This window comes from Thioalkalivibrio sp. ALE14, assembly GCF_000376845.1.
Taxonomy (GTDB): Bacteria; Pseudomonadota; Gammaproteobacteria; order Ectothiorhodospirales; family Ectothiorhodospiraceae; genus Thioalkalivibrio.
In genome coordinates this window covers 110,379-223,648 of sequence record NZ_AQXY01000028.1, presented here as the reverse complement: position 1 = coordinate 223,648, position 113,270 = coordinate 110,379, and the positions used below count along the sequence as shown (strand labels likewise).

Below are 113,270 nucleotides of genomic sequence, written 5' to 3'. Positions count from 1 at the left end.
TCCCGGGCCTCGTTCTCGCCGCTGTCCTCGGGCTCGATCGGGCGGTAGCGCAGCTCCACCGGATAGGTGCGCCCGGCCACGGTCAGGATCGGGGCATCGTCGAAGAACGCCGACAGGCGTTCCGGGTCCAGGGTGGCCGAGGTGATGATGATGCGCAGCTCGGGGCGCTTCTGTGACAGGCGCTTGAGCACGCCCATCAGGAAGTCGATGTTCAGGCTGCGCTCGTGGGCCTCGTCCACGATGATGGTGTCGTAGGCGCGCAGCTCCGGGTCGTGTGCCAGTTCCGCCAGCAGGATGCCGTCGGTCATCAGCTTGACCCAGTTGTTCGGGCCGGTCTGGTCGGAGAAGCGCACCTTGAAACCGACCGTGGAGTCGCGGTCACCGCCCAGCGTGGTGCCCAGTTCCTCGGCGATACGGCTGGCCACCGAACGCGCGGCGATCCGGCGCGGCTGGGTGTGGCCGATCAGTCCGGCCTCGCCGCGCCCGGCCTCCAGGCACAGCTTGGGCAGCTGGGTGGTCTTGCCGGAGCCGGTTTCACCGCACAGCACCAGTACCGGGTGCTCGCGGATCGCGGTGACGATCCGTTCGCGCTCGGCGTGGATCGGCAGGTCGCCGGCATAGACGGGTTGCGGTCGCAGGCGGGTGCGCTCGTCGCTGCCCCCTTCGGCGGTGTCGAGGCGCTCCGCGAGGGTGCGGGCCATGCGGTCGCAGGGTTGCCCGCGCTTCTGGCGCTGGCGGGCGCGGCGCAGCAGGTCCGCGAGGTCCTTGCGTTCGGGGCCGGCGGGCAGCGCCTCGATGCGGGCCGCGAGGGCGTCGAGATCCGGTGCGGAGGCCGGTTCCACGGTCAGCCCTGGTAGCGCAGACGCAGGGCCTCGATATTCTCGGTGCGCAGCCGTTCCAGCGCCTGGCGCACGCGGTCCTCGTCACTGAACGGGCCGAGGTAGACGCGGTACCAGGTCTCGCCCTGGATCTCGACCTCGTGCACCTGCGGGTCGAGGCCCAGCAGGGTCAGGCGGGCCTTCATCTCGTCGGCCTGGGCGAAGCGGCGGAACGACCCGGTTTGCAGGACCACCGGCTCCCCCTCGCTGGGGGATGCGGCGGGCGGCAGGGTCGGGGCAGGGGTGTCGCGCTCGGACTCCGGTACGCGGATCTCGTCCTCGGGCAGCAGCTCGTAGTAGCGAAAGCGCGGTTCGTCGTCCGAGGGCACGGTGTCGCGTTCCACCGGGGCCGGAGTCGGAGCGGCGGTGTCGCTCGGCGGGTCGCCGAACAGCGCGCCCAGGTCCGGCGAGCGGTCCGCGCCCTGGAGGTACAGCACAGCGGCAATCCCCAGCCCGATCAGCAGGCCGATCAGCATCCACACCCAGCCCGGGATTGGCCGCGAGGCCTTGGCGGGGGTGGACTTGCGACGGGTCTTGCGCGCCTGGGCCATGGTCTACATCCGTTCCGGGGCGGTTACGCCCAGCAGGCGCAGGCCATTGTGCAGGACCTGCTTGGCGCCGGTCAGCAACGCGAGACGGGCACCGATCACGTTGGCGTCCTCCGCGTTCAGGAAGGGTACGGCGTTGTAGTAGGCGTGGAAGCCGGCGGCCAGTTCGCGCAGGTACTGGGCGATCTGATGCGGCTCGCAGGCCTCGGCGGCGGCCGCGATCACCTCGGGGAAGCGGTCGAGGCGGTCCAGCAGGTCGTCCTCCTGCGGTTCGGTCAGGCGCGTGCTGAGGCCCTCGGTATCGGCCGCGGCCGGGGCATGGCCGCGCTCGGCGGCGGTGCGCAGTACGCTGGCGATGCGTGCGTGGGCGTACTGGATGTAGTACATCGGGTTGTCGTTGGACTGCGACTTGGCGAGATCCAGGTCGAAATCCAGGTGCTGATCGCAGCGGCGCTGTACGTAGAAGAAACGCGCGGCATCCGAGCCGACCTCGCCGCGCAGCTCGCGCAGGGTCACGAACTGCCCGGCGCGGGTGGACATCGGCAGGCGCTCGCCACCGCGATAGAGGATCGCGAACTGCACCAGCAGCACGTCGAGGCGGTCGGCCTCCAGGCCGAGGGCCTGGAGCGCGGCGCGCACGCGCGGGACGTAGCCGTGGTGGTCGGCGCCCCAGATGTTGATCACGCGTTCGAAGCCGCGCTGGAACTTCTCGCGGTGGTAGGCGATGTCGGAGGCGAAATAGGTGTAGTCGCCGTTCTCGCGGCGCACCACACGGTCCTTGTCGTCGCCGTAGTCGCTGGAACGGAACCACAGGGCGCCGTCCTGCTCGTACAGTGCCCCGCGCCCCTGAAGATCCTCCACCGCGGCGTCGATGGCCCCGGCGTCGGCCAGGCTGCGCTCGGAGAACCAGCACTGGTACTCGACGCCGAACTCGCGCAGGTCGTCGCGGATGTCGTCGAGGATGGCGTTCAGACCGCAGTCGAACACCGTGCGGTACAGCTCCGAACCCAGCAGCTCGCGGGCACGGGCGATCACCGCGTCGATGTAGACCTCCTTGTCGCCGCCGGCCGGCTCGTCCGGCGGGAGGTCGCGGGTGACGGCCTCGGTCGCGTGCACGGCCTGTTCGCCGATCTGTGCGGTCAGCGCCTCGGCGACCGGGTAGATGTAGTCACCCTGATAGCCGTTGGCCGGGAACGGGACCTGCACGCCGTGCTGCTCGAGATAGCGCAGCCAGACGCTGGCGGCGAGGATGTTCATCTGCCGCCCGGCATCGTTCACGTAGTACTCGCGGGTGACGTCGAAGCCGCAGAAATCCAGCAGGTCGGCGACGGTGGCGCCGAAGGCCGCGCCGCGGCCATGGCCCACATGCAGGGGTCCGGTGGGGTTGGCGGAGACAAACTCCACCTGCACCGGACGCCCGCCGCCCACGCTGGAGCGGCCGAAGTCAGCGCCCTGGGTCGCGATACGGCCCAGCACCAGCGTGCGGGCATCGGCGGCCAGGCGGAAGTTGATGAAACCGGGGCCGGCGATCTCGGTGGCGGCGAGGCCGGGCACCTCGGGCATCGCGGCGCAGAGGGCCTCGGCCAGCTCGCGCGGCTTCGACTTCGCCGGGCGCGCGAGCTGCATCGCGAGGTTGCTGGCGAAATCGCCGTGTTCGCGGTCGCGGGCGCGCGTGACCTGGACCTCGACCCCGTGGTCGGCAGGTACGCGGCCATCGGCCACCAGGGTCTCGAGGGCGGCCGCGAGGGCCTCGGTGAGGGTGTCTTTCAAGAGGGGCTCGATCCGTCGTGTAAAAAGGGCCGCATTCTAACCCGGAAGCGCCGGACGTGCCGCCCCGGCGCATCGTCTGCGCCCGGGCTCAGGCGAGCGAGACCGGATCAATGTCGATGGCGATGCGGGTACCGCGCGGCAGGTCGTCGGCCTGCCACGCCTGGCGGGCTCGGGCCAGGCTCTCGTGCAGGGGGTTGCGGCGCGTGGACTGCAGCAGGATCTGCTCGCGGAAGCGGCGATTGACGCGGTGGCGGGGTGCCGGGGCCGGGCCGAGCACACGCAGGCCCTCGGCGGCCGTGTTGCGCAGGTGAGTGGCGACGCGCTCGGCGTGACGGCGGGTGGTCTCGGCATCGCCGGCCTCGACGCGGACCAGCGCCAGGTGGCCGTAGGGTGGCATCTCGGCTGCGGCACGCTCCTCCAGCAGCGGCGCGACCATGGCCGGGTAGTCCGCGGCGTCGAGGCCGCGGATCAGGGGATGATCGGGGTGCCCGGTCTGCAGCAGTACGCGACCGCCTCCGGAGCCGCGCCCGGCACGGCCGGCCGCCTGCACGATCAGTTGCAGGGTGTTCTCGGTGGCGCGCAGGTCGACGCTGAACAGGCCCTGGTCGACATCGATCACGCCGACCAGGCCTACCTGCGGGAAGTCGTGGCCCTTCGCCAGCATCTGGGTCCCGACGACGATCGCCGCATCCAGTTGGCGGATGCGGTCCAGTGCCGCCTCCAGGGCTCCCTTGTGGCGGATGCTGTCGCGGTCCAGTCGGATCAGGGGGATATTGGGGAAGTGCCGCGCCAGGGCCTGTTCCAGGCGCTGGGTCCCCAGACCGCGCTGGGCCAGGGGCTCGCCGCATTCGGGGCAGCGTTCGGGCCGCGTTTCCTGGTGGCCGCACAGGTGGCAGACCGCGCGCGGGTTGTGCGCGTGGATCGTGAGCCGCGCGTCGCAGTCGGGGCATTCGGCCACCCAGCCGCAGGCGTCGCAGGCCAGGACGCGGGCGAAACCCCGCCGGTTCAGCAGCAGGAAGCACTGGTGGCCGGCCGCCAGGGTCTGCTGCATCGTGTCCAGAAGGGGCGCGGTCAGACCCTCGTCCGGGGTATGCACGCGGGTGTCGACGGTCTCGACGGTCGGTGGCTGCGTGCCGTCCGGGCGCATGGTCAGGCGCGCGTGGCCGTAGCGGCCGGTCGTGGCGGCATGCAGGCTCTCCAGGGTCGGCGTCGCCGAACCCAGGACCACCGGCGCCTGTTCCAGCTGGCCGCGCTTGATGGCCAGGTCGCGGGCGTTGTAGCGAAAGCCGTCCTGCTGCTTGAAGGCGCTGTCGTGCTCCTCGTCCACGATGATCAGTCCCAGGTCCGGCACGGGCGTGAACAGGGCGGAGCGCGTGCCGACCACGATCCGGCGCTGGCCCCGGCGCGCGGCCTCCCAGGCCCGCAGGCGTTCGCCCTCGGCGAGACCCGAGTGGAGCAGGGCGACCTGGCCCGGGAAGCGCTGCTGGATGCGCGCGCTCAGTTGGGGTGTCAGCGCGATCTCGGGGATCAGGAACAGGACCTGTTTCCCGCGTGCCAGCACGCGCTCGGCCATCTGCAGGTAGACCTCGGTCTTGCCGCTCCCGGTCACGCCCTCCAGCAGCAGCGGTGCCGTGGTCTCCGGGGTCAGGGCGTCGACGGCGGCGCGCTGGTCTGGGGTGAGGGCGTGGTTGCTGGCGTTCGGAGTGGGCGGGTCTTCGGGATCGGGCGTAATCGCCTCCAGCCATCCGCGTTCGGCGAGGGCGCGCAGTTCGCGCGGGGCGAGCTGCAGCCCGGTGGCGGCGGCAAGGGTGGCGCGGTCCAGGGCCGGTGCGCCGCGTTCCAGTGCACGGAGTACCGCCTGCTGACGTCTCCCGCGGACCTCGCCGGCGGCCAGCGCCCGGGCGCCCTCCGGGGTTTGTCGCCACAGCGTCTCCGGCGTCAGTGCGGGCAACGGGTCGCCGTGACGCAGGGCCGGGGGGAGGGCGCCCAGCAGCGCCTCGCCCAGAGGATGGTGGTAGTACCGGGCCCCGAATTGCAGGAGCTGCATCAGGCGGGGTGCCAGGAGCGGTTCGGCCTCCGGGGCTTCGAGGACCGGGCGCAGGCGGTTGGCCGGGACCTCGCTTTGATCGGTCAGGGTGACGACGACGCCGATGGTGGTCCCGCGGCCGAAGGGCACGCGAACCCGCTGCCCCGGCGCGAGCGACAGGGCGTCGGGGATCTGATAGTCGAACAGCCGGTCCAGGGGGCGATCCAGCGCGATACGGGCAATTCGGGGCGCGGCAGGCATGCGCACAGTCTACTGCGTCGTGCCCCGGCGGGGGCGGCGGGTGTCTCTTCCCGGCCGGCCATTGTTATCCACAAAAACTGTGGATAACTCTGTGGGTGAAACGCCGGGAATACCCCTAAACGCTTGTTACTGCTAGGGCCTGCTTGAATTGGCCAAAAATCGACCAGATGCATCATGGGCAATAAAAACAATAGGTTGTATGGCTTATGTGAAACGGAATGGCGGCTGTGTGCGCTAAGCGGGGTGCGGTTGCCGCGCTTGTGGGTAGTCTGTACAGGGCGTGTACAGAATTCGGGTTCCTGCACCCATTTTAGAGGGGGTTGGGTCAACCCCCTGCATATCCTGGCTTGCGGAGGCCCGAGGGGCAGGCAACAAAAAACCCGGCACCGTGAGGCGGTTGCCGGGTTTCGGTAACGGGGCCCATGCGCGGGCCCCGCACGGGGCAGGCCGACTAGCCGAGGGCCTTGACCGACGCCACGAGTTCGGCGGCCACCTTCTGGCCGTCGCCGTAGAGCATCTGGTTGTTGTCGGCGTAGAACAGGTGGTTCTCGATGCCCGAGAAACCGGAGCCCTTGCCGCGCTTCACGCAGATGACGTTCCTGGCCTGGTCGGCGTTCAGGATCGGCATGCCGTAGATCGGCGAGTCCGGGTTGGTCCGGGCCACCGGGTTCACGACGTCGTTCGCGCCGATTACCATCGCGACATCGGCGGTCTTGAACTCTTCGTTGATCTCGTCGAGGTCGAAGATGATGTCGTAGGGCACGCCGGCCTCGGCCAGCAGCACGTTCATGTGGCCGGGCATGCGGCCCGCGACCGGATGGATCGCGAACTTCACGTCCACGCCGCGCTTCTGCAGCAGCTGGGTGAATTCCCAGATCTTGTGCTGCGCCTGCGCCACCGCCATGCCGTAGCCCGGCACGATGATGACCTTCTCGGCGTAGGCCATCATGATCCCGGCGTCGTTGGCCTGGATCTCCTTCATGGTGCCTTCGATCTCTTCTTCGGCACCGCCGCTGGAACCCCCGAACTGGCTGAACAGGATGTTCTTGATCGGGCGGTTCATCGCCTTGGCCATCAGCTGCGTGAGCAGCGTACCGGCCGCGCCGACGACGATACCGGCGATCATCAGCGCCGGGTTGTCGAGCACGATGCCCTTGAGGCCGACCGCCAGGCCGGTCAGGGCGTTGTACAGCGAGATGACCACCGGCATGTCGGCGCCGCCGATCGGCAGGGTCATCAGGATGCCGAAGGCCAGCGACAGGATGAAGAACAGCAGCAGGGTCGCCGAGCCGATCTCGCCGCCGCCGGTCGCCAGCATGAAGCCGAGAATCACGGTGATGACGAAGATGGCGATATTCACGAACTGCTGGCCCGCGAAGGTGAAGGTCTTCTTCATCAGGCCCTGCAGCTTGGCGTAGGCCACCAGCGATCCGGAGAAGGCCACCGAACCGATCAGCGAGCCGGTCGTGGCGATCGCCAGGCCGGTGTTGCTGACCGTTTCCGGGGTCGCCTGCAGCAGGTAGATCGCGCCGATGCCGGCTGCGGCGCCGCCGCCCATGCCGTTGTACAGCGCGATCATCTGCGGCATGTCGGTCATCGCGACCTTCTTGCCGCTCCACCAGGCCAGGCCGCCACCGATGGCGATACCCAGGATGATCAGGGTGTAGTTCACGCCCCCGGAGACTTCCGGGTGCACGAAGGTCACGAGCGTGGCGATCACCATGCCCACGCCGGCCCAGATGATGCCCGGCCGCGCGGTGGTCGGCGAGGACATCTGCTTGAGGCCGACGATGAACAGTACCGCCGCCGCAAAGTAGGCGAGGTTGATGATCAGGCTCATGCGTTATCTCCCTTCTTGTCGTCCTTCTTGCTGGTCTTGAACATCTCCAGCATGCGTTCGGTGACGACGTAGCCACCCACGGCGTTGCCCGCGGCCAGGATCACGGCGACAAAGCCGATCGCCTGTTCCAGCGGGGTCGTGGCATGGCCGAGCGCGACCATGGTCCCGACCAGCACGATGCCGTGGACGAAGTTGGAACCGGACATCAGCGGGGTATGCAGGATGACCGGGACCTTGGAGATGATCTCGTAGCCGGTGAAGGCCGCGAGCATGAAGATGTACAGCGCGATAAAGCCTTCGATGATCATGAGTTCGCTCCCTTCAGGGCCTCGCGGGTGGCCTCGTGCACGATCTCGCCGTCGCGGGTCAGCACGCTCTTGGCGATGACCTCGTCATCCCAGTCGGGCTGGAACTCGCCGCCCTCGGCGATCATCGGCGTGAGGAAATTCAGCAGGTTCTTGGCATACATCTCGGAGGCATGCAGCGGGACTTGCGAGGGCACGTTCAGCGGGGCATGAATGGTCACGCCCTTGTGCTTGCTGGTCTTGCCCGGCTTGGACAGCTCGCAGTTGCCGCCACCCTCGGCCGCCAGATCGATGATGACCGCGCCGGGCTTCATGCCCTCGACCATGTCCTTCGGGATCAGCTTCGGCGCATCGCGACCCGGGATCGCGGCGGTAGTGATCAGCACGTCGGCCTTGGAGATGAACTCGCCCAGGGCGTCCTGCTGCTGCTGTTTCTCTTCCGCGGTCAGCTCGCGGGCGTAGCCGCCCTCGCCCTCGGCGGAGACACCGAGATCGAGGAACTTCGCGCCCAGCGACTCGACCTGCTCCTTGGTGGCGGAGCGCACGTCATAGGCCTCGACCATCGCCCCGAGGCGCTTGGCCGTGGCGATCGCCTGCAGCCCGGCCACGCCGGCGCCGATCACGATGACCTTGGCCGGGCGGATGGTGCCGGCCGCGGTGGTCAGCATCGGGAAGAACCGGCAGGACAGGTCGGAGCCCATGATCGCGCCCTTGTAGCCGACCACGGCCGCCTGCGAGGACAGCACGTCCATGCTCTGGGCGCGCGAGATCCGCGGGATCAGCTCCATCGCGAAGCTCAGGATCTTGCGCTCCTGCATCGCCTTGACCACGTCCGGATTGCGGTGGGCGTGGAACAGGCTGACCACGGTCGAGCCCTCCGGCAGCTGGTTGATCTCCTCGACCGTCGGCGGTGCCACGCGGACCATCAGGTCCGACTGGCCGTAGGCGGTCTCGGTGTCGACCACGGTGGCCTTCTCGTAGGCCGTGTCCGGAAACTGGGCGTTGGAACCGGCCCCCTTCTCCAGCTGCACGGTGACGCCCAGATCGCTGAACTTGGCCGCTACCGACGGATCCAGGGCCACGCGGCGCTCGCCGCTGGCGGACTCCTTGGGAACGGATAATTTGATTGCCATGCGCTCTCTCCCCGGGCCAAGCGTCCCCTATTCCCTATGGGGCGATCAGCCGCGCTCGCGGGTGGTGAAATCGGATGCGGCCCGCACGAAACAGGCGAGCCGCACAAAAAACGACCCGCGAGTGTAGCGGAATCGGCCCCGTGCTTAAACCGTGTCCTGCGTTTGCAGGGGCTTGTTCCGGGCCGCGGAGCGTACGATACCTCGGCTCATGGCGTTGTAATTGCTTTGTTCCCGAAGGCTGTTTATTGTTTTTCCGGTCAGTGTTGCCCTGTCAGTGTTGCCCTGAGGGAGACGCGGGCGTGCGATTCAATCAGCGTCTCCCAAAGGGGGCATGGATTTGTTCACTCGATCCGGCGTGAGCAAATCCGTGTTTCCTTGAGACGGGACGGGTCATGTTGCCGAACGAGCATCAGGTCCTGCGCACGGACGCCGCGGGCATGCCGCTGGAGTGGATCGGCCTGGAGCAGGCCGTGCGCCTCTACTACACCGAGCAGGTGGCCTACACCTGTGGCAGCCCGCTTTATCGCATGCGCGGCGGCATCAACGCCCGCACCGGGTTGCAGTCGCGGGTCGAGGTCAACTCGATCATCGCCACGCACGGCACCCGCCAGTCCCGCTTCAACGATTACATCCCCCCGCTCAACAACACCACCCTGTTCCGCCGCGATGCCCATCTGTGCCTGTACTGCGGTAACGCCTTCCCCGAACGCGACCTGTCCCGGGACCATGTGACCCCGATCAGCCAGAATGGCGAAGACACCTGGACCAACGTGGTCACCGCCTGCAAGCGCTGCAACAACCACAAGGCCGGGTTCACGCCGGAAGAGGCCGGGATGCAGCTGCTGGCCATCCCGTTCACGCCCACGCACGCGGAATACATCTTCCTCAAGGGCAAGCGCGTGCTCGCGGACCAGATGGAGTTCCTGCAGGCACACTTCCCGCGCACCAGCCCGTTGCGGGGCCGCCTCGGCTGACCTCGGCCCGGCGCGGGCAGTCCCCGCCGCGGTATCCTTGCCGCAAACCCGATCCCGTGCTGAACCAAAATGCCCCTCGGGCACTCCGACAGGGTGTCCCCGTACCCCATGCCTGCAAGGAGCCCCATGAAGTACTTCGGAGAAGCGGACTATCGCCACGGCCAGGCGCGCGACGTCGGCGTGTTGCTGACCAACCTGGGCACGCCGGACGAGCCCACTGCGCCCGCCCTGCGCCGCTACCTGAAGGAATTTCTCTGGGATCCGCGCGTGGTCGAGGTGCCGCGCCCGATCTGGTGGCTGATCCTGAACGGCGTCATCCTGAACATTCGGCCCAAGCGCTCGGCCGCCAAGTACGCCACCGTCTGGACCGACGAAGGTTCGCCGCTTCTGGCGATCTCGAAGCGCCAGGCCGAGGGCGTGCGCCGCCGCCTTGCCGAACAGGCAGGGGAGGCGATCCCGGTTGCGCTGGGCATGCGCTATGGCAACCCGTCGATCGCCGCGGGGCTGGACGAGCTGCGCCGCCAGGGCGTGCGCCGCGTGGTCGTGCTCCCGCTGTATCCGCAGTACTCGGCCAGCACCAACGGCTCCACCTTCGACGCCGTGGCCGAGGTGCTCAAGGGCTGGCGCTGGGTGCCGGACCTGCAGTTCATCGCCGCCTATGACGCCCAGCCCGGCTATATCGAGGCCCTGGCCAACAGCGTTCGCGAGCACTGGAAGGAGCACGGCCAGGCCGACCGCCTGGTGATGTCCTTCCACGGCATCCCCAAGCGCTACCTGCTGCAGGGCGACCCCTACCACTGCCTGTGCCAGGCCACCGGGCACAAGCTGGCCCAGGCGCTGGGGCTGAACGAGGACCAGTGGCAGGTGACCTTCCAGTCGCGCTTCGGCCGCGAGGAGTGGCTGCAGCCCTATACCGACAAGACGATGGAGGCCCTGCCGGGGCAGGGCGTGCGCTCGGTGGACGTGATCTGCCCCGGCTTCTCCGCCGACTGCCTGGAGACCATTGAGGAGATCGGCGACGAGAATCGCGAGATCTTCCAGGAGGCCGGCGGCGAGCGCTTCCACTATATCCCGGCCCTGAATGACCGCGCCGACCACCTCGACTTCCTGGCCGGGCTGCTGCACCAGCATCTGGCGCCGTGGCTCAACGATCCGGACAACGCCCCCGAGGCGCGCGCCGCCGCCCGCGAGCGCGCGCTCGCGTTGGGCGCGAAACAGTAACGCCGCGATGGAACGACCCGTGATGGCCGAACGGGAGCAAGCGCCCACCGAGACGGGCGAGATCGAGATCGGCGCCGTGATCATTGGCGACGAACTCCTCAGCGGCAAGCGCCGCGACCGGCATCAGGCACACCTGACCGAGGCGCTGGCGGAGAAGGGCCTCGAGCTCGCCTGGTTGCGTATCGTTGGCGATAACGCGCGCGTGCTGGCGCAGACCTTCCGCGAAACCCTGGCAAGCGGCGCCGAGGTGTTCAGCTTTGGCGGCATCGGCGCGACCCCGGATGACCGGACCCGCGCTTGCCTGGCCGAGGCCCTGGACCGGCCGCTGGTGCCGCACCCGGAGTTCATGGCCATCCTCGAGGAGCGCTTCGGCGCCGAGGCCTGGCCCCACCGCGTGCGCATGGCCGAGCTCCCCGAAGGCGCCAGCCTGATTCCCAACCCGGTCAACGGGATCCCCGGCTTCAGCTGCGAACGCCACCACTGCGTGCCCGGCTTCCCGGCCATGGCCGAGCCCATGGCCCGCTGGGTCCTGGAGCAGCGCTTCCCCGACCGCGATGCCGCGTCCGGGGCCGTCGAGGAGATCCTGCGACTGGAGAACGTCACCGAAAGTCGCCTCGTGCCGATCCTGGAAGCGATGGAGGCCGCCTTCCCCGACCTGCGCATCTCCTGCCTGCCGCGCATGGACCGCCAGGCCCCGCAGGTCGAACTGGGCCTGCGCGGCCCGCGCGCCCGCGTCACCGAGGGCCAGGCGGCCCTGCGCCAGCACCTGATCGCCGGCGGTTTTCTCGGCCACTGACCGATCGGTAGTGTCCCGCCCACGGGCGGGCACTTGTCCTCTCGACCCCCCGGTTTTTCGAATTCGTCGCCCCGTATTGGGGCTGGCGTGCCCGAACGTGATGCACATCCTTCCGTGTTGCGCCCTCCTGCGCTCGCCCTGGGGTGCCAGGCACTTCCCTATAAACAGCCCCTTACACGATCTCTCTGCTTGAGCAGGGGTATTGGCATGGATGCTGCAAGTTTCTCAGGGCGTAAGAACACGTCAGCACAAGTTGGGTGTTCGTTGTCCCGAGCGTCTCGCCGGGATCCACGGAAACGAGGGATGGTTGATGACTGACAAGACTGTGTCTGTTGCGGATGACCCGGCAAAGGTCGAGCCCGTCGCGCCGGAAGCCGGCGCCACCATGGCGGATGTGCCCGCCGAGGCCCCCGGCGAATCCCGAACGGACGTACGGACGGCCGTGAGCCGAGGCGGCGCGAGCGACGGGGGCGCGGCCACGGCTGTGAGCACCCGCGCCTGGCTCAAGAAGTCGAGCGGTACCTGGTGGGGCCGTTACACCGTCCGCATCCTTTCCGTGCTGGTCCTGATCGGCCTGTGGCATCTGGCTTCCACCTATGATTTCCGGCTGTTGCTCAATTTCGAGAACGTACCGGCGCCGGGTGTCGTGGGTGGTGTGCTGCTCGAGCTGCTGTCGTCGGACACGTTCTACCGACACATCGCGGCTAGCGTCGAACGCGTGGCGATTGCCTTCGGGCTTGCCACGGTCTCCGGGGTAGCGCTGGGCGTCTTTATGGGGCGGATCCGCCTGGTGGAGGACGTATTCTCGCCCTACGTGGAGATCTTCCGGCCCATTCCCGCGGTGGCCTGGATTCCGCTGGCGATCCTGATGCTCCCGACCGAGCAGAGCAGCATCATCTTCATCACGTTCCTGGGCGCATTTTTCCCGATCGTGCTGAATACCATGCATGGCGTCGACCAGACACCGAAGGACCTGGTCCGCGCGGCCCGCGCCCTGGGCGCATCCAGTACCTCCATCCTGATTCATGTGGTGCTGCCGGCGGCCCTGCCCAGCATCGTCGCGGGCATGGCGATTGGCATGGGCATCGCATGGTTCTCCCTGCTGGCCGGCGAAATCATCAGTGGCCAGTACGGCATTGGCTACTTCACCTGGAGTTCCTATTCGCTGATCCAGTACCCGCAGATCATCGTGGGCATGGTCACGATCGGACTGCTGGGGACCCTCTCCACCCTCTTGGTGCGATACGGCACGCGGCCCTTCCTGCGCTGGCAGCGCTGAACCGGCGGCCGGCCATTCGCGATGCGACTTGTACAAACGATTTTGCAACGGGGTACGAAATGAGACTTGGAAACCTGTGGGCGTTTGGCGAGGGACCCTCGCGCAAGGGGCCCGTTCATGTCGGGTCGCCGGGAGCGCGCCCGGAGACGGGCCGGATCCGGATCTCGGATGTCTCCATCGAATTCAATACCAATGGTCGCCGAAACGTCGCGGTTGATGGCGCGGACCTGGAGGTCGAACCGGGCGAGTTCATCTGCCTGCTGGGTCCCTCGGGCTGCGGCAAGTCGACACTGATGAACGCGGTGGCGGGTTTTGTCGAGCCGACAGCCGGGCATGTGGAGGTCGATGGCAAGCGGGTGAACGGCCCCGCGCCCGAACGCGGAATGGTATTCCAGCAGCACTCGCTGTTTCCCTGGAAGAGCGTGCGCAAGAACGTCGCCTTTGGCCCGCGCATGGCCGGTCACTCGGTCACCGAGTCCGACAGTATCGCGCGCACCTTTCTCGGCATGGTCGGGTTGTCGGCCTATGGCAACCACTACCCCTCGCAGCTCTCCGGCGGTATGCAGCAGCGTGTCGGGATTGCCCGCGCATTGGCGAACTACCCGGACGTGTTGCTGATGGACGAGCCGTTCGGCGCCCTCGATGCCCAGACCCGCTCGATGATGCAGCAGAACCTCGTGGACCTGCGCCAGGAGTTTCACACCACCATCATCTTTGTGACGCATGACATCGAGGAAGCGGTGTTTCTGGCCGACCGGATCATCGTCATGAGTGCCAGCCCGGGGCGCCTGATCGAGGACATCCGGGTCGACCTCCCGCACCCGCGTACCCACGAGATCGTGACCGAGCCGCGCTTCGTCGAGTTGAAGAAGCAGTGCCTCGACCTGATCCGCGCCGAGACTACGCGCGCATTCGAACAGCAGGGGCAGGCGGTCTAGCCCGAATCCGCCCTGTCGTGGATTGCTCAATATAACTTGTCATGATAGGTTAGTACATATGCTGGAATTCAACCCTCAACAACGCTCCATGGCTTCCGGGCCACCGCGAAGCCCGATACGGGCCCACCGGGGCGAGCCGCTGTACGGCTGGGTCCGGGACAGCCTGCGGCGCGAGATCCTCCAGGGTCTGCGGGCGCCGAACGAGCGGCTGGCTACGGAAAAGGAACTGATCGAGGCCTTCGGTGTGAGCCGGATCACCGTGCGCCGGGCCCTGCAGGAGTTGCGCGCGGAGGGCCTGGTCGTGACGGCGCAGGGGCGGGGCAACTTTGTCGCCCGGCCACGGGTCAGCCAGGAGCTTCGAAGCATGGAGGCTTTCGGCGAGACGGTGACCAGCCAGATCGGCCAGGCCGATGTGCGGCTGCTGTCTCTGAGCGAGGTCACCCCGTCGCCCCGGTTCGCGCGGGAGCTCCGGCTGAAACCGGAGGATCGGGTCACTGCAATCCGGCAGGTGCAGTACCTGCGCTCACAGCCGGTCATGGTCGGCGAGAGCTTCCTGCCCCTCGCCATCGGACGGCGGATCTTCAGCCGCGACCTCGCCATGGACACCCTGACGGTGATCAAGAACCGCCTGGGAATCGGTGTCCGCGGGGCGCGTATCGAGATCGAGGCGTGTCACCCGGAGCCGGCCGCAGCCGCTGCGCTCAAGCTGCCCGTATCGGCATCCATCCTGAAACTCACCCGGGTTTTCATGGATCGTTCCGGCCGTCCGTTTGACGTCGAATGTCTGTCCTTCCGCGAAGACACCTTCAACTGCAAGTTCCGCACGGATCCCAACGAGGAGTACCTATGAAAGTCAGCGAAATCAAAACAGTCGAGATGGACGTCCTGGTGATTGGTGGCGGGACTGGCGGGCCGCTGGCGGCCGTCACCGTCAAGGAGGAGAACCCGGATCTGGACGTCATGTTGCTGGAAAAGGCCAACGTGAAACGATCCGGGGCGATCTCCATGGGGATGGATGGGCTGAACAACGCCATCATCCCGGGGCGGGCGACCCCCGAGCAGTACGTGAAGGAGATCACCACCGCCAATGACGGCATCGTCCATCAGAAGGCCGTACTGGCCTACGCCGAGCGTTCCTACGACATGATCCAGAAGCTGGACTCCTGGGGCGTGCATTTCCAGAAGGACGAGACCGGCGACTACGACGTGAAGAAGGTCCATCACATGGGGAGCTACGTGCTGCCCATGCCCGAGGGACACAACGTCAAGAAGATCCTGTACCGGCGCCTGCGCCGCAATCGCGTGAAGGTGGAAAACCGCTACCAGGCCACGCGCCTTCTGAAGGATCGTGACGGCAAGATCGCCGGGGCCTTTGCAGTGAACACCCGCACCTCGGAACCGATGCTGATTCGCGCCAAGGCCGTGATCATGGCGACCGGTGCCGCCGGGCGTCTGGGCCTGCCCACCTCCGGGTATCTCTACGGTACCTACGAGAATCCCACCAATGTGGGTGACGGCCACGCGATGGCCTATCACGCCGGCGCGGATCTCGCGAATCTGGAGTGTTACCAGATTAACCCGTTGCTGAAGGACTACAACGGCCCGGCCTGCGCCTACGTTACAGGCCCGCTGGGTGGTTACACGGCGAACGCCCAGGGTGAGCGCTTCATCGAGTGCGACTACTGGTCGGGCCAGATGATGCTCGAATTCTACCGCGAGCTGGAGGGCGGCAAGGGCCCGGTCTACCTGAAGGTTGATCACCTCGCCGAGGAGACCATCCAGGAGATCGAGACGGTCCTGCATACCAATGAACGGCCGTCGCGTGAACGGTTCCACGCCGGGCGCGGCACCAACTATCGCGAGCACATGCTCGAGATGCATATCTCCGAGGTCGGCTTCTGCAGCGGTCACTCCGCCTCCGGGGTGTGGATCAACGAACACGGCGAGACCACCGTGCCGGGTCTGTACGCGGCCGGTGACATGGGTTCGGTCCCGCACAGCTACATGCTGGGCGCATTCGTCTACGGCCAGATATGCGGCGAGAGCGCAGCCCGGTACGTCGGCGACTGGAACGACGCCCCGCTGGACGATGCCCTTGTGGCCGCGGAACTCGAGCGCGTGATGGCGCCGCTGAATGCCGAGGACGGGATCCCGCCGGAACAGATGGAATACAAGGTGCGCCGCCTGGTGAACGACTACCTGCAACCGCCCAAGGTCACCAAGAAGATGGAGATCGGGCTCAGCCGCATCCTGCAGGTGCGCGAGGACCTTTCGAAGCTCCACGCCCGCGATCCGCACGAGCTGCTGCGTGCCCTGGAGGTGCATTCGATCGTCGACTGCGCCGAGATGGCCGCACGTGCCTCGATGGCCCGCAAGGAGTCCCGTTGGGGGCTGTACCACTACTCCATCGACTACCCCGAGCGCGACGACGAGAACTGGTTCTGTCACAGCCGCCTGTACAAGGGCGAAGACGGGGCCATGTGCACGGGCACGCGTCCGGTGGATCCCTACATCATCCCGCTGGATGACGACGAGCTGTCGGCCTACCAGTCCATGCGGATCGAAAACACCGACGAAGTCGCCGCCGAATAAGGGGAAACGAAATGCCTGTAGCCAACCACAAGACCACCGTCCCGGTGGTGGTCGATGAGGAGAAATGCATCGCCGACAAGGGCTGCCGAGTCTGCATCGACGTCTGCCCGCTGGATGTCCTGCTGATCGACGAGGTCACCGGCAAGGCCCACATGCATTACGACGAATGCTGGTACTGCATGCCTTGCGAAAAGGACTGTCCGACCGACGCGGTCACCGTGAACATCCCGTACCTGCTGAGCTGAAGGTGAGCCAAATGAGCCAATACGACGATCCCGAACTGCAGGACATTGCAGACAAGCTGGCCTCCGACGATGTGGAAATGCGCCGTGTGGGTGTGCTGGCCCTGGTGGACAGTGCCGAGCCCGAGGCCGCCGATCTGCTGACGACGGCCCTGAAGGACCCCGACCCGTCGGTCCGCCGCGAGGCGGCCAAGGTGGTCGACGAGTTCGAGTCCGCCGACATTGCGGATGCCTTGCTGGCAGCCCTGAGCGACAGCGACGAGGCGGTGCGCAATGCCGCCGCCCATGCCCTCGCGGATCTGAAGGATACCGACGCGGCGCAGCCACTACTGGGTGCGTTGAAAGGCAGCGACGACCCGTTCGTCATCATCGGCGTGCTGGGAGCCCTCAAGCCCATGCGGCTCGCCGAGAGCTGCGAACCGGCCCTGGGCATGCTTCAGCATGCGGATGCCGGCGTGCGTCGCGAGGCGGTCTCCGTTCTCGGGTGGTTGCGTTCCCCGGCGAACCTTCCGGTTCTGATCGAGCGGGCCCGCGAGGACGCCGATCCGGACGTGCGACGCGTTGCCGTGAGCGCCCTTTCGTACGGTGATCCGGACTCGATCGGCGATGCCCTGCTGGCGGGTCTGCAGGACGAGAACTGGCAGGTCCGCGCAGAGGCCGCCTCCATGATCGGCAAGCTGCGCCTGCGGTTGGCGCTGCAGAGCTTGATCGAGGGCACGCGCGACTCCTTCTGGCAGGTGCGCGAGAAAGCCGTGGAGGCCCTCGGGACTCTGGGTGACCCGCAGGCCGTGGAGGCAGTGGGCGTGTGCACCGATGACCCGGTTTCGAACCTGCGCAAGGCCGCCGTTGGCGCCCTGGGCGAGATTGGCGATGCCAAGGCCCAGGCGTACGTGGAAAGCGCGCTGGACGATCCGGATCCTGATGTCCGCAAGACGGCCCTGTGGGCCCAGTCGAAGCTGCGCGTGGCGAGCTGATTCGCCGCGTGCTTCACCGAGTGCGACACGTCGCCATACGGAGGCAACCGTGACTTACGTAGTGAACGAGAACTGTATCCGGTGCAAGTACACCGATTGCGTCGAAGTGTGTCCGGCGGACTGCTTCCACGAGGGCCCCAACATGCTGGTGATTAATCCGGCGGAATGCATCGACTGCGATCTGTGCGTGCCGGAGTGCCCACCCGAGGCGATACAGCCCGAGGGTGAATTGACCGACGACCAGCGCTACCTGCTCGACTTGAATGCGGAACTGGCTGCGATCTGGCCCGTGATCAATTCGAGCAAGGACCCGCTCCCGGAGGCGGAAGAGTGGATCGAACGCACGGGCAAGCTGGCCGAGCTGGAGCGCTGAATCGGCATGTCCAGTCTTGTCATTACAGGATGGATCATGCGTGTCGCGTTCCTGGGCGCTTGGTTGACCGGTGTGGCCACCCTGCTTGGAGCGCGACCGGTGGACGATCCGGATCACCCGCTGCTCTGGCCGCCGGTCACCACCCTGGTGATCGAAGAAGCCGTACTGGCGGAACTTGCCCGGACCTGTCCGGTGGAAAGTGGCCCGATCGCCACCGAGGAGCGCACGTAATGAGTATCCAGCCACCCAGCGAAATTCGTCTGCAGGGGCGATCCGGCGAGGTGCAGTTTTGCTGGCCGTCCGGTGAAGTTACTTGCAAGCGTTTCGAGGCGCTGCGCCTGGCCTGCCGTTGCGCCCATTGCACCCTGGCGCGGCGGCGGGACGAGCCGGTAACGGATGCGGCTCACGTGGACGTGGTCGATATCGTCCCGTTCGGCGTCAGCGGGGTTCGCTTCGTGTTCTCCGACGGTCACGAGCAGGGCATCTATCCCTGGCGCTATCTGTGGGACATCAGCGTCAGGGACGCGTCCCGTTCAATCAATGATGAAAACACAGCCCGACTGGAATCTGGGAGGTAGACCCCATGGCAGCCTGTGACCCGCAAGAAGTACTGAGCGTGCACCACTGGAATGACACGTTGTTCAGTTTCACCACGACCCGCGACCCCGGTCTGCGTTTCGAGAACGGTCATTTCTTGATGATCGGGCTCGAAGTGGAGGGCAAGCCCCTGTTGCGCGCCTACAGCATCGTCAGTCCGAATCACGAGGAGTATCTCGAGTTTCTGAGCATCAAGGTGCCGGATGGTCCACTGACCTCGCGCCTGCAGCACATCAACGAGGGCGACGCGCTCCTGGTAAGCCGCAAGGCCACCGGCACGCTGGTCATCCACGACCTGCTGCCGGGCAAGAACCTGTACCTGTTTGGCACCGGCACGGGGCTGGCGCCCTACATGAGCATCATCCGCGACCCCGAGACCTACGAGCGGTTCGAGAAAGTCATCCTCGTCCACGGTGTGCGCTACAAGAGCGAGCTGGCGTACCACGAATACCTGACCGAGGAACTGCCCAACCACGAATATCTCGGTGAGTTGGTGCAGGAACAGTTGCTCTATTACCCGACCGTCACGCGTGAGGATTTTTCCCATCAGGGCCGCATCACGGACCTGATCGAGAGCGGCAGGATAACCGACGATCTGGGCCTCCCGCGCCTCGACCCCGAACGCGACCGGGCCATGATCTGTGGCAGTCCGGCCATGCTCGAGGATCTCTCCCGCATGCTCGATCAGATGGGCTTTACCGCTTCGCCGAAGACCGGTGTTCCGGGCGAGTACGTCATCGAGCGGGCCTTTGTCGAGCAGTAAACCGTCGTTGACGACGCAGCGGGAGCAAGGGATGGAGCGCGAGCAAATCGAGGTGGATGTGGCCATCGTAGGCGCGGGGCCGGCCGGGTTGGCGACGGCGATCCGCCTGCGTCAGCTGGCGCAGGAGCAGGGTCGCGATGAACTCTCCGTCTGCGTACTGGAAAAGGGTCCCGAGGTCGGGGCGCATATCCTCTCCGGAGCGGTGATCGATCCGCGGGCACTGGACGAGCTGATCCCGGACTGGCGTGAGCGCGATGCGCCACTGACGACCCCGGCTCGCGACGATCACTTCCTGCTGCTCCGCGAGCAGGGGGCGCTGCGTCTCCCCACGCCACGTCTGCTCCGGAACGAGGGCAACTACGTGGGTTCGCTGGGGCGCCTGTGTCGCTGGCTGGGTGATCAGGCGGAGGCCTTGGGTGTGGAGATCTATCCGGGGTTCGCGGCGGCCGAGGTCCTGTACGACGAGTCGGGCGCCGTGCGCGGCGTGGCGACGGGCGACACGGGGTTGCAACCCGATGGAACGCCCGGCCCGAGGCACGAGCCGGGGGTGGAGATCGTGGCGGGGCGTACGGTGCTGGCCGAGGGTTGCCGCGGTTCCCTCAGCCAGGAGGTGATCGCCACCTACGGGCTCGACGGGGACGCGGATCCGCAGACCTACGGGCTCGGCATCAAGGAAGTCTGGGAGGTGGACGCATCCGTGCACCGCCCGGGCAGCGTGGTCCACACCGTCGGGTGGCCCCTGGACTCCCGAACCTACGGTGGGGGCTTCGTGTACCACTTCGGCGAGCGCCGCGTCTCGGTCGGGTTCGTGATCGGACTGGACTATTCTAACCCCCATCTCTCGCCCTACGAGGAGATGCAACGGTTCAAGACCCATCCCGCGATTCGCCGCCACCTGGAGGGCGGTCGCCGTCTGTCCTACGGGGCGCGCGCACTCGTCGAAGGCGGGGTGCAGTCCTGCCCGAAGCTGGAGTTCCCCGGCGGCACACTGGTGGGGGATGCCGCGGGTCTTCTAAACGTGGCGCGGATCAAGGGAACCCACACCGCGATGAAGTCGGGGATGCTGGCCGCGGATGCGGTATTCGAGCAGTGGGCACAGGCATCCGGTTCGACGGGCGCTGCCGGCGTGGATCGCGCGCTGACCGATTCCTGGGTCTGGGACGAGCTCCGGGCCGTGCGCAACGTTCGTCCCGCCTTCGCCCGTTGGGGGCTTTGGGGCGGGCTGGCCTATGCCGCGGCGGATACATACCTGTTCCGCGGGCGCGCGCCCTGGACCTTTCCCCATCACGCCGACCATGAACAACTGCAACGCCAGGCAGATGCCCGGCCCATCGAGTACCCCGCGCCCGACGGGGTGCTGACCTTTCCCCTGCTGTCGTCGGTACACCTGTCCAACACGAACCATGACGAGGACCAGCCTTGCCACCTGACTCTGCGGGATCCGGACGTTCCGGTCCGGGTGAACCTGCCCGAATTCGGCGCGCCGGAGACACGCTACTGCCCGGCGGGGGTGTACGAGATGATCGGCGACGAGGCCGCCCCCCGGCTGCAGATCAATGCTGCCAACTGCGTGCACTGCAAGACCTGTGACATCAAGGACCCGACCCAGAACATCCAGTGGCGTGTGCCGCAGGGCGGCGAGGGGCCGATCTATTCGGAGATGTGAGGCGCGGCCACGGGGCGTGCCGCAACACTCGGTAACCGGGAGGACAAGCGATGAAAGTGCTGGTGGGTGTAAAGCGGGTAATCGACTACAACGTCAATATCCGGGTCAGGGCCGATGGCTCCGGCGTCGAGACCGAGAACGTGCGGATGTCCGCCAATCCCTTTGACGAAATCGCGTTGGAAGAGGCCGTGCGAATGAAAGAGGCCGGTATCTGCAGCGAACTCATTGCGGTGACGGTGGGGGACGAGGCCAGTCAGGAGGTCCTGCGCAGTGCCCTTGCGATGGGCGCGGACCGGGCAATCCGGATCCACGCGGAGGCGTCGCCCCAGCCCCTGAACGTGGCGGCCTTGCTGGCCGCGCTCGCGCGCGAGGAGGCCGTCGACCTTGTGCTGCTGGGCAAGCAGGCGATCGACGATGACGCCAATCAGACCGGACAGATGACCGCCGCATTGCTGGGCTGGCCTCAGGGGACCTTCGCTTCCGAGCTGACCATCGAAGATGGCCGCGCGCGAGTTGCGCGCGAGATCGACGGTGGTCAGCAGACGGTCGAGCTGGAACTCCCGGCGGTGATAACGGCCGATCTTCGCCTCAACGAGCCGCGTTTCGTGAAGCTGCCCGCGATGATGAAAGCGAAAAAGCGCCCGATCGAGGAGCGCACGCCCGAGGCTTTGGGTGTCGACATGCGCCCGCGGGTGGAACGGGTTGAGGTCAGCGAGCCGGTGCCCCGCGAGGCGGGCGTTCGCGTCGCGGACGTTGACGAACTGCTGCACAAGCTACGCAACGAAGCAGGGGTGATCTGAGATGACGAACACCGTATTGGTTGTAGCCGAGACGGCTGGAGACAGCCTTGCCGCCAGCACGCTGGTCACACTGACGGCGGCCCGTGAACTGGGTGGTGCCATCGACGTCCTGGTGGCGGGCGCGCAGACTGGCTCGGCCGCCGAGAGCCTGGCTTCGATGGCGGATATCCGCTGTGTGCGCGTCGCCGAAGCGCCCCATCTGGCCGGAGCGCTTGCTGAGGATCTGGCCGCGGTGGTGGCCGCGCATGTTGGCGAGTACAGCCATGTGCTGGCGCCGGCCACGACGTTCGGGAAGAACCTGCTGCCCCGGGTGGCCGCCCTGGCCGACATCCAGATGGTGTCGGATGTCATCTCGATCCGGGATGCGGAGACCTTCGTGCACCCGATCTACGCGGGCAATGCCAACGAAACCCTGCGGGTGCTGGAGCCGCACAAGCTGTTGACCATCCGTCCCACGGCGTTCGCCAAGGAGGCCGTGGCCGGCGGCGAGGCCCGGGTTGAACCGGTCGAAGCCGGCAAGCCTCAAGGTCGTTCGCGCGAGATCGATCTCCAGTTGGACGAGTCGGATCGTCCGCAACTGGAATCCGCCGGGGTCGTGGTCTCCGGCGGACGCGCCTTTGGCAGTCCGGAAAAATTCCGGCTGCTGGAGGAGCTGGCGGCGGGTCTGAACGCCGCCGTGGGCGCCTCGCGCGCGGCCGTGGATGCCGGTTACGCCCCCAACGACTGCCAGGTGGGACAGACCGGCAAGGTCGTCGCGCCCGAGCTGTACATTGCAGTGGGGATCTCCGGCGCCATTCAACACCTTGCCGGGATGACCGGGTCCAAGGTCATCGTTGCCATCAACAAGGACCCGGATGCACCGATTTTCGGCGTAGCGGATTACGGGCTGGTAGGGGATCTGTTCGAGATTCTGCCCGAACTTCGGGACAAGATCCGTGTGCTTCGCGGCGAGCCTGATTCGCAACTCGCGGAAGCCTGACAAGGCGCCGGGGGCTTGAGATTCCCCCGGCGGATGTTCACGAGCGTTCGATTTCGAAGCGGTATTTGAACGCGTCGCCCACGAAGAACAGGAACTCGAAGTCGATCGGGCGCCCGGACCGATCGTGGGTCAGACGCTCCACCTGCAGGACCGGTCCTGCCTCCGACATCCCCAGTTGTTCCTGCACCTCGTCATTCGCCAGGCCCGCATCAATGCTGATGTTGGCCGCGCCCAGCGGGATGCCCGACAGGTTCTCCAGCAACGGGAATATGTCGCCGGAGAGATCCTGGCTAAACAGCGGGCGTCCGACGTCCAGCGGGAAATAGCTGATCTCCAGGGAGACCGGAACCCGGTTCAGATAGCGCACGCGTTTGACTTCGACCACGGAACCGGCCTGCGGTCCGGACAGGCCGAGGGCCTCCCGGACATTCTTGGGCGGCTCGATTTCCTCGATCGATACGACCCGGGCTGTCGCCTCGTAGCCCTGTGCCGCCATGGCCTCGCCGAAGCCCTCCAGACGGCGGACGTTTTGCACCGCCTTTGGCTTGCTGACAAAACTGCCCTTGCCCTGCGAGCTGAAGATCAGCCCCTCGTTGTGCAGGTCGCGCAGCGCCTGCCGAATGGTGATGCGGCTCACCCCGAAACGCCGCGTGAGTTCACTCTCCGAGGGCAGTTTCTGGTGCGGCTGGTAGGTGCCGTCGAGGATCCGCTGACGCAGGGTTTCCTTGATCTGGACGTAGAGCGGTTGCGGCGATTCCTGAAGGGTCTGGCGATCCGGGCTGGGGGTTTCCATGGAAGGGCCTCGAGCTCCAAATAGGTGAACTCATCATATCGTGTCATAAGTTGGTGTCCCTGGGTAGCTCTCAGGCCCACACGACGAGCGGGACGGGGATCCCCCCGGATCGGGCGCCGCGAAGCTGTCTTACTTGTCATGGTCTTGCGCCCGCGAGGACGGGTGCTGGCACCCGGATGGCGCAGGCATTCCCCAGCGTGGGGCGGGAACCGACGGGCCCCGTATCCGCATGGAGAGTGTATGGCGGCGAAAACCCGATGAAAAACAGAAAGAAAGAATAATTGTCGGGCAATGCTCGGTTTGGGCACGGAACCTGCTGCATACCCTGCAGATCAGTCATGGCCTGTCAGTACAGGGCGAATGATCTTCATGCCGGGCTCAGCCGGCCATCCAAGCGTTGCACCCGCCAGTGTGCGGACACCTTTATTAGGGAGAACAACTATGCGTTGGAAGCCAATTGTCGCGGCGGTCGCGATCGCCACTTTTTCTGGGGCCGCGGTGGCCGAAACGGTTCAGATCCGGGTCGGACACCAAAGCCAGGTCACCAATACCGTATCGGGTGGGGTCGTGATCGAGCGTTTGCGCCTGTTCGAGGAACACCTGCCCACCGATGGGAAGTACGAGGATGTCGAGTTTGTCGTGCAGTACGCCGATTTCGATTCCGGCCCCCCCATCACCAACCGCATGATCGCCGGGCAGCTCGAGTTCGGCGTGATGGGCGACTATCCGCTGATCGTGAACGGCGCCACCTTCCAGAATACCGGGCGCGCCGAGTCGCTGTTCGTTGCCATGACGGGCTATAACGCCCGCGGAACGGGCAACGGCATCGTGGTGCCCGTGGACCATGAGGCCCAGCGGCTGGAGGACCTCGCGGGCCATCAGCTGTCCACGCCGTTCGGCAGTGCCGCCTGGGGCATGACCCTCGATGCACTGAGTCAGGCCGGAATCCTGGACGACATTCAGTTGCGGGATCAGGGGCCTCCGGTCGGGGTCGCCAACATCCGGACCGGCAATATCGACGCCCACGCCAACTTCACGCCATGGTCCGAGGTGATGGAATACCGGGGCTTCGGCCGCAAGGTGTTCGACGGCAGCGAGGTCGGTCAGCCGACCTTCCACGGGACCGTGGTTCGGGACGATTTTGCGGAAGAGCACCCTCGCGTGGTCGAGGCGTATATCGCGGCCACCATGGAGGCCCAGGAATGGATCATGGAAGACCCGATGCGGGCGGCCACCAAGCTGGAGGAGTGGACCACCATCGAGAAGGAGGTCCTGTACCTGTACTTCAGCGAGGGCGGGATTACCTCGGTCGATCCGACCTTGAAGCCCGAATGGGTCGATGCCCTCAAGTATCACCATGCGACCCTGCAGCGGGAGCGTTCAGTCCCGGATCTGGACTTCGATCGCTGGGTCGACGACAGCTTCGTCCGGGCGGTGTACGAGAACCAGGGCAAGGATTACGAGACGCAGCTGGAGGTGATCGTCCGTTCCGAACCCGGCGCCCCCGGCTTCCCGCCGGCCGAGGTCTGGTTCGCGGAGTCCGGGATCGTGAAATACGACTCCATCGCCGAGATGCTCGACGCCGTGGAAGAAGCGGAGGCGGCTGGAGAAGAGGTGCGTGCCACCTATGTCTACGATCACGGCACGGGCCTCAAGCTGTTCGGACACGTGGCGTCATATGTCGAACATGACGGGGACTACGTTGCCTTCATGCGAGCCGTTGACGCCGAATCGTTTGCCTCCAACAATGGCGGCTCGACCGCGGAGCTTGCCGTATTGCGCTACTAGACGTCCCTTCCATCTGGCGGGCCTTTCCGTCCGCCCTGCACGTGGAGCCATGGCCTTCGGTCATGGCTCTTTTCTTTATGACCGATGCCCCGGTTTTTACTCGCCGATTGCTCCCGTTTCCAGTAAACAGCGGTATATTGATCGTCGCATAATCGCGGCAGAGCAGGTCCCGCGCCTCCGGGGCGCGCTGGGTCGGGGTCCCTTTATCTTGAAAACCGAATTAACGGAGTCCGGCGTCTTTGAACGGCCGGCTTTGCAGGCATCCACCCCTTCGCCCGTGCTCCGTGCACGTGTCCCCCGCCGCGAGGTCGAGGCGGACTGGCTCGGCAAACTGGCTGAGGAGGAATTGTTCGTCTTGCCGGACTTCCTGCCTGCGCCGACGGTCGACGCCCTGCGCGACGAGGTGTATGCGCTGCGGGATGCGGCGCGGCTGGAGCAGGCGCGGATCGGGCGCGCCGGGGAACGCCATCGTAACCGGTCGACCCGGGGTGACTGGATTCACTGGCTGGATGGTTCGAGTCCTGCGCAGCAGGTGTTCATGGCGCGCCTGGACGAGATCCGGCTGCAGGTGGGCCGGTCGCTGATCCCGGGCCTGTTCGAGACGGAATCCCACTTCGCCCTGTATCCGCCCGGCACCCACTATGCCCGCCACGTGGACGCCTTCCAGGCCGGCAACTGCCGTCGCCTGTCGCTGGTGTTCTACCTGAATCGCCACTGGCGCGAACGTGACGGCGGCCAGCTCGCGATCTATGACAACGAGGGGCACGACATCCGCCGCATTCAGCCGCGCGCGGGTACCCTGGTGATGTTCCTCAGCCAGACGGTGCCCCACGCCGTCCTGCCCACCCGCCGCTGGCGCGCCAGCATCGCCTCCTGGATGCGTATCCGCGACCTCTCCGGCCCGCTCGCGAGCCTCGATCGCTTCTGATGGATGCCGGCGGCGCTGCCTTGCAGCGTCCGTCGACGGCGCCCATGATCGGAGAACGGGCTTCCTGAAGCCCCGGATCGAACGCGGAGCGGCGGGCCATCATGGGCGACAGCTGGCAATCGCAGGACAAGACGACACCATTGCGGGACACGCTGCCCGGCGTGCCGCTGCAGGCCTCGTCGTATTCGATCTGGGCCGAGCGCTATCAGCTGCGTGACGCGCACGGTGAGCCGGTGGATGCCTCGATGGAGGCGATGTTCGACCGGGTGGCCCGGGCCCTGGCCGCGGTGGAGGCGCCGGAGAAGCGCGATCAGGTCGAGCAGGACTTTCGCTGGGCGCTGGCCAACGGCGCGATCCCGGCCGGACGCATCCTCGCCAATGCCGGGGCCGAGGCCTGCAAGCCGCACACCACGCTGATCAACTGTACGGTCTCGCGCACGATCCGTGACTCGCTGCAGGCCATTCTCGAGGCCAATACCGCCGCCGGCCTGACGCTGAAGGCCGGGGCCGGCATCGGCTACGACTTCAGTACCCTGCGGCCAAAGGGCGCGCTGGTGGCGGGTGCGGGCGCGCCAACCAATGGCCCAGTGGCGTTCATGCAGATCTTCGACCAGACCTGCCGCACCATCGGCGCAGCCGGCGGGCGCCGCGGGGCGCAGATGGCGACCCTGGACATCGGTCATCCGGATATTGAGCGCTTTATTCTCGCCAAGCGGCGCAAGGGACGGCTGACCCAGTTCAATCTCTCGGTGCTGGTGCGCGACGCCTTCCTGGAGGCGGTCGAGAACGACGTGGAGTGGGCGCTGGCCTTCCCGCTCCTTCCCGTGGAGCAGGACCTGGTGGCGGAAGCCGACATCGTTTACCGCGACTGGCCGGTGGTCGAGGAGGACTACCGGGTCGACCACCAGGGCCGCGTCGCCTGCCGCATCTACCGCCGCGTCCGTGCCCGCGAGCTGTGGGAGACCCTGATGCGCAGCACCTATGACGTCGGGGAGCCCGGCGTCATCCTGATCGATCAGATCAACCGCATGAACAACGCTTGGTTCGACGAGGTGATCCGCGCGACCAACCCCTGTGGTGAGGAGCCGCTGCCACCGGACGGGGCCTGCCTGCTGGGGTCGGTGAACCTGACGGGGTTCGTCTCCGATCCTTTCACCGAAGACGCGGCATTCGACTGGGAACGCTTCGAGCGGGTGGTGCGCGTGTTTACGCGCATGCTGGATAACGTCGCGGACATCTCCGGGCTGCCGCTGCCAGAGCAGCGCGCCGAGATGCTGCGCAAGCGCCGCCACGGCATGGGCATCCTCGGGCTTGGCTCGGCGCTGGCGATGCTGGGGGAGGCCTACGGCTCCGAGGCCGCCGCGGCCTTCACAGGCGAGGTCTGCCGCCGACTGGCGCTGGAGAGCTGGCGGGCCGGACTGGATCTCGCGCGGGAGAAGGGCCCGGCGCCCATCATGGATGAGGACTTCACGCTGACGGCCGACAGGCTGCGTCGTCAGCCGGCGCTGGCCGAGGCCGGTTACCAGGTCGGCGACGTGCTGAAGGGCCGCGAACTGCACGTGCGCTTCAGCCGCTACATGCAGCGCATCGCCGGGGAGGACCCGGCCCTGGTCGCGGCGCTGGCGGAGGAGGGCGCGCGCTTTACCCATGCCACCTCCATCGCGCCCACCGGGACCATCAGCTTCTCGGTGGCCAACAACGCCAGCAACGGCATCGAGCCGACCTTCCTGCATCGGACCACGCGCAACATCCGCCGGCCCGGGCGGCGCACCCGCGAGGCGGTGGATTGCTACTCCTACGAGCTGCTGGCCTACCGGGCGCTGGTGGATGCCGAGGCGGGGCCGGAGGATCTGCCCGCCATTGCGATCACCGCGGACCGGGTCAGCGTGGACGCCCACATCCGCATGCAGGCGGCCGCGCAGCCATGGGTGGACTCGGCCATCTCCAAGACGCTCAACGTCCCGAGCGATATGCCGTTCGAGGACTTCCAGCAGGTCTACCTGCAGGCCTGGCGCGCCGGGCTCAAGGGGTGCACCACGTACCGGCCGAACCCGCAGGCGCAGATGGGTGTGTTGATGGACCCGGAGCGCCTGCGCAGCACCTGGTACACCTTCACGCTGGCGGACGGCCAGGAGGTGACCCTGCGCGGCGACGAAGAGGTGGAATACGAAGGCCAGGTGCACACCGCCGCCAACCTCTTCGCTGCGCTGGACGAGGGCTACTACGACGACGTCTGACGTCGTCGGGGAGGACACGATGCACCGGATCGATCAGCCCATCATCGCGTTTCGCCGCTCGGATGCGGCGGCCGGGGAGAGTGCCCCGGCGGGCGACGACAACCCGCTGGGCAAGCGTATCCCGTCGCGCCCCGAGGGCGAGCTCGAGTCGGTCACCGAAAAGGTCCGCTACTGGACCCAAGAGGGGCCGCAGACGGTCTACCTGGTGGTCAGCTTCATGGCCGTTTCCGGCACGGTGGGCGGCGAGCGCGTGACCATCGAGCGTCCGATCGAATTCTTCCTGCCCACCGGGCAGCACTCCGAGTCCTATCAGTGGATCTCCGCCACCATGCGCAGCCTGTCGCTGGCGGCCCGAGGAGGCTATGCCGCCCGCGCCCTGCGCGACCTGCGCAAGGTCACCTGGGACCGCGGTCCGGTCCGCAGCGGCACCAGCGACTACGGGAAACCCCTCTATCACCCTTCCGAGGTCGCCGCCATCGCCTTTGCCCTGCAGAACATCCTCCAGCGCCGCGGCTTCCTCGACCCGGACGGCCATCCCCGCCCGCTACGCGACCTGGCCGCCTACCACGACAAGGCTCGTAATACTCGGCCTGCGGACGTTCCTATTTTGGACTCCCCGCAGTCTGGGCCAATGGGTTCGTCGCTGTGCCCGCAGTGCGATGGCCACCTCGAAATCATCGACGGCTGCCCGACCTGTCGTGACTGCGGCTATTCGAAGTGCTAGGTCCCTCTTCGGAGGAAGGCCCTAAGTGTTACCCGCGACCGCACCGGGCCATTCGACTCCTGCATGTGATGGATGATCGATCGAAGCGTCACTTGGCCGTCATCGCGTATCAACCAGCATGGATAACCCCTCGGCGGACGGGGCCGCCGTGGAAATCTCCAAGGGGGTCTCGTAGTCTCCCCGGCTCGTCCATTCCGCTCTGGAGACATCGTGGCCAACATCCTGAACCCGTACGCCGACGATCAGCCTGAACCCAAGCACATCGTGCTGCGTGCCCGCAGTGGCCAGGCGGTCTCGGCCGACTTCACCCTGCAGGATCGGCGGGGGCGCCAGAGCGCGGCGGAATACCTCTTCCATCTCTATTCCACCATCAAGCAGAAGCTGGACGAGCCGGTCCTGGATGCCGCCGCGCCATCGCCGGACGACCAGGCCGCCATGCAGCGACTGATCCTCTACTCGGCCGGCGCCCACGACACCATGTTCGGCACCTTCAATGGTTCCAATACCTCCTCGGAGATGCCGGAGGAGGAGCGCAACGAGTTCGTCGAGATCTTCCTGCTGGCCTGCGCGACGGTCATCGAGGGCGAGCGGATCACCGTCGACCTCCAGCGAGGCCTCATCACCGCCGAGACGTCCTGAGCGCGATTTCCGCGGGAGTGCTGCTGAGGGGGTGGGGCAGGCTTGGCTGGATCCAGGCTCAGTTCAGGCCAGCTTTGCGCCGCAAATATCGGCTTGGCCGCTGGGCCTGATTGGGTGGAGACCTTCGTGTACTGGCGCGAAGCAGGATTTCGCAGGGCCGAAGCAGAGCAAAAGGCAAGGTTTGACCCCGGTCCCTCTGACCCCGGTCCCTTGCGAAAGGCAAGGTTTGACCCCGGTCCCTTGCGACGGATGATGATGGGAACTCAACCAAGAGCGTGCCAAGCTGGCCCGGCATCAGCGGCGCAAGGCGGAGCTGGAGGCAGACGCCACGGAAGGCCGGCTAGTCGAGTTGGAGCTGGTCGAACGCGCCATGACGGAACTCGTGGTGGCCGCCCGGCAGCGGCTCCTGTCGATGCCGACCAAATTTGCGCCTCAGATGACCGGCGTGGAATCGGCAGGCGAGGCGCAGCGCCTTATTGAACAGGAGGTCGAGCAGACGCTGGAGGAACTGGGAGACGGGGAGACGGGGAGTTGGAGGCGGCGGGACAAGCCTGCGACACCACGCCGAACCCCCTGGCGCAGTTGCCGGGGGTTCAGTGGGCCAGGCTGCAAGCCGCGAATTATTCCGGGTGCTGTTCCGCGCGCCGCGAGACCTCCACCGTGACAGTGCCGTTTGCTCCGTAAAAGGTGCTGACGGTACTCATGTCGATAGGTGTGTAATCGACGCGGGGTTCCTCAGGGCACGAGTTATGGGTCCAGTATTCGGACGCGGCATTGTGCTCTGCGCCGGATCGTTCTTTGTCCATAATCTTAACCCTTTCAATGGCTTATGCGTGAGGCGGGTTCAGTTCCGGAGAGAAATAGTGCTTGCGTTGAACCCATTTGAAGCCTTCGTGCTTCGTCACGGCAGCCACTTCAACTGGGCCGCCGACAGACTGAGCGCCAGGTTGGAATCTAACATACTCGATGGTCATGTCAACGAGAAACCGCGCCAGGTCGATGGTGTCCTGTATCGGCATCGGCGGGGGAGTGAACCATCGTCCTGACCTAGCAACTGCGTTGCAGATTTCATCTATTTGCTCTTGTGTCAGCCCTGCACGGTGCAGAAGTCCCGGCAATTGCACAGAAAATCCGTTGACGAACCTGTTGACGGCTTCGGGTTGCGCGTGAGCGGTTATTCCGGATTGACCCGGTTCGGATAATTGATGAATTTGTGGGCCGTCCGAGCCTGACCCGAAATCGATTTGCCAACGCTCCGGGAGCGCCGCCCCGTGGGAATATCCTGCGATTACTAGCCCGGTTTGGGGGCGTTGTTCCCCGATTTCGCCGTAGTTTGGCTGATAGTGATTCTGGTACAGGAAATCCGCGAACTCAGAGGCAACAGTCTCCAAATCGTAGTCGGGAGAGTCGAGGTCGAACCTTCGGTCTGCGGAAATTTCCTTGCGAAAGTCTTTCGCCAAGGTTTCGATCGATGCTGGACCGAAAGCGCCCGCTCCCCATGTCATCGCGCCGATGGGTAAGCCTTTTCGGAGGTTGAATATCTTGTTGGCTGAGTTATAGACGTTGACTATCTGGTTGTTTTCGTCGGTGAGGGACGTGGCGCTATCCGCCGCCATGACGACCCCATCATTTACCGTGATAGATATGGCAACCGTCATCCAGATCAGTCCGTAAGCAGCAGTTGGCGGGGCAGTATGGACCAGCGGGGCGATCGCCTTAAACGTAAGTTCTGCTGCTGGGGACGAACGGGAAGCGTCGAGCAGTACAATGGTCGGGTTTCCGCGCTGGATTGCCGCTCGACTGCTGCGACGCGGACCGCTGCCGTTGCTCATCCAGCGCCAACCCGGAGATTTGACCATGCACGAGCTGTTCAACAAGCCGCTGGCGGAGCTGCGCCCGGAAGACATCGACGCACTGCCCCAGCGGGGCGAGCCTGAAAGCCAATACCTGGAATTCAAGGAGGAACCGCCGGGCAAGGCCGATACGTGGCAAAAGGCGGCCCTGGACCTGGCCGGCGAGGTCGTGGCGTTCGCCAATGCCGACGGCGGCGTGTTGGTCTTGGGTATCAAGGACGAAGGCAATCAAGCAACCGGGGTGGTCCCGATCCCGGAAGCGGAGAAGGTAGCCGACAGCCTGCGCCGATCCTTCACATCGACCATCGACCCCTACCCGGTGGGGCTCGAAGTGGGGCCGGTTCCGTACAACGATGACGGCGGCGTGATCGTGGCCCGGGTGCCCGCTTCCCCAGAAGCGCCCCACGGCGTCAAAGACAAGCAGCGCTTCCGCGTGACGGTCCGGCGCGGCGAGGAAGCCAAGCCGCTCGACATGCGCGACATCCAGCTGCACACGCTGGAGACCCGCCGCCGTGCGGACGATGCGGAGCAGCGCCTTGAGGCGCGCCGGGCCGCGTTCCAAGCACTGATACCGCCTGCATACCGTGGAGGCGATGAACCCCCGGGGGTAGGGTTCCGTATCACGGTAACACCAGCGCGCGCCGTTTACCGGGTTCCCAGTCTGAAGCAGAACGCCACACGCTTGTTCCAGCATAAGCAGGGTGTGCCGCCGCTTGAGTGGACGATTCACATGGAGGAGGGTTCCACTAAGACCGTGTCCACGGGGTTTCATTACGCACTGGTGAAACAACGCCCGTTTTTGCGAGGCGTCAGGGCAAGAACGGACGATGCGCCGAACGGTTCGGTTACGTTCACGGCTTTCGAGGACGGCACCGTAGATTTGGCCGTGATGGATGTGCCCCAGGCCCCGCTCGCCGCACTATCGGTTATTGGGGAATTCTTGGGTGTAGCGGAGGTCGCAGTGGATCTTCGAGAGCAGGCAGGCGCTGGGCGAGCGGAGCTCATGATTGATGTAGAATTCGCGACCGCCAACCCCGCCGGTAGTGACGCCGGCTCCCAGCACGTTGGGCGTTCGCTTGAGTTCAACCCGAGGTCCGCTCTCAACATCGGGAGGAGTCCGCCCGAAATCCGTACGCCTGTGCGGTTTCCTCGCTACATGCTCGTGGAGGCCGAAGACCTGACCCGGGTTGCGGCGGAGTTCTGGCGGGACGTGTGCGACGTGGCCGGCGTGACCGGGATGCCCAGCATCACTGCCGTGGAGCGGCGGTAACCCGTCCACGCCGGGTAACTCGTGTACTGAAATCGAGGGCGGAAGCTGTGCCGAGGGTCGCGTAAGCGATTGATTGAATGGTGGGCCCGGTCGGACTCGAACCGACGACCAAGGGATTATGAGTCCCCTGCTCTAACCAACTGAGCTACAGGCCCGTATTCGGGGAGGGTACAAACGACTGCGGCGCCATTCTACCCGGAAAGGCAGGGATGGCGCCGCAGCGGCAGGGCAGGTTCCGGCCGTGCGGCCGGGACGCCGTTTATTCGGCGTCGGTGTAGGTGCGCAGCAGTTCGGCGCGGGTCGGGTGGCGCAGCTTGCGCAGGGCCTTGGCCTCGATCTGGCGGATGCGCTCGCGGGTGACGTCGAACTGCTTGCCGACCTCCTCGAGGGTGTGGTCGGTGTTCATGTCGATGCCGAAGCGCATGCGCAGGACCTTGGCCTCGCGCGGGGTCAGCGTGGAGAGGATCTCGCGGGTGGCCTCGGTGAGGCTTTCCTGCGCGGCGGAGTCGGATGGCGAGGCGACCTTCTCGTCTTCGATGAAGTCGCCCAGGTGGGAGTCTTCGTCGTCGCCGATCGGGGTCTCCATGGAGATCGGTTCCTTGGAGATCTTGAGCACCTTGCGGATCTTGTCCTCGGGCATCTCCATACGCTCGGCCAGCTCTTCCGGCGTGGCCTCGCGGCCCATCTCCTGCAGCATCTGGCGGGAGACGCGGTTGAGCTTGTTGATGGTCTCGATCATGTGCACCGGGATGCGGATGGTCCGGGCCTGGTCCGCGATGGAGCGGGTGATGGCCTGGCGGATCCACCAGGTGGCGTAGGTCGAGAACTTGTAGCCGCGGCGGTATTCGAACTTGTCGACCGCCTTCATCAGGCCGATGTTGCCTTCCTGGATGAGGTCGAGGAACTGCAGGCCGCGGTTGGTGTACTTCTTGGCGATGGAGATCACCAGGCGCAGGTTGGCCTCGACCATCTCCTTCTTCGCACGGCGGGCCTTGGCCTCGCCGATGGACATGCGGCGGTTGATCTCCTTGATCTCGGAGATGTTCAGGCTGGCGTGGTGTTCGATCTCGGCCAGCTTCTTCTGCAGGCGTACGATCTCATCCTCGTGCTCGGCGAGGGCGGTGGTGTACTTGCCCTTGGCCTTGCAGGCTTCCTTGATCCAGTCGAGGTTGGTCTCGTTCTTGGGGAAGCTGTCGATGAAGGCCTTGCGCGGCATCTGCGCCTGTTCAACGGCGAGCTGCATGATGCGGCGCTCGTGGCGGCGGATCTGATCGATGCTGCCGTGCAGCTGGGTGGTCAGCTGGTCGACCATGCGCGGCACCAGCTTGAACTCCATGAAGTACTTGGCGGTGGCCTCGCGCGCGACGGCGTAGGCCTCGCGGTTGCCCTTCTCGAAGGCCTTGTGCGCCTTGGCGTGCAGCTTGCGCAGCTTCTCGAAGCGCTCGCGCGCCTCTTCCGGGTCCGGGCCAGTGTCGACCGGCTCGGCGGCTTCCTCGTCTTCCTCGGCGTCTTCCACTTCGTCGACGATGGCGTCCAGCTCCGCGCTGGCCTGCTGCTCGGCGGCAGCCGCGGCGGCGGCCTTCTGCTCGTCCTGGGCCTTCTGTGCCTGTTCCGGCGTCACCAGGCCACGGGCGACGGCCTCGCCATTGGCGTGGTCGTTCGGGTCGATGAAGGAGACCACCAGGTCGGTCAGGCGGCCGTTGTTCTCGACGATCTGGTCGTATTCGCGGATCAGCCGCTCGATTGCACCCGGGTGGTGGGCCAGCGCAAACAGGACCTGCATCAGGCCTTCTTCAATACGCTTGGCGATGCGGATCTCGCCCTCGCGGGTCAGCAGCTCGACCGTGCCCATCTCGCGCATGTACATGCGCACGGGGTCGGTGGTGCGGCCGAAGTCGCTGTCGGCGGAGGCTAGTGCGGCGACGGCATCCTCGGCGTCTTCGTCGGCGGAGACGGAGCCGTCGGAAAGCAGCAGGCTGTCGGCGTCCGGGGCCTGCTCGTGCACCGCGATGCCCATGTCGTTGATCATCGCGATGATGTCCTCGACCTGGTCGGAGTCGATGATCGAGTCGGGCAGGTGGTCGTTCACCTCGGTATACGTGAGGTATCCCTGCTCCTTGCCCTTGGCAATCAGTTCCTTGAGCTGGGATTGTTGCTCTTCACGATTCATTGCGGTCGTACTCCGAGGTGCTTGTCCGAGCCGCGGCGAGACGGCTCTGGGAAAATGGGCGCAGAAAAATCAATCCTGTATTGTAGCAGAAGATTCTTATATTGCCGGTGGCCTGACCGGGATTGCGGTCAAGGCGCGCGCGTGCCGCTTTCTGGCGCCTTCCGGCCTGGAGCAATAGTGCGGGCGTTCGCCGCGGATTCAAGACCTGGCAGGCCCGGGGGGGAGGGCGGCATTTTTCCCTAACGCGGCACGTCGAATCTCTGCAACTGCTCGGTAAGACGAGCGAGCTCGGCGCGTTGTTCCGTCCCCAGCTCGGCGCCGGGGCGAGTCAGTTCACGAATTCGCGAACGATAGTGCTGGCGCAGGAGCTGGCGGGCGCAGTCCAGGGCCGTCTGCCGGGTCACGGTCACCTCGCCGTCGTCCAGCGTCTGGTGGGCCAGGGCCATCAGACGCTGGAAGTGGCGCTGGTCGCGGAAGCGCTCCAGCAGCCCGGCGGTATGCCGATCGGGGTTTTCGTCCAGTGCCGCGAGGAGTTCGCGCAGCGTCGCCGCCGCCACGCCGGGCAGTTCGACGAGCTGGCGGAATTCGGGCTGGGACCAGTCCAGATCCGGGTGTTGCAGCACGCGGGCCAGCAGGGCGCCCCACAGCGCCGGCGGGCTTTCCCCTCCACCCGCGGGTGCGGGGGCGCCGGCGGACGGGGTCGACAGCTCGCCGCCCGCATCCGGGTCGGCCCCGCGCGCGGGTGCGGGGGGCTGTTCGGACAGGACCTGTTCCAGGCGCTCGTGGCTCAGCCCGGTTTCCTGGCCGATGCGCTCGACCAGCTGGTCGCGGAACAGTGGATCGCGTGTGGTGGCGACCAGCTTCATCGCGGTATGGGCGAAGCGGGTGCGGCCCTCGGCGGTATCGGTCGGGTGTTCCTCGCGCAGCAGCCGCACCAGGGTCTCGGACAGGGGCAGGGCGCCGGCCAGGCGTTCCTCCCAGCCGTCCAGCCCGTCGCGCAGCACCAGGCTGTCGGGGTCATCGCCCTCCGGCAGGAACAGCACGCGAACCTCGCGCAGGCCCTGGATCGCGGGCAGGGCCTCGGCCAGGGAGCGCCACGCGGCGCGGCGGCCGGCGGCGTCGCCGTCGAAGCACAGGGTGATGCGCGAGACCTGGCGGAACAGGCTGTCCAGATGGGCGCGGGTCAGGGCGGTGCCCATGCAGGCCACGGCGCGACGGAAGCCGGCGCGCGCCAGGCCGACCACATCCATGTAGCCTTCGACCACGACGATGTCGTCCAGGCGGGTGTTCGCCTTGCGCGCCTCGAACAGGCCGTAGATCACCTGGCCCTTGTGGAAGACTTCGCTCTCCGGGCTGTTCAGGTACTTCGGCTCGCCGTCCTCGACCAGGCGCCCGCCGAAGCCGGTGATGCGCCCGCGCCGGTCGCGAATCGGAAACATGATGCGCGTACGAAAGCGCTCCCGGATGCCGCCGTCGTCGCGCCGCGCGGCCAGGCCGGCATCCACCAGCTGCTGCGGGGTGAAGCGGGGCTTGAGGGCCTCGATCAGCCCCGAGGGCGGTGCCCAGCCGATCTGGTAGTCGCGCGCGGTGGTGCCGTCGATGCCGCGGTTTTTCAGGTACTCGACCGCCTTCGGGGTCTGGCGCAGCTGCTGTACGTAGTACTCGGCGGCGGCGTTCAGGGCGTCATACAGCGGAGCATGGGCCTCGCGCTTGTCATCGCCTCCGGCCTCGCGCGGTACCTCGAGCCCGGCCTGTTCGGCCAGCTGCTCCACCGCCTCTGGAAAACTCAGATTCTCGTACTCCATCAGGAAGCTGATGGCGGTGCCGTGCGCCCCGCAGCCGAAGCAGTGATAGAACTGCTTTTGCGGGGAGACGTAGAACGACGGGGTCTTCTCGCCGTGGAACGGGCAGCAGGCGGCGAACTCGCGCCCGGCCTTTTTCAGGCTGACGCGGCGCTGGATTATCTCGACGATGTCGCTGCGCTCGAGCAGCTCGTCGATGAATGCCTGGGGGATGAGACCTGCCATGGTGTCGCCGGGTGTTCCTCGGGGGTGTGCTCGTCGTCAGGTTCGCATGATAGCCCAGCGTCGGGCCGCAACACGTCATTGCGGGACGCCGCAGCCGGCGCGGCAAGCCCCGGGCGAGTCCCGGTGGCCTTCCGGTGGACGCCGGGGTTGCTCGTGGAGGTCGCCACGTCGCTTCGCTCCTCGCGATGACGCTACTTTCTACCTCCCGGTCATTACGAGGAGCCGTGGACGACGAAGCAATCGGTATCCGTGAGCCTCCGATGGCGGGATGGCGTCAGGCACGAAAGATTGCGCGCTGCGTTGGCTCCCGGGCCGGTCGGCGGCCGTTCAGCGCCGCTTTGCTGCTGTTGGGCCCGCAACGACGGACTTTGACCCGCGCAAACAAAACGGGCCCCGTGAGGGGCCCGAATCGTAGTACCGCCGGGTGGCGGGTCAGGCGGCCTGGCGCAGGTTGGCCAGCAGGCCCCGGAGTTCGGAGGCCTTGGGCTTCACCAGCCAGAACGAGCCCTGGTAGTCGTCGAAGCGTTCCAGGATCTCGCGGCCCCAGGCGCTGTCGGTCTCGTGCACGAACTCGGTGATGAGTTCCTCCAGGTAGTTCCGGTGTGCCTCCATGTCCTCGATGTCGAGGCGATGCAGGTCGATCAGCTCGTTGTTGATGCGGTCGGGGAAGTCGTTCTCCCGGTCCAGCACGAACGCGAAGCCGCCGGTCATGCCCGCGCCGAAGTTGATGCCGGTATTGCCCAGCACCACCATTACGCCGCCGGTCATGTACTCGCAGCCGTGGTCGCCGATGCCTTCCACCACCGCGATGGCGCCGGAGTTGCGCACGCCGAAGCGCTCGCCACCCTGGCCGGCGGCGAACAGCTTGCCGCCGGTTGCGCCATACAGGCAGGTGTTGCCCATGATGGTGGTGTCCTGGCTGGCGAAGCTCGAGCCTTCCGGCGGACGGATGACCAGCTTGCCGCCGGTCATGCCCTTGCCGACGTAGTCGTTGGCATCGCCTTCCAGGTACAGGTGCAGGCCGCCGGCGTTCCAGACGCCGAAGCTCTGCCCGGCCGTGCCCTTCATGCGCACGGTGATCGGGGCGTCCGACATGCCCTGGTTGCCGTGGCGCTTGGCGATCTCGCCGGACAGGCGGGCGCCGATCGAGCGGTCGGTGTTGGCCACGTCGAAGTGGTATTCGCCACCAGCCTTGCTCTCGATCGCCTGAAGCATCTCGGCGACCATCTTCTCGGCCAGTTCGCCCTTGTCGAACGGCTCGTTCTTCGGCTCCTTGCAGAAGCGCGGCTTGCCGTCGAGGTCGCCACTGGCCAGCAGGCCGTTCAGGTCCAGGTGCTGCTGCTTGGGCGTCTCGCCCGGCAGGACCTCCAGCAGATCGGTGCGGCCGATCAGGTCGGTCAGGCTGCGCACGCCCAGCTTCGCCATCCACTCGCGGGTCTCGCGGGCGACGAACTGGAAGTAGTGCATGACCATCTCGGGCAGCCCGATGAAGTGGTTCATGCGCAGCACCTTGTCCTGCGTGGCCACACCCGTTGCGCAGTTGTTCAGGTGGCAGATGCGCAGGTACTTGCAGCCGAGCGCCACCATCGGGCCGGTGCCGAAGCCGAAGCTCTCGGCGCCGAGGATCGCGGCCTTGATGACATCCAGGCCGGTCTTCAGGCCGCCGTCGGTCTGCAGGCGCACCTTGTCGCGCAGGTCGTTGCCGCGCAGGGTCGCGTGGGTCTCGGCCAGGCCCAGTTCCCACGGCGTGCCGGCGTACTTGACCGAGGTCAGCGGGCTGGCCCCGGTGCCGCCGTCGTAACCGGAGATGGTGATCAGGTCGGCGTAGGCCTTGGCCACACCCGCGGCCACGGTGCCGACGCCGGCCTCGGAGACCAGCTTCACCGAGACCAGGGCGTTGGGGTTCACCTGCTTGAGGTCGAAGATCAGCTGCGCCAGGTCCTCGATGGAATAGATGTCGTGATGCGGCGGCGGCGAGATCAGGGCCACGCCCGGATTCGAGTAGCGCAACTCGGCGATCATCTTGTTGACCTTGTGGCCCGGCAGCTGGCCGCCCTCGCCGGGCTTGGCACCCTGGGCGACCTTGATCTGCAGGACCTCGGCGTTGACCAGGTAGTGCGGGGTCACGCCGAAGCGGCCGGAGGCCACCTGCTTGATCTTCGACATCCGCTCGGTGCCGTAGCGGGAGACGGCCTCGCCGCCCTCGCCGGAGTTGGAGCGCCCGCCGAGGCGGTTCATCGCGGTGGCGAGAGCCTCGTGGGCCTCCGGCGACAGCGCGCCCAGGCTCATGCCGGCGGAGTCGAAACGCGGCAGGATGTCGGCCTCGGATTCGACCTCGTCGACCTCGATCGGCTCGATGTCGTCGCGGACCTTCAGCAGGTCGCGCAGCACGGTCACCGGTCGTTCGTTCACTAGGTCCGCGTATTCCTTGTACACGCCGTAGTCGCCGGACTGCACCGCGCGGTGCAGGGTCTGGATCACGTCCGGGTTGTAGGCGTGGTACTCGCCGCCGTGAACGTACTTCAGCAGACCGCCCTGGCCGGCGCTCTTGCGCGGGTTCCAGGCGCGCTTGGACAGCGTCTCCAGGTCCGCCTCGATGTCGGCGAAGCGGGTGCCCTTGATACGGCTGGTGGTGCCGGTAAAACAGGTCGTCACGACCTCGTCGGCCAGGCCGACGATCTCGAACAGCTGCGCGCCGCGGTAGCTGGCGATGGTGGAGATGCCCATCTTCGACAGGATCTTGAACAGGCCCTTGTTGATGCCCTTGCGGTAGTTCTGCGCCAGCGTCAGCGGGTCCGCGTTCGGGATTTCGCCGGACTGGCACATGCCGTGCAGCGCGGAGTAGGCCAGGTACGGGTAGATCGCGGTCGCGCCGTAGCCGAGCAGCACCGCGAAGTGGTGCGGGTCGCGCACGGTGGCGGTCTCGGCGACGATGTTGGCATCGGTGCGCAGCTTGGCGCGGATCAGCGCGTGGTGCACCGCGCCGACGGCCAGCGCGGCCGGGATCGGGCGGCGTTCCGGGTCGATGCCGCGGTCGGAGAGCACCAGCACCACGGCGCCCTCGCGCACGGCCTCGACCGCGCGTTCGGTCAGGGCCTTTACGGCGTCCTCCAGCGAGCCGGAGTGGACGTCGTAGTTGAGGTCCATGCGCTCGACGCGGAAGGCGTCCTCGGTCTGGTTGCACAGCTCGCGGAACTTGGCCTCGGACAGCACCGGGGAGTCGGACACCAGCCGGTGGGCGTGGTCCGGGGTCTCCTCGAACAGGTTCTGCTCGCGGCCGAAGCAGGTCTCCAGCGACATCACGATGCTCTCGCGCAGTGGGTCGATCGCCGGGTTGGTGACCTGGGCGAACTGCTGGCGGAAGTAGTCGAACAGTGAGCGGGTGTGGCGGGAGAGTACCGCGAATGGGGTGTCGTCGCCCATGGAACCGACGGCCTCCTGACCGGCCTCGGCCAGCACGCGGAGGATCTGGTCGCGCTCCTCGAAGGTCACGTCGAACAGCTTCTCGTAGGTCTCCAGCCGTTCGGGCGGCATCGGCTCGCCGGAGAACAGCTGATTGTCGTCCAGCTGGCTCTTCAGATGGTGCACCTGCGCGCGCAGCCACTGGCGATAGGGCTGGCGGGTGCGGTTGATGCGGTCGATGTCCTCGGGCTGCAGCAGTTCGCCGGACTCGGTATCCACGGCCAGCATCTGCCCGGGCTTCAGGCGGCCCTTGGCGACCACGTCCTCGGGGGCGTAGTCATACACGCCGATTTCCGAGGCCAGGGTGATGTGGCGGTCCTTGGTGATCACGTAGCGCGCCGGGCGCAGGCCGTTGCGATCAAGGGTGCAGGCGGCGTAGCGGCCGTCGGTCAGCACGATCCCGGCCGGGCCGTCCCAGGGCTCCATGTGCATGGAGTTGTATTCGTAGAATGCGCGCAGGTCGGAGTCCATGTGCGCGACGTTCTGCCACGCCGGCGGGACCAGCAGGCGCATCGCGCGGAACAGGTCCATGCCGCCGGCGAGCAGCACCTCGAGCATGTTGTCCAGGCTCTGCGAGTCGGAGCCCTCCAGGTTCACCAGCGGTTCCAGTTCGGCCAGTTCCGGCAGCTTCTCGGTGGCGAACTTGTGCTGGCGCGCGACCGCCCAGTTGCGGTTGCCCTGCACGGTGTTGATCTCGCCGTTGTGGGCGAGGAAACGGAACGGCTGTGCCAGGCCCCACTGCGGGAAGGTGTTGGTGGAGAAGCGCTGGTGGAACACGCAGATCGCGGTCTCCAGTTCGGGGCGCTTCAGGTCCGGGTAGAACACCGGCAGGTTGGCCGGCATCACCAGGCCCTTGTAGGAGAGCACTTGCGCCGACAGGCTGGGCACGTAGAACACCGGGTCGTCGCCCATCGCGATCTCGGCGCGACGGCGCACCACAAACAGCGCGCGCTCGAAGTCGGCCGCGTCCATCTCCGCCGGGGCATTGATGAACACCTGCAGGATGTGCGGCTGGCTCTTCATCGCCTCGGCGCCGCAGGCGTCTTCCGGATTGACCGGCACCTCGCGCCAGCCGGCAAGCCGGAGCGGGCCGCGCTCGATCGCGCTCTCCACGGTGGCGCGGGTCTCGGCGATCTTCTCCGGGTTGATGAACACGATGCCGGCGGCGAAGCGCTCGGCCAGTTCGATGTTCGACTCGGACGCGAGGGTGCGCAGGAAGGCCTCGGGGGTCTTCATCAGCAGGCCGCAGCCGTCGCCGGTCTTGCCGTCGGCGGCGATCGCGCCGCGGTGGGTCATGCGTTCCAGGGCCTTGATCGCGGTGTCCACCACCCAGTGGCTGGCTACGCCGTCCATGTGCGCGATCAGGCCGAAGCCGCAGTTGTCGCGCTCGAATTCGGGGCGGTAGAGGGTGCCGTTCAGTTGGTTCTGTCGCATCGGTCAACTCCGGTCGCAGCGCGCGGGGCCATACGCGGGCGCGGTACGTTGGTCAGGGCCGTCCCTGGAAAAAGAACACGGAAAAAGGCGCAGGAATATAGCCGAACCATCATTCTCCCGGCAAACCGGGCGCGGTCAAGAAGACACGACACCGGCGCAGGTTAAGGTCCGGCAGCGCGGTTCACCACGAAGCCGCCAAGCAGGTCGAGGGCGGTTTACAGGAAGACGCGAAGGTGGGAAGGAAAAGACGATTCCGACCCAAAACACTCCAGGTCAGTCCCTTCCTGTCTTCCCCTCTTCCTGTCAATGCTTTTCAGGGTTTCTTTGAGCATCATGTAGTGAGTGCAGCTGTGGGCCGGATCAATCGCGGACGGCGTTCTGGACCGAGCCGATGGAGCGGATCCAGGGTTCGTCGCTGCGCACCGCGGCCGGCAGGTCCTGCGCGGCGCGCTGGGCGGCGGCCCGGTCGGGGAAGACCCCGGCGAGGATGACCACGAAGTCGCGGTTGTTGACCCGCGTCGGGATGTAGCGGATGCCACCCAGCTGGTGCTGGTCGGCATAGGCCCGCGCGGCGCCCATGTTCGGGGCGGCCAGCAGCTGGATGGTCGTGGCGCCGCCGTCCTGGTTGCTCAGCCAGGCGCGGTCGCTGCGCAGGCGTTCGGCGTCCGCGTCATCCGCGGCCGGTTCTGCGGCGGCCGGTTCCGGTGCGGGCTCGGGTTCGGGCTCGGGCTCCGGCGCAGGTGCGGGTTCCGGGGCGGGTTCGGGCTCTGCTTCCGGCGCCGGTTCTGGCGCGGCCGCTTCGGGTTCCACGGGTGTTTCGGTCTCGCTGGCGCGTGCGGCCGGGTCCGGGCTGCCGGTCTCCGGGGAGGTCGGTTCGGTCTCGGCCGGAGGCGGCAGGTCCAGCGGGTCGCCCACCGCCACCTCATCGTCCTGCAGCGTCTCTGGTTCGGCTTCGGGGGCGGGTTCCGGCTCGGCCTCGGTGACGCGTGGTTCGGGCAGGGGCAGTTCGATGATCTCGCTGTCGGCGGGTGTGGCGTCGCTCTCCAGGAGTTGCCAGGCGACCGGCGCAGCGATCCCCAGGGCCACGGTGATGGCCACGGCTGGGACGAACCAGCGCTGGTTCCAGAATGCGGTGCTTTCCGGCGCGGGGGGCTCGGGAATGCGCTCGTCGGCCTCGATGCCGCCCGGTGCGCTCGCGGATATGCCGTTGTCGGTTTCGGATTCCGCGGGGGCGGCGGACAGGGCCTCGGCCGCGGGCGTGAAGCCGTCATCGGCGTCCCGGCTTGTCCGGAGGGTCGGCTCCGGTTCGGCCTCGGGTTCCGGATCGGACTCGTGGAAGGCGGTGGCGAACGCCGGTTCTTCGGCTTGCGGATCCCCGGCGATGGTATCGGACTCGTCGGTGTCGCCCTCGGCGGCGTCGCCCGCCGCCACGCCGGGGGCGGTGCTGCCGGTCGCCACGGAACCGGACCGGCGCTCGCTGCGGCACTGGCGCTCGAGGAAGTTGTTGGCCTCGCGGTTGAGGTTGCCGGGCAGGCCCTGGCTGGTGGTCTGCAGGTGATGGATGGCGTCCGCGTCCAGCAGGCGCTCGGGGTCGGTGAGTCCCGCGGCCTGCAGGCGGTGGCGCAGGTAGGCCGCCGTTTGCTCGAGGTTGAAGGCGCGCAGACTGATGCGGGTGACCTGGTCCTCGTCGGAGGGGTCGGGCAGGTACAGGCGCCGGCGCAGCAGGCCGGCGGATCCCACCAGGATGATGCGCGGGGCGCGGCCGTGCTTGGCGAGGACCTCGCTGCGCATGCGCATCAGGTTGTTGACGATGTCGGTCCCCACCAGGTGGGCATCGTCCATGGCGATGACCGGATCGACGCCGTCGGCGACGCGGTCCGCGAGCAGTTCGGTCAGGGGGCGATCCGGGTCGTCCGCATTCTGCGAGCGCAGGTAGTTGCGAATGGTGTTGTCCACCGATTCGAACTGGGTGTTGATGCGCGCGCGGAAGGCGATCAGTTCGAACGGGTCGGGCAGCATGGCCAGCAGTCGCATCAGCTGCAGGCTGCGCCCGGAGCCGTTCTCGCCGGTCATCAGCACGACCGCGCCGGGGCCGTTCAGGGCGGCCCGCGCCGATTCCAGCTGGCCGTCGAGTAGCGGGTCGCTGTAGACGAAGGTCTCGTCGGGGGCGTCGTCAAACGGCGGCGCGTGCAGGCCGAGTTGTTCCAGGCATTGTTCGGAAAGCGCCATCGGATTCGGTCTCAGGTCAGCGTGCCCAGGTCGAACAGGCGGTGGTGTTCGCGGATGGCGTGGCGATCGGTCATGCCGGCGATGTAGTCAGCGATGGCGCGTTGGGGGCCGTGCGGGTCGTGAGCGGCCATCTCGTCGGCATGGCGCTGATAGTTCTCGGGCATCAGGCGCGGTTCCGACTCAAAGGCGGCAAACAGGTCGTGGATCAGCTGACGGGCCTTGTGCATGACGCCGTGCACCTGGTGGTGATGGTAGAGGTTCTCGCGCAGAAAGCCTTTCAGTTCCCGTGCCTGCTCGGCCATCTCCGGGCTGAAGCGGATCAGGGCCTCGCCGGTGCGGCGTACGTCGTCGGGGGATTGCGGGCGGTGGTGGTCGATTGCCGCCCGGCTGCTCTCGATCAGGTCGCCGACCAGGGTGTCGATCATGCGCCGCACGGTTTCATGCTGGGTGCGCCGGGGATCCAGGTCCGGATAGCGGGCCTGGACCTTCTCGCGACAGGCGCGGAACAGCGTCACCTCGGCGAGGTGGTCCATGGTGAGCAGACCGGAGCGCAGGCCGTCATCGACGTCGTGATTGTTGTAGGCGATCTCGTCGGCCACGTTCGCGAGCTGGGCCTCCAGGCTCGGCTGTTCCTTCTGCAGGAAACGCACGCCAATCTCGCCCAGTTCGCGGGCCTTCTCCGGCGAGCAGTGCTTGAGGATGCCCTCGCGCGTCTCGAAGGTCAGGTTGAGGCCGTCGAAGTCGGCATAGTGGCGTTCCAGCAGGTCCACGATGCGCAGGGACTGCAGGTTGTGCTCGAAGCCGCCGTGCTCGCGCATACAGGCATTCAGGGCGTGCTGTCCGGCGTGCCCGAACGGGGTGTGACCGAGATCATGCGCCAGGGCGACGGCCTCGACCAGATCCTCGTTCAGCTGCAGGGCCCGCGCGATGGAGCGCCCGATCTGGGCGACCTCCAGCGAGTGGGTCAGGCGGTTGCGGAACAGATCGCCCTCGTGGCTGATGAAGACCTGGGTCTTGTATTCCAGCCGGCGAAAGGCACTGGAGTGCACGATGCGATCGCGGTCGCGCTGGAAGTCGCTGCGGTGGCGCGGTGCGGGCTCGGCCTGGGCGCGGCCACGCGAGTGCGCCGGGTCGCAGGCGTAAGGCGCCAGGCCGGGGGGGGCGACGCTGGGAATGGCCATGGCTTCAGGCGACACGGGCATGCTCGTGCAGGGTGTGGTCCAGGGCGGTCTCGTCGAACTGGTCGGTCAGGACGGCCTCGCCGATGCCGCGTAGCAGCACCAGGCGCAGGCGGCCGCTGGCGACCTTCTTGTCGATGGCCATCAGTTCGCGGAAGCGCTCCGGGGTCACCTCGGCCGGCGGGTCCAGGGCCAGGCCGGCGCGACGGATCAGGGCCTCGGCGCGTTCGCGCCCGGCGCGGTCCAGCCAGCCCATGCGCTCGGACATGCGCGCGGCCATGGCCATCCCGGTGCCCACCGCCTCGCCGTGCAGCCAGGCGCCATAGCCCATGCCGGCCTCGATCGCGTGGCCGAAGGTGTGGCCGAGGTTGAGCAGGGCGCGGATGCCGCCCTCGCGTTCGTCGGCGGCGACGATCTCCGCCTTGCAGGCGCAGGAGCGGCGGATGGCATGGGCCAGGGCTTCCGGCTCCAGCGCGCGCAGGGCGTCGATATGTTCTTCCAGCCAGGCGAAGAACTCGGCGTCGCGGATCAGGCCGTACTTGATGACCTCGGCCAGGCCTGCCTGCAGCTCGCGCTCGGGCAGGGTCTTCAGGGTGTCGGTATCGATGACGACGGCGCGCGGCTGATGGAAGGCGCCGATCATGTTCTTGCCCAGCGGGTGGTTGACCCCGGTCTTGCCGCCTACGGAGGAGTCGACCTGGGCGAGCAGGGTGGTCGGCACCTGCACGAAGTCGATGCCGCGCTGGTAGATCGCGGCGGCAAACCCGGCGATGTCGCCGACGACCCCCCCGCCGAGGGCGACGATGCGGCTGCCTCGGTCCAGTCGGGCCTCCAGCAGCCGGGTCAGGATGGTCTCCACGGTGGCCAGGGTCTTGTGCTGTTCGCCGTCGGGCAGTTCGATCCACAACGGCTCGCCGCTGATGTCGCACTGGGCGAGGTTCCGGCGCAGGGCCTCCCCGTACAGCGGGCCGACGGTGGTATTGGTGACCACGGCAACGCGCCGGCCCTCCAGAGCCGGGCGCAGCCGTTGCGGGTCGGTCAGCAGGCCCGGCCCGATGTGGATCGGGTAGGCGCGTTCGCCCAGTTCGACATTGAGGCTTTCCATGCCCGTCATCATAGCGTGCGGGTCGACGGTGGCGTAAGCCGGGCGTCCCGCATGCTGCGGATCGCTTCACGGACTTTTGCAATTGGTGCGGGTTGGATTACCATAGGGAGTTCTGCATGGTCGCCCGGAGTGTTTGGCGGCCGGTTTTGTTGTTTTTGATCGAGATGATCCAGCATCCGTTTCGGAGATTGTATGCCGCACGTACGAGTTCGTGAGAATGAGCCCTTCGAGGTTGCCCTGCGCCGCTTCAAGCGCACCTGCGAGAAGGCCGGTGTGGTCGCGGAAGTCCGCCGCCGCGAGTACTACGAAAAGCCGACCACCGAGCGCAAGCGCAAGGCCGCGGCCGCAGTGAAGCGCCAGCTGAAGAAGAACTCCCGCGACATGACTCGCCGGGTGCGTCTGTACTGAACCCCGTCCGGGTGGCTGCCCGGACCCGAGGACCCAACAATGTCGCTCAAGGCCCGGTTGCAGGATGATGTGAAGCAGGCCATGCGGGCCCGGGAGAAGGACCGCCTGTCCGCATTGCGCATGATTCAGGCCGAGGTGTCGCAGTTCGAGGTGGACGAGCGGCGCGAGGCCGACGACGACACCGTGCTGGCGATCCTCAATCGCATGCTCAAGCAGCGGCGCGATTCCATCGATCAGTACCAGAAGGGCGGTCGCGAGGACCTCGCCGAGCGCGAGGCCGCCGAGGTCGCCATTATCGAGGAATACATGCCCGAGCCGCTGGATGCGGCCGCTCTCGATCAGCTTGTGCAGAAAGCGATCGCCGAGACCGGCGCTGCGGCCCCCGGTGACATGGGCAAGGTGATGGGCGTGCTCAAGCCGCGGGTCTTCGGCCGTGCCGACATGGGCCAGGTGAGTCAGAAGGTCCGGTCCGCGCTGGGGAATTCTTGACCGGTTCGCCCGGTTGGCCGTAAAGCCCTCCTAACCTGAACGCAACAACGGGGAACCCGTGGCGTCCGCGCCTGCGAGTGTTCGCCGGAGCGAGTGATCCATGGCTTCCAATCCGATGCAGTTCCTGGACCTTCCGCGCCAGGACCCCCAGAAGACCCCCGCCGAGATCCGGATCCACGAGTTCGGCGAGATCATTGGCCAGTTCGATCCGGCGACCGCCGGTCAGCAGGCCGGCCGTTGTCTGGCCTGCGGCAATCCCTACTGCGAATGGAAGTGCCCCGTCCACAACTTCATCCCCAACTGGCTGAAGCTGGTGGAGGAAGGCAACCTGTTTGCGGCCGCGGAGCTCTCGCACAAGACCAACTCCCTGCCCGAGGTCTGCGGTCGCGTGTGCCCGCAGGACCGTCTGTGCGAGGGCGCCTGCACCCTGAATGACGGCTTCGGCGCGGTCACCATCGGCTCGGTCGAGAAGTACATCACCGACGAGGCCCTGAAGGCCGGCTGGCGCCCGGACCTGTCCGATGTCACCCCGACCGGCAAGCGCGTTGCGGTGATCGGGGCCGGCCCCGCGGGGCTGGGTTGCGCGGACATCCTGGCGCGCAACGGCGTGCAGGCGGTGGTGTATGACCGTTATCCGGAGATCGGTGGCCTGCTGACCTTTGGTATCCCGCCGTTCAAGCTGGAAAAGCACGTCATCCGCACCCGCCGCGAGATCCTTGAGGGCATGGGCGTCGAGTTCCGCCTGAACACCGAGATCGGCCGCGACATCGCGATGGACGCCCTGCTGGAGGAGTACGATGCCGTGTTCCTCGGCATGGGCACCTACACGGCGATGCAGGGCGGCTTCCCTGGCGAGGACCTGCCGGGCGTGTATCCGGCGCTGCCGTTCCTGATCTCCAACGTCCGCCAGGTGATGAACTGGCCGCAGGAAGAGGGCGGCGAGTTCATCGACATGGCCGGCCAGCGCGTGGTCGTCCTCGGCGGCGGCGATACCGCGATGGACTGCAACCGCACCTCGATCCGCCAGGGCGCGGCCTCGGTGACCTGTGCGTATCGCCGCGACGAAGAGAACATGCCGGGTTCGCGCAAGGAAGTCGTGCATGCGCGCGAAGAGGGCGTGCACTTCGAATTCAACGTGCAGCCGGTGGAGATCGTCGGCGACGGCAAGGTCGAGGGCGTGAAGGTCGTGCGTACCCAGATGGGTGCTCCGGACGAGCGCGGCCGTCGCCGTCCCGAGCCGGTCCCCGGCTCCGAGCACTTGATTCCGGCCGACCGGGTGCTGATCGCATTCGGCTTCCGTCCGTCGCCCTCCGACTGGTTCGCCGACTACAAGATCGGCATCGACGAGGGCGGGCGCGTACAGACCCTGGGCGAGCATGCCTTCCAGACCGGCAACCCGAAGGTCTTTGCCGGCGGCGACATGGTGCGCGGCTCCGACCTGGTCGTCACCGCCGTCTTCGAGGGCCGCGAGGCCGCCGAAGGCATCCTTGAATATCTCGGCGTTTGAGCCTTTCGATGTCCCAGAACCTGAAGAACGACCGTCTCCTGCGGGCCCAGTTGCGCGAGCCGGTGGACCGTCCGCCGATCTGGATCATGCGCCAGGCCGGTCGCTACCTGCCGGAATACCGCGAGACCCGTGCCCAGGCTGGCAGCTTCATGAGCCTGTGCCAGAACCCGGAGCTGGCCTGCGAAGTCACCATGCAGCCGCTGCGCCGCTTCCCGCTGGATGCGGCGATCCTGTTCTCCGACATCCTGACCATCCCCGACGCGATGGGGCTGGGTCTTTATTTCGAGACCGGCGAGGGCCCGCGTTTTCGCGATCCTGTGCGCTCGCTCGAGGCGATCGAGAACCTCCCGGTGCCGGACCCGGAGCAGGAGCTGCGCTACGTAATGGACGCGGTGCGCCTGATTCGTCGTGAACTGGATGGGCAGGTACCGCTGATCGGCTTCGCCGGCAGTCCGTGGACGCTGGCGACCTACATGGTCGAGGGTCAGGGCTCGCGCGATTTTGCCGAGACCAAGCGCCTGATGTACGGCGAGCCGCAGGCGATGCACGCGTTGCTGCAGAAGGTCGCCACCGCGGTCACCGACTACCTCAATGCCCAGATCCGGGCCGGCGCCCAGTCGGTGATGATCTTCGACACCTGGGGGGGCTCGCTCACCCCGCGGGCCTACCGCGAGTTCTCGTTGGCGTACATGCAGCGCATCGTCGACGGCCTGATCCGCGAGAACGACGGCCGCCGCGTGCCGGTGACGCTGTTCACCAAGGGCGGCGGGGCCTGGCTGGAGATGATGGCGGACACCGGGGCCGATGCCCTGGGCCTGGACTGGACCATCGAGATCGGCGAGGCCAGCCGCCGGGTCGGCGACCGCGTCGCGCTGCAGGGCAACCTGGATCCGTCGGTGCTCTACGCGCCGGAGGCCGTGGTGCGCGAGGAGACGCAGCGCGTCCTCGACGGCTTCGACCGCGATACCGGCCACGTATTCAACCTGGGTCACGGCGTGCATCCGGGGATCGATCCCGAGCGGGTTGCCGCCATGGTGGATACGGTCACGAACTACCGCCGGTAGGCTGCCGGGGAGGCCTGGCCTTCCGTCCCTACTCCGCCTCGGCCGGCGCTGTCTCGGCGTCGGCCTCTGCCAGCATCCTTTCCACGTCCGCGCGCGTCGCGCGCGCCATCGGGCGCCCGTCCACCGGAGAGGGCGGCGCCTGGCGCATGCCGTCCAGCGGGAATACCGTCAGTTCCACATCCGTGTCGTCCGGGCCGCGAAACGCGAGGAACGGGATGCGCTGTTCACGGCCCTGCCGGCTGCGGTAGCGCCGTTCCCCGGTCTCGCAGTGGATGCCCCGCTCGCCCAGTTCCAGGATCACCTCTTCCACGGTCTCGGCGAACGCGTGCAGGTTGATCAGCGGCTGCGACTCGACCAGTCCCTGGAGCAGGGGGCCCACCAGGCGCGGCTCCAGGTGTCGCAGGCGTTCCATTACGATCAGGGCCGCCTCCAGCCGCTCGCGGTAGGCCGCGCGACTGCCCGGGCTCGCGAACAGCCGGCTGCGTTCGATGGCGGCATCCTGGATCTCCAGGTTGCCCGGCATCTCGTGACGGGCATCTACCCCAAGGTGCTCCGCGGCCTTGCGCTTGGCGAGCGCAAAGTCGCGGATCCCGTCGTCGAGCATGATGCGGGCGGCCTCCTGCGCCAGTTCCTGGCGTACGCGCGAGGGGGCCCCCATCAAAACACCAGTTCGGGCTGCTGACTGCCGTTACCGCCGTTGTCGCCGCCGCCTCCGGGAATGACGTGCCCGCGTTCCGGGATCTGGTGGGGCAGCAACCACTGGTTGGTCGCCCCCGGCGCGTCGTCGCTGGGCGCGCGCTGACCGTTCGGCAGGATCGCGACGCGCACGAGGTCGTCGGGGCGTTCCAGGGGGTGGTCCGGCTGGTCGCTCAGCACGCTGCCCATGAACCGGGTCCAGATGGGCAGGGCGGCCCGGCCGCCGCTCTCGCGCCGGCCCAGTTCGCGGTTGTCGTCGAAGCCGATCCAGGCGGTGGCGACGAGATCCGCGTTGAACCCGGCAAACCACGCATCGCGGTAGTCGTTGGTGGTACCGGTCTTGCCGGCGAGGTCGGAGCGACCAAGCTCGAGGGCGCGCCGCCCGGTGCCCGAGGTGATCACGCTGCGCAGCATCTCCCCCATCTGCCAGGCGACGCCGGGTTCCAGGACGGGGACCGGGTCGGTGTACTGCAGCGGCCCGCTGCTGGCGACCAGCGGCAGGTCCTGTCCCTCCGGGCTGGCACAGGGCGCCGGGCAGGCGCGCTCGGTGGCCGCTTCGTAGAGCACTTCCCCGTCCACCGTCTCGATCCGCGAGATGATCCACGGGCTGTTCAGGCGCCCGCCGCTGGCGAATACGCCATAGGCGTTGTTCAGCTGCAGCGGGGTGAGCGTTCCGGTCCCCAGGACCATCGACAGGTTGTTCGGCTGGGTCTCGCGGCTCAGGCCAAAACGCGTCAGTTCCTGGTGGACGTTGCCGGTCCCCAGGCGATCCAGCAGGCGGATGGACGCCAGGTTGCGGGAGTTCGCCAGCGCCTCGCGTAGTGTCGTCTCGCCATGGAAGCGGCGGGTGTAGTTCTGCGGCCGCCACTCGGCCCCCAGGGCCGGATCGTTGAAGACCATCGGGGCGTCAATGACGGTGCTGTCCGGTCGGTATCCTTCGCGCAGAGCCAGGGCATAGACCAGTGGCTTGAAGGCCGATCCGGGCTGGCGCTGGGCCTGCGTTGTGCGATCGTAGCGATTCTCGAAGAAGTCGAAGCCCCCGGCCAGGGCGGTAATGGCGCCGTCCTCCGGTGCCTGGGCAATCACGGCCCCGGTGACCTCGGGCTTCTGGGCCAGGCGCCAGCGCCCCTCGGTGTGCGGGCGGATGCGGATCACGTCTCCGCGCTGGAATGCAGGGGAGCCGGCCCATTCGCGGTCTTCCGGGAGGATCTCCTGCTCGCCGATCCGGCCACCGTCGACGCGCAGGACCCCGTCGTCGTCCGGATTCATGACCACGGCGGGGAACAGCAGGCGTCCGTGTGCCCCGATGGCCTTCAGGGCACGTTCACGTGCCTCGGCATCGTCCAGAGTGGCATCCGGAATGCGCATCTCCGGACCGCGAAAACCGTGACGTTCGTCATATTCCAGCAATCCTTCGCGCAGGGCCTGGTTGGCGGCTTCCTGCTGGCGGGAGTCGATGGTGGTGTGCACCTGCAGGCCGCGGCGATAGGCCTCGTCGCCCCACAGGTTCACCACCATCTGGCGCGCCATCTCGGCGACCCAGTGGGCGTCGATCTCGGTCGCAGCGGTATGGCGTTCGGACAGCACCGGCCGCGATATCGCGGCCTCGAAGGCGGCCTCGTCGATGGCGCCCGTTTCCAGCATGCGCCGCAGCACGTAGTTGCGCCGGACCTCGGCGCGTTCGGGGCTCGTGACCGGGTTGGTCGTGGAGGGCGCCTTGGGCAGGGCGGCGAGCGTGGCGATCTCGTCCAGTTCCAGGGCGTCCAGCGAGCGCCCGAAGTACACCCGCGAGGCAGCCTCGATCCCGTAGGCGCGCTGTCCGAGGTAGATCTTGTTCAGGTACAACTCGAGGATTTCGTCCTTCTCAAGTTCCTGTTCCAGGCGGATGGCCAGGAAAATCTCGCGCAGCTTGCGCTCGTACGTGCGTTCGCGCGTAAGGAAGATATTGCGTGCCAGCTGCATGGTGATCGTGCTGCCGCCCTGACTGCGTTCCCCGCCAGTGGATACGAGGTTGAGCGCGGCCCGGGCCAGGCCCAGGACGTCCACGCCAGGGTGGTCGTAGAAGCGTTCGTCCTCGGCCGCGATAAAGGCGTCGCGAACCTGCTGCGGGATCGCTTCGATCGGGACCGGGATGCGGCGTTCTTCCGCGAATTCGCCCATCAGGCGACCGTCCGCGCTGCGCACTTGCAGGGGTGTCTGCAGGCGCACGTCCCGCACCGCATCGGCCTCGGGGAGGGTCGGCGCGTAATAAACGTAGAGAGCGGCCAGTGCGATGGACAGGCCGATTCCGGCTGCCAGAATCAGGGCCAGCAGCGCCGCAATAATCTTGAAGACCGGATTCATGACAGCAAAAAAAGTGAGGCCAAGATGAGAAGTCGCATTCAATGCGACTTGCAACCTTGAAGTCGCGGTGTATATTGTGAACGAGCTAGCATACGTGATTGTAACGCTACCAGTTACTTTCGTTGGGGTATACAGGGGGATGTGTGCTGAGTCTCGGAAAATCCAAACAGGGGGTCCTGGGCGTGGACATCAGCTCGGCAGCCGTAAAGGTGCTGGAGCTGGCGCGACAGGGTAAGGGGTACCGGGTCGAGGCCTTCGCGGTCGAGCCGTTACCGGACGGGGTGATGGTCGACAAGGTCTGCCAGGACACCGAGGCGGTGGGCAATGCCCTGGCCCGGGCGGTCAAGCGTTCCGGCACCCGACTCAAGCACTGTGCGATGGCCGTCCCTTCTTCCGCTGTCATCACCAAGACCATTCAAATGTCGGCCGCGCTGGGCGATGCGGAACTTGAAGGCCAGGTCTTCGTGGAGGCCGATCAGTACATCCCCTACACCCTTGAAGAGGTCAACCTGGACTTCCAGGTCCTCGGCAAGAATGAAAAAAACCCCCAAATGGTCGACGTCCTCGTGGTGGCTTCGCGCCGCGAGAACGTCGATTCCCGCGTGGCCATCGCCGAGGCCGCCAAGCTGACCCCCGAGCTGGTCGACGTCGAGGCCTACGCGATCGAACACACCGCGGAACGCCTGATGGAGCAGATCCCGGATCGCGAGAGCAAGCCCATCGTTGCGGTGGTGGACGTCGGTTCTTCGGTGACTGCCGTGTACGTGGTCAGTCAGGACGAGGGCGTCGTCTACACCCGCGAGCAGAATTTCGGCGGTCGCATGCTCACCGAAGAGATCATGCGTCGCTACAGCATGAATTATCAGGAGGCCGGTTCCGCCAAGATGAGCGGTGACCTGCCGGCCGACTACGCCAGTTCCATCCTCGAGCCCTTCAAGCAGACCATGGTCGACCAGATCCAGCGGCTGCTGCAGTACTTTTACGTCACCCGCCCGCAGGATACGATCGATCATATCCTCCTGGGCGGTGGTTGCGCGGCCATCCCGGGCGTGGATGAACTGCTCGAGGAGGCCGCCGGTACGCCCGTCTCGATCGCCAATCCGTTCCGCGGCATGGCGCTGGCCAAGCGGGTGAACCAGGAACGCTTCGCCAATGATGCCCCGGCGCTGATGACGGCCTGTGGCCTGGCCATGCGGGGGTACGCGTCATGATCTACATCAACCTCCTCCCCTGGCGCGAAAAGGCACGCGAACAGCGGCGCAAGCAGTTCTTCGCCGCGACCGGTGGTGCCGCCGTGGTGGGTGTTCTCCTGGCGTTTGCCGGTTACAGCTTCATGGGGTCGCTCATCGACCACCAGCAGTCGCGCAACCAGATGCTGGAGACCGAGATCCGCGAACTCGACCGCCAGATCGCCCGAATCCGGGACCTGGACGAGCAGCGCGAGGCGCTGATCGCCCGCATGGAGGTCATCCAGACCCTGCAGGCGCGGCGCCCCGAGGCGGTGCATCTGTTCGACCAGCTGGTCGAGACCCTGCCCGATGGCACGTACCTCAACGAGGTTCGCCAGGAGGGCGAGAATGTCCGCCTCGTCGGTCGCTCCGAGTCCAACACACGGATCTCCGCGCTGATGCGCCGGATCGATGCCTCGCCCTGGCTGGGCAGTTCCAACCTGCAGATCATCGAGACCCGGGAAGAGGGTCGCCTCCAGGTGCGTGACTTCCGTCTGGATGCCACGCAGACCCGGCCGGATGCCGAAGAGGGGGATTCCTGATGGATCTCAAGGAACTCAACCAGATCGACTTCAACAACATCGGGGAGGCCTCCTGGGGTATCAAGGGCCTGATTCTGGTCGTGATCGTCCTGGCGATCCTCGGCCTGTCCTACTACCTGTTCATCGGTGACCAGCGCACCGACCTCGAACGTGCCGAGAGCCGCGAGATGCAGCTGCGTGACGAGTTCGAGGACAAGCAGCAGCGCGCGGCCAACCTGCAGGCCTACGAGGACCAGCTCGAGGAGATGGAGCGCATGTTCGCCTCGCTGCTCGAGTTGCTTCCGAGCAGCGCCGAGATCCCCAGTCTCCTGGTGGACATCTCCCAGACCGGATTGCAGGCCGGCCTGGAGATCGAGCTGTTCGAGCCGCGTGGCGAGAACCGCCAGGATTTCTACGCGGAGGTTCCGATCCGGCTGCGTGTCCGGGGTGACTACGAGGACCTCGCGGAGTTTGTCAGCGGGGTTTCGGCCCTGCCGCGCGTGGTCACCATGCACAACATGCATATCCGCCCGGGGAATGCCGATAACGACCTGCTGATGGACGCGGTCGCCCGAACCTACCGCTACCTGGAGGAGAACTGATGAAGCATTCTTCCATGCAGGCGGTATGGCCGGGGCTGGCCCTGATCCTTGCGGGCGGTTTCGTTCTTTCCGGGTGTACCCAGGATAACCGCGATCTTCAGCAGTACATCGCCGATGTCAAGGAGCGTCCGGGCAGCGGCATCGAGCCGATCCCGACCCTGGAGCCGCACGAGCCCTACCTCTACCCGGGCCACACCCGGTCGCCCTTTGACTCGTCGGTGATTGCGCAGCCGGCGCCTGCCGCGGCCGAGGGGCAGCCCGGGGACGCCGAGGTCGATCCGGATCGCCCGCGCGAGTTCCTCGAGGGCTTTCCGCTGGATTCCCTGCGGATGGTCGGCTCGCTGGAGCAGGATGGGGTGCGCTATGCCCTGGTCCGAACCCCGGACCGCGGGATTCAGCGGGTGACCGAAGGCAATTATATGGGCCAGAACCATGGCGAGATCGTCGAAATCACGCCCACCCAGATCCGGTTGATTGAAATCGTGCCGGATGCCTTTGGTGGCCATGTGGAACGCGAGAATTCGGTGGCGCTGACCGAATAGCGGTTGGGGAGAAGAACATGATGACGAGCATTCGCCGCAGGGTCGGCACAACCAACAGAGGATTCAACATGGGTTCTTCCATGCGCGCTTTAGCAGGCACGGTCGTTGCAGGCCTGCTGTTCATGGTGTCCCAGGGGGTGGCTGCCACCGAACTGGAAGAGATCCGGGCTGGCAGCCTGAGCGGGGATCGGGTTCAGGTGAACCTGCGCTTCTCGGAAGCGCCGCCTGCCGACATTCGCGCCTTCGCGATTGACTCGCCACCGCGCATTGCGCTGGACCTGCCCAACGTGGGTAACGCCCTCCCGCGTCGCGAGACCGACCTGAACGTGGGTCCCGTGCTACGGGCCAGTTCGGTCGAGGCGGGCAACCGCACACGCGTGGTCCTGAACCTTACGCAGGCCTCCGAGTATCAGACCCGGGTGGAAGGCAACAACCTGATCCTCACGCTGGGACGCGGTGTGTCCGAGGCGGACGCCCGCACCCGGCAGGTTGTCGACCGTGCGGGTGAGCCGACGACCACGACCCGCAGCGCGCGCCCCGTGGAGATCACGGGGATCGATTTCCGCCGTGGGTCCGAAGGCGAGGGTCGCGTCGAAGTCGATCTCTCCCGTTCGGGTGCCGAAATCAACGTGCGCGAACAGGCGGGGCGGATCGAGATGACCTTCCCGCGCGCCATGATCGACGAGTCTCTCGAGCGCCGCCTCGACGTCGTCGATTTCGCGACCCCGGTACACACGATCGACACCGTGGCCGAGCGCGACCGCGTACGCATGGAAGTCGAGGCGCGTGGCGAGTACGAACTGCTCTCCTATCAGAGCGATCGCCAGTTCGTCCTCGAGGTTGCCCCGATCTCGGAAGCCGAACGCCAGGCCCGTGCCCGCGAAGAACAGGAATTCGAGGGCGAACGCCTGTCGCTCAATTTCCAGGACATCGAGGTGCGTTCGGTCCTGCAGCTGCTGGCCGACTTCACCGATCTGAACATCGTGGTCAGCGATACCGTGGGCGGTAACATCACCCTGCGCCTGAACAACGTGCCCTGGGATCAGGCGCTGGACATCATCCTGCGCGCCCGCGGTCTCGACAAGCGCATGGACGGCAACGTGCTGTATGTCGCGCCCAGCGAAGAGATCGCCGCGCGCGAACGCATGGAGATGGAGGCCGAACGCGATCGCCAGGAGCTGGAGCCCCTGCGCACCGAGTTCGTGCAGATCAACTTTGCCCAGGCCGAGCAGATCGCCTCCCTGATTCGGGGCGGTGACGGTGGCGAGTTCCTCTCCGAACGCGGCAGCATCACCATCGACACGCGCACCAACACGCTCCTGGTGCAGGACACCCAGAGCCGTATCGAGGACGTCCGTCGCCTGGTCTCCACGCTGGATGTTCCGGTGCAGCAGGTCCTGATCGAGACCCGCATCGTGATCGCGGAGGATACCTTCAACCGCGAACTGGGTGCGCGCTTCGGGATTAGCGCGACCCGCGGGAGCGATCGCCGCACCCCTGCAGGTCTCTCCGGTTCGTTGGAAGGCTCCAACAGCGCTCTTGGCACTAGCCCCGGTCAGATGGGGGGGCTCGCGATCGGTGACCGACTGAACAGTTCGCTGCCGGCCGGCGGTAACGCCGGGAGCGCAGGCCTCAGCATCCTGCGCAGTGGTATCCTTCTGGATCTCGAACTGTCGGCCCTGCAGGTCGAGGGTCGCGGCGAGATCATCTCCAGCCCGCGGGTGATCACGGCCAACGGTCAGACGGCCACGATCAAGCAGGGCGAAGAGATCCCGTTCCAGGAAGCCACTGCCTCCGGGGCGACTTCGACCCAGTTCATCGAGGCCGTGTTGTCCACGGAGGTCACTCCCCAGATCACGCCGAACGGCAACGTGATCCTGGATATCAAGGTGACCAAGGATGAGCCCAGCCAGCGGGTGATCCTCGGCGTACCCGGGATCAACAAGCGCGAGGTGGAAACCCAGGTCTTTGTCGGTAACGGCGAGACCGTGGTGCTGGGCGGCGTGTACGAGATCGACAGCCGCACCAACCTGGAGAAGGTGCCGTTCTTCGGGGACATCCCGTTCCTCGGCAACCTGTTCCGCAACCGCTCCACGGAGAACACCAAGGCCGAATTGCTGATCTTCGTGACCCCTCGCGTACTCGACTGAGTGCGCGGATCATGGCCGGGTGCGAATCACCCGGTCCGTTCGATTCTGAAAGCCGGGGCTTGTCCCCGGCTTTTCTTTGGGAGACCCAGCCAGTAGCCTTGGCGCCCATGCAGAACATCGTACTGGTAGGCCCGATGGGGGCCGGCAAGAGCACAATCGGGCGCGGCCTCGCGGGGCTGCTGCGGCGGCCGTTCTTCGATACCGACCAGGAGATCCAGCGGCGTACCGGTGTGGATATCCCGACCATCTTCGAGTTCGAGGGTGAGGCGGGCTTTCGCAAACGCGAGACGGCGATGCTGGAATCACTGCTGCAACAGGAGGGCGCGGTCATCGCGACCGGCGGCGGGATCGTCGAACGCCCGGAGAACCGCGAGCTACTGCGCGACCAGTTCGTGATTTACCTGCGGGTGCCGGTAGAGGAGCAGTTCCGCCGTACCCGGCGCAACCGCAAGCGGCCGCTGATCGCGGAGGCGGCGGACCCGAAGGCGCGGCTGCAGGAGTTGTTCGAGGCCCGTGATCCGCTGTACCAGGAGATCGCCAGCCTGACCCTGGAAGGCAAGGGCCGGCGGGTCCGCGATGCCGTCAAGGGCGTGTGCTCCGCCCTGCAGGTCCAGCGCCCCGACCTGTGCCAGCCACGCTCCGACGGCTAGTTGGCCCCATCACGCAGTACACAAAGACAAAAGCACCAACAGGAAGTCTGGAAGATGGGAAGTGCGGCAAGGGTCCTGTGCTCCCCGGCATTACCCGTAAGACATTACTTCCGTTCTTCCTGCCTTCCTGTGAACCGCTTTTGACGTGCAGCGTGTAGTTCCCGTGGCATCGCGTTAATCGTCAGTGGCGGGTATTGCCGCCGCCATTTGGGACGAACATGCCGTCCTGCGATGGTGGCGAGCGGCGCCCGTGCGAGGCGTGGTGGAACAGCAGGCGCCAGCGATCGTCCAGCCAGCGCCAGGTCTGGCTGATCAGGATCGTGCCGGTCGGGGCGACGTCGCCCGGCCGGGTGATCGCCTCCTCGATGACCACGCTGATGATCTCGCCGGTTTCGTGGCGACCCACGATCCTGGGTTCGATGCCGATGTTCAGTTCGCGCGCGAAGACCAGCAGCCAGCTCTCCATGACCTCTGCGACGCCGCGATGGGCCCGCGGGCTCCCCGGGTGGATGCAGACGATATCTGGACGCTCGCCCCACAGGCGCATCATCTGTTCGATGTCGGCGGCGCGGAAGGCGGCGTAGTATTCGTCGATGCAGCGGTTGGCATCTGTCGCCATCAGTGTACCCCTCCGGTGGGCCATTCCGCCGCCGGTTCCGGGTCGGGGCTGGCGTGGTGGAGCACCATGCGCCAGCTGTCACCCACCTGGCGGTAGCCGTTGGTTGCCAGCATGACGCCGCGACGCTCGCCCTGGACGTAGAGGTTTTCCCGCAGGACATGCAGCACGAGGTCGGCTCCCGGAATGGTCGTGACCTGGGTGCGGTGCACCACCACACCCCGCATGCCCGGCAGGATGTCGTCCCAGCTCTCCAGAATGATGTCCGTGCCCTGCAGACGTTCGCCGCCCGGATGGATGCATACGCACTCGGCACTGTCGTGCCAGACCTCGCGCATGCCCTGCGGGTCGCCGGTCTGAAAGGCTTCGTAAAAGGCGGCTTCCGTGGATTCGGGAGAGGGGAACGTGGCCATACGGGTCGGGCCTCCAGGAACGGAGCGCATATTGTCGCAGGAGCCTTCCCCGATGACGAATGCGCGAGGCGCAGGCGGGTGACGTGTTCCGCCGGAACCGCCAGAATGACGCTCCCTCATCATCGGAGTCTGTATGGCACGCATCCTCGCGACCGGTATCGTGACGCTCGACCATACCCTCGACGTCGCGAACTTTCCCGCCGAGGACGACGAGGTCCGGGCGCTTGCCAGTACGAGCCAGCCCGGGGGGAACGCCACCAACACCGCGGCGATCCTCGCCCAGTTCGGCCATCGCCCGGGGCTGGCGGCGGTGGTCGCCCGGGGCGCGGGGGGGGATGCCCTGCTCGAGCAAATCCGCGAGCGCGGGCTGGATGTACGCCACTGCGTGCGGCGCTCCGGTGCGACGCCGACGTCGCACATCCTGCGTTCAAAGGCCACGGGCAGCCGCACGATCGTTCACCACCGCGATCTTCCCGAACTCGCGGCGGCGGATCTGGCCGATGTGCCCTGGTCGGAGTACGACTGGCTGCATTTCGAGGGCCGGAATCCGGATGCCCTGGCATCGATCCTGGCGGCCGCGCGCGGGAGTATTTTCGATCAGCCCGTGTCGCTGGAGCTGGAGAAACCCCGTCCGGGCCTGGAGGCGTGTCTGGATTTTGCCGATGTCCTGATGCTGTCGCGCAACTGGGCCGCGACCGTAGCCGATCGCCCCGAAGTCGCACTGGAGCATCTTGCACGCCGGTTTCCTGACCGCATCCTGACGGTCACGGCGGGAAGTTCCGGGGCCTGGATGGCCGCGCGCGGGGAGATCCATCACTGTGCACCTACGGACGGGCTGCAGGTGGTCGACAGTGTGGGGGCGGGGGATACCTTCAATGCCGGGCTGATCCACGCCCTGGTGTCGGGGGAGCCCCCGGAGCAGGCGCTGGTGGCGGCGGTTCGATTGGCCGAGCGCAAGCTGGCGCAGGTCGGATTCGATGGGCTGGCGGCCGCGGGGCCGGACCCCGCGGCGTGGCCGGGCTAGCGGGCAAAGGCTCTACGACGGACGGGCGTGCCGGTTGGGGGCGGCTCAGGCCTCTTCGCCGAAGCGGTCGGCGACCAGTTCGGTCAGCGCGTCCAGGGCCTCGGAGGCGTCCTGCCCTTCGGCCTCGATGGTGATCTCGCTACCCTGGGCGGCGGCCAGCATCATCACGCCCATGATGCTCTTGCCGTTGACCTCCTGCTGGTTGCGGGAGACGGTGACGTCCGCGGCGTACTGGCTGGCCAGGCTGACAAACTTGGCCGCGGCGCGCGCGTGCATCCCCAGGCGGTTAACGATGGGGACTACGCGCTGCGGCATCGCTGCACTCCTGGTCGCAGAGAAGGATTCCGTCGTGGCCACCGGACAGGGCCTTGTTGACCAGTTCGGTCAGGGGGAGGTGCTGGTAGTTGAGCACACGGACGAGCATCGGCAGGTTGATGCCGGCAATGACGCGCGCATTCGCGCCGCGCGCGGCGCGGCTGGCCACGTTCGAGGGCGTGGAGCCGAACATGTCCGTCAGGATCAGCACCCCGGATCCGCTGTCGAGGATTTCCAGGCGCTCGCGGGCGCGGGCCAGGACCTCGTCGGGGTCGTCGTTCTGGGACATCGCCATGGACTCGCAGTCATCGGGCAGGCTGCCAAGCATGCTTTGCGCGGTCTGCAACAGGGTGTCGCCCAGATTTTGATGCGTGATCAGAATGAGACCAACGCCCATGGATCGGCTCCGATTGCGGGTTCCTGAAAGGCCTTTACCCGCGTCCAGTGTTTACTGTTTGGCCAGCTCGCGGTGACGGATGCTAACAGTAACATGTTCGCGATCCCGCCACGCCCTCGCGAGGCGCTCGACCAGGTACACCGAGCGGTGCTGCCCGCCGGTGCATCCGATGGAGACCGTCACGTAGCTGCGGTGGTCATCCACCAGGCGCGGCAGCCACTGCGCGAGGAAGCCCTGGACGCTGTCGAACATCGCCGCGACCTCCGCATGCCCCTCGAGGAAGTCGCATACCGGCTGGTCGCGGCCGGTCAGCCCGGCCAGGTCGCGTTCGTAGTGCGGGTTCGGCAGGCAGCGCACGTCGAACACGAAGTCCGAGTCCAGCGGCGCGCCGTGCTTGAAGCCGAAGGACTGGAACAGCAGCGACAGCTCGTGTTCCCCGCGCTCGCCCATGCGGTCGCGCAGGGTGCGGGCGAGATCGTGCATCGACAACCGCGAGGTGTCCACCGTCAGGTCGGCCTCGGTCGCCACGTGGCCCAGCCATTCGCGTTCGCGCTCGATGGCCTCGACCAGCGGCACCCCGTCGCGCGCCAGCGGGTGGCGCCGCCGGGTCAGGTGATAGCGCCGCAGCAGGACCTCGCTGGAGGCCTGCAGGACCAGTACCTCGACCTGGATCCCCTCGGCCCGCAGTCGTGCCAGCAGATCGGCGAAGCCCTCCAGGGCCTCCAGCCCGCTGCGTACATCCACGCCCACGGCCAGGTGGCGGTCGCCCTCGGTGTCGTAGTGGCCCTGGCGCACCTGATTGATCAGGTCCGGCAGCAGGGGCAGCGGGAGGTTGTCCACGCAGAAGTAGCCGGCATCCTCCAGGGTGTTCAGGGCCACGGTTTTGCCGGAGCCGGACAGACCGCTGACGATCAACAGGCGCATGACGGGGGTCAGCCCTCCGGATCCGGATTGGGGACGGTGGTTGCCGGCACTGCGCGGTGATAGGGCGGCTCCTCCGCCTCGCCGCTCATCTGGCGGCGCTGGCGGGCGCGCAGGTCGTCCCCGGCGATGTACCCTTGCATGTGCAGCATGTGGTTGCGCACGGCGGCCTCGATCATCACCGCGATGTTGCGGCCCGGCGCGACCGGCAGACTGATCAGCGGGATGCGCAGGCCGAGGATGTCGATCTCGCCCCGGCGCCCGTTGAGCCGGTCGTCGGGGACCGGCGAGGGCTCGCCATGATCGCGCAGGTCGATGATTAGACGCAGGTATTTGCCGCCCTTGATCGCGGAGTCGCCATACATCGCGCGGATGTTCAGGACCCCGAGCCCGCGTACCTCGAGCAGGTCCTGGAGCAGGGCCGGGCAGTGACCGCGCACGATGTCGGGCGCAATGCGCGCGAACTCGGGGGCATCGTCGGCGATCAGGCGGTGACCGCGCGAGATCAGCTCCAGCGCGACCTCGCTTTTGCCGACGCTGGAGGCCCCGCTGATCAGGACCCCGATGCCGAGGATCTCCATGAATACGCCATGGCGGACCTCGAAGTGGGCCAGGCGCTGCTGCAGGAAATAGCGCAGCAGGGCGATGATCTCGTGGCTGCTGGTGCTGGAGCACAGGATCAGCGGCAGCGCCTCCTGCGGAGCATCGGGCATCTCCGAGAACGGGCAGGTGTCCTCGGCGAAGATCACCGCGGTGGTGCCGGTGCGGGCCATTTCCAGGATCAGGTCGTTGCGCTGGGCATCGCTCAGGCTGGCGATGTAGCGCGCCTCGAAGTCCCCGATCACCTGGATGCGGTTGGGCCGGATCAGGTTGAGGTGCCCGGCCAGGGGCAGGTCGTCGCCATCGTCGCCGACCAGCTTGCGGTCGGCGGCGGCATGCTCGCCGTGCACAAAGCGCAGATCCAGGCGGTTGCCCATCGCCTGGATCAGGGTTTCCACGTTGATGTCGCGGGCGATCCCGCCTTCCCCCAGTGCCTCGTTCATGAGCAGGGCCGACGCGGGCCGGTGTCGTGGCGGAGTGCGGGCTGCACGGGGTCAGGTCTCGCTGAAGCGGCGGACGAGTTCCTGTTCCAGGCTGGCGGCATCGCCGGCCCGGCGCAGGGCGGCAATGGTATCCGGCTGCGACAGTCCGCGGGCGAGTTGGGCCAGCAGGTCGAGGTGGTCGCTGGTGGCGGCCTCCGGGACCAGCAGGGCGATCAGGATATCGACCGGCTCGTGATCCATGGCGTCGAAATCGACGCCCTTTTCCAGGCGCAGCACGGCCACGCGCGGTGCCTCGAGGTCGGCCAGTCGGCCATGGGGAATCGCGACCCCATGGCCGAGTCCGGTGGAGCCCAGCTTTTCGCGCGCGGACAGGGCCTCGAAGATCGCGGTACTCCCCGGTCCGCCGGCGTCACCGCTGCCGGCGAGGAGATCCGCCAGGGCCTCCAGGGCACGCTTCTGGCTGGAGCATTCGGCCTCCAGCCCGATGCGCTCGGCAGTGATCAGCTCGGCAATGGTCATGGATCAGGAGGCCTGCTCGCGGTTGCGCTGGGCGCCTTCGGCCCGGTGATGGTCCTTGACCTTTTCCTTGTGCTTGATCAGCTGGCGGTCGACCTTGTCGATCAGGGCATCGATCGCGGCGTACATGTCCTCGTGGGAGGCCTCGGCATGGATGTGGTTGCCGCTGACCTGGAGGTTTGCCTCGGCCATGTTGTGCTGGTTCTGGGTCTTCTCGTGAGTCAGCACGACGTGGACGTCGATGACCTTGTCGAAGTGGCGCTCCAGCTTCGCGAACTTCTCGTTGACGTAGTCGCGCAGGGCGTCGGTGATGTCCACGTGGTGGCCGGTCAGGTTGATCTGCATGGTCAGGACTCCTTGGTCACTTGTTGCCGGTAGGCATCGAGGCCATCTGCCGGCGTTCGCTGGATGAAGGGATGTGCATCGCCTCGCGGTACTTGGCCACGGTGCGACGTGCTACGTTGATGCCCCGGTCCGCCAGTACCTGGGCGAGCCGGGCATCGCTGAGCGGCTTGTTCGCGGGTTCGTCGTCGATCAATTCGCGAATCATGGCACGGATGGCGGTGGCGGAACACTCGCCGCCGTCGTTGGTGCCGACGTGGCTGGAAAAGAAATACTTGAACTCGAAAACCCCGCGCGGGGTGTGCATGTATTTCTGGGTGGTCACCCGGGAGATGGTCGATTCGTGCATCTCCAGGATCTCGGCGATGTCCCGCAGGATCAGTGGCTGCATGGCGACCTCGCCGTGTTCCAGGAAGCCCTGCTGGCGATGGACAATGGCCTCGGCGACCCGCAGCAGGGTGTCGTTACGGCTGTGCAGGCTTTTCAGGAACCAGCGCGCCTCCTGCAGCTGGTCGCGCATGAAGGCGCTGTCTCGGGCATCCGAGACCTGCCGCACCATGCCGGCGTACAGATCGTTGATGCGGATGCGCGGCGCGATCTCCGGGTTCAGCTCCACGCGCCAGCCATCACGGGTATGGCGTACGTAGACATCCGGGACCACGTATTCCGAGGTGGCGGTGCTGATCTGCGCGCCGGGGCGCGGATTCAGGGTGCGGATCAGGTCAAGGGCGCGCGCCAGTTCGTCCGGGTCGCGTACCCCGGACTGGCGTTGCAGGGCCTTGTAGTCGCGCTTGCCCAGGCTGTCCATGCCGTGTTCCAGGATTGCCCGGGCGGCGTCGCGCGCAGGGGCGTCCGGGGCCAGCTCGCGTAGCTGGATCTCCAGGCATTCCTGCAGATTGCGGGCGCCTACGCCCAGCGGGTCGCATTGCTGGATCCAGTGCAGCACCGCTTCGACCTCGTCCACGCCCACCGGCTCGTCCTCGCCGCGGCTGATGGTCTCGGCCAGGGCCTCGAGGTCGCCCTCGAGATAGCCGTCGGGGCTGATGGCGTCGATCAGGGCCGCCCCGATGCGCTGGTCGCGTGGCGTCAGGTGGCTCAGGTGCAGCTGCCACAGCAGATGATCCTGCAGGCCCTCGCCGTCGTCGTCGCTGGTGTTCTCCAGCGGGTCGCGGTCGTCCACGCCCTTGGGGGCGGGGGCCGGTTCGTAGATGTCGTCCCAGCGGCTGTCGGTGGTCAGTTCCTCGGGGATGACGTCATCGCTGGTGGTGGTGGCCTCCATGCGATCGCCTTCCACCAGCTCGCCGTCCTGGTTCAGGCGCTCGTTGTCGGCCTCGGCTTCTTCGTCCTCGACCTGCTCCAGCATGGGGTTGCTCTCCAGCGCTTGCTGGATTTCCACCTGGAGTTCGAGCGTGGACAGCTGCAACAGGCGGATCGCCTGCTGCAGTTGCGGGGTCATGGTGAGCGTCTGACCCAGCTGCAGATTCAGGCCGGGTTTCAGCATCGGGTATGCGGGTCGAGGGTGACCATGAGTGCGATCTTAAATCCTGCCTCGTGTCTTGTGCACCGGCACGAACGGCTTTCGCGTCGGTGTCACAGGCGGAAGTTCTCGCCGAGATAGACCCGGCGCACCTGGGGATCGGCCAGCAGTTCGTCGGGTGTCCCGGCGGCCAGAAGGCGTCCCTCGCTCAGAATATAGGCCCTGTGGCAGATCCCGAGGGTCTCGCGCACGTTGTGATCGGAGATCAGCACGCCGATCCCGCGCTGAGCGAGGTGCCGGATCACGTCCTGGATATCGCCCACCGAGATCGGGTCCACCCCGGCGAAGGGTTCGTCCAGGCAGATGAACTGCGGGTCTCCGGCCAGTGCGCGCGCGATCTCGGCGCGGCGGCGTTCGCCCCCGGACAGCGCGATGCCCGGGCTGTGGCGAACGGTCTCCAGCTGAAACTCCTCGATCAGTGCATCACCAATGCGGCGGCGTTCGTGGCGATCCAGCCCCGGGCGCAGCTCGAGGACCGCCTGCAGGTTGTCCCACACACTGAGGCGGCGAAAGATCGAGGCCTCCTGCGGCAGGTAGCCCAGGCCGGCCCGGGCGCGCACGTGAATGGGGGCGCGGGTGATGTCGCGCTCGCCCAGGGTGATGCGCCCGGCGTTGGGGCGGATCAGCCCGACCAGGCTGTAGAAACAGGTGGTCTTGCCCGCACCGTTCGGACCCAGCAGGCCGACCACCTCGCCGGGCGCGAGGTCGACGTCCACCTGGTCGAGCACCGTGCGCTGGCCGTAGCGCTTGGTCAGTTCGCGCCCGATCAGGCGGTCGCGCGCCTCCACTGGTGCCGCAGCCGGGCTGGGGGCGGTTGCGTTCATTCGTTGTCGCGCGGCTGGATGGTGATGCGCACGCGTTCACTGTCGCCCTCGCCGCGCTCGGCCTCGATCACGTCGGTGGTCAGGTCGTAGGTGATGCGCTTGCCGCGCGCCTCCTCGCGGGCGGTGATCACATGGGCCTGGTCGGTGAGGATCATGCGGTCCTCGTTCAGCAGGTAGTCGATGCGCAGCGCGGTGGCGATGCGCATCTCCCCGGTTTCCGGATCGGGGGACTCCAGGCGCGCCGGCTCGCCATGGGCCTCCATCTCGTAGGGGCGGCGATCGCGGGTACGCACATAGACGGTGTCCGCCTCCAGGGTCATGTCGCCGCGGATCACGATCACGTCACCGGTGTAGGTCCCCAGGCCCTGGCGCTCGTCCATCTCCGCATGGTCGGCGGTGATCTCCACCGGCAGCGCGGGGCCCGACCCCTGCTGGGCCATCGCCGGTGCGGCCAGCAAGGCGAGCAGCAGGATGGCCGCCGCAAGCAGGCTCGGGAGGCGGCGGCTATTCGGAATCGGGATCATGCGCGGGGTCCTCCTCGCTCGTCTCGCTGTAGAGCGAGTACACGTCGTGGAACAGCTCTATGGTATCCGCTCCCGAGTCGACGCGCAGGCCGGTGCCGCGCTGGAACAGGCCTGGCTGGTTCAGGGTGGAGAGGGCCTCCGAGGTAGCGACCATGGTGTCGGTGGCGATACGCACGTCCCGGGAGTCAATGACCGTCTGGACCCGTTCGCCGCGGGCCGGCTGCACGCCGCGCGTGGGGCCGACCGTGTCCAGTCGTTCCGAGGCGGGGCGGTGCAGGGCGGCCGGTGCGGTCCAGTGCCACTCGATGCCTCCCTCGGCGAACAGCTCCAGGTGCGGATTGTCGACCCATTGGGGACCGTCGCGGCCGAATTCGCGCAGACGGCTCCCGCGCATGCGGTGGCTCAGCTCGCCGTCGTCCCCGGTGGCGTGCAGGGTGAAGCCGTCGATTTGCAGCGTGACCTCGCCCTCGGGCGGGCTCACCTCGGCAGCGCCCTGCGGTGCCGCCATCAGTATGAGCAGGGCAAGGGCCAGGGTCAGTCCGAACCGGCTGTGAATCCGCTGGTTCATCCGTTCAGGTAAGTCTCGAACAGGGCGTCCAGCCGGTCCTGCGCGGCCAGCAGTCCCTCGCAGGCCTCGCGCACGGCGCCGCGTCCACCGTGGGCCTCGGTAACCCACTGGGCATAGCGGCACACCAGCGGGTGGGCGTCCCCGACCGCGATCCCGAGACCCACCCGCTGCATCGCCGGAAGGTCCACGATGTCGTCACCCATGAAGGCCGCCTCGGCGGGGTCGTGACCGGTGCGTTGCAGCAGTTCGTGCAGGGCCGCGCCCTTGTCGCGGCGGCCCTGGATCAGGTGTTCCACGCCCAGGTCGCGCATGCGGTGCTCGACCACGCCGGAGGTGCGCCCGGTCAGGATGGCGATCTCGATGCCGCCGTCCAGCGCCAGGCGGATGCCGTGGCCGTCGCGGCTGTTGAAGGCCTTGTACTGCTCGCCCGCGTCGCCGAGGAACAGGCTGCCGTCGGTCAGCACGCCGTCCACGTCGAGAATCAGCAGGCGGACCGCCTGCTGGCGGGTGCGCAGGGTCGCGGCGTCCAGGTTCATCAGGCTACCCCGGCGCGCAGCAAGTCGTGCATGTTGATGACACCGACCAGGCGGTGGTCGGCGTCCGTGACGGGGAGGGCGTTGATGCGCCGGCTCTCCATGGTCTCAAGCGCCTCCACCGCCAGCCAGTCGGGCTGCGCGGTGTGGCCGCCGGTGGTCATCGCCTCGCCGATGGTCAGGCCGTCCAGGCTATGCCCGGCATCCAGGGTGCGGCGCAGGTCGCCATCGGTGAACACGCCCTGGATGCGGTCGTCGGCGCCGGCCACGATCACCAGCCCGAGGCCCTTGCGGGTGATCTCGAACAGGGCGTCCTTGAGCGGGGCCTCCGGCGTGATGCGCGGGATCGCGTCGCCGGTGTGCATGATGTCGGCGACATGCACCAGCAGCCGCCGGCCCAGCCGGCCGCCAGGGTGCGAGCGGGCGAAGTCGTTGGCGGTAAAGCCGCGTGCGTCCAGCACCGCGATCGCCAGCGCGTCGCCCATCGCCAGCGCCGCGGTGGTGCTGGAGGTGGGGGCCAGGCCCAGCGGGCAGGCCTCGCGCTCGACGCTGACGTCCAGGTGCACGGTGGCATCCGCGCCCAGCCGCGAACCAGGGTTGCCGGTCATCGCGATCAGCGGCACGCCGAGGCGCCGGATCAGCGGCAGGATGGTGATGATTTCGTCGGTCTCGCCGGAGTTCGACAGCGCGATCACCACGTCCTCGCGGGTGATCATGCCCAGGTCGCCGTGGCTGGCCTCGCCCGGGTGCACGAAGAAGGCCGGGGTGCCGGTGGAGGCCAGGGTCGCGGCCAGCTTGCTGCCGATGTGCCCGGACTTCCCCATGCCGGTGACGATCACGCGACCCTTGCACTCAAGGATGCAGCGGCAGGCCTCGAGAAAGCTGTCGTCGATGCGCCGGGCGAGGTTGCGCACGGCCTCGGCTTCGTCGTTGAGGACGGCCAGGGCCAGGTTGCGGGTGGTTTCGGGGTTGAAGTTCATGCAGTTGCCGTAATTCCCAAATAGACAAGGTAGCTTGCGAAGGCGACGAGGAGAAGGGCGCCCTGCCAGCGCAGGATCTGCCCGCGGCGGCCCAGCGCGATCAGGAACAGGGCCACCGTCAATGCCAGCATCACCGGATAGTCGCGTGCGAGCACGTCCGCGTCGATTGCCAGCGGCGCGATCAGGGCCGGAACCGCCAGTACCGCCAGCAGGTTGAACAGGTTGGAGCCGACCACGTTCCCGATCGCCAGCCCGGCCTCGCGCCGGAAGGCGGCCACTACCGAAGTCGCGAGCTCCGGCAGACTGGTGCCCACCGCGACGATGGTCAGGCCGATGACCAGATCGCTGACCCCCAGTTGTTCGGCGATTTCCATCGCGCCCCAGACCAGGGCCTGGCTGCTGGCCAGCAGGAGCAGCAGCCCGAGCACCAGCCAGGCGATCGCGGGACCGAGGCGATCGCTGTCCGGGATGGTCTCCACCATGCCGCGCACGACTTCGGGGGCATCCTCGCCCGAGGCCTGTTGCGCGCGGCGGGCGGTCAACGCCATCCAGGCGGTGAATGCGGTCAGTCCCGCGAGCAGGGCGATGCCCTCCATCCGGCCCAGCTCGCCGCCGACCAGCAGGAGCAGCACGCCGAAGCTGACCAGCAACAGGATCGGCAGTTCGCGGCGAACCATGCCGCGGCCGATCGCCAGCGGTGCGACCACCGCGGCGGCTCCCAGCACCAGTGCGATGTTAGCGATGTTCGAGCCGATCGCGTTGCCCACGGCCATGCCCGGGTTGCCCTGCAGGCTCGCGAGGACCGAGACCACGAGCTCCGGGGCCGAAGTGCCGAAGGCAACAATGGTCAGGCCGATGACCAGCGGGCTCACGCCGACTCCGCGGGCAAACGCGGAGGCGCCGAACACGAAGCGGTCGGCACTCCAGGTCAGCAGGATCAGGCCGACGATGACGGCGGCGATGGGTAGGGCCATGGGGCAGACGGGTCCCGAACGGTCAGGCCGCGATTGTAGCGGATTGGGGCACTGTGTCAGTGGCGCAGGCGCTCCAGGCACGCGGCGGTGCTGACCCGCGGGGTCCAGCCGAGCTGCTCGCGGGCGCGGGTGCAGTCCAGCACCAGCGGGCCGTCCAGCCCGCGCACCCACCCGGGGTCGCCCGCGCGGGCGCTCAGGCGCCAGGCCAGCGGGTGCAGGGCGCGGATCAGCCCCAGGGGGACCGGCACCCCCCAGCGCCGCCGGTGGCGTGCCATGGCCCGCAGTGACCAGGCGGGTTCGGCCCCCAGATTGAAGGTGCCCTGTGTGCGGGTGGTCACGCTGCGGGCGATCGCCGCCGCGGCATCGTCCTCCCACAGGATCTGCACCGGTTGCTCGCCCCCGGCGGGATAGAAACGTCCGCGGGCGATCTGCAGCAGCAGCGGGTGCGCATGCGGCCCGACGATCGCGGGTGGGCGCAGGATGGTCACGCGGCATTCGGGGTGCTCGCGGACGAGGGCGCGCAGGGCCTGCTCCACGGCCACCTTGTCCTCTGCATAGGGGAAGCGCGGCCGGGTCGGGTGGTCTTCGGTCAGGGGCTGCGGGCTGTCCGGCCAGGGGCCGTAGACCGCGGCGCTGGACAGGAACACGAGGTGGCGCACGCCGGCGGCGATTGCGGTTCGGAAGACCTGATCACTGAGTGCGACATTCTGCTGCCGGACCCAGGCACGGTCGTGGCGCTGGCCGTGTCCCCCCATCAACTGGAAGGCGAGGTGCACCAGGGTGTCGACCCCGGCCAGATCCTCCGGCCGGAGCCGCGTCAGGTCGCCCACACGGGCCTCGCAGACGGCGGCGCCCCCCGGCGGGGGGAGTGCCGGCGGGGTCCGGTCCAGCGCGAGGATGCGGGGAATCGCCGGCTCGCGCGCCAGGGCGGGCAGCAGGGCCTGCCCCACGCACCCGGCGGCGCCGGTCACGGCGATATGCATGGGGTCCGTGCTGCCCTCAGGTCGCGCTGCGGGCAACGGCTGGAGCGGGATCGGCGAACGCGGGCATGACCTCCTCCGCGAAGCAGTCCATGGACTCCTCGGCCAGGGCATGCGGGACGGCGCCGGCACCGAAGGCGAGCAGGACCTGGTCGACCCCCGCCTCGCGCAGCCCCTCGATCCGCTCGCGACACTCGGCGGGCGTGCCGACCAGCGTCATGCCCAGCATGTCGAGGATCTTCAGGTTGATCCCGGCCTTGACCAGGTGACGGAAGCGGCCCAGCGAACGGTAGTAGTCGTAGCCCTCGATCAGGCGTTCCAGCACCGGCAGGGTCTGCTGGAACATGTGGCGATAGAACCACTCGAACGCGGGCTTGGCCTCGCGCCGGGCGCGCTTGCCATCCGGCAGGCACAGTACCCCGAGGGTCATCCCGACGCGCGGCGGGTGGGCGATATCGGTGCGCGAGGCGTCCCAGGCCTCGTGGTACAGGCGGATGTCTTCGCGGATCATCTGCCAGGGCTTGAACGGTCCGGCCAACGCGCCGATCCCCTGTTCCGCCGCCCAGGTGAAGGACTCCGGGCTGACCGCGGCGGTCCAGATCGGCGGGTGCGGGGCCTGCACCGGGCGCGGCATCACGGGCACGTCGTCCAGGTGATGGAACGGGCCGTCCTGGGTGATGCGGCCGGTCGCGAAGGCCTGGCGCAGCGCGTCCAGCCCGGCATCGACCCGCGCGCGGGACTCGCTCATCTCGGCCCCGAATGTGGCATATTCGCGCGGCGAGAAGCCGCGTCCGATGCCGAGGTCCAGCCGACCGCCGGAGAGCTGGTCCAGCATGCCGACCCGCTGGGCCACCCGCAGCGGGTGGTGGTAGGGCAGGGGCACTACGCCGAGCCCCAGGCGCAGGTGCTCGGTGCGCTGGCTGGCGGCGGCCAGGACCAGGTCCGGCGCGGTGGAGTGCGAGAACTCCGGCATCAGGTGGTGTTCCACCAGCCAGGCGGTGCCGAAGCCCAGGCGGTCGGCCCGCTCCCACAGGCGCAGGGTGTTCTCCAGCACCTCCGATTCGGAGGTCTGCAGGAAGTCGGGCACCGAGAGTTCATGGAACAGGTCGAAGCGCATGCCGCAACTGTGCCGCGCGCACGGGGGCGATACAAGCAGACCGCGCGAGGATACGGTTACAACGTGGTGACGGCCGGGCGGTGACGGCACGGAAGGAGAGACATGACGAACGATCAGGAAGCGCTGGCGCTGCAGGCCGCCGGAGTCGCGGGCCCCGGCGAGGACTGGTGGGAAGGCTTCTTCCCGGAGGATCTGCCGCGCGAGTGGCAACTCGAGTATTACACCCACTATCACAGCCGCCTGCTGCTGCCCGCCGCGCTGTGGCTGGAGACCTCGGCCCCCGCGTTCGGCGACTGGGACGAGGCCGTCGCCCCCGCGCTGCGGCTGACGCTCGAGTGGCCGGCGGAGGTTACGCCCGAGTCGGGGGCCGCGCGGGCGCTCGCGCTTGCCGAGGCCGCGGGCCCCTGTCTGCAGGCAGTGGCGCCGGGGCCGATGACGGCGGCGCAGGTCTCGGCAATCCGGGAGGCGCTCGAGGCGGCCGGCCTGGCGCGACTGATGGCCTATGGACCCGGTGAGCCACATACGATCACCCACGCCGAGGCGGCTTTGTTTTATCCGGCCCCGACGGGATCGACGACCGTGGGTGGAGCCTGGCAGATCACCCCCGAGCCGGGCCTGGGCGCGCCGGGCTGGCGTGCGCTGGTGGAGGCCCTGGGTGCGGCCGGCGGAAGCGGCGAGACTCCGGTCTTCCTGCGGGCCCGCCCGGACCGTCTGTCGGACTTTCGGACCATCGCCCAGCTACTGGGAATGGGATGAGCATCTCCCCGTGGGTTTGACGGTCCACCGGCCGGCGGCCAGACTTCCGGGTTCCTTAATGGCGAGGAGCGCGCGTGGCTGACCCGGCAGTGGCAGACAGTCCGCATATCGTGATCGAGAACCTGCGTTTCCGGCGCGGGCGCAAGGTGGTCTTCGACGACTTGTCGATGCGTATCCCGCGCGGGCAGGTGACGACCGTGATGGGCCCCAGCGGCAGCGGCAAGACGACCCTGCTGCGCCTGATCGGCGGACAGCTGCGCCCGGACGCGGGGCGCATCTGGGTGGATGGCCAGGAGGTGGCGAAGCTCTCCACCCGCCGCCTGTACGCCCTGCGCAAGCGCATGGGCATGCTGTTCCAGAGCGGCGCGCTGCTGACCGACCTTTCCGTATTCGAGAACGTCGCCTTCCCGCTGCGCGAGCACACCGATCTGCCGGAGGATGTGCTGCACGCACTGGTGCTGCTGAAGCTGGAGGCGGTGGGTCTGCGCGCGGCGCGCGAGCTGGACCCGGCCTCGCTGTCCGGGGGCATGGCCCGGCGCGTCGCCCTGGCGCGGGCCATCGCGCTGGACCCGGACCTGATCCTCTACGACGAACCGTTCACCGGGCTTGATCCGATCACCATGGGCCAGATCGTCAGCCTGATTCGCCAGACCAACGAGAGCCTGGGGCTCACCAGCGTGCTGGTCTCGCACGATGTGGCGGAGGCCATGGCGATCTCCGACCATGTGGTGCTGATCGCCAATGGCCGAGTGGTGGATGCCGGGCCGCCGGACGAGCTGGAGGCGCGCGCCTCCGACTGGAGCGCGCAGTTCCTGCAGGGCCGCCCGGACGGGCCGGTGCCGTTCCACTATCCGGGCGCGTCCTATCGCGACGACCTGCTGGGACAGGGGGAGCGCCGCGATGACTGACGCGATTGCCTCGCTGGGCCGGACCACGATCAACGCCCTGGTGGTGTTCGGTCGCGCCTTCGTCTTCCTGATGCGGGTGCTGGCGAGCCTCGATATCGTCATCCGTCGGTTCGGCCTGACACTCGCCCAGGTGTATTCGGTGGGCGTGCGCTCGCTGCTGATCATCATCGTGTCGGGGCTGTTCGTCGGCATGGTGCTCGGGTACCAGGGCTACATCACGCTGGTGAACTTCGGCGCGGCCGAGGCCCTGGGCGGGGTGGTGGCGCTGTCGCTGGTGCGCGAGTTGGGTCCGGTGGTTACCGCGCTGCTGTTCGCCGGCCGCGCCGGCTCGGCGCTGACCGCAGAGCTGGGCCTGATGAAGACCACGGAGCAGCTCTCGGCGATGGAGATGATGGCGGTGAATCCGTACCGCCGGATCTTCGCGCCACGCTTTGTCGCCGGATTCCTCTCCATGCCGCTGCTGGCGGCGATCTTCAGCGCCGTGGGGGTGATGGGGGGCTACCTCGTCGGGGTGGGGCTGCTGGGCGTGGACAGCGGCGCCTACTTCTCGCAGATGCAGTCGGTGACCGACTGGAACGAGGATGTGCTGTCCGGCGTGATCAAGAGCATCGTGTTCGGCTTCGTGGTGACCTGGATCGCGGTGTTCCAGGGCTTCAACGCGCAGCCGACCTCCGAGGGCATCTCGCGCGCGACCACGCAAACGGTGGTGGTCGCGTCGCTGGCGGTGCTGGGCCTCGATTTCATCCTGACCGGGCTGATGTTCGGCGCGGGCTGACCAACCAGTATTTCCCTAGGGTGGCAATATGAAGGTACGTTTCTTCGAACTGGCAGTGGGTGTCTTCGTACTGCTGGGCATCGGGGCGCTGTTCTACCTGGCGGTCCAGGTCAGCAACGTGACCGACTACCACGACCGCGACACCTACACGGTGACCGGCTACTTCGACAACATCGGCGGGCTCAAGACCCGGGCCCCGGTCACGGTCTCGGGTGTGCGCATCGGCCGGGTCGCGGATATCCGCTACGATCCGGAGCGCTTCCGCGCCGAGGTGACCCTCGCCATCCGCTCGGAGCACGACTATCTGCCGATGGATACGCAGGCGGCTATCCATACCGCGGGGCTGCTGGGCGAGCAGTACATCGCCCTGGAGCCGGGCGGCGACTACGAAACCCTGCAGGACGGCGACGAGCTGATGTTTACCCAGTCGGCCCTGGTGCTGGAGAACCTCATTGGTCGTTTCATGACCAACATGGGTAGTGACTGATTCGCCCAAACCCGGAGCAAGAGACATGACACGGTTGCGTGACTATATGTGGAGCCTGCCGCTGGGGCTGATGGTCCTGCTGCTGGCGGCGCCGGCCCAGGCCGACAATCCCGCCGAGATCATCCAGCAGTCCATCGACGCGGTGTACAAGGAGCTGCGCGCCAACGAGTCGCGTGCGCAGGAGGATCCGGACTTCGTGATCGGTGTCATCGAGGACAAGATCCTGCCGGGCGTGGACGTCAACGGCATGGCCCGGCTGGTCCTGGCGCGCCACTGGCGGGATGCCAGCAGCGAGCAGCAAAGCCGGTTCACCGAAGCCTTCAAGAACACGCTGCTGCAGGCCTACGGGGTGCAACTGGCCGACCATCTGGACAAGGATGTGCGCGTGATCGAGCGCCGCTCGCGCCAGGACGAGCGCATGGCGGTGGTGGCCACCGAGGTGGTGATGGGATCCGGCCAGTCGAACATCCAGGTGAACTACCGGCTGCGCCCGGTGAACGGCGAATGGAAGGTCTTCGATGTCGAGGCCGAGGGGCTCAGCTTCGTGGGCAACTTCCGCACCCGCTTCAACGAGGAGATCAACCGCGACGGTCTGGACGCCCTGATCGAGCGCCTGGAAGACGGGGACGAGAGTCTGGTCGAGGACGCGGTGGGCGATGCCATCCAGGACAACGGGGCCGGCAACCCGTGAGCGATGCACAGATCCGGGCCGATGACGGTGGCCTGGTCGTCAGCGGGCCGCTGACCTTCGCCACCGTCTCCGGGCTGGAGGCCCGGGCGTGCGGGCTGATGGCGCACCTGCCGGAGCATGCGCGGGTGGATCTGTCCCGGGCCGGACGCATCGACAGCGCCGGCGTGGCCTTCCTCGTCATCCTCTGGCGCCGGGCGCGGGAGCAGGGCCGCACGCTGGTCTTCGAACCCCTGCCGGACGGGCTCCGGCCGCTGCTGGGGCTGTATGACCTGGAGGCGATCATCACCGACTCCGCGGCCCGATCCGTGGCCTGACCCGGGCGAACGGGCGAGTGCCGCGCGGATTCGTTATCATGGCGCGTTTCGCCGGGCCATGGTCGGTCCGGCGGTGAATCCGGGCACCCCATGGACAAGCTGATCATCACCGGAGGCGGCCGACTCGAGGGTCAGGTCTGGATCTCCGGGGCCAAGAACGCCGTGTTGCCGATCCTGTCCGCCACCCTGCTGGCGGACGGGCCGATGACCATTGGCAACGTCCCGCACCTGCAGGACGTCACCACGACCATGGAGCTGCTCGGGCGCATGGGCGTAAGCCTGACGGTCAACGAGCGCATGCGCATCGAGGTCGACCCGACCACGCTGACCCAGTGTGTGGCGCCGTACGATCTGGTGAAGACCATGCGCGCCTCCATCCTGGTGCTGGGGCCGTTGCTGGCGCGCTTCGGCGAGGCCGAGGTGTCGCTCCCGGGTGGCTGTGCGATTGGCTCGCGGCCGGTGAATCTGCACTTGCGTGGCCTCGAGGCCCTGGGCGCCGAGATCGATGTCGACGGCGGCTACATCCATGCGCGCGCGGATCGCCTGAAGGGCGCGCGGGTGGTGTTCGACCAGGTCACCGTGACCGGGACCGAGAACCTGCTGATGGCCGCGACCCTGGCCGAGGGCGAGACCCTGATCGAGAACGCCGCGCGCGAGCCGGAAGTGATCGATCTGGCGGACTGCCTGACGGCGATGGGGGCGAAGATCCAGGGCGCCGGCACCGACACCATCCGGGTGCAGGGCGTGGAACGCCTGCACGGTTGCGAATACGACGTGATGCCGGACCGGATCGAGACCGGTACGTTCCTGGTCGCGGCGGCCGTGACCCGCGGGCGCGTGCGCTGCCGCAACACCCGCCCGGAGTTGCTGGACGCGGTCCTGGCCAAGCTGGTCGAGGCCGGTGCCCGCGTGGATACCGGGCCCGACTGGATCGAACTGGACATGGAAGGCCGCCGGCCGAAGGCGGTGAACCTGCGTACCGCGCCGTTCCCGGCCTTCCCGACCGACATGCAGGCGCAGATGATGGTGCTGAACACGGTCGCCGAGGGTACCGGCTCGGTGGTGGAGACGGTCTTCGAGAACCGCTTCATGCATGCGCTGGAGCTGCAGCGCATGGGCGCGCACATCACGATCGAGGGCAATACCGCGATCGTCGAGGGTGTGGAACGGCTGGTCGGCGCGCCGGTGATGGCGACCGACCTGCGGGCCTCGGCCAGCCTGATCATCGCCGGTCTGGTGGCCGAGGGCGAGACCGAGGTAGACCGCATCTACCATATCGACCGCGGCTACGAGTGCATCGAGGAAAAACTGAGCCAGATCGGCGCGACCATCCGTCGCGAGCCGGTCTGATACGCGACTCACACGGAACCGGACGAACGCCTGACCCATGATGGATCCCAACGCCCTGACCATCGCCCTGTCCAAGGGCCGCATCCTCAAGGACACCCTGCCGCTGCTGGCCAGCGCCGGGATTGAACTGCTGGAGGATCCGGACAAGACGCGCAAGCTGATCCTCGACACCAACCGCGAGGACGTGAAGATCGTGGTGGTGCGCGCGACCGACGTGCCCACCTATGTGCAGCACGGGGCGGCATCCATTGGCGTGGCCGGCAAGGATGTCCTGATGGAGCATGGGGCCGCGGGGCTGTACGAGCCGCTGGACCTGCACATCGCCCAGTGCCGCCTGATGCTGGCCGGGCGCCCGGGCCAGCAGCCGGACCCGCAGCAGCGCCTGCGCATCGCCACCAAGTTCGTGAACATCACGCAGAACTATTTCGCCCAGCAGGGCCGCCAGGTGGAGATCATCAAGCTCTACGGCTCGATGGAACTGGCGCCGCTGGTCGGTCTGGCTGACTACATCGTGGACCTGGTCGATACCGGGAACACCCTCAAGGCCAATGGCCTGGAGCCGCTGGAGCTGATTACCCCTATCAGTTCCCGGTTGATCGTGAACCAGGCAGCCATGAAGATGCGACATAGAACCATTCAAAATCTCATCGAGGGCCTGCGGGAGGCCGTCACGCCCGCGACGACGTAACCGAGAACACCATGACCGCCGATACCGACGACCTCCGAATCCGCGAAATCCAGGAGGTGTCCGCCCCGGACACCGTCCGCGAGGAGCTGCCGATCACCGATGCGGCCGCCGACACCGTGTTCGAGGCACGCCAGGCCTGCCATCGCATCCTGCACGGCGAGGACGATCGCCTGCAGGTGATCGTCGGCCCCTGCTCGATCCACGACGTGGATGCCGCGCTGGACTATGCCGATCACCTGAAGACCCTGCGCGAGGAGCTCTCCGACGCCCTGCACATCGTGATGCGGGTGTATTTCGAGAAGCCGCGCACCACGGTCGGCTGGAAGGGCCTGATCAACGACCCGGACCTGGACGGCAGCTTCCACATCAACAAGGGCCTGCGCGTGGCGCGCGGGCTGCTGCGCGATCTGGCGGTCAAGGGCATGCCGGCGGCTACCGAATACCTCGACCTGATCAGCCCGCAGTACATCGCGGACCTGGTCGCCTGGGGCGCGATCGGCGCTCGCACCACCGAGAGCCAGGTGCACCGCGAACTGGCCTCCGGCCTGTCCTGCCCGGTGGGCTTCAAGAACTCCACCGACGGCAGCCTGCGGGTGGCGATCGACGCGATCCGCTCCGCCTCGCGCCCGCACCACTTCCTGTCGGTGACCAAGGCCGGTCGCTCGGCGATCTTTTCCACCACCGGCAACGACGACTGTCACATCATCCTGCGCGGCGGCAAGCAGCCGAACTACGATGCCGCGAGCATCGAACAGGCCTGCAAGGAGCTGCGCATGGCCGAGCTGCCGGAGATGGTGATGGTCGACTGCAGCCACGCGAACAGCCGCAAGGACCCGCAACAGCAGGTCGAGGTGGCACGGGTGCTGGGCGAACAGATCGCCGGCGGTGACCGACGCATCATGGGTGTGATGCTGGAGAGCCACCTGACCGGCGGCCGCCAGGACATCCTGCCCGGCAAGCCGCTGAAATACGGCCAGAGCATTACCGATGCCTGCATGGGCTGGGACGACAGCGAGGCCACCCTGCGCCTGCTGGCCGAGGCCGTGCGGGCCCGCCGCAAGACGCCCGTGCCTGCCTGACAAGACGTCCGTGCCCGTCTGAACCGAGGAATACGCCATGCCCTCCATTGCCCGACTCGATACCCAGCAGCCCGATTTCGACCAGGCCCTGGAGCACCTGCTGTCCTGGGAGTCCGTTGCCGACACCGGCGTACGCGATGCGGTGGACGAGATCCTGGGGGCCGTGCGCGCCGAGGGTGACGCGGCCGTGCTGCGCTACACCGCCAAATTCGATCGCCTCGATCGCCCTGCGGTCGCGGACCTGGAGATCCCGCACGAGCGCCTGCAGGCCGCGCTGGAGTCGATCCCGCCGGAGCAGCGCGCGGCATTGGAGACCGCCGCCGCGCGCATCCGCCAGTACGCCGAACACCAGAAGATGCAGGACTGGGACTTCACCGACGAGGACGGCACGGTCCTCGGCCAGCGCGTCACCGCGCTGGACTCGGTCGGCCTGTACGTACCCGGCGGCAAGGCCGCCTACCCGTCCTCCGTGCTGATGAACGCGATCCCGGCCAAGGTCGCCGGTGTCGAGCTGCTGGTGATGGTGGTGCCCGCCCCGGGCGGTGAACTGAATGACCTGGTGCTGGCCGCGGCCGCCGTCGCCGGGGTGGACCGCGTGTTCACCGTGGGCGGCGCCCAGGCCGTGGCCGCACTGGCCTATGGGACCCAGACGATCCCGGCGGTGGACAAGATCGTTGGTCCCGGCAATATCTTTGTGGCCGCGGCCAAGCGCGAGGTATTCGGCACCGTCGGTATCGACATGATCGCCGGCCCGTCCGAGATTCTGGTGGTCTGCGACGGCGAGACCGATCCCGACTGGATCGCGGCCGACCTGTTCTCCCAGGCCGAACACGACGAACAGGCCCAGTCCATCCTGCTGTCCTGGGACGACGCCTTCCTCGACCGCGTGGCCGAGGCCATGGACCGGCTGCTCGCCGAGATGCCGCGCGCCGAGATTATCCGCACCAGCCTCGACAAGCGCGGCGCGCTGGTGAAGGTGCGCGACTCGGCCGAGGCCGTCGCGGTCGCCAATCGCATCGCCCCGGAGCACCTGGAACTGTCGGTCGCCGACCCGCAGGCGATGCTGGATGCCGGCCTGCGCCACGCCGGTGCGATCTTCATGGGCCGCTATACCTCCGAGGCGTTGGGCGACTACTGCGCCGGCCCCAACCACGTGCTGCCGACCTCGCGTACCGCGCGCTTCTCCTCGCCGCTGGGCGTGTACGACTTCCAGAAGCGTTCGAGCATTATCCACTGCTCGGCCGAGGGCGCGGCCAAGTTGGGCGAGACCGCTGCGGCGCTGGCCCACGGCGAGGGCCTCACGGCCCACGCCCGTTCGGCCGAACTGCGCACTCGATGACCGCCCGTGCGACCCGGACTCCGGACGCCCTGATGCGCCCGGAGGTGCTGGCGCAGCCGGCTTACCAGGTGGCCGACGCCACCGGCCTGATCAAGCTGGACGCGATGGAAAACCCGCATCCCTGGCCGGGGGAGCTGGAAGACGCCTGGCTGGCGGCCCTGCGTGATCCGCAGCTTAACCGCTATCCCGACGCGCAGGCGCTGGGCCTGGCCGCGCAGGTGCGGGCCGCCCACGGGGTACCGGAAGCGGCCGGGCTGATGTTCGGCAATGGCTCCGACGAACTGATCCAGATCCTGATTACGGCGATCGCCGGCGCCGGCCGACCGGTGCTGGCCCCGGAGCCGACCTTCGTGATGTACGGGGTGCTGGCCCGTGCGCTGGGTGTGCCGTTTGTCGGCGTGCCCCTGAACGCGGACTTCACCCTGGATCTCGCGGCGATGCGCAAGGCGATGGCCGAGCACAACCCGGCCGTGGTGTTCCTCGCCTATCCCAACAATCCCACCGGGACGCTCGACGACGCCGCGACCGTGGAGACGATCGTCGACGAGAACCCGGGCGTCACCGTGGTCGACGAGGCCTACGCCCCGTTCGCTGCGCACAGCTTCCTCGCGCGCGTTGGCGAGGATGACGGGCTGATGGTGATGCGCACGGTCTCCAAGCTGGGCCTCGCCGGCGCACGGCTCGGCTATCTGGCCGGAACCCCGGCCTGGGTCGACGCGCTGGACCGCCTGCGCCTGCCGTACAACATCAACACCCTGACCCAGCGCTCCGTGGCCTTCGCCCTGGAGCACCGCGAGGCGCTGGATGCCCAGGCCCGAGGCATCATCGAGGAACGCGACCGCCTGAGCGAGCGCCTGACTGCGACGACGGGCGTCGAGCAGGTCTTTCCCAGCCAGGCCAACTTCATCCTGTTCCGGGTACGCGCCGGGGCGGGGCATGCGACCTTCGCCGCCCTGCGCGACGCCGGGGTCCTGATCAAAGACGTCGGCCGCGCGCATCCGCTGCTGGTGGACTGCCTGCGCGTCACGGTCGGCCGCCCCGATGAAAACGACGCCTTCCTCGCCGCGCTCGGGCAGGCCCTCGCCGCCTGACGTCTTCTGGTTGCACCACAGAGTGCACGGAGGCCACGGAGAACGTCGCAGGGTTCGGTGTCCACCTTTTCCCGGCCCTTCGCTGCGCTGCGGCAGGTATGACGGGGGGCGTGTGAATGTCGCGCTGCGACGGGATTTCGCCCAATCCTCCACCACGCCAAAGCCCTCCTTCCAGCCTTCCCATCTTCCTGTTAACCGCGACCCGAATTTCTCCGTGTCCCCCGTGCCCTCTGTGGTGAAAAGCCTTTCCTGACCCTTTCCCGGCCAGGCGTGTCAGCAGCGTCCGGCGGGCGGTTCCAGGCGCAGGCCGCGGACCTCGCCCATGGCACCGCCGGCGCGCAGGGCGGCGGCGAACGGGGACTGGCGGGCGGGTTCGCCGTTGATGCTCTCGATGGTGATGCCGCGGCGCTTGGGCAGCCAGCGGCTCCCGGCGAGCTGGCGGATGGCCTCGGTGACCAGTGCCGCGTGTGCCTCTGCGGTGTCGATGCCGGGGAGGGTTTCCCAGACGAACAGCTGGCGGCCGGAGGCGGCGAGGTACAGCAGCGGCTGGCCGCCAGCCAGCGCGACCAGGGCGCCGGCGACGCGGCGCAGGCGGCCCTCGGCGGCCTCGGGCGGTTCCGGCCAGGGCAGGAGCTGGCCCCAGGGGCTGGCGGGGTCCACGCTGGCCAGCCACTGCGGCTCCGGGGTGTCGTCAGCCGTGCGTTCCAGCGCGCGCAGGCGGTCCACCGCGCCGGCGCGCGCGAACTGGGCACCGGTCAGGCCCTCGACGAAGTGGCCGCGGCGCAGCTTGCCGGCGTCCTCCATCGCGCGGTAGACGGGATACACGCGGCCAAAGCCGCCGGCCAGGCCCTCGGCGCGGGCCATCTCGCGGCTGACTACGCCGTAGCGCGCGAGCAGGTTCTCGGCCTGTTCGCGGGCGCGCTCGGTCAGCGAAATGCCGGGGTCGATCAGGTCGGCCACCCGTGACCAGCGCCCGCCGGCCAGACCCTGGCCCGGGCGACGGCGGCCTCGGGCGGACGTCTTGCGCTGGCCCAGGCTGCGCAGCGGGGCGAAGGTGTCGTTGGTGATCTGCCCGGCCCAGACAAGGTCCCAGATGGCGGACTCGATCGCGTCCTGGCGGGCGTCCGGCTGGGCCTCGCGCGCCGCGCGCTCCAGCTCCAGGTAGAAGCAGGCGCCGCGCCGGTCCAGGGTCTCGAGGATCGCCCGCGCGAGCGGATCCTCGGTCGCCGGGGTCTCCGTCTCGGGCGGTTCCGGTTCCAGCAGCACCATCGCCTGCTCGCGCCGGAGGAAGCGGATGCGCCCGTCGCGCTGGCCCAGCGCGCCGCTGCCGACCCAGACGAACTCGCCGGAGGCGGTGATGCGGTCCAGCGCATCCAGCGAGAAGTCGCGCACCCGCATCGGCAGTACATGGGTGGTCCAGGCGGACCAGGGCAGGGCGATACCCTCGAGCTGCGTCAAGGTCTCGCGCAGGGTGCCGATGCCCGCCCCGGGTTCGGTCAGGCCCTGCCAGGCGGGCAGGAAGCGGCCCAGCGCACGGGCATCCACCGCCGCCGCCTCGTCGCGCAGCCGCGCCAGGGTGCGGCGCTTCAGCCGGCGCAGGATGTCCAGCTCGCACCAGTCCTCGCCAGTTCCCTGCGGGCGGATCTCGCCGCGCAGCAGCACGCCGGCGCGCTCCAGGCTCTCGAGCGCCGGCAGCAGCACGCCCGGTGCGAGTCCGTAGCGCGCGCCCAGGTCTTCGACGCGGAACGGGCCGTGGGTACGGGCGTAGCGGCGCAGCATCTGTTCCAGTGGCCGCTGCGGGGGTTCGAGGAAGCCGGCGGGCAGGCCCGGCGGTGGCACCACCCCGAGAGCGTCGCGGTACAGGGCGGTGTCCTCGGCCGCGATCCAGCGCGGTTCGCCGGCGATGCGGACCTCGATCGCGCGCAGGCCCTCGGCCAGGGTCTGCAGCCAGGGGTCGGGGTCCGCGGCGGCCGCGGCCGCGATCTCCTCCCGCGTCAGGTCCCCGCGCCGGCGCAGCAGGTCGTGCAGCTCGTCGGCATCGCGCAGCTGGGTGGCCTCGGTGGTGTGGGCCAGTTCGGCCTCCAGCTCGGCCAGCGCCTCGGGGTCGATCAGTTCGCGCAGCTCGGCCTGGCCCAGCAGCTCGGCCAGCATGCCGCGGTCGAGGGTGAGCGCCTGGGCCTTGCGCTCGGCCATCGGCGCGTCCTGCTCGTAGATGTAGGCGGCGACGTAGGCGAACACCAGGCTGCGGGCGAACGGCGAGGCCTGCCGCGTCTCCACCTCGCGCACGCGGATGTGGCGCTCCTGCACCCCGCGCAGGATCTCGCGCAGGGCCTCCAGATCGAACACGTCGGCCAGTACCTGGCGGTAGGTCTCCAGCACCACCGGGAAGCTCGCGTACTCGCGCACGGAGGCCAGCAGCTGCTGCGACTTCAGACGCTGCGCCCACAACGGGGTGCGCTGGCCCGGGCGGTTGCGCACGAGCAGCAGGGCGCGGGCGGCGTTCTCGCGGAAGGCGCTGGCGAACAGGGTGGAGTGCCCCAGCTCGCGGGTGACCGCCTCCTCCAGTTCCTCCGGGTCCGGGAACAGACTATCCAGCTCGGGCAGGTCCTCGCTGTCGGCCAGGCGCAGGACGATGCCGTCGTCGGTGTACATCACCTGCACCTCGAAGCCGGAGGTGCTGGTCAGCGCGCCCTGCAGGGCCAGGGCCCAGGGCGCGTGCACGCGGGCGCCGAACGGGGTCAGGATGCAGACGCGCCAGTCGCCGACCTCGTCGCGAAAGCGCTCGACCACGATGCGTTTGTCCGACGGCAACTGCCCGGTGGCCTCGCGCTGCTCGTCGATGTAGTCGCTGAGGGTTTCGACCGCTGCCTCCGACAGCGGGGCGTGTTCCTTGAGCCAGGCGGTGCGTTCGGCGCGGTTCATGCGGGCGAGGCGTTCGGTGGCGGCGCCGATGGCGCGCCCGAGCTGGATCGGCCGGCCGGGGCCGTCGCCGTGCCAGAAGGGCAGCTTGCCGACCTCGCCAGGGGCGGGGGAGACCAGCACGCGGTCGCGGGTGATCGCCTCCACGTGCCAGGTGCTGGCGCCCAGGGTCACGTTCTCGCCGGTCTTCAGCTCGAACACCATCTCCTCGTCCAGCTCGCCGATGCGCGGGCCGCCCTCGCCGACATGCACGCCGTACAGGCCGCGGTCGGGGATGGTGCCGGCGTTCAGACGCGCGGCCAGCGCCGCGCCCCGGCGCGGGGTCAGCTCGTCGCGCGCGCGGTCCCAGGCGAGCCACGGGCGCAGGTCGGCGAAGTCGGTGCTGGGGTAGTGGCCGGAGAGCATATCCAGGGTCGCCTCCAGCAGCGGCCGCGACAGCTCGCGCCAGGGGGCGGCCCGGCGCACCAGCGCGTGCAGCTCGTCCACGGTGCGCGGGCGTTCGCAGACCATCGCGACGAGCTGCTGGGCGAGCACGTCCAGCGGGTTGTGCGGGGCATGGAGCGGTTCCAGCGCGCCGGCCTGCATGCGCTCGCCGATCACCGCGCATTCCAGCAGGTCGCCGCGAAAGCGCGGCAGCAGCAGCGAGCGCGAGACCTGTCCGACCCCGTGCCCGGCGCGGCCGGCGCGCTGCAGCCCGCGGGCGACCGCACCGGGCGACTCGACCATGATCACCAGGTCCACCGCGCCCATGTCGATACCCAGCTCCAGCGAGCTGGTGGCGACGATGCCGCGCAGGCGTCCAGTCTTCAGCCGGCCCTCGATCTCCGCGCGGCGCTCGTGGGAGACGCTGCCGTGGTGGGCGGCGACCAGGTCTTCTACCGCCTCGGCATCATCCGGCTGCTGTTCGTGCCAGGCGTCGTTGATGCGCTGGACCAGGCGCTCGCACAGCCCGCGGCTGTTGACGAACACGATGGTCGAGCGGTGCTCCAGGATCGCCGCCAGCAGGCGTGGCTCCAGGCGCGCGGCGCGGTCGCCGCCCCCGGCCGGAAGCTTCCCGGTGCCCTGGCCGTAGACCGCGCCGAGGATGGAGCCGGACGGGATGGGGCCCGCCGGCTCCGGTGTCTCCATGGTGGCGGGTGCGTGTTCGGCCGGGGGTTCTTCCGGGGCGAGGATCTCGAGATCCAGGCGCGGGGGTTCGGCGGCGTCGACCACCTCCACCTCGCGGTCACCGCCGAGGAAGCCGCGCGCGACCTCTACCGGATGCACGGTGGCGGACAGCCCGATGCGCTGCGGGTCCTCGCCGCAGCGTTCGGCCAGGCGCTCCAGCGACAGGGCCAGGTGCGCGCCGCGCTTGTTCCCGGCCAGGGCGTGCACCTCGTCGATGATGACCGTGTAGACAGACTCGAGGTTCTCCGCGGCCTTCGAGCCCAGCAGCAGGTAGAGCGACTCCGGCGTGGTCACCAGGATGTCGCCAGGCTCGCGCGCCTGGGCGCGGCGTTCGGCCTGCGGGGTGTCGCCGGTGCGGATGTGTACCACCGGTTCGCGCGCCGGCTCGCCCAGGCGTGCGGCGGTCCGGGTGATGCCGGTCAGCGGGGCGCGCAGGTTGCGCTCGATGTCGGTAGCCAGCGCCTTCAGCGGCGAGATGTAGAGCACCGAGTAGCCGCGGCGGGTATCGGGCGCGGGTGCGCCGGTCAGGCGGTCGATCGCGCTCAGGAACGCGGCGAGCGTCTTGCCGCTGCCGGTGGGGGCAATCAGCAGGCAGTGGCGACCGGCCCGGATCGCGGGCCAGCCGCGGGACTGGATGGTGGTCGCCTGCCCGAAGGCCTCGCGAAACCAGGTGTCGGTCGCGGGACGAAAGGGCGTGACCATGGCCCCGGCGGGGTCAGGCGTGGCCGACGGTGGTGTCGGTGGTGGCGTGGAAGTAGTCGCTGTCGCGCGCCAGCTCGTCGATCAGCTCGTGCAGCATGGCCAGGCGGCTCTCGGCATCCGAGAATGCGGCGCAGTCCTGGCACAACGGATCGCCGCAGGGCTGGCGGCTGTAGAGCCAGAAATGCACGGCACCGGCCAGCAGGCCATCGGCAACGTCGCCGGTCTCGTCGGCCTGGCCGTCATCGGCGAGCCGGTTGGCCAGCTCGATCAGATTCTGGGCGGCTTTGTTGTAGGTCTGGTCGGCGGTGTCGTTCATGGGATCTCGAAATCGGTTTACGGCAAGCCGCGATCATTCGACCGCGGGCAAACCCCGCAGTTTACCGCGTCTGGCCGATATTCCGAAGAAACAGGGGAATATGGCGCTCCTCCGGGGACAGGCCGCCGTGGGCGCCAACGAAGAATGGCCCCTCGTCGTCGGTCGGCGGGTCGACCAGGTAGGCGTCCTCTGCGGGCAGTAGCAGGTAGTCGCCGGCCCGGGCCCGCAGCTCAGGGTGCTCACGGTCATGGCCCGGGGGCAGGCCCAGTGTGCCGGGGTCCAGCCAGTCGGCGGTGGGCACCACCGTCACGTCGTCGCCGAATGCGGCGTGCAGGGCCGCCAGGAAGTCTGCGTCGCGTCCCTCGCGCACGTGGGCGAGGGACGCGCGCGGCTCGCCGGTCAGCCGGTGGCGCAGGCAGGCCTGTACCGCCGGGTGCTCGCGCAGGTCCAGGCGGCGCTCCATGCTGCGCATGCCGTGGTCGGCGGTGGTCAGGAACACGCTCTCCGGGCGCTGGATCTGGGCGCAGGTCGCGGTATAGGCCAGGTCGAGCTGTTTCAGGTGGCGCTCCACCTCCGGGCTCTCCGGGCCGTACTCGTGGCCCAGGTGGTCCAGCTCCGACCAGTACACGTAGGTGAAATGCGGGCCCGGCGTGGCGTTCACGTGTGCGGCCACCCGCGCCGGCAGCTCGGACAGGTCCTCGAAGCCGATGAAGTCCCCGCCGCCGTTCATCATGCGGTTGTACGGCGTGCCGCCGATCCACTCCGGGCCGATGCAGGTCATGCCGCAGTCGATCCGGTCGTTCAGGCGGTCGGGCTGCACGCGGCCAGTCAGCTCGCGGTAGCCGAGCGTACTGACGCGGTCCTCGCTGTCGCGCTCCTGGCCCATCAGCACGGTCAGCGTGCGCTCGGCGGCGGACAGGCGGGTGTGCCAGCCGAGCAGGCCGTGCTGTGCGGGTGCGCGGCCGGTCAGGATACTGCTGATCGCGGTCGCCGTGGTACTGGGGAACACGGTCTCGAGATCCGTCACGTAATCCGCTCCCAGCAGCGGTGTGTGGCGGCGATAGCGGGTGGCAAAGCCGTCGATCAGCCACAGCACGATGTGGCGATCCGATCCCAGGTGCTCGGATACGCCGGCGAGCGGCGGGTGGCTGGCGGCCGGGTTCAGGCTCGCCTCGATCTGGCCGAGCAGGTCCATCAGCCCGGGCGATTCCAGCCGGGCGCGCAGGATTGCGTCCACGGCCGAGGCGGCCGTGAGCGGGGCGGTCATCGACAAGCGATCAGCCCTTCGCGCCGCCGTCCCCGCCCATGCAGGGCGGGGAGTCGGCGACCTTTCCGGCGCGCTCGAACCACTGGTCCGGGTCCAGGGTGTGCAGCGCCAGGGCGTGGATGCCCCCGGCCAGCTCGTCGGCCAGGGCCTGGTTCACCAGCCGATGCCGCGCAATCAGCTTCTGGTTGCGAAAGGCCTCGGATACCACGGTTACCTTGAAGTGCGACTCCGAACCCGGAGGCACGTTGTGCATGTGGCTCTCGTTCACCACCTCCAGATGCTCGGGCGCAAAGCGCTCCTCCAGCTTCCGGGTAATGGTCTCCTGCATGGTCATCGGCGACTCCAGTGCTTCGAATGGCGGGTCAACGCATTCAGTCTGCTGTCTCGGCACAGCATGTCCAGATCCTCTGTGGGTCGCATGGATGCCTGCCCCTGGAAGGCAAGGATCACGTGCCCGGAGAGCGGCTCTTCCAATAGTCCGGATCACGATGCAGGTGCATGACGGCGAGAATCAGAATGGCGCCCTCGTCTTCTGCATAAAGCACCCCGTACGGGAATCGCTTTACGAACGAGCGCCGGACCTCGCCCTCGAGAACCGTCCATGCGCGCGGATGGGCGATAGCGCGTTGCACTGCCGCAAACACTTCAACCGCAAAATCGTTCCCGAGTCCTGGCTCGATTTCTTCGTAGTACTGGACGGCCTCGGTGAGTTCTTGCTCCGCTTCCGGGTGAAAGCGAAAACTCATCGTTCAAACCGGTTCCATATCTTCTCGAAGACCTGCTCGCCCGGAATGGCGGCGACCGTGCCTGACCGGATCGCTTCCAGGCGTTTTCGGGAGACTTCCGCCCATTTTCGGTCTACGCCCGCATCGGGCGGGTTCAGGCTGCGCAGGAGAGAGTCGACCACCAGGGCGCGTTCCTCCACGGGCAGGGACTCGGCTTCGTCGATGAGGTCTTTGATCTTCATGTCATCATTCTCGTGACATCGCTGTGGGCGATAGTCGGAGCAAGGTGTCTGCTCATATTGGCATGGTAGTCCGAGAGGGCGCCATTGTGGCGGGCAGGTGGTAGGTGGTTCCCGCTCCCAGGAGGTGATGATGCGACAGACGCTGGCGTTCGATGTGTACGGGACGCTGATTGATACGCAGGGGATTGCGGCGACGCTTGAAGGCTGGATCGGCGAACAGGCACCCGTGCTGGCGCGGGCTAATGGGGGCGTATGCGGACTTCGATACCTGCACCGAGCAGGCACTGCGGTACTGCTGCGAGGCGCTGGGTGTCGCGCTGGACCGGGACCAGGAGGCGGAGCTGTTGCGGCGTTATCGCCAGCTCCCGGCCTTTGCCGACGCGGTCCCAGCCCTGGATGAGCTACGGGCGGACGGGCATCGCCTGTTCGCGTTTTCCAACGGGACGGCGGAGACGGTCAGCGGGCTGCTGTGTCACGCCGGGCTGGAGGATCGCTTCGAGGATGTCGTCAGCGTGGACGAGATCGGCTGCTTCAAGCCCGATCCGCGGGTATACCGGCATTTCCTGCAACGGGCGAATGTGTCGCCACCGGGTGCCTGGCTGATCTCGGGCAACCCGTTCGATGTGATCGGGGCGCTGGCCGCGGGCATGCACACGGCCTGGCTTGACCGGTTGGGGCAGGGGCTGTTCGACCCCTGGGGCGGGGAGCCCACAGCTACCATCCGGGACCTGGACGAGCTGGCCGGAGCGCTGGGTTTGTAGCGGCTGCGACCTCGGCAAGCATTCCCGTTGCAACGCGCTATTCGCACGCGGTGGTTGCGCTACGATGGAGATCGGGCAGCCGCCGGGAGATGAGCGTGAGCCAGCAGGTCAAGCAACGGGTCACGCCCGCAATGGAAACGCCCCTGATCCGGCCGGCGACGCAGGAGGATCTGGATGCGCTGGTGGCGCTGGAGCAGGCCGCGTTCGAGATCGATCGTATCTCGCGGCGGCAGTTTCGTTACCTGTTGACGCGCGGGCATGCGGCCACGCTGGTGGCGGAGGACCCGGCCGGTAACGGTCTGCTCGGCTACGTGATGCTGCTGTTCAGCCGGGGCACGTCGCTGGCGCGGCTGTACTCCATTGCGGTTGGCGCCAGGGCGCGCGGCCAGGGGCTGGGGCGGCACTTGGTGGAGGCCGCGGAGGACGCGGCGCGGGCGCACGGGCGGACCGACCTGCGCCTGGAGGTGCGGCGGGACAACACCGCCAGCCTGGCCCTGTTCCGGGGGCTCGGTTATCGCGACTTCGGCACGCTGGACGACTACTACGAAGACCACATGGACGCGCTGCGGCTGCAGAAGTCGCTGGCACCCGGTCCTGATCCGGCGCTGATGCGCGCGCCGTACTACGCGCAGACGCTGGAGTTCACCTGTGGCCCGGCCGCGCTGATGATGGCGATGCGCGCCATCGACCCGGAACTCAAGCTGGACCGGCGCCTGGAGCTGCGCCTGTGGCGCGATGCCACCACCATCTTCATGACCTCCGGCCATGGCGGTTGCGGGCCCTACGGGCTGGCACTGGCGGCCGCCCATCGCGGGTTCGATGTGGAGCTGCTGGTGCGCGATCGCGGCGTGGCGTTCGCCGATTCGGTGCGCAGCGTGGAGAAGAAGGCAGTCATGCAGCTGGTGCAGGAGGAGATGATCGAGGAGCTGGAGCAACTCGGTGTGCCTATCGTGCACGGCCCGGTGAATGTGGCCATGCTGGCGGCGCGCTCGGCCGAAGGCGGGGTGCCGGTGGTGCTGATCAGCAGCGTGCGGTTGTATGCCGAACGCTTCCCGCACTGGGTCACGGTGACGGGATTCGACGAGCGCTTTGTCTACGTGCATGACCCGTTCGTGGATGCCGAGCAGGGCGAGCGTGCGCTGGACTCGGTAAATATGCCGATTGCCCGTGCGGACTTCGAGCGCATGGCCCGCTACGGCCGTGCGGGGCTGCAGGCGGCGGTAATCGTCGGTCCGCGCCGGGTGCCGGTGGGTGCGCATGCCTGAGCACCGTATCCTGGTCGAGCGCCGGGCGGACTGGAAGCCGCACTTCCCCGACCTGCCGGTCATGACCATCGACGACTACCTGCGCGGCCCGGCCGTCGACGACCCGGCCAACCTGCGGGTGATCAACCTGTGCCGCAGCCAGCGCTACCTGTCGGCGGGCTACTACGGCTCGCTGCTGGCGGAGGCGCGCGGGCATCGGGTGATCCCCAGCGTGCGCACCCTGCAGGACCTGTCGCGCAAGTCCATCTACAGCCTGGATACCGAGGAACTGGACGAGCGCGTGGCGCGAGTGCTCGGTCGCAGCCGCCAGGGCGCGCAGCCGGAGCGGCTGGAGCTGACCGTGCTCTTTGGCCAGTGTGACGAGCCGGCGCTGCAGGAGATCGCCGGCCAGCTGTTCGCCCTGTTCCCCGCGCCGATGTTCCGGGTGGAGTTCCGGCTTCAGGGACGCTGGCAGATCCACGCCCTTCGCCCGTTCGCGCTGAACGCGCTGGAACCCGAGCAGGAGCCGGCCTTCTTCGCCGCGCTGGAGCGCTACCTCTCCAAACCCTGGCGCCGCCGCCGCGGGGCACGCAGCGCGCGCTACGAGCTGGCCATCCTGCACAACCCGGACGAGGCGATGGCCCCGTCCACGCCGGCCACGCTCAAGCGCTTCGCCCGCGCCGGGCAGGAGCAGGGGATGGATGTCGAGCTGATCCAGGCACGCGATCTGCCACGGCTGGCGGAGTTCGACGCCCTGTTTATCCGCGAGACCACGGCCATCGACCACTACACCTATCGCTTCGCGCGCAAGGCCGAGGCCGAGGGCATGGTGGTGATCGACGACGCCGACTCCATCCTGCGCTGCACCAACAAGGTCTACCTGGCCGAACGCCTTGCCGCCCATCGTGTGCCGACGCCAAAGACCGTGATCCTCAACCGCGAGACCATCCTGCGTGCGGAGGAACAGATCGGCTATCCCGTGGTGCTCAAGATCCCGGACGGCAGCTTCTCGCGCGGGGTGTTCAAGGCGAACGACCGCGCCGAGCTGGAATCCATTGCCCGGCGCCTGCTGAAGGAGAGCGATCTGATCCTTGCCCAGGAGTTTGTCTACACCGAGTTCGACTGGCGCATTGGCGTGCTCAACCGCCAGCCGCTGTACGCCTCGCAGTACCTGATGTCGCGCAAGCACTGGCAGATCGTCAACCACGACGCCAAGGGCGGCCCGCGCGAGGGCGGCTTTCGCACGCTGGCACTGGCGGACGTTCCCGCCGCCGTGGTCAAGACGGCCGTCAAGGCCGCCAACCTGATCGGCAATGGCCTCTACGGCGTCGATCTCAAACAGACCCCGCGCGGCGTGATGGTCATCGAGGTCAACGACAACCCCAACCTCGACGCCGGCATCGAGGACAAGGTCCTCGGCGAGACCCTCTACACCACCCTGATGCAGGACTTCGTCCGCCGCCTCGACGCCGCCCGCCGCCACCGCGCCGCACCCTGATTGGAACGGGAGTCTGCCCGTCGCCGCGTCGGGAAGCGGTCAGGCCACGGCCTCGGGTGGTTCCTGCAGCGGGTCGTGGAGTTCGAGGTCGACCATCAGCTCGTTGGCCAGGGCCTCCAGGTCGTCCTGCAGGGTGTGCAGGTCCAGGCCTTCCGGCACGCCCAGACGGGCCATTGCGCGGAACATCGGCTCGCCGGTCATCGAGCCCGGCTCGCAGGCGGTCTCCAGCGTCTCGACACTCACGCCGTGGCGCGACAGCACGGCGGTAATATCCTGCACGATCCCCGGTCGATCGTGACCGATCAGGTCCAGCACCACCGGATGCCGCGCCGCCGGCGGCAGCTCGCTGCCCCGCTGGATATGCACCTGCAGCGAGTCGCCTGCCAGCCCGCGCAGCGCGGCCTCCAGCGCGTCGGCATTCTCGGTATCCACCTCCAGCAGTACCACTCCGGCAAACTGTCCGGCCAGTTGCGTCATCCGGCTTTCCAGCCAGTTGCCGCCCGCCGACCGAGCCCGCGCCGCCACCGCGCTCACCAGCCCCGGCCGGTCCGGCCCGATCACCGTCAGAATCACCGAAGTCTTCATACGCACTTCCTCACACGAATCGCTATCGGACCAACCATCCTGCGCGCCCTTGCAGGCCATGACAATGCGCTGGATGTTGCTCACTCCGCCACCGCTCGAGGAACGGCACCATCGCTGCTCTCAGGCGTCGGCGGTTTCGGGCAGGCTGTAGAAGGCGCGGGCGGTGGCGGTGGTGTGGGCGGCGAGGTCTTCCGGGGTCTCGTCGCGCAGCCGGGCCACGTATTCGCCGATGTGGGGGAGGAAGGCGGGCTCGTTGCGCCGGCCGTTGCCGATCTTCTTGCCGGAGCCCTTGGGCAGGGTGCGCGGCAGGAGGTAGGGGGCGTCGGTCTCGATCATCAGGCGGCCGCGCGGGATGGTCGGCACCAGCGGGTGCAGGTGGTGGCCGCGGCGTTCGTCGCAGACCCAGCCGGTGATGCCGATGTGGCAGTCGAGGTCGAGGTATTCGGCCAGGGCGTCGGCCTCGCCGGTGAAGCAGTGCACCACGGCCGCCGGTAGCTTGTCGCGCCAGCGGCGCAGGATCTGGGCGAAGTCGTGGTGGGCGTCGCGTTCGTGCAGGAACACCGGCAGGCCGAGGTCGGCGGACAACTCCAGCTGGGCCTCGAAGGCGATGCGCTGCTGCGGGCGCGGCGAGTGGTCGCGGTTGTAGTCCAGGCCCATTTCGCCCATGGCGACCACGTTTTCGTCCGTGCGGGCGAGGTCACTGAACCGGGCGGCGATCGCGTCGGTCCACTGTTTGGCCAGGTGTGGATGCACGCCCAGGGTGGCGCGGCAGCACTCCGGGTACTGGTCGGCGATCTCCAGGCACTTTTCGCTCTGGTGGGCGTCGGCGCCGGTGATCAGCATCCACGAGACGCCGGCCTCGCGGGCGCGCTCGAGGACCTCGTCGTGTTCCTTGTTGAAGGACTCGTGGGTGAGGTTGAAGCAGATATCGATCCATTCCATGCGCGGTATGCTAACGGATTGGTTGTGTGGTGCCAGTTCCCGGGCTTGGTTATGGCGAGTGGCGGGGCGACGAAGCAGTCTCCGTCCGAAACCACCAGAGCTCTCGAGCCCGCCGCTCTGCCAGCTTCAGGAGGTTGCTTCGTCGCCTGCGGCTCCTCGCAATGACGGGAAACAAGTAGCGTCATCGCGAGGAGCGCAGCGACGTGGCGATCTCTGTGAGGAACCCCGGCGTTGCAATAGCGGGGCTGTGGTCCGGGTTTGGGGCTGTGGCGGCGTGAGCGTGTTAAACCTTTCGTAGAGCTTTTGATCTGGAGTTTGGAATGCGTGATGCGAGTCCCCAGGCGGTTTATCTGAGTGATTACCAGCCGCCGGCGTTTGTGGTGGAGAACCTGGAGCTGGACTTTGATCTGGCGGCGGCGACCACCGAGGTGACAACGCGCATGGCGGTGCGCCGCAATCCGCAGGCGGTGGAGCCGGATGCGCCGCTCCGCCTGTATGGCGATGGCGTGGAGCTGGTGTCGCTGTCGGTGGATGGCGTCGCGCCCGCGGAAGGTCTGGTGGAGCACGACGCCGATGGGCTTCTGCTGCACGGACTGAAGGAGGCCGCGCGGCTGGAGATCGTCAGCCACTGCCACCCGGAGCAGAACACTGCGCTGGAAGGCCTGTACGCCTCCAGCGGGAACCTCTGCACCCAGTGCGAACCGGAGGGCTTTCGCCGTATCACATTCTTCCCCGATCGTCCGGATGTGCTGACGACCTATCGCGTGCGCCTGGAGGCGGACCGGGCGCAGTACCCGGTGCTACTGGCCAACGGCAACCGCGTGGAGACCGGCGAGCTGGACGGCGGGCGCCACTATGCCGTGTGGGAAGACCCGTTCCCCAAGCCGTCGTACCTGTTCGCGCTGGTCGCGGGCGATCTGGCCTGCCAGCGCGACACCTTCACCACGATGTCCGGGCGTGAGGTGGCGCTGGAGTTGTACGTGGAGGCGCACAACGCCGATCGCTGCGACCACGCGCTGGCCTCGCTGAAGCGCGCGATGCGCTATGACGAGGAAGCCTTCGGCCGCGAATACGATCTGGACGTGTACATGATCGTCGCGGTGGACGACTTCAATATGGGGGCGATGGAGAACAAGGGGCTCAACCTGTTCAACGCCAAGTACGTGCTGGCCAGTCCCGACACCGCCACGGATGACGACTTTGTCGCCATCGAGTCGGTGATCGCCCACGAGTACTTCCACAACTGGTCGGGCAACCGTGTGACCTGCCGCGACTGGTTCCAGCTGTCGCTGAAGGAGGGACTCACGGTCTTCCGCGACCAGGAGTTCACCACCGACTGCACGCTGTTCGGGGTCAAGCGCATCGACGATGTCTCGCTGCTGCGCGCCCACCAGTTCCCGGAGGACGCCGGGCCGCTGGCGCACCCGGTGCGCCCGGACCATTACGCCGAGATCAACAACTTCTACACCCTGACCGTGTACGAGAAGGGCGCGGAGCTGATCCGCATGCTGCGCACCCTGATCGGGCGCGAGACCTTTCGCCGCGGCCTGGATGTGTACTTCGAGCGCTTCGACGGCCAGGCGGTCACGACCGATGACTTTGTCGCGGTGATGGCCGAGGTCAGCGGGCGCGATCTGTCCCGCTTCAAGCACTGGTACACCCAGGCCGGCACCCCGCACGTGACCGCGACGACGGCCTTTGACGGCCCGGGCGGTCCGGCGCGCATCACCCTGGCGCAGGAGACACTGCCGACCCCGGGGCAGGAGCACAAGGCGCCGGTGGTGATCCCGATGCGGATGGCCTTCCTGGACGCGGACGGCCAGCGCATCCGCGCGCGCCTGGACGGCGACGACGGCGAGCGCGACGAATGGGTGCTGGAGCTGGATGCTGCCCAGCACACCTTCTGTTTCGAGGGCCTGTCCGCCGAGCCGACCGCGATCTCCTGGCTGCGCGGCTTCTCCGCCCCGGTGATCCTGAACGCCAACCAGGGCGTGGACGAGCTGGCCCACCTGCTGGCGCATGACGACGATGCCTTCTCCCGCTGGGAGGCGGCGCAGACCCTGTTCCGCCGTGCGATCCGTTCGCGCATCGAGCACGACGCCGCCGATTCCGCGCTGGAGGCGGCGATCGAGCACGCGCTGGCCCAACTGCTGCGGGACGAGGCGATCGAGCCGGTGCTGCTGGCGACTATCCTGCATCTGCCCCCGACGCGCGAGCTGGCCGAGCTGTTCGAGCGTGTGGATCCGGTGCGCCTGCGCAACGAGCGCGACGACCTGGAGAAGCGCCTCTACATGCCGCTGACCGAGGCGATGCAGCAGATCCAGCCGAAGCTGGATGACGTCGACAACGGTGCATTCACCGCCGAGGCCATGGGCCGGCGCCAGCTGCGCAACCGCCTGCTGACGCTGCGCGTCGCCGCGCGCGACCAGGCCGCGGTGCCGGAGGCCCTGGCGCAGTACCAGAAGGCGCGCAGCCAGACCATGCGCATGGGCGCCCTGAACGCGGTCAACGAGCTGGACCACGAGGCGCGCCAGGTGCTGCTGGCGGACTTCGAGCAGCGCTACCGCGACGACCCGCTGGTGCTGGACAAGTACTTCGGGCTGCAGGCCGGCAGTCAGGTGGCCGGCGGGTTCGGTCGCCTGGATGCGTTGCTGGAACACCCCGGCTTTCGCTGGACCAACCCGAACCGCGTGCGCGCGGTGCTGGGGCCGTTCATGGCGCGCAACGAGCGCCACTTCCACCAGGATGATGGCGAGGGCTACCGCCGCATGGGCGGCTTCGTCGAGAAGCTGGACGCGATGAACCCGCAGACCGCCGCACGCCTGGCCCAGCCGCTGACGCGCTGGCGCAAGGTGGACACCGCGCGCGGCGAGCAGATGCGCGCGGAACTCGAGCGCCTCGCCGGGCTCGAAATTTCCCGAGACCTGCGCGACGTCATCGAGCGCGCGCTGGCGGAGTAGGAGGCGAGCCCTCTTGCCGATCGGACGTTGGGGCTGAATGTAGGAGCGTGCTTGCACGCGAATGCGCCTGCCCGCGGCCGGCTTTGGCGGGGGCTTCGCGTGCAAGCACGCTCCTACGGGGGCTGCTGGTTGTGGTAGCGTGATGGCGGGTTAGCGGGGCGCAGCGCCCCTTGAGACGAGGGTTTAACTGACGTGAAACGGGTCTTCCACCGACTGCTGTGCTGGATGCTGGTGCTGGCGATTGCCGGCCTGCCGGCGCTGGCGGCGGCTGCGGATGGGGATGACGGTCACGCCGGGCATGCGATGCACGGGGCCCAGTCCAAGGGTGCTGCCGATTACTCGGATCACGCGGACCATGATCACGAGGCTGATCACGGGCACGGCGAGCACCACGATCACCATGCGCATGACCACCGTGGTGGCCACGCCGGTGCGCCGCATGGCTCCGATCATGAACACGAAACCTACCCGAATCATTCCCAGGCCAGCGAATCGGTCGTGCACGCGGATTGCGTGGACGCGGCCTGTCTGGCGAGTTGCTCGGCCTGCAGCCACTGCCAGGGCATGCCGTCCATCACTGGCATGCATCTGTTGACCCCGGTGGCGCAGGCAATGAGCCTGTCTGCCTTCCAGAGCGGCCCCCCTTCGGCCGCCTTGTTCCGACCCCCGATCCTCTCCTGATCTGACTGTACCGGCCCGAGCGCCGGGGCTGTCCGCGCGCCTGGTTTCTACCCCGGGCTGGCGGACGGCAAGGCCGTGTCGCGCGTTCGCGCGGGATGCGGAATCGAAGTCCGATCAAGGAGATTTTCACGATGCGAGCAATCCGATTGCTGCTCCCCGTCGTGTCGGTGCTGTTCCTCGCCGGTTGCGCGGTCACCGCGCCCGAGCTGGACCGCTCCGATCTGGCGGAAGATGTCTCGGTGCAGGGGATCGACCTGCCCGAGTCGGAGATGCCCCGACCCTCCGGCGAGCTTGCGCTCGACGAGGCCATTCACCAGGCCATCTGGCGCAACCCGCGCATGCAGCAGGCCTACGCCAAGCTGGACCTGACCGCGGCCGACGTGGTCGAGGCCTCCCAGTTTTCCAACCCCTCGCTGTCGCTGTCGGTGATGCGCCCCGAGGGGGGTGGTGGCAACGAGTACGGTGTTGGCCTGGCCTGGGGGATCTCGGGGCTGCTGATGCGCAGCTCGCGCCAGGAGATGGCGCAGTCCCACTGGGAGTCCACCCGCCTGCAACTGGCCGAGGGCATCGTTGCCCTGGCCAGCGATACCGAGCGTGCCTGGTATGACGCCGTGGCGGCGCGCCAGCGCACCGAGGTCCAGCGGTTGGAAACCCGGGCGGCTGATCTGGGTGCGCGTCTGGGCGAGCGCTTCTATGACGCCGGCAACATGCCGGACTTGCAACGCGCACAGCTGCGTATCCGTGCGGCCGAGGCCCGCCTGAAGCTCGAGGATGCCCGCCAGCGCGAACGTGAGGCGCGCCTGCGCCTGGCGCACCTGATGGGGCTGCCGGGCGAAGTCCATGACTGGGAGCTGCCGAAGGAGCTGCCGCTGCCGCTCGATGCCATCGAGGAGCGCCAGGCCCTGGTGGACCAGGCCCTGGAACAGCGCCTGGATCTGCGCGCGCTGGACCATGCCCTGGAGGGGCTGACCGAGGGTGTTGCGCTGGTGCGGCGTTACCGCTGGATGGGCGATATCGAGCCCGGGCTCGAGTTCGAGCGCGAGGGCGACGGGACCCGCCTGTGGGGCGGTGGCATCTCGTTCACCCTGCCGATCTTCAACCAGAACCAGTCCGGGATTGCCCGTGCCGAGGCGCGACTGGCGGATGGCGAGGCCCGCCGCGAGTCGCTGGTGCAGGCGGTGACCCATGACGTGCATCAGCACTTCGAGCGCCTCGCCCACCATCGTGCGCGCTTCGATGTCCTGCAGGACGAGTTGCTGCCGGCCCGCGAGGTCGCGACCGAGCGGCTGCAGGAGCGCGTGAACTTCATGTTCGACGACGTGTTCGACCTGCTCGCCATCAAGCAGGAGGAACTGGCCGACTGGCAGAAGACCGTCGCGGCCCTGGGCGATTACTGGCAGGCGCGCGCCGCGCTGGCGCATGCCGTGGCCGGCGAGCTTCCGGGCGGCGAGCCGGGCAGCGCCGGGTATTTCGAGACCTCCGGGCTGGAACACGACCCCGCGGCGATGGACCACGCCCATCATGGCCACGGTGACCACGGAGATCACGGAGATCACGGGGGCCACGGGGACCACGGGGACCACGGGGACCACGGGGACCACGGGGACCACGGCGAAGGCCATGAAGGCCATGAAGGCCATGAAGGCCACGACGGTCATGAAGGTCATTCCGGTATGGACCACGGGGATCACGAGACCCGCGAGCATTCCGACCACGGGCATGGAGGGCATCACTGATGAAGCGCCGTAACTTTCTGATTGCCGCCAGCGCCCTGCTGCCGGCGACCACCCTGACCCGGGTGATGGCCGAAACTGGTCACGAGCACCACAACGAGGGCGATCACACGCCGGGCGAACGCACCGAGCAGGGCTACATGCCGGTGCACACGCCTAATGGCTGGACCCTGCCCTACACCATGAACGACGGGGTGAAGGAGTTTCACCTGGTGGCCGAGGAGATCGAGCACGAGTTCGCGCCCGGTTCCGTGGCCAAGTGCTGGGGCTACAACGGCACCACGCCCGGCCCGACCCTCGAGGCGGTGGAGGGCGATCGTGTCCGCATCTACGTGACCAACCGCCTGCCGGAATACACCTCGGTGCACTGGCACGGCATCCACCTGCCTTCAGGCATGGACGGGGTGAAAGGCGTGACCCAGCTGCCGATCCATCCGGGCGAGACCTTCGTCTACGAGTTCGAGCTGAACCAGCACGGCACGCACATGTATCACCCGCATGCCGACGAGATGGTGCAGATGGCGATGGGGATGATGGGCATGTTCATCATCCACCCGAAGGACGGCGAGATCGAGCCGGTGGACCGCGACTACGCGATCCTGCTGCACAACTGGGGCCTGCATCCCGGTACGCGCACGCCGGATCCGTCGATCATGGTGGACTTTGATCTGTGGTCGATGAACTCGAAGGTGTTCCCGGCCATCGACTCGCTGGTGGCGAAGACCGGCGAGCGGGTGCGCATCCGCATGGGGAATCTGTCGATGTGGAACCACCCGATGCACGTGCACGGGGTGTCGTTCGAGGTGACCGGCTCCGATGGCGGGCGCTGGCCCCGGAACCAGTGGCGCAAGGAGACCACCGAGATCGTCGGCGTCGGCCAGACCCGCGATGTCGAGTTCGTCGCGCCGCCGGGCGACTGGGCGTTCCACTGCCACATGTCGCATCACACCATGAATCCGATGGGCCACGGCATTGCCAACCCGCTGGGGGTGGATCAGTCCGGTATCGAGGAAGAGATCCGCTCGATCCTGCCCGGCTACATGGCGATGGGCGAGCACGGCATGGCCGACCACCAGGAGCACACCGATGGCGGGCACATGCAGGGACCCGAGAACACCCTGGCGATGGCCATGGGGCAGGGCCCGTTCGGCAGCATCGGCATGGGCGGGATGTTCACCCTGATCAAGGTCCGTGACGACCTGGAGCCGGGCGACTTCCGTGATCCGGGCTGGTACTGGCATCCGGAAGGCGAGGTCGCCAGAAGGGTCAGCGATGACCCGGACTTCGGCGATCCGGTGCGCCGCGGCAAGCTTGCCGGCGAGGGTTCGGATGCACTACCGACCCCCAGTCGCGATGCGAACGGCCATGGCGGTCACGGGGGGCATGGAGGCCACGACCACTAATCTCCGGTATGGAAAACCGGCCGGAGGGTCCAGTCGGACCCTCCGTGTTACCCACACCTGTTTCAAGCAACGTTTGCCACACGGCTAAACGAAAAGAGGACACGACATGCAGACCAAGAGCACGATCCACAACACCACCCGAGCCGCCCTGGCGGCCCTGCTGCTGGCCGTGGCCACGCCGCTGCTGGCCCATGAGGGCGAACTGGGCAGTACGCCGGAGGACGGCGCGACGGTGCAGGGTTCACCCGAGAAAATCGGCATCGAATTCGAGGGTGCGATGCGTATCACCCAGTTCGATGTCTCCGGCCCCGATGGCCGGGTGCGCCTGACGAACCCCCCGGGCAACGACCCTACCGAACGCTACTTTGTGGAGCCGGCCGAGCCGCTGCCGGCCGGGGACTACCAGGTGCGCTGGCGCGGGCTGGCCCGCGACGGTCACATGATGTCCGACGGCTTCCGCTTCACGGTAGAGGACTGATCCATGGCCTGGATGTCGGCACTCGCCGGGGTGGAGGCCTGGACCGTCGCGATGATCCTTGTGACGGCCGGGTTCTACGGCGGCGCCTTGCTGGCGACCGGGGTGGTGCTGTTTCGTCTGACGTTTCCGGATCTGCCCGATCGGGAGCGCCGGGTGGCCAGCCGTATCGGCGCTATCGTGGCCTGGGTCGGGATCGCCCTGGCCCTGATCCAGTGGCCGTTGCAGGCGGGGTATCTCGGGGGCGGCACTGTCGCCTCCGCGGTGGACCCGATGCTGCTCGGCATGGTGTTCGAGGGCGCCCAGGGGACGCGTCTGATCCTCGCGGTGAGCGGGCTGCTGCTGGTGCAGGCAATCCTTCTGGATGCGCGACGGCTGCCGTGGCTGGGTTACGGGCTGAGTCTCGCCGGCGTTGGGCTGGTGATGCTGGCCTTCGTGCAGGTGGGGCATACCGTGGACGAGCCTCGTCTTCTGTTGGCCGCCCTGCTGATCGTGCATCTGCTGGCTGCCGCCTTCTGGGTCGCGTCGCTGGCGCCGCTGTACCGGCTGGCCGGGCACCCACCCGAGGGCGCGGATGCCGCGCGCATCCTGGCGCGCTTCGGCCAGGTGGCGGTGTTCGGGGTCGGGTTGCTGGTGCTGGCCGGTGTGGTGCTGGCGGCCTTGCTGCTGGGCGGTGTCACGCCATTGTTTACCACGGGCTATGGGCAGTTCCTGATCGGCAAGGTCCTGATCGTCGGATTGCTCCTGCTGCTGGCCGCCGCGAACAAGTGGCGGCTGGTGCCGGCGTTCGAGCGCGGCGAACCCGGGGCCCCCGGACGGCTGCGCCGGAGTATCGCGCTGGAGGGAAGCCTGGTCGCGTCGATCCTGCTGCTGACCGCAGTGCTGACCACGGTCAGTTCACCGGCCGGTGGATAGGTGGGGGTGCCAGCAACATTGATCAGTGTTTCCCTGTAAGTCGTCGTCAGATGGGTCGCTGGGCGACCGTGGCGGCGAGTTCGACGTCCTCGCCCTCGCGCTGGACGCGGATGTCGAGGGTCGCGCCGGGGGAGGTACGGGCGATCACGTTGAGCGCTTCGCGCGGGGTGTTCACGCTGCTGCCGTCCAGGTGGGTGATGATGTCTCCCGGCCGGATTCCAGCCTCTTCCGCAGGCCCCTCGCGCAGGATGCCGGCGACCAGCACGCCGCGCGGCGTGTCCAGGCCGAAGGATTCGGCCAGTTCGCGGTTCATCGCCTGGACCTCGATCCCCAGCCAGCCGCGGGCCACGAAGCCCTGTTCGATGATCTCGGTCATCACGCTGCGCGCGAGGTCCACCGGGATCGCGAAGCCGATGCCGTGGGAGCCCCCGGAACGCGAGAAGATCGCGGTGTTGATGCCGATGACCTCGCCGCGGGCATTGATCAGGGCGCCGCCGGAGTTGCCCGGGTTAATGGCCGCGTCGGTCTGGATGAAGTCCTCGAAGGTGTTGATGCCGAGCTGATTGCGGCCGGTGGCGGAGACGATGCCCTGGGTCACCGTCTGGCCGACACCGAAGGGGTTGCCGATGGCCAGGACCACATCGCCCACCTGCAGCTCGCTGGAGTGCCCCACCGTGGCAACCCCCAGTCCCGGGGCATGCACGCGCAGTACGGCCAGGTCGGTATCGGTATCGATACCGATGATCTCGGCCGGGTGGGCCTCGCCGCCGGGGAGCATAATGGCGATGGCGTCCGCCTCCTCGATCACGTGGTGATTGGTGAGGATGTGCCCCTGTTCGGTCATGATGACGCCAGAGCCGAGGCTGGACTGCTCCTGTTCGCCGGGCGGTAGCGGCTGGCCGAAGAACTCGTGCAGGCCGAAGCCGGAGGGCCGGTCGATGGTGCGCGAGGTCATGATGTTGACGACCGCGGGTGCCGCGCGGCGCACGCCGTCGGCGTAGCTGGCGGGTGCCCCGGTCGCGGCCGGGGCGGTTACCGGCTCGGCAACCTGCAGCGCCGCGCCGGGTTCGTCGCGGCCGAGGATCTGGGGGAAGAACACCGCGATTACCACGGCGAGGGCAATGCCGGTCAGCGCGGCTTGCAGCAGAAAGCGAGAGAAATACACCATATCTCGAATATACCGAATCATCGTTCAACAGGGGATCCCGCCGTGGTCGATCGCGACGAATTGATGCAGGCGCTGAATGCGGAGCTTGAACCGGACCGTTTCCGCGATTACTGCCCGAATGGGCTGCAGGTGGAGGGGCGCCGCGAGATCCGGCGGATCGTCAGTGGCGTGACCGCCTCGCTGGCGCTCGTGGAGGCCGCAGTGGAGGCCGAGGCCGATCTGATCCTGGTGCACCATGGCTACTTCTGGAAGGGTGAGCCGCAGGAGGTGACCGGCATGAAGCGCGAACGCATACGCCAGCTGCTGGCGCACGACATCAACCTGGTGGCCTACCACCTGCCGCTGGATGCCCACCCCGTGCTCGGCAACAACACGCAGCTGGCCGGCCGCCTGGGCTTCGAGATCGATGGCGTGCTGCGCGAGGATGGCGTCGGCCAGGTTGGTACCCCGGCGCGGGCATTGTCGGCGCCGGACATGCAGGCCCACATCAGCAACGTGCTGGGGCGCGAGGCCCTGTGCGTGGAAGCCGGCGACCACCCGATCCGGCGCATTGCGTGGTGCACCGGTGGTGCGCAGTCCTTGCTGACGGAGGCGGCGGCGCTGGGGGTGGATGCCTACATCAGTGGCGAGATCTCCGAACAGACCACCCACGAGGCGCGCGAGTTGGGGGTGCATTTCTTCGCCGCCGGGCATCATGCCACCGAGCGCTACGGGGCCCCGGCCCTCGGTCAGTGGTGTGCGGAACGTTTCGGTCTCGAGCACGAGTTCATCGAGATCGACAATCCCGCCTGACGGGAGTCTTCGCCCCTGCAGGCGCGGCCCGCTGCGAGATTGTGGTGCAATTCGTGCGGTTTCGGGGCATTGCCGGAGCGTACGGCAAGCCGCCTCATAATCAGCGTCTTATAAGGTCCCCGGTAGCGCTTGACCGAGTGCAAGGCTCGGTTTTAAGGCAGTAATCTACTTGACCTTATTAGCGTGTTCGGGAATTCTATCGGATTTTACAGCCCGCCCAGATGGGCATTCGCGCGTGCGGCCCAGGCCCCTCGCGCCCAGGCTGCGCCCTCGTTGTGCGGTCGCGGGAACCCGATTTCAACACGTTGTTTGGAGAGACAAACATGGCAAACCAAGGCGTAAACCGAGGCCGTCGCCGGTTCCTCGTCGCCGCGACATCCGTCGTAGGCGGAGCCGGGGTCGCCGCAGTTGCGGCCCCGTTCCTGGCGTCCTTGCAGCCCAGCGCGCGCGCTCAGGCAGCCGGGGCCCCTGTCGAGTTCGACGTGTCCGCCGTCGAGCCGGGTCAGCGTGTCAGCGTCGAATGGCGCGGCCAGCCCATCTGGGTCGTGCGACGCACCGAGGAGATGATCGCCGGTTTGTCCGAAGTGACCGATCGTCTGCGCGATCCGGAATCCGAGGTGGAGAGCCAGCAGCCGGCATACGCGCAGAACGAGTTCCGCTCGCGCGACCCGGAGGTCCTGGTCGTGATCGGCATCTGCACCCATCTGGGCTGCTCGCCGAGCTACCGTCCGGAGATCGGCGATCCCGAGATGGGTGCCGACTGGCAGGGCGGCTGGCTGTGCGGCTGCCACGGTTCGCGCTTCGACCTCGCCGGTCGCGTGTACCGCAACATGCCTGCGGCCACCAACCTGGTCGTCCCGCGGCACATGTATCGCACGGACACCTTGCTTGTCATTGGTGAAGACGAAGACGGGGAGGCGATCTAATGGCCAGCAATCCTGATACCAAGATCCAGGGCGGTCTGCTGGGCTGGGTGGACGCCCGCTTCCCGCTCTCCCAGATGTGGAACGAGCATCTGGCACAGTACTACGCGCCGAAGAACTTCAATTTCTGGTATTTCTTCGGCTCCCTGGCGCTGCTGGTGCTGGTCATCCAGATCGTCTCCGGCATCTTCCTCACCATGTTCTACAAGCCCGACGCCGAACTCGCGTTCGCGTCCGTCGAGTACATCATGCGCGACGTGGAGTGGGGCTGGCTGATCCGCTACATGCACTCCACCGGCGCCTCGATGTTCTTCGTGGTCGTCTATCTGCACATGTTCCGGGCGCTGCTGTACGGCTCCTACAAGAAGCCGCGCGAGCTGATCTGGATCTTCGGCGTGCTGATCTACCTGGTGCTGATGGCCGAGGCCTTCGCCGGCTACCTGCTGCCGTGGGGCCAGATGTCGTACTGGGGCGCCCAGGTGATCGTGAACCTGTTCCAGACCATCCCGTACATCGGGCCGGACCTGGTGACCTGGATCCGCGGTGACTTCCTGCTGTCCGACGCCACACTGAACCGCTTCTTCGCGCTGCACGTGGTGGCCCTGCCGCTGGTGCTGATCATGCTGGTGGCCGCGCACATCATTGCGCTGCACGAAGTGGGCTCCAACAACCCCGATGGCATCAACATCAAGGACAACAAGGACGAGAACGGCATCCCGAAGGACGGCATCCCGTTCCACCCGTACTACTCCGTGAAGGATCTGGTGGGTGTCGGCGTGTTCCTGATGGTCTTCGCCGTGATCATGTTCTTCTTCCCCACTGGTGGTGGCCTGTTCCTGAAGCCGGACAACATGATTCCGGCCGACCCGCTGGTCACCCCGGACCTGATTCCGCCGGTCTGGTACTTCACCTCGATGTACTCGGTGCTGCGTTCCGTGCCGGATCCGTTCCTCGGCGTGGTCGCGATGGGTGCCGCGGTGGTGATGCTGTTCTTCATCCCCTGGCTGGATCGCAATCCGGTCCTGTCGATGCGCTACCGTTCGTTCGCGGCCAAGTTCAACCTGGCGGTGTTCGTGGTGGCCTTCGTGATCCTGGGCTGGCTGGGTCTGCAGCAGGCCACCACCGAGGTCAGCGAGATGAGCCTGCGCTTCGCCACGGTCTACTTCGCGTTCTTCTTCCTGCTGTGGTTCCTCAGCAAGGAACGCTCGGTGGCCTTCAGCCTGATCGCGTTCGCCGTGGTGGTCGGGATCTACACGATCTACGACCTCCTGCGCTTCGACCCGAGTGATGCGAGCCTGATCATGTGGTCCTGGCTGATTCCGACCGTGTATCTGTTCGTGACCATGGTGGCCCCCGCCTTTGCGCGTGGCCTGGGCCGTGACCGTGCCGTTCCGGAAAGGGTGACTTCGTAATGAAAACGCTTATCGCAACTACGTTCCTGGCCGCTGCGGCCCTGTTCACCGTCCCGGCCGCATCGGCGGCCGGGTACGACGGCGACTTGGAGAAGGCCAACATTGATGTGACCAACGAGGCCTCGCTGCAGCGCGGTGCCAACCTCTTCATGAACTACTGCATGGGGTGTCACGCGACCGAGTACATGCGCTACAACCGCGTGGCGCGGGATATCGGGCTGACCGAGCAGCACATGGAAGAGAACTTCATCTTCATGACCGACGAGGCCGGCGACCCGGTCGGCGTGGGTTCTCTGATGAAGAACGCCATGAGCGACGACTATGGTGAAGAGGCCTTTGGCGTGGTCCCGCCCGACCTGACCATGACCACCCGCATCAATGGCGAGGACTGGGTCTACACCTTCCTGAAGAGCTTCTACGTCGACGAGTCGCGGCCGCTGGGCGCGAACAACGAGGTGTTCGAGAATGTCGGCATGCCCCACGTATTGTGGGAACTGCAGGGCTGGCAGGAGAAGGTCGTCGACGAGGATGGCAATGAGCGTCTCGAACTGGTGCGCTCCGGCCAGATGACGCAGAGCGAGTACGATCGTGCCGTGCGCGACATCGTTACCTACCTCTCGTATATGGGCGAGCCGATGCAGCTGGAACGTCAGCGGATCGGCCTGTACGTGCTGATTTTCCTCGGGATCTTTACGATCCTGGCCTACTTCTTGAAAAAGGAGTACTGGAAAGACGTACACTAGGCGGCCTGAACCGTCGCCGGCGCGTTGATCGCGGAGGATCGCGCGCCGGTGTTATTGACCGTCTGCCCGGCACGGGAAACCGTCAGGCCGGGGTAGGGAGAAAGCCATGGCGCTGGTCGCCAACCGTCGTTCCGTTATGACCCTGTTTTCTGCACACGACTGCGTTCGCTGTCACCGCGTGCGCATCATCCTCGCGGAGAAGGATATCGCGGTGGATGTCGTCAACCTTGGGCCGGACGAACTGCCCGAGGATCTCTCGGACCTGAATCCGTACAACGAGGTCCCGACCCTGGTGGATCGTGACCTGGCCCTGTACGGCACCCACGTCATTACCGAGTACCTGGACGAGCGCTTTCCGCATCCGCCGTTGATGCCGGTGGACCCGGTGTCGCGCGCGGCCGCGCGGCTGGCGCTTTATCGCGTGGAACGCGACTGGTACGAGGGTCTGGACGCGGTGTACAAGGCCTCCGGTTCGGGACTCACCAAGGCGCGCAAGATTCTGCGCGAGAGCCTGGTCAGTTCGGCCGAGATCTTCGAGCTCAAGCCGTACTTCCTGAGTGACGAGTTCTCCATTGTCGACTGCGCGATCGCCCCGGTGATGTGGCGCTTGCCGGCCGTGGGGATCGACCTGGCCTCGCTGCCGCAGGCGATCCAGGAATACGCCGACCGGGTCTGCAAGCGCGAGTCGTTCCAGGTGAGTCTGACCGAGGCCGAGCGCGAGCTGCGCCTGTGACTTCGTCGCGTCCCTATCTGCTCCGTGCGCTGTGGGAGTGGGTCACGGATAACGGCTTTACGCCGCATATCCTGGTCGATGCCACGGTGGAAGGGGTGGTCGTTCCGGACGCCTTCGTCGACCAGGGCAAGATCACCCTCAATGTCGGACCGTCGGCGGTTCAGGCATTGAACATCGGGGACGACGCCGTGGCCTTCTCGGCCCGTTTTGCCGGAAACCCCATGGATGTGTTCGTCCCGATGCAGGCCGTGCTCGCGGTCTATGCGCGCGAGAACGGGCAGGGAATGATGTTCGGCAGCGAACCGGGTCCGGGGCCCGAGGACGATGGCCCCGGAACGCCCCCGGATGGTTCCGGCGACGGGGGAGGCGGCGATGATGCCCCGGCGCCTAAGCGCAAGGGACCGGCCCTGAAGGTCGTCAAGTAGGGCCCCGATCGGGGCCCTTTCTTTTGGGTGACGGTCCAGCGGTTCGGGACCGGCGTTCTAGCGAGGGCCGGGTGCCTTGCCCGGATTGAGGATATTGGCCGGATCGAACTCGCGCTTGATCCCGGCCATCAGGCCCAGTGCCACGGGGTCCAGCTCGCGCGCCACATAAGGGCGCTTGACCAGACCAATGCCGTGCTCCCCGGAAAGGGTGCCGCCCAGCGAGAGCACCAGCGTGAACACCCCGTCCAGGCAGCGCTCGGCCGCGGCCAGCTCCGCCGGGTCGTCGGGGTTGACCAGCAGGTTCACGTGGATGTTGCCGTTGCCGGCGTGGCCGAAATTGACGATCTTGATCGCGTGTTCGGTCGCCAGGCCGTCCAGCCCCGCGATCAGATCCGGGATGCGCGAGACGGGGACGACCACGTCCTCGTTGATCTTCTTCGGGGCCACGGTCCTGAGCGCCGGCGACAGCGCCTTGCGCACCGCCCAGAGGGCCTGCGTCGCCTCCGGGGTATCGGCACTGCGGGTCTCCAGGCAGCCGTCTCCCTCCGCCGCACCCCGGATGCCCGCGGTCGTCGCGTCGATGCCGGCCTCGGTGCCGTCGGTCTCGATCATCAGGATGGCGCCCGCGTCCGCCGGCAGGGGGCAGTCCGGGTCGTAGTCGCGGATCATCGCGATGGCGGAGTGGTCCATGAACTCCAGCGCGGACGGAACCTCGGCCCGGGCCATCAGGCGCGAGACCGCGCGGGCCGCGGCGCCGACATCGCGGTACACGGCCTGGATCAGGCGGGTGGCCTCGGGCCGCGGGGTCAGGCGCAGCGTGGCTTCGGTGGTGACTGCCAGGGTGCCCTCCGATCCGATCAGCAGTCGCGTCAGGTCGTAACCCACCACGCCCTTGGTCGTGTGCACCCCAGTGCGGAAGGCCTCGCCCGTCCCGGCCACGGCCGCCAGGCCCAGAGTGTTGTCGCGGGGCGTCCCGTATTTCACCGCGTGGGGGCCGGCGGAGTTGTAGGCGAGATTGCCGCCCAGAGTGCAGTAGGCGCTGCTGGTGGGATCGGGTGGCCAGAAGAAGCCGTGGGCGCCTGCTGCCTCCTGGATCTCGCCATTGGTGACCCCCGGTTCGGCAATCAGCCACCGGTTTTCCGGGTCCACCTCGAGAATCCGGTTCATATGCTCGAAGGACACGACCAGGCCGCCGTGGTCGGGGACCGCGGCCCCGGTCGTGCCCGTACCCCGGCCCCGGCTGGTCAGGGCGACCCCCAGGCGGCGGCAGAGGCGGACCAGTTCGCGCACGGTGTCCGCGTCGCGCGGAAAGGCCACGGCATCCGGGGCGGCGTGCAGCTTCGAATTGTCCGCGCCGTAGGTCCAGCAATCCGCCGGATCCACGAGCCGATCAGCGGGTTCCAGGAGTTGTTCCAGCTCGCGTGCCAGTGGGGTCATGGGTGGGTGCTCAGTCGGTGGTGGCCTGGATGGCATCCTGCAGCCAGTCGATTCGGTCCTGGCCATCCAGGGTCATGACATCGAACCGCACGGGACCGTTCCAGGCGTGTTCCTGCAGGTAGGCCTCGGCCACCCGCAGCAGACGGGCCTGCTTGCGCCGGTCGATGCTTTCCGCGCCACCACCGAACCCGGGGTGGCTGCGCTTGCGCACTTCCACCAGCACAAGGGTGTCGCCCTCCTGGGCGACTAGGTCCAGCTCGCCGTAGGGGCGGCGCACGTTGCGGGCGCGGATCCGCAGTCCGCGGGTCTCGAGATAGTCCGCCGCCCGGTCCTCGGCGGCCTGTCCCGAGGCGCCCGGGCGGAACACTCAGGCGTCTCCGCCCGGTAGATCGATCCGCTGCGGCTCCCCGTGCACGAAGCGCGCCCAGGCCGGCTCCCGGATCCACTCGTGGCTGAACGGGTTCAGGCTCCAGGTTCCGGTGCCCCCGGCGAGCTGATGATGCGGGGCCGCGCGAATCGCCTCCTGACGCAGGCTCAGGCGCAGGGCATCCATGCCCAGGGCGACGAAACGCGGCAGGGTCTCGTCGCGGGCCTCCTGATCGCCCCCCAGGGGCCGGACCTGATCGAAAAGGCGTGGCGCATCGGGAAACACGATCCCGTTCAGGTCCGCGTCGCGATTGGCATTGGGCCGACCGGAATACACATGGGCCGTCGCCATCATCGGGAGGTGGCTGGCGCGGTGGAAATGGATATGTGGCGTGATGCGCCGTACCTGTGGTGCGGTGCCGGCAATGAACAGGTGGTCCACATCCGCGCGCACCTGCGGATCGCCTTCCAGCTCCAGTCCTGTGCGGCGGGCGACGTCGCGGATGCGAGATTCGCTTTGCGGGATGCCCAGCGCCTGGCCGATGGCCGCGTTCAGCTCGCCCGCGCTGGGCTGGATGCGGATTACGTCGCGTGCCCGGCGACCGTCTTCGGCGAGCGCCGCCTGGTAGGCCGATGCCACCCGGTCACCGAAGTTCCCCTCCGGCAGGATTACCAGGGGGTGGCGCCAGCCCGCGCGGGCGGCGCGATCGGCCACGGCCCGCGCGTCCTCTTCGGGGTTCAGGGCCAGCGTGGTCTGCCCGCCGTTGGCAATGGCGTCGGTCCGGTTGAGCAGTACCGAAGGTACCGTCTGCTCGATCCGGGCGACATGGCCCACGGACTCGCGGCGCAGGGGGCCGATGATCCGGGCGACGCCCGAGTCCACCCCGCGGCGGTACAACGCGGCGGCCGCATCCGGCTGGCCGCGGGTGTCGCGCACGATCAGTCGGCCGTTACCCCCGCCCTCCGCGTAATAGGCGCGGGTGATGCCATCCAGGATCGCGTTCCCCAACTCGCCCAGGTCACCGGACAATGGCAACAGCACGAGAATGTCGCCCGGCCGGTCGGTCGCGAGCGGATGACTGGCGAGCAGCTCCGGCAGCAGGCTGTTGGCCGGGTGCGACGGATGACGTTCGCGCCACTGCCCGGCGGCATGGCGGGCCTCCTCCTGCGTGTCGGCCGCGCGCAGCAACCGGAACAGGCTGACCCAGGCATCGCCATTCGGCGGGTGGTTGCCGATCACCTGTTCGCGCTGGGCCGGGCGCAGGGCGGCCAGCAGGCCCCAGATGCGCTGCTGGTTCACCTCGTGAAGGTCCGGCTCCATGACCAGGAGCCCATCCAGGCGCAGGCGGGAGTCCAGGGCCTGATACCATTGGCCTTCCTGCTCCAGCAGATGGGCATGCAGGGACAGCCCCTGGCGATAGACCTCCGGCGAACGGGTCGGATCGTCCGGGTCATCCGCGCCGAGGCGCTCGCGGGCCAGGGCCCAGTCGCGCTGGGCCGCCGCGAGGCGTGCGCCCAGCAGACGGGTCTCCTGCGTAGTGCGCTCGGCCTCGGGGAGCTCGGCCCACAGGCTGTCGGCGCGGTCCAGCTGGTCGGGCGTGGCCGGGTCCAGCGCCAGCACGGCATCGATGGCGGCGCGTACCGTGTCGGGTTCCGGGCGCGAGCGCGCCTCGCTCAGCAGCAGGCTGGCGCGGACCTCCAGCGGGAGTTCGGCCAGGTCCGGACGGACCTCGGGGTCCGGGGTCGGTTCCGGGTCCGGGCGCGGGGTGGCGCACCCCACTACGATGGCGGTGGCCAGCAGTAACAGGGCAAGGCGGGACAGGGGCCTGGCAGGCCCGGCGCGGTTGGGGATTCGGGTCACGATAGCGATTCGTCGGCGAGTTGAGGAGTCAGTATTGAAAGCGCATCAGGCCGTGTCAACGAACTGGGGCACGTTGTGGGTGGTGGCCACCCCGATCGGCAATCTCGGCGACATGAGCCCGCGCGCCGGCGAGGTCCTGGGCCAGGTGCAGCGTATTGCCGCGGAGGATACCCGACACAGCGCCGGGCTGCTGGCCCATCTGGGTGTGCATACGCCGCTGGTCAGCCTGCACGAGCATAACGAGGCCGAGCGGATTCCCGCGCTGCTGGAGGCGCTGCAGCAGGGAGAATCGGTCGCGCTGATCTCGGATGCCGGCACGCCGCTGGTCTCCGATCCCGGATTCCGGCTGGTGCGGGCGGCGCAGGAGGCCGCAGTGCCGGTACGCGCGGTCCCGGGGCCCAGCGCCCCTCTGGCGGCGCTGGCCGTCGCCGGTCTGCCGTCGGACCGGTTCTGTTTCGAGGGTTTTCTTCCGCATGCCGCCGGGGCCCGCATCCGACAACTGGAGACACTGCTCGCGCAGCCGGTTACCACCATCCTGTTCGAGTCCTCGCACCGCATCCGCGCCGCGGCCGAGGACCTCGCGGGGCTGGCGCCGGAGCGCGAGGTGTTCCTGGCGCGCGAGCTGACCAAGCAGTTCGAGGAGCACTATCGCGGGGTGGCGGGTGAACTCCCCGCCTGGCTGGATGCCGACCGTAACCGCACGCGCGGCGAATTCGTCCTGATCCTGGGGCCCGCACCGGCTCCGGAAACCGGCGGCGAGGCCGACGAGCCGCTGTCGGC

105 protein-coding genes, 1 tRNA gene and 1 pseudogene (2 of these 107 cut by a window edge) are annotated in these 113,270 nt (G+C 67.5%); 60 read left to right on the top strand and 47 right to left on the bottom strand.

The annotated features are described in order from the left end of the window. From hrpA to F572_RS0108865, 7 genes are all read right to left on the bottom strand, one after another. On the bottom strand, positions 1–842 hold the 5' end (the start) of the coding sequence (hrpA, locus tag F572_RS0108895) for an ATP-dependent RNA helicase HrpA (protein WP_017942670.1). Its footprint begins 3,097 nt before the window's first position; the window shows 842 of its 3,939 coding nt (coding positions 1–842); the start codon lies at positions 840–842; its stop codon lies off the left edge, out of view. Positions 843–844: 2 nt separating this feature from the next. Continuing rightward, entirely contained in the window at positions 845–1,429 is a 585-nt protein-coding gene (locus F572_RS0108890) for an SPOR domain-containing protein (RefSeq protein ID WP_017942671.1), read from the bottom strand. A 3-nt stretch (positions 1,430–1,432) separates the two neighbouring features. Continuing rightward, positions 1,433–3,196, bottom strand: coding sequence for an arginine--tRNA ligase (argS, locus tag F572_RS0108885; RefSeq protein ID WP_017942672.1), 1,764 nt, complete (start codon positions 3,194–3,196; stop codon positions 1,433–1,435). Between the two features lie 88 nt (positions 3,197–3,284). Continuing rightward, positions 3,285–5,483 carry a primosomal protein N' gene (locus F572_RS0108880; RefSeq protein ID WP_017942673.1) on the bottom strand — a complete coding sequence of 733 codons (2,199 nt, stop codon included), beginning with the start codon at positions 5,481–5,483 and terminating at the stop codon, positions 3,285–3,287. A gap of 451 nt (positions 5,484–5,934) precedes the next feature. Next, positions 5,935–7,323 carry an NAD(P)(+) transhydrogenase (Re/Si-specific) subunit beta gene (locus tag F572_RS0108875; RefSeq protein WP_017942674.1) on the bottom strand — a complete coding sequence of 463 codons (1,389 nt, stop codon included), beginning with the start codon at positions 7,321–7,323 and terminating at the stop codon, positions 5,935–5,937. Next, positions 7,320–7,631, bottom strand: a complete 312-nt coding sequence (locus tag F572_RS0108870; protein ID WP_017942675.1) for an NAD(P) transhydrogenase subunit alpha — start codon at positions 7,629–7,631, stop codon at positions 7,320–7,322. Before F572_RS0108870 ends, F572_RS0108875 begins: the two co-directional genes overlap by 4 nt. Further along, positions 7,628–8,761, bottom strand: coding sequence for an NAD(P) transhydrogenase subunit alpha (locus F572_RS0108865; RefSeq protein ID WP_017942676.1), 1,134 nt, complete (start codon positions 8,759–8,761; stop codon positions 7,628–7,630). Before F572_RS0108865 ends, F572_RS0108870 begins: the two co-directional genes overlap by 4 nt. Positions 8,762–9,153: 392 nt before the next feature. Here F572_RS0108865 and F572_RS0108860 point away from each other — a divergent pair, with 392 nt between their 5' ends. The 16 genes from F572_RS0108860 (at position 9,154) to F572_RS0108785 (ending at position 22,955) form a co-directional block, all read left to right on the top strand. Then, complete coding sequence (locus tag F572_RS0108860; RefSeq protein WP_017942677.1) at positions 9,154–9,735, top strand: HNH endonuclease; 582 nt, start codon at positions 9,154–9,156, stop codon at positions 9,733–9,735. A 126-nt stretch (positions 9,736–9,861) separates the two neighbouring features. After that, complete coding sequence (gene hemH / locus F572_RS0108855; protein WP_017942678.1) at positions 9,862–10,956, top strand: ferrochelatase; 1,095 nt, start codon at positions 9,862–9,864, stop codon at positions 10,954–10,956. Between the two features lie 22 nt (positions 10,957–10,978). Further along, positions 10,979–11,752, top strand: a complete 774-nt coding sequence (locus F572_RS0108850) for a molybdopterin-binding protein (RefSeq protein ID WP_017942679.1) — start codon at positions 10,979–10,981, stop codon at positions 11,750–11,752. Between the two features lie 547 nt (positions 11,753–12,299). Next, a complete protein-coding gene (locus F572_RS14790; protein ID WP_026143111.1) occupies positions 12,300–13,031 on the top strand; it encodes an ABC transporter permease in 732 nt (243 codons plus the stop codon). 155 nt (positions 13,032–13,186) lie between these two features. Then, positions 13,187–13,969, top strand: coding sequence for an ABC transporter ATP-binding protein (locus F572_RS0108840; protein WP_026143112.1), 783 nt, complete (start codon positions 13,187–13,189; stop codon positions 13,967–13,969). Between the two features lie 58 nt (positions 13,970–14,027). After that, entirely contained in the window at positions 14,028–14,819 is a 792-nt protein-coding gene (locus F572_RS0108835) for a GntR family transcriptional regulator (protein WP_017942682.1), read from the top strand. Next, positions 14,816–16,561 (top strand): fumarate reductase/succinate dehydrogenase flavoprotein subunit, encoded by a 1,746-nt coding sequence (locus F572_RS0108830; protein WP_017942683.1) that lies wholly within the window; start codon positions 14,816–14,818, stop codon positions 16,559–16,561. The genes F572_RS0108835 and F572_RS0108830 overlap by 4 nt, the downstream gene beginning before the upstream one ends. Positions 16,562–16,572: 11 nt before the next feature. Next, on the top strand, positions 16,573–16,806 hold the full coding sequence (locus F572_RS0108825; RefSeq protein ID WP_017942684.1) for a ferredoxin family protein: 234 nt from the start codon (positions 16,573–16,575) through the stop codon (positions 16,804–16,806). Positions 16,807–16,817: 11 nt separating this feature from the next. After that, positions 16,818–17,777 (top strand): HEAT repeat domain-containing protein, encoded by a 960-nt coding sequence (locus F572_RS0108820; RefSeq protein WP_017942685.1) that lies wholly within the window; start codon positions 16,818–16,820, stop codon positions 17,775–17,777. 49 nt (positions 17,778–17,826) lie between these two features. Further along, positions 17,827–18,150, top strand: coding sequence for a ferredoxin FdxA (gene fdxA / locus F572_RS0108815; RefSeq protein WP_026143114.1), 324 nt, complete (start codon positions 17,827–17,829; stop codon positions 18,148–18,150). Positions 18,151–18,156: 6 nt separating this feature from the next. Further along, on the top strand, positions 18,157–18,381 hold the full coding sequence (locus F572_RS0108810) for a hypothetical protein (RefSeq protein ID WP_026143115.1): 225 nt from the start codon (positions 18,157–18,159) through the stop codon (positions 18,379–18,381). Further along, positions 18,381–18,728, top strand: coding sequence for a gamma-butyrobetaine hydroxylase-like domain-containing protein (locus F572_RS0108805; protein WP_017942688.1), 348 nt, complete (start codon positions 18,381–18,383; stop codon positions 18,726–18,728). Before F572_RS0108810 ends, F572_RS0108805 begins: the two co-directional genes overlap by 1 nt. Before the next feature lie 5 nt (positions 18,729–18,733). Then, positions 18,734–19,510, top strand: a complete 777-nt coding sequence (locus F572_RS0108800; protein ID WP_026143116.1) for a ferredoxin--NADP reductase — start codon at positions 18,734–18,736, stop codon at positions 19,508–19,510. A 31-nt stretch (positions 19,511–19,541) separates the two neighbouring features. Beyond that, complete coding sequence (locus F572_RS0108795) at positions 19,542–21,176, top strand: electron transfer flavoprotein-ubiquinone oxidoreductase (RefSeq protein WP_017942690.1); 1,635 nt, start codon at positions 19,542–19,544, stop codon at positions 21,174–21,176. A 50-nt stretch (positions 21,177–21,226) separates the two neighbouring features. After that, complete coding sequence (locus F572_RS0108790; protein WP_017942691.1) at positions 21,227–21,976, top strand: electron transfer flavoprotein subunit beta/FixA family protein; 750 nt, start codon at positions 21,227–21,229, stop codon at positions 21,974–21,976. 1 nt (position 21,977) lies between these two features. Continuing rightward, complete coding sequence (locus F572_RS0108785; RefSeq protein ID WP_017942692.1) at positions 21,978–22,955, top strand: electron transfer flavoprotein subunit alpha/FixB family protein; 978 nt, start codon at positions 21,978–21,980, stop codon at positions 22,953–22,955. Positions 22,956–22,992: 37 nt separating this feature from the next. On the opposite strand, the gene F572_RS0108780 is transcribed toward F572_RS0108785, so the two are convergent. Next, positions 22,993–23,748: a GntR family transcriptional regulator gene (locus F572_RS0108780; protein ID WP_017942693.1), complete on the bottom strand. Its 756-nt coding sequence runs from the start codon at positions 23,746–23,748 to the stop codon at positions 22,993–22,995. A 441-nt stretch (positions 23,749–24,189) separates the two neighbouring features. Between F572_RS0108780 and F572_RS0108775 the strand changes: the two genes are divergently transcribed. The 5 genes from F572_RS0108775 to F572_RS0108755 all read left to right on the top strand — a co-directional run bounded on the left by F572_RS0108775 (position 24,190) and on the right by F572_RS0108755 (position 30,064). After that, positions 24,190–25,536, top strand: coding sequence for an ABC transporter substrate-binding protein (locus tag F572_RS0108775; protein WP_017942694.1), 1,347 nt, complete (start codon positions 24,190–24,192; stop codon positions 25,534–25,536). 277 nt (positions 25,537–25,813) lie between these two features. Then, positions 25,814–26,464, top strand: a complete 651-nt coding sequence (locus F572_RS0108770; RefSeq protein WP_018158442.1) for a 2OG-Fe(II) oxygenase — start codon at positions 25,814–25,816, stop codon at positions 26,462–26,464. Between the two features lie 101 nt (positions 26,465–26,565). Continuing rightward, on the top strand, positions 26,566–28,701 hold the full coding sequence (locus tag F572_RS0108765; RefSeq protein ID WP_017942696.1) for an adenosylcobalamin-dependent ribonucleoside-diphosphate reductase: 2,136 nt from the start codon (positions 26,566–26,568) through the stop codon (positions 28,699–28,701). A 19-nt stretch (positions 28,702–28,720) separates the two neighbouring features. After that, positions 28,721–29,425, top strand: coding sequence for a hypothetical protein (locus F572_RS0108760; RefSeq protein WP_017942697.1), 705 nt, complete (start codon positions 28,721–28,723; stop codon positions 29,423–29,425). A 210-nt stretch (positions 29,426–29,635) separates the two neighbouring features. Next, on the top strand, positions 29,636–30,064 hold the full coding sequence (locus F572_RS0108755) for a hypothetical protein (protein WP_017942698.1): 429 nt from the start codon (positions 29,636–29,638) through the stop codon (positions 30,062–30,064). An 827-nt stretch (positions 30,065–30,891) separates the two neighbouring features. Here F572_RS0108755 and F572_RS0108750 read toward each other — a convergent pair. Then, positions 30,892–31,896, bottom strand: coding sequence for a hypothetical protein (locus F572_RS0108750; protein WP_155983918.1), 1,005 nt, complete (start codon positions 31,894–31,896; stop codon positions 30,892–30,894). A gap of 25 nt (positions 31,897–31,921) precedes the next feature. Here F572_RS0108750 and F572_RS0108745 point away from each other — a divergent pair, with 25 nt between their 5' ends. Then, positions 31,922–33,187, top strand: a complete 1,266-nt coding sequence (locus tag F572_RS0108745; RefSeq protein WP_017942700.1) for a helix-turn-helix domain-containing protein — start codon at positions 31,922–31,924, stop codon at positions 33,185–33,187. Between the two features lie 78 nt (positions 33,188–33,265). On the opposite strand, the gene F572_RS0108740 is transcribed toward F572_RS0108745, so the two are convergent. The 7 genes from F572_RS0108740 to aroB form a co-directional block, all read right to left on the bottom strand. Continuing rightward, positions 33,266–33,342 (bottom strand) — tRNA-Ile (locus F572_RS0108740). Positions 33,343–33,446: 104 nt separating this feature from the next. After that, complete coding sequence (rpoD, locus tag F572_RS0108735) at positions 33,447–35,357, bottom strand: RNA polymerase sigma factor RpoD (RefSeq protein ID WP_017942701.1); 1,911 nt, start codon at positions 35,355–35,357, stop codon at positions 33,447–33,449. A 239-nt stretch (positions 35,358–35,596) separates the two neighbouring features. Beyond that, a complete protein-coding gene (dnaG, locus tag F572_RS0108730; protein ID WP_017942702.1) occupies positions 35,597–37,384 on the bottom strand; it encodes a DNA primase in 1,788 nt (595 codons plus the stop codon). Between the two features lie 432 nt (positions 37,385–37,816). Further along, complete coding sequence (gltB, locus tag F572_RS0108725) at positions 37,817–42,280, bottom strand: glutamate synthase large subunit (RefSeq protein WP_017942703.1); 4,464 nt, start codon at positions 42,278–42,280, stop codon at positions 37,817–37,819. Positions 42,281–42,640: 360 nt separating this feature from the next. Then, the gene (locus tag F572_RS0108720) at positions 42,641–44,509 is read right to left on the bottom strand and encodes an SPOR domain-containing protein (RefSeq protein ID WP_017942704.1); all 1,869 of its coding nucleotides are present in this window, start codon (positions 44,507–44,509) and stop codon (positions 42,641–42,643) included. A gap of 11 nt (positions 44,510–44,520) precedes the next feature. Next, positions 44,521–45,690: a deoxyguanosinetriphosphate triphosphohydrolase gene (locus tag F572_RS0108715; RefSeq protein WP_017942705.1), complete on the bottom strand. Its 1,170-nt coding sequence runs from the start codon at positions 45,688–45,690 to the stop codon at positions 44,521–44,523. Between the two features lie 4 nt (positions 45,691–45,694). Further along, positions 45,695–46,804: a 3-dehydroquinate synthase gene (gene aroB, locus F572_RS0108710; protein ID WP_018158440.1), complete on the bottom strand. Its 1,110-nt coding sequence runs from the start codon at positions 46,802–46,804 to the stop codon at positions 45,695–45,697. A gap of 180 nt (positions 46,805–46,984) precedes the next feature. Here aroB and rpsU point away from each other — a divergent pair, with 180 nt between their 5' ends. The 4 genes from rpsU to hemE all read left to right on the top strand — a co-directional run bounded on the left by rpsU (position 46,985) and on the right by hemE (position 50,260). Next, complete coding sequence (gene rpsU, locus F572_RS0108705; protein ID WP_012981683.1) at positions 46,985–47,200, top strand: 30S ribosomal protein S21; 216 nt, start codon at positions 46,985–46,987, stop codon at positions 47,198–47,200. A gap of 39 nt (positions 47,201–47,239) precedes the next feature. Next, on the top strand, positions 47,240–47,689 hold the full coding sequence (locus tag F572_RS0108700; protein ID WP_017942707.1) for a GatB/YqeY domain-containing protein: 450 nt from the start codon (positions 47,240–47,242) through the stop codon (positions 47,687–47,689). 100 nt (positions 47,690–47,789) lie between these two features. Then, positions 47,790–49,196 carry an FAD-dependent oxidoreductase gene (locus F572_RS0108695; RefSeq protein WP_018158439.1) on the top strand — a complete coding sequence of 469 codons (1,407 nt, stop codon included), beginning with the start codon at positions 47,790–47,792 and terminating at the stop codon, positions 49,194–49,196. 8 nt (positions 49,197–49,204) lie between these two features. Next, positions 49,205–50,260, top strand: coding sequence for a uroporphyrinogen decarboxylase (gene hemE / locus F572_RS0108690; RefSeq protein WP_017942709.1), 1,056 nt, complete (start codon positions 49,205–49,207; stop codon positions 50,258–50,260). A gap of 28 nt (positions 50,261–50,288) precedes the next feature. Here the strand turns inward: hemE and F572_RS0108685 are convergent, their stop codons facing one another. Beyond that, the gene (locus F572_RS0108685; protein WP_017942710.1) at positions 50,289–50,918 is read right to left on the bottom strand and encodes a hypothetical protein; all 630 of its coding nucleotides are present in this window, start codon (positions 50,916–50,918) and stop codon (positions 50,289–50,291) included. Continuing rightward, entirely contained in the window at positions 50,918–53,299 is a 2,382-nt protein-coding gene (locus F572_RS0108680) for a penicillin-binding protein 1A (RefSeq protein ID WP_017942711.1), read from the bottom strand. The genes F572_RS0108685 and F572_RS0108680 overlap by 1 nt, the downstream gene beginning before the upstream one ends. A gap of 143 nt (positions 53,300–53,442) precedes the next feature. Between F572_RS0108680 and F572_RS0108675 the strand changes: the two genes are divergently transcribed. The 6 genes from F572_RS0108675 (at position 53,443) to F572_RS0108650 (ending at position 58,993) form a co-directional block, all read left to right on the top strand. Then, positions 53,443–54,510 carry a pilus assembly protein PilM gene (locus tag F572_RS0108675; protein ID WP_018158438.1) on the top strand — a complete coding sequence of 356 codons (1,068 nt, stop codon included), beginning with the start codon at positions 53,443–53,445 and terminating at the stop codon, positions 54,508–54,510. Next, positions 54,507–55,070 (top strand): PilN domain-containing protein, encoded by a 564-nt coding sequence (locus tag F572_RS0108670; protein WP_017942713.1) that lies wholly within the window; start codon positions 54,507–54,509, stop codon positions 55,068–55,070. The genes F572_RS0108675 and F572_RS0108670 overlap by 4 nt, the downstream gene beginning before the upstream one ends. Then, positions 55,070–55,651: a type 4a pilus biogenesis protein PilO gene (locus tag F572_RS0108665; RefSeq protein WP_017942714.1), complete on the top strand. Its 582-nt coding sequence runs from the start codon at positions 55,070–55,072 to the stop codon at positions 55,649–55,651. The genes F572_RS0108670 and F572_RS0108665 overlap by 1 nt, the downstream gene beginning before the upstream one ends. Continuing rightward, positions 55,651–56,193 carry a pilus assembly protein PilP gene (locus F572_RS0108660; RefSeq protein ID WP_017942715.1) on the top strand — a complete coding sequence of 181 codons (543 nt, stop codon included), beginning with the start codon at positions 55,651–55,653 and terminating at the stop codon, positions 56,191–56,193. Before F572_RS0108665 ends, F572_RS0108660 begins: the two co-directional genes overlap by 1 nt. Before the next feature lie 17 nt (positions 56,194–56,210). Then, positions 56,211–58,343 carry a type IV pilus secretin PilQ gene (gene pilQ / locus F572_RS0108655; RefSeq protein WP_026143119.1) on the top strand — a complete coding sequence of 711 codons (2,133 nt, stop codon included), beginning with the start codon at positions 56,211–56,213 and terminating at the stop codon, positions 58,341–58,343. A 107-nt stretch (positions 58,344–58,450) separates the two neighbouring features. Beyond that, a complete protein-coding gene (locus tag F572_RS0108650) occupies positions 58,451–58,993 on the top strand; it encodes a shikimate kinase (protein ID WP_017942717.1) in 543 nt (180 codons plus the stop codon). Positions 58,994–59,174: 181 nt separating this feature from the next. Here F572_RS0108650 and F572_RS0108645 read toward each other — a convergent pair whose 3' ends face one another. After that, positions 59,175–59,636: a nuclear transport factor 2 family protein gene (locus tag F572_RS0108645; RefSeq protein WP_026143120.1), complete on the bottom strand. Its 462-nt coding sequence runs from the start codon at positions 59,634–59,636 to the stop codon at positions 59,175–59,177. Beyond that, on the bottom strand, positions 59,612–60,022 hold the full coding sequence (locus tag F572_RS0108640; protein ID WP_017942719.1) for a nuclear transport factor 2 family protein: 411 nt from the start codon (positions 60,020–60,022) through the stop codon (positions 59,612–59,614). The genes F572_RS0108645 and F572_RS0108640 overlap by 25 nt, the downstream gene beginning before the upstream one ends. A gap of 133 nt (positions 60,023–60,155) precedes the next feature. Here F572_RS0108640 and F572_RS0108635 point away from each other — a divergent pair, with 133 nt between their 5' ends. Then, positions 60,156–61,046, top strand: coding sequence for a PfkB family carbohydrate kinase (locus F572_RS0108635; RefSeq protein WP_017942720.1), 891 nt, complete (start codon positions 60,156–60,158; stop codon positions 61,044–61,046). Between the two features lie 45 nt (positions 61,047–61,091). Here the strand turns inward: F572_RS0108635 and F572_RS0108630 are convergent, their stop codons facing one another. From F572_RS0108630 to F572_RS0108560, 15 genes are all read right to left on the bottom strand, one after another. After that, entirely contained in the window at positions 61,092–61,361 is a 270-nt protein-coding gene (locus F572_RS0108630) for an HPr family phosphocarrier protein (protein WP_017942721.1), read from the bottom strand. Further along, positions 61,333–61,758 carry a PTS sugar transporter subunit IIA gene (locus F572_RS0108625; RefSeq protein WP_017942722.1) on the bottom strand — a complete coding sequence of 142 codons (426 nt, stop codon included), beginning with the start codon at positions 61,756–61,758 and terminating at the stop codon, positions 61,333–61,335. Before F572_RS0108625 ends, F572_RS0108630 begins: the two co-directional genes overlap by 29 nt. A gap of 51 nt (positions 61,759–61,809) precedes the next feature. Next, on the bottom strand, positions 61,810–62,682 hold the full coding sequence (rapZ, locus tag F572_RS0108620; protein WP_017942723.1) for an RNase adapter RapZ: 873 nt from the start codon (positions 62,680–62,682) through the stop codon (positions 61,810–61,812). Positions 62,683–62,690: 8 nt separating this feature from the next. Beyond that, entirely contained in the window at positions 62,691–63,722 is a 1,032-nt protein-coding gene (hprK, locus tag F572_RS0108615; RefSeq protein WP_017942724.1) for an HPr(Ser) kinase/phosphatase, read from the bottom strand. Positions 63,723–63,773: 51 nt separating this feature from the next. Beyond that, complete coding sequence (locus tag F572_RS0108610; protein ID WP_017942725.1) at positions 63,774–64,241, bottom strand: PTS sugar transporter subunit IIA; 468 nt, start codon at positions 64,239–64,241, stop codon at positions 63,774–63,776. A gap of 3 nt (positions 64,242–64,244) precedes the next feature. After that, positions 64,245–64,583, bottom strand: coding sequence for a ribosome hibernation-promoting factor, HPF/YfiA family (gene hpf, locus F572_RS0108605; RefSeq protein ID WP_017942726.1), 339 nt, complete (start codon positions 64,581–64,583; stop codon positions 64,245–64,247). 16 nt (positions 64,584–64,599) lie between these two features. Beyond that, a complete protein-coding gene (locus F572_RS0108600; protein ID WP_017942727.1) occupies positions 64,600–66,081 on the bottom strand; it encodes an RNA polymerase factor sigma-54 in 1,482 nt (493 codons plus the stop codon). Between the two features lie 89 nt (positions 66,082–66,170). Continuing rightward, a complete protein-coding gene (lptB, locus tag F572_RS0108595) occupies positions 66,171–66,941 on the bottom strand; it encodes an LPS export ABC transporter ATP-binding protein (protein ID WP_026143121.1) in 771 nt (256 codons plus the stop codon). Further along, a complete protein-coding gene (gene lptA, locus F572_RS0108590; protein ID WP_017942729.1) occupies positions 66,938–67,465 on the bottom strand; it encodes a lipopolysaccharide transport periplasmic protein LptA in 528 nt (175 codons plus the stop codon). The genes lptB and lptA overlap by 4 nt, the downstream gene beginning before the upstream one ends. Next, positions 67,446–67,985 carry an LPS export ABC transporter periplasmic protein LptC gene (gene lptC, locus F572_RS0108585; RefSeq protein ID WP_026143122.1) on the bottom strand — a complete coding sequence of 180 codons (540 nt, stop codon included), beginning with the start codon at positions 67,983–67,985 and terminating at the stop codon, positions 67,446–67,448. Before lptC ends, lptA begins: the two co-directional genes overlap by 20 nt. Positions 67,986–68,029: 44 nt before the next feature. Beyond that, entirely contained in the window at positions 68,030–68,569 is a 540-nt protein-coding gene (locus F572_RS0108580; RefSeq protein ID WP_017942731.1) for an HAD family hydrolase, read from the bottom strand. Further along, positions 68,569–69,546: a KpsF/GutQ family sugar-phosphate isomerase gene (locus F572_RS0108575; RefSeq protein ID WP_017942732.1), complete on the bottom strand. Its 978-nt coding sequence runs from the start codon at positions 69,544–69,546 to the stop codon at positions 68,569–68,571. The genes F572_RS0108580 and F572_RS0108575 overlap by 1 nt, the downstream gene beginning before the upstream one ends. Then, positions 69,543–70,520 (bottom strand): calcium/sodium antiporter, encoded by a 978-nt coding sequence (locus tag F572_RS0108570; RefSeq protein WP_017942733.1) that lies wholly within the window; start codon positions 70,518–70,520, stop codon positions 69,543–69,545. The genes F572_RS0108575 and F572_RS0108570 overlap by 4 nt, the downstream gene beginning before the upstream one ends. A 56-nt stretch (positions 70,521–70,576) precedes the next feature. Next, positions 70,577–71,503, bottom strand: coding sequence for an NAD-dependent epimerase/dehydratase family protein (locus F572_RS0108565; RefSeq protein ID WP_017942734.1), 927 nt, complete (start codon positions 71,501–71,503; stop codon positions 70,577–70,579). 16 nt (positions 71,504–71,519) lie between these two features. Continuing rightward, complete coding sequence (locus F572_RS0108560; RefSeq protein WP_017942735.1) at positions 71,520–72,617, bottom strand: LLM class flavin-dependent oxidoreductase; 1,098 nt, start codon at positions 72,615–72,617, stop codon at positions 71,520–71,522. A gap of 102 nt (positions 72,618–72,719) precedes the next feature. Here F572_RS0108560 and F572_RS0108555 point away from each other — a divergent pair, with 102 nt between their 5' ends. The 11 genes from F572_RS0108555 to hisC all read left to right on the top strand — a co-directional run bounded on the left by F572_RS0108555 (position 72,720) and on the right by hisC (position 82,095). Continuing rightward, entirely contained in the window at positions 72,720–73,373 is a 654-nt protein-coding gene (locus tag F572_RS0108555) for a hypothetical protein (protein WP_017942736.1), read from the top strand. Positions 73,374–73,447: 74 nt separating this feature from the next. Continuing rightward, positions 73,448–74,281, top strand: a complete 834-nt coding sequence (locus tag F572_RS0108550; protein WP_026143123.1) for an ABC transporter ATP-binding protein — start codon at positions 73,448–73,450, stop codon at positions 74,279–74,281. After that, complete coding sequence (gene mlaE / locus F572_RS0108545) at positions 74,274–75,056, top strand: lipid asymmetry maintenance ABC transporter permease subunit MlaE (RefSeq protein ID WP_017942738.1); 783 nt, start codon at positions 74,274–74,276, stop codon at positions 75,054–75,056. The genes F572_RS0108550 and mlaE overlap by 8 nt, the downstream gene beginning before the upstream one ends. Before the next feature lie 28 nt (positions 75,057–75,084). Then, positions 75,085–75,543: an outer membrane lipid asymmetry maintenance protein MlaD gene (mlaD, locus tag F572_RS0108540; RefSeq protein ID WP_017942739.1), complete on the top strand. Its 459-nt coding sequence runs from the start codon at positions 75,085–75,087 to the stop codon at positions 75,541–75,543. 46 nt (positions 75,544–75,589) lie between these two features. Then, on the top strand, positions 75,590–76,234 hold the full coding sequence (locus F572_RS0108535) for an ABC transporter substrate-binding protein (protein ID WP_017942740.1): 645 nt from the start codon (positions 75,590–75,592) through the stop codon (positions 76,232–76,234). Next, entirely contained in the window at positions 76,231–76,548 is a 318-nt protein-coding gene (locus tag F572_RS0108530; RefSeq protein ID WP_017942741.1) for a lipid asymmetry maintenance protein MlaB, read from the top strand. The genes F572_RS0108535 and F572_RS0108530 overlap by 4 nt, the downstream gene beginning before the upstream one ends. 90 nt (positions 76,549–76,638) lie before the next feature. After that, on the top strand, positions 76,639–77,898 hold the full coding sequence (gene murA, locus F572_RS0108525) for a UDP-N-acetylglucosamine 1-carboxyvinyltransferase (protein WP_017942742.1): 1,260 nt from the start codon (positions 76,639–76,641) through the stop codon (positions 77,896–77,898). A gap of 37 nt (positions 77,899–77,935) precedes the next feature. Beyond that, positions 77,936–78,586, top strand: a complete 651-nt coding sequence (hisG, locus tag F572_RS0108520; protein WP_017942743.1) for an ATP phosphoribosyltransferase — start codon at positions 77,936–77,938, stop codon at positions 78,584–78,586. Between the two features lie 11 nt (positions 78,587–78,597). After that, positions 78,598–79,665: a 3-deoxy-7-phosphoheptulonate synthase gene (locus tag F572_RS0108515; protein WP_017942744.1), complete on the top strand. Its 1,068-nt coding sequence runs from the start codon at positions 78,598–78,600 to the stop codon at positions 79,663–79,665. A gap of 37 nt (positions 79,666–79,702) precedes the next feature. Continuing rightward, positions 79,703–81,004: a histidinol dehydrogenase gene (gene hisD / locus F572_RS0108510; protein ID WP_017942745.1), complete on the top strand. Its 1,302-nt coding sequence runs from the start codon at positions 79,703–79,705 to the stop codon at positions 81,002–81,004. Next, positions 81,001–82,095 carry a histidinol-phosphate transaminase gene (gene hisC, locus F572_RS0108505; RefSeq protein WP_017942746.1) on the top strand — a complete coding sequence of 365 codons (1,095 nt, stop codon included), beginning with the start codon at positions 81,001–81,003 and terminating at the stop codon, positions 82,093–82,095. The genes hisD and hisC overlap by 4 nt, the downstream gene beginning before the upstream one ends. A gap of 273 nt (positions 82,096–82,368) precedes the next feature. Here hisC and F572_RS0108500 read toward each other — a convergent pair whose 3' ends face one another. The 6 genes from F572_RS0108500 to F572_RS0108475 form a co-directional block, all read right to left on the bottom strand. Further along, positions 82,369–86,883: a DEAD/DEAH box helicase gene (locus F572_RS0108500; RefSeq protein WP_017942747.1), complete on the bottom strand. Its 4,515-nt coding sequence runs from the start codon at positions 86,881–86,883 to the stop codon at positions 82,369–82,371. A gap of 13 nt (positions 86,884–86,896) precedes the next feature. After that, positions 86,897–87,199 (bottom strand): hypothetical protein, encoded by a 303-nt coding sequence (locus tag F572_RS0108495; protein WP_017942748.1) that lies wholly within the window; start codon positions 87,197–87,199, stop codon positions 86,897–86,899. 61 nt (positions 87,200–87,260) lie between these two features. Continuing rightward, positions 87,261–88,466, bottom strand: a complete 1,206-nt coding sequence (locus F572_RS0108490; protein ID WP_017942749.1) for an alkaline phosphatase family protein — start codon at positions 88,464–88,466, stop codon at positions 87,261–87,263. Positions 88,467–88,476: 10 nt separating this feature from the next. Then, positions 88,477–88,800 carry a BolA family transcriptional regulator gene (locus tag F572_RS0108485; RefSeq protein ID WP_017942750.1) on the bottom strand — a complete coding sequence of 108 codons (324 nt, stop codon included), beginning with the start codon at positions 88,798–88,800 and terminating at the stop codon, positions 88,477–88,479. A gap of 112 nt (positions 88,801–88,912) precedes the next feature. Beyond that, positions 88,913–89,212 (bottom strand): type II toxin-antitoxin system RelE/ParE family toxin, encoded by a 300-nt coding sequence (locus F572_RS0108480; protein WP_017942751.1) that lies wholly within the window; start codon positions 89,210–89,212, stop codon positions 88,913–88,915. Continuing rightward, positions 89,209–89,433: an addiction module protein gene (locus F572_RS0108475; RefSeq protein ID WP_017942752.1), complete on the bottom strand. Its 225-nt coding sequence runs from the start codon at positions 89,431–89,433 to the stop codon at positions 89,209–89,211. The genes F572_RS0108480 and F572_RS0108475 overlap by 4 nt, the downstream gene beginning before the upstream one ends. A gap of 130 nt (positions 89,434–89,563) precedes the next feature. Here F572_RS0108475 and F572_RS0108470 point away from each other — a divergent pair. The 3 genes and pseudogenes from F572_RS0108470 (at position 89,564) to F572_RS0108460 (ending at position 92,936) form a co-directional block, all read left to right on the top strand. Beyond that, a pseudogene (locus tag F572_RS0108470) lies at positions 89,564–90,194 on the top strand (haloacid dehalogenase type II). Between the two features lie 95 nt (positions 90,195–90,289). After that, positions 90,290–91,459 carry a GNAT family N-acetyltransferase/peptidase C39 family protein gene (locus F572_RS0108465; RefSeq protein ID WP_026143125.1) on the top strand — a complete coding sequence of 390 codons (1,170 nt, stop codon included), beginning with the start codon at positions 90,290–90,292 and terminating at the stop codon, positions 91,457–91,459. Beyond that, positions 91,452–92,936, top strand: coding sequence for a RimK family protein (locus F572_RS0108460; RefSeq protein WP_026143126.1), 1,485 nt, complete (start codon positions 91,452–91,454; stop codon positions 92,934–92,936). The genes F572_RS0108465 and F572_RS0108460 overlap by 8 nt, the downstream gene beginning before the upstream one ends. 39 nt (positions 92,937–92,975) lie before the next feature. On the opposite strand, the gene F572_RS0108455 is transcribed toward F572_RS0108460, so the two are convergent. Together F572_RS0108455 and F572_RS0108450 are read right to left on the bottom strand one after the other, a co-directional pair. Continuing rightward, positions 92,976–93,521: a glycine cleavage system protein R gene (locus F572_RS0108455; protein WP_017942756.1), complete on the bottom strand. Its 546-nt coding sequence runs from the start codon at positions 93,519–93,521 to the stop codon at positions 92,976–92,978. Between the two features lie 120 nt (positions 93,522–93,641). Continuing rightward, positions 93,642–94,463 (bottom strand): TatD family hydrolase, encoded by an 822-nt coding sequence (locus tag F572_RS0108450; protein WP_017942757.1) that lies wholly within the window; start codon positions 94,461–94,463, stop codon positions 93,642–93,644. Between the two features lie 320 nt (positions 94,464–94,783). Here F572_RS0108450 and pepN point away from each other — a divergent pair, with 320 nt between their 5' ends. The 6 genes from pepN (at position 94,784) to F572_RS0108420 (ending at position 102,630) form a co-directional block, all read left to right on the top strand. After that, on the top strand, positions 94,784–97,423 hold the full coding sequence (pepN, locus tag F572_RS0108445) for an aminopeptidase N (RefSeq protein ID WP_017942758.1): 2,640 nt from the start codon (positions 94,784–94,786) through the stop codon (positions 97,421–97,423). A gap of 225 nt (positions 97,424–97,648) precedes the next feature. Next, positions 97,649–98,104 carry a hypothetical protein gene (locus F572_RS15295; RefSeq protein ID WP_081602049.1) on the top strand — a complete coding sequence of 152 codons (456 nt, stop codon included), beginning with the start codon at positions 97,649–97,651 and terminating at the stop codon, positions 98,102–98,104. 146 nt (positions 98,105–98,250) lie between these two features. Further along, entirely contained in the window at positions 98,251–99,840 is a 1,590-nt protein-coding gene (locus tag F572_RS0108435) for a TolC family protein (RefSeq protein ID WP_017942761.1), read from the top strand. Then, complete coding sequence (locus F572_RS0108430) at positions 99,840–101,240, top strand: multicopper oxidase family protein (RefSeq protein ID WP_017942762.1); 1,401 nt, start codon at positions 99,840–99,842, stop codon at positions 101,238–101,240. Before F572_RS0108435 ends, F572_RS0108430 begins: the two co-directional genes overlap by 1 nt. 106 nt (positions 101,241–101,346) lie before the next feature. Continuing rightward, a complete protein-coding gene (locus F572_RS0108425; protein WP_017942763.1) occupies positions 101,347–101,718 on the top strand; it encodes a copper resistance CopC family protein in 372 nt (123 codons plus the stop codon). A gap of 3 nt (positions 101,719–101,721) precedes the next feature. Continuing rightward, a complete protein-coding gene (locus F572_RS0108420) occupies positions 101,722–102,630 on the top strand; it encodes a CopD family protein (protein WP_017942764.1) in 909 nt (302 codons plus the stop codon). Positions 102,631–102,676: 46 nt separating this feature from the next. On the opposite strand, the gene F572_RS0108415 is transcribed toward F572_RS0108420, so the two are convergent. After that, positions 102,677–103,798 (bottom strand): trypsin-like peptidase domain-containing protein, encoded by a 1,122-nt coding sequence (locus tag F572_RS0108415; protein ID WP_017942765.1) that lies wholly within the window; start codon positions 103,796–103,798, stop codon positions 102,677–102,679. A 42-nt stretch (positions 103,799–103,840) separates the two neighbouring features. On the opposite strand from F572_RS0108415, the gene F572_RS0108410 reads away from it, so the two are divergent. From F572_RS0108410 to F572_RS0108385, 6 genes are all read left to right on the top strand, one after another. Then, positions 103,841–104,590 (top strand): Nif3-like dinuclear metal center hexameric protein, encoded by a 750-nt coding sequence (locus F572_RS0108410; protein ID WP_017942766.1) that lies wholly within the window; start codon positions 103,841–103,843, stop codon positions 104,588–104,590. Between the two features lie 323 nt (positions 104,591–104,913). After that, positions 104,914–105,516 carry a ubiquinol-cytochrome c reductase iron-sulfur subunit gene (petA, locus tag F572_RS0108405; protein ID WP_026143128.1) on the top strand — a complete coding sequence of 201 codons (603 nt, stop codon included), beginning with the start codon at positions 104,914–104,916 and terminating at the stop codon, positions 105,514–105,516. Next, on the top strand, positions 105,516–106,925 hold the full coding sequence (locus F572_RS0108400; protein WP_017942768.1) for a cytochrome b N-terminal domain-containing protein: 1,410 nt from the start codon (positions 105,516–105,518) through the stop codon (positions 106,923–106,925). Before petA ends, F572_RS0108400 begins: the two co-directional genes overlap by 1 nt. Further along, positions 106,925–107,668 carry a cytochrome c1 gene (locus F572_RS0108395; RefSeq protein WP_017942769.1) on the top strand — a complete coding sequence of 248 codons (744 nt, stop codon included), beginning with the start codon at positions 106,925–106,927 and terminating at the stop codon, positions 107,666–107,668. Before F572_RS0108400 ends, F572_RS0108395 begins: the two co-directional genes overlap by 1 nt. A 106-nt stretch (positions 107,669–107,774) precedes the next feature. Then, a complete protein-coding gene (locus tag F572_RS0108390; RefSeq protein ID WP_017942770.1) occupies positions 107,775–108,401 on the top strand; it encodes a glutathione S-transferase N-terminal domain-containing protein in 627 nt (208 codons plus the stop codon). Further along, the gene (locus F572_RS0108385) at positions 108,398–108,826 is read left to right on the top strand and encodes a ClpXP protease specificity-enhancing factor (RefSeq protein ID WP_017942771.1); all 429 of its coding nucleotides are present in this window, start codon (positions 108,398–108,400) and stop codon (positions 108,824–108,826) included. Before F572_RS0108390 ends, F572_RS0108385 begins: the two co-directional genes overlap by 4 nt. A gap of 57 nt (positions 108,827–108,883) precedes the next feature. On the opposite strand, the gene F572_RS0108380 is transcribed toward F572_RS0108385, so the two are convergent. The 3 genes from F572_RS0108380 to F572_RS0108370 are packed head-to-tail and all read right to left on the bottom strand — an operon-like array spanning position 108,884 to position 112,490. Next, positions 108,884–110,263, bottom strand: coding sequence for an FAD-binding oxidoreductase (locus tag F572_RS0108380; RefSeq protein WP_017942772.1), 1,380 nt, complete (start codon positions 110,261–110,263; stop codon positions 108,884–108,886). Positions 110,264–110,273: 10 nt separating this feature from the next. Beyond that, positions 110,274–110,630, bottom strand: a complete 357-nt coding sequence (locus F572_RS0108375; RefSeq protein ID WP_017942773.1) for a YraN family protein — start codon at positions 110,628–110,630, stop codon at positions 110,274–110,276. Then, positions 110,631–112,490 carry a penicillin-binding protein activator gene (locus F572_RS0108370; RefSeq protein ID WP_017942774.1) on the bottom strand — a complete coding sequence of 620 codons (1,860 nt, stop codon included), beginning with the start codon at positions 112,488–112,490 and terminating at the stop codon, positions 110,631–110,633. It abuts the gene before it with no gap. An 82-nt stretch (positions 112,491–112,572) separates the two neighbouring features. Here F572_RS0108370 and rsmI point away from each other — a divergent pair, with 82 nt between their 5' ends. Then, positions 112,573–113,270 carry the 5' portion of a 16S rRNA (cytidine(1402)-2'-O)-methyltransferase gene (gene rsmI / locus F572_RS0108365; protein ID WP_026143129.1) on the top strand. The gene runs 139 nt beyond the window's last position, so 698 of the gene's 837 nt are visible here — the first part of the coding sequence; it begins with the start codon at positions 112,573–112,575; its stop codon lies beyond the right edge, outside the window.

Coding starts and splice junctions, on each gene's coding strand:
- F572_RS0108795 (WP_017942690.1), top strand. CDS start 19,542: ATGGAGCGCGAGCAAATCGAGGTGGATGTGGCCATCGTAGGCGCGGGG.
- F572_RS0108400 (WP_017942768.1), top strand. CDS start 105,516: ATGGCCAGCAATCCTGATACCAAGATCCAGGGCGGTCTGCTGGGCTGG.
- dnaG (WP_017942702.1), bottom strand. CDS start 37,384: ATGGCAGGTCTCATCCCCCAGGCATTCATCGACGAGCTGCTCGAGCGC.
- F572_RS0108890 (WP_017942671.1), bottom strand. CDS start 1,429: ATGGCCCAGGCGCGCAAGACCCGTCGCAAGTCCACCCCCGCCAAGGCC.
- F572_RS0108665 (WP_017942714.1), top strand. CDS start 55,070: ATGGATCTCAAGGAACTCAACCAGATCGACTTCAACAACATCGGGGAG.
- F572_RS0108645 (WP_026143120.1), bottom strand. CDS start 59,636: ATGGCCCACCGGAGGGGTACACTGATGGCGACAGATGCCAACCGCTGC.
- F572_RS0108455 (WP_017942756.1), bottom strand. CDS start 93,521: ATGAAGACTTCGGTGATTCTGACGGTGATCGGGCCGGACCGGCCGGGG.
- F572_RS0108490 (WP_017942749.1), bottom strand. CDS start 88,466: ATGACCGCCCCGCTCACGGCCGCCTCGGCCGTGGACGCAATCCTGCGC.
- F572_RS0108700 (WP_017942707.1), top strand. CDS start 47,240: ATGTCGCTCAAGGCCCGGTTGCAGGATGATGTGAAGCAGGCCATGCGG.
- F572_RS0108515 (WP_017942744.1), top strand. CDS start 78,598: ATGACCGCCGATACCGACGACCTCCGAATCCGCGAAATCCAGGAGGTG.
- F572_RS0108760 (WP_017942697.1), top strand. CDS start 28,721: ATGCACCGGATCGATCAGCCCATCATCGCGTTTCGCCGCTCGGATGCG.
- F572_RS0108780 (WP_017942693.1), bottom strand. CDS start 23,748: ATGGAAACCCCCAGCCCGGATCGCCAGACCCTTCAGGAATCGCCGCAA.
- rpoD (WP_017942701.1), bottom strand. CDS start 35,357: ATGAATCGTGAAGAGCAACAATCCCAGCTCAAGGAACTGATTGCCAAG.
- F572_RS0108610 (WP_017942725.1), bottom strand. CDS start 64,241: ATGACCATTGCCGAGCTGATCACTGCCGAGCGCATCGGGCTGGAGGCC.
- F572_RS0108475 (WP_017942752.1), bottom strand. CDS start 89,433: ATGAAGATCAAAGACCTCATCGACGAAGCCGAGTCCCTGCCCGTGGAG.
- F572_RS0108750 (WP_155983918.1), bottom strand. CDS start 31,896: ATGAGCAACGGCAGCGGTCCGCGTCGCAGCAGTCGAGCGGCAATCCAG.
- hemH (WP_017942678.1), top strand. CDS start 9,862: ATGAAGTACTTCGGAGAAGCGGACTATCGCCACGGCCAGGCGCGCGAC.
- F572_RS0108825 (WP_017942684.1), top strand. CDS start 16,573: ATGCCTGTAGCCAACCACAAGACCACCGTCCCGGTGGTGGTCGATGAG.
- lptB (WP_026143121.1), bottom strand. CDS start 66,941: ATGAACGCAACCGCCCCCAGCCCGGCTGCGGCACCAGTGGAGGCGCGC.
- F572_RS0108570 (WP_017942733.1), bottom strand. CDS start 70,520: ATGGCCCTACCCATCGCCGCCGTCATCGTCGGCCTGATCCTGCTGACC.
- F572_RS0108380 (WP_017942772.1), bottom strand. CDS start 110,263: ATGACCCCACTGGCACGCGAGCTGGAACAACTCCTGGAACCCGCTGAT.
- F572_RS0108575 (WP_017942732.1), bottom strand. CDS start 69,546: ATGAACTTCAACCCCGAAACCACCCGCAACCTGGCCCTGGCCGTCCTC.
- F572_RS0108565 (WP_017942734.1), bottom strand. CDS start 71,503: ATGCATATCGCCGTGACCGGCGCCGCCGGGTGCGTGGGGCAGGCCCTG.
- F572_RS0108680 (WP_017942711.1), bottom strand. CDS start 53,299: ATGAATCCGGTCTTCAAGATTATTGCGGCGCTGCTGGCCCTGATTCTG.
- F572_RS0108635 (WP_017942720.1), top strand. CDS start 60,156: ATGGCACGCATCCTCGCGACCGGTATCGTGACGCTCGACCATACCCTC.
- pilQ (WP_026143119.1), top strand. CDS start 56,211: ATGATGACGAGCATTCGCCGCAGGGTCGGCACAACCAACAGAGGATTC.
- F572_RS0108875 (WP_017942674.1), bottom strand. CDS start 7,323: ATGAGCCTGATCATCAACCTCGCCTACTTTGCGGCGGCGGTACTGTTC.
- hisG (WP_017942743.1), top strand. CDS start 77,936: ATGATGGATCCCAACGCCCTGACCATCGCCCTGTCCAAGGGCCGCATC.
- F572_RS0108485 (WP_017942750.1), bottom strand. CDS start 88,800: ATGACCATGCAGGAGACCATTACCCGGAAGCTGGAGGAGCGCTTTGCG.
- F572_RS0108820 (WP_017942685.1), top strand. CDS start 16,818: ATGAGCCAATACGACGATCCCGAACTGCAGGACATTGCAGACAAGCTG.
- F572_RS0108800 (WP_026143116.1), top strand. CDS start 18,734: ATGGCAGCCTGTGACCCGCAAGAAGTACTGAGCGTGCACCACTGGAAT.
- F572_RS0108630 (WP_017942721.1), bottom strand. CDS start 61,361: ATGCCGCAGCGCGTAGTCCCCATCGTTAACCGCCTGGGGATGCACGCG.
- F572_RS0108880 (WP_017942673.1), bottom strand. CDS start 5,483: ATGCCTGCCGCGCCCCGAATTGCCCGTATCGCGCTGGATCGCCCCCTG.
- F572_RS0108715 (WP_017942705.1), bottom strand. CDS start 45,690: ATGGCCATTCCCAGCGTCGCCCCCCCCGGCCTGGCGCCTTACGCCTGC.
- F572_RS0108495 (WP_017942748.1), bottom strand. CDS start 87,199: ATGAACGACACCGCCGACCAGACCTACAACAAAGCCGCCCAGAATCTG.
- F572_RS0108810 (WP_026143115.1), top strand. CDS start 18,157: ATGTCCAGTCTTGTCATTACAGGATGGATCATGCGTGTCGCGTTCCTG.
- F572_RS0108670 (WP_017942713.1), top strand. CDS start 54,507: ATGATCTACATCAACCTCCTCCCCTGGCGCGAAAAGGCACGCGAACAG.
- F572_RS0108660 (WP_017942715.1), top strand. CDS start 55,651: ATGAAGCATTCTTCCATGCAGGCGGTATGGCCGGGGCTGGCCCTGATC.
- F572_RS0108395 (WP_017942769.1), top strand. CDS start 106,925: ATGAAAACGCTTATCGCAACTACGTTCCTGGCCGCTGCGGCCCTGTTC.
- F572_RS0108835 (WP_017942682.1), top strand. CDS start 14,028: ATGCTGGAATTCAACCCTCAACAACGCTCCATGGCTTCCGGGCCACCG.
- F572_RS0108580 (WP_017942731.1), bottom strand. CDS start 68,569: ATGAACCTGGACGCCGCGACCCTGCGCACCCGCCAGCAGGCGGTCCGC.
- mlaE (WP_017942738.1), top strand. CDS start 74,274: ATGACTGACGCGATTGCCTCGCTGGGCCGGACCACGATCAACGCCCTG.
- F572_RS0108480 (WP_017942751.1), bottom strand. CDS start 89,212: ATGAGTTTTCGCTTTCACCCGGAAGCGGAGCAAGAACTCACCGAGGCC.
- murA (WP_017942742.1), top strand. CDS start 76,639: ATGGACAAGCTGATCATCACCGGAGGCGGCCGACTCGAGGGTCAGGTC.
- F572_RS0108390 (WP_017942770.1), top strand. CDS start 107,775: ATGGCGCTGGTCGCCAACCGTCGTTCCGTTATGACCCTGTTTTCTGCA.
- F572_RS0108460 (WP_026143126.1), top strand. CDS start 91,452: ATGCCTGAGCACCGTATCCTGGTCGAGCGCCGGGCGGACTGGAAGCCG.
- F572_RS0108640 (WP_017942719.1), bottom strand. CDS start 60,022: ATGGCCACGTTCCCCTCTCCCGAATCCACGGAAGCCGCCTTTTACGAA.
- F572_RS0108685 (WP_017942710.1), bottom strand. CDS start 50,918: ATGGGGGCCCCCTCGCGCGTACGCCAGGAACTGGCGCAGGAGGCCGCC.
- petA (WP_026143128.1), top strand. CDS start 104,914: ATGGCAAACCAAGGCGTAAACCGAGGCCGTCGCCGGTTCCTCGTCGCC.
- F572_RS0108785 (WP_017942692.1), top strand. CDS start 21,978: ATGACGAACACCGTATTGGTTGTAGCCGAGACGGCTGGAGACAGCCTT.
- F572_RS0108625 (WP_017942722.1), bottom strand. CDS start 61,758: ATGGGCGTTGGTCTCATTCTGATCACGCATCAAAATCTGGGCGACACC.
- F572_RS0108745 (WP_017942700.1), top strand. CDS start 31,922: ATGCACGAGCTGTTCAACAAGCCGCTGGCGGAGCTGCGCCCGGAAGAC.
- aroB (WP_018158440.1), bottom strand. CDS start 46,804: ATGATGACGGGCATGGAAAGCCTCAATGTCGAACTGGGCGAACGCGCC.
- F572_RS15295 (WP_081602049.1), top strand. CDS start 97,649: ATGCTGGTGCTGGCGATTGCCGGCCTGCCGGCGCTGGCGGCGGCTGCG.
- F572_RS0108535 (WP_017942740.1), top strand. CDS start 75,590: ATGTGGAGCCTGCCGCTGGGGCTGATGGTCCTGCTGCTGGCGGCGCCG.
- F572_RS0108430 (WP_017942762.1), top strand. CDS start 99,840: ATGAAGCGCCGTAACTTTCTGATTGCCGCCAGCGCCCTGCTGCCGGCG.
- F572_RS0108720 (WP_017942704.1), bottom strand. CDS start 44,509: ATGGCGCTTTCCGAACAATGCCTGGAACAACTCGGCCTGCACGCGCCG.
- F572_RS0108790 (WP_017942691.1), top strand. CDS start 21,227: ATGAAAGTGCTGGTGGGTGTAAAGCGGGTAATCGACTACAACGTCAAT.
- F572_RS0108415 (WP_017942765.1), bottom strand. CDS start 103,798: ATGGTGTATTTCTCTCGCTTTCTGCTGCAAGCCGCGCTGACCGGCATT.
- mlaD (WP_017942739.1), top strand. CDS start 75,085: ATGAAGGTACGTTTCTTCGAACTGGCAGTGGGTGTCTTCGTACTGCTG.
- F572_RS0108555 (WP_017942736.1), top strand. CDS start 72,720: ATGACGAACGATCAGGAAGCGCTGGCGCTGCAGGCCGCCGGAGTCGCG.
- F572_RS0108805 (WP_017942688.1), top strand. CDS start 18,381: ATGAGTATCCAGCCACCCAGCGAAATTCGTCTGCAGGGGCGATCCGGC.
- gltB (WP_017942703.1), bottom strand. CDS start 42,280: ATGCGACAGAACCAACTGAACGGCACCCTCTACCGCCCCGAATTCGAG.
- F572_RS0108775 (WP_017942694.1), top strand. CDS start 24,190: ATGCGTTGGAAGCCAATTGTCGCGGCGGTCGCGATCGCCACTTTTTCT.
- F572_RS0108420 (WP_017942764.1), top strand. CDS start 101,722: ATGGCCTGGATGTCGGCACTCGCCGGGGTGGAGGCCTGGACCGTCGCG.
- F572_RS0108850 (WP_017942679.1), top strand. CDS start 10,979: ATGGCCGAACGGGAGCAAGCGCCCACCGAGACGGGCGAGATCGAGATC.
- pepN (WP_017942758.1), top strand. CDS start 94,784: ATGCGTGATGCGAGTCCCCAGGCGGTTTATCTGAGTGATTACCAGCCG.
- F572_RS0108865 (WP_017942676.1), bottom strand. CDS start 8,761: ATGGCAATCAAATTATCCGTTCCCAAGGAGTCCGCCAGCGGCGAGCGC.
- F572_RS0108830 (WP_017942683.1), top strand. CDS start 14,816: ATGAAAGTCAGCGAAATCAAAACAGTCGAGATGGACGTCCTGGTGATT.
- F572_RS0108500 (WP_017942747.1), bottom strand. CDS start 86,883: ATGGTCACGCCCTTTCGTCCCGCGACCGACACCTGGTTTCGCGAGGCC.
- hisC (WP_017942746.1), top strand. CDS start 81,001: ATGACCGCCCGTGCGACCCGGACTCCGGACGCCCTGATGCGCCCGGAG.
- hpf (WP_017942726.1), bottom strand. CDS start 64,583: ATGCAGATCAACCTGACCGGCCACCACGTGGACATCACCGACGCCCTG.
- F572_RS0108600 (WP_017942727.1), bottom strand. CDS start 66,081: ATGCTGAAACCCGGCCTGAATCTGCAGCTGGGTCAGACGCTCACCATG.
- hemE (WP_017942709.1), top strand. CDS start 49,205: ATGTCCCAGAACCTGAAGAACGACCGTCTCCTGCGGGCCCAGTTGCGC.
- F572_RS0108860 (WP_017942677.1), top strand. CDS start 9,154: ATGTTGCCGAACGAGCATCAGGTCCTGCGCACGGACGCCGCGGGCATG.
- F572_RS0108425 (WP_017942763.1), top strand. CDS start 101,347: ATGCAGACCAAGAGCACGATCCACAACACCACCCGAGCCGCCCTGGCG.
- F572_RS0108450 (WP_017942757.1), bottom strand. CDS start 94,463: ATGGAATGGATCGATATCTGCTTCAACCTCACCCACGAGTCCTTCAAC.
- F572_RS0108765 (WP_017942696.1), top strand. CDS start 26,566: ATGGGCGACAGCTGGCAATCGCAGGACAAGACGACACCATTGCGGGAC.
- rpsU (WP_012981683.1), top strand. CDS start 46,985: ATGCCGCACGTACGAGTTCGTGAGAATGAGCCCTTCGAGGTTGCCCTG.
- lptA (WP_017942729.1), bottom strand. CDS start 67,465: ATGATCCCGATTCCGAATAGCCGCCGCCTCCCGAGCCTGCTTGCGGCG.
- hisD (WP_017942745.1), top strand. CDS start 79,703: ATGCCCTCCATTGCCCGACTCGATACCCAGCAGCCCGATTTCGACCAG.
- F572_RS0108695 (WP_018158439.1), top strand. CDS start 47,790: ATGGCTTCCAATCCGATGCAGTTCCTGGACCTTCCGCGCCAGGACCCC.
- F572_RS0108650 (WP_017942717.1), top strand. CDS start 58,451: ATGCAGAACATCGTACTGGTAGGCCCGATGGGGGCCGGCAAGAGCACA.
- F572_RS0108870 (WP_017942675.1), bottom strand. CDS start 7,631: ATGATCATCGAAGGCTTTATCGCGCTGTACATCTTCATGCTCGCGGCC.
- rapZ (WP_017942723.1), bottom strand. CDS start 62,682: ATGCGCCTGTTGATCGTCAGCGGTCTGTCCGGCTCCGGCAAAACCGTG.
- F572_RS0108560 (WP_017942735.1), bottom strand. CDS start 72,617: ATGCGCTTCGACCTGTTCCATGAACTCTCGGTGCCCGACTTCCTGCAG.
- hprK (WP_017942724.1), bottom strand. CDS start 63,722: ATGAACGAGGCACTGGGGGAAGGCGGGATCGCCCGCGACATCAACGTG.